Annotated in this window: 98 protein-coding genes, 5 tRNA genes, 1 other RNA gene and 1 pseudogene; 76 read left to right on the plus strand and 29 right to left on the minus strand. The window is 41.6% G+C overall.

The window, feature by feature from the left end:
• Positions 1-1,918, minus strand: a 1,918-nt coding sequence (locus L1068_RS15235; RefSeq protein ID WP_237130945.1) for a site-specific integrase, incomplete at its 3' end; no start/stop codon positions are given.
• A gap of 324 nt (positions 1,919-2,242) precedes the next feature.
• On the opposite strand from L1068_RS15235, the gene L1068_RS15240 reads away from it, so the two are divergent.
• Entirely contained in the window at positions 2,243-3,541 is a 1,299-nt protein-coding gene (locus tag L1068_RS15240) for a basic secretory family protein (protein ID WP_237130946.1), read from the plus strand.
• 83 nt (positions 3,542-3,624) lie between these two features.
• On the opposite strand, the gene rnt is transcribed toward L1068_RS15240, so the two are convergent.
• Positions 3,625-4,284, minus strand: a complete 660-nt coding sequence (rnt, locus tag L1068_RS15245) for a ribonuclease T (RefSeq protein ID WP_054980898.1) — start codon at positions 4,282-4,284, stop codon at positions 3,625-3,627.
• A gap of 228 nt (positions 4,285-4,512) precedes the next feature.
• On the opposite strand from rnt, the gene L1068_RS15250 reads away from it, so the two are divergent.
• Positions 4,513-5,349, plus strand: coding sequence for an OmpA family protein (locus tag L1068_RS15250; protein ID WP_084616552.1), 837 nt, complete (start codon positions 4,513-4,515; stop codon positions 5,347-5,349).
• Between the two features lie 54 nt (positions 5,350-5,403).
• Here L1068_RS15250 and L1068_RS15255 read toward each other — a convergent pair whose 3' ends face one another.
• A complete protein-coding gene (locus L1068_RS15255; protein ID WP_054980900.1) occupies positions 5,404-5,733 on the minus strand; it encodes a hypothetical protein in 330 nt (109 codons plus the stop codon).
• Positions 5,734-5,762: 29 nt separating this feature from the next.
• Positions 5,763-6,182 carry a CBS domain-containing protein gene (locus tag L1068_RS15260; RefSeq protein WP_054980907.1) on the minus strand — a complete coding sequence of 140 codons (420 nt, stop codon included), beginning with the start codon at positions 6,180-6,182 and terminating at the stop codon, positions 5,763-5,765.
• A gap of 372 nt (positions 6,183-6,554) precedes the next feature.
• Between L1068_RS15260 and L1068_RS15265 the strand changes: the two genes are divergently transcribed.
• Positions 6,555-9,353: a collagenase gene (locus tag L1068_RS15265; RefSeq protein WP_237130947.1), complete on the plus strand. Its 2,799-nt coding sequence runs from the start codon at positions 6,555-6,557 to the stop codon at positions 9,351-9,353.
• 66 nt (positions 9,354-9,419) lie between these two features.
• Here the strand turns inward: L1068_RS15265 and mnmC are convergent, their stop codons facing one another.
• A complete protein-coding gene (mnmC, locus tag L1068_RS15270) occupies positions 9,420-11,402 on the minus strand; it encodes a bifunctional tRNA (5-methylaminomethyl-2-thiouridine)(34)-methyltransferase MnmD/FAD-dependent 5-carboxymethylaminomethyl-2-thiouridine(34) oxidoreductase MnmC (protein WP_237130948.1) in 1,983 nt (660 codons plus the stop codon).
• Between the two features lie 207 nt (positions 11,403-11,609).
• On the opposite strand from mnmC, the gene fabB reads away from it, so the two are divergent.
• From fabB to purF, 10 genes are all read left to right on the plus strand, one after another.
• Complete coding sequence (fabB, locus tag L1068_RS15275) at positions 11,610-12,824, plus strand: beta-ketoacyl-ACP synthase I (RefSeq protein ID WP_237130949.1); 1,215 nt, start codon at positions 11,610-11,612, stop codon at positions 12,822-12,824.
• Between the two features lie 116 nt (positions 12,825-12,940).
• The gene (locus L1068_RS15280) at positions 12,941-14,068 is read left to right on the plus strand and encodes a 4-phosphoerythronate dehydrogenase (RefSeq protein WP_237130950.1); all 1,128 of its coding nucleotides are present in this window, start codon (positions 12,941-12,943) and stop codon (positions 14,066-14,068) included.
• A gap of 1 nt (position 14,069) precedes the next feature.
• Positions 14,070-15,086, plus strand: coding sequence for an aspartate-semialdehyde dehydrogenase (locus L1068_RS15285; RefSeq protein WP_237130951.1), 1,017 nt, complete (start codon positions 14,070-14,072; stop codon positions 15,084-15,086).
• 321 nt (positions 15,087-15,407) lie between these two features.
• A complete protein-coding gene (locus tag L1068_RS15290) occupies positions 15,408-19,532 on the plus strand; it encodes a FimV/HubP family polar landmark protein (protein ID WP_237130952.1) in 4,125 nt (1,374 codons plus the stop codon).
• 100 nt (positions 19,533-19,632) lie between these two features.
• On the plus strand, positions 19,633-20,424 hold the full coding sequence (truA, locus tag L1068_RS15295) for a tRNA pseudouridine(38-40) synthase TruA (RefSeq protein WP_100913774.1): 792 nt from the start codon (positions 19,633-19,635) through the stop codon (positions 20,422-20,424).
• A 131-nt stretch (positions 20,425-20,555) separates the two neighbouring features.
• Positions 20,556-21,431 (plus strand): acetyl-CoA carboxylase, carboxyltransferase subunit beta, encoded by an 876-nt coding sequence (accD, locus tag L1068_RS15300; RefSeq protein ID WP_010559658.1) that lies wholly within the window; start codon positions 20,556-20,558, stop codon positions 21,429-21,431.
• Positions 21,432-21,460: 29 nt separating this feature from the next.
• The gene (gene folC, locus L1068_RS15305; RefSeq protein WP_237130953.1) at positions 21,461-22,729 is read left to right on the plus strand and encodes a bifunctional tetrahydrofolate synthase/dihydrofolate synthase; all 1,269 of its coding nucleotides are present in this window, start codon (positions 21,461-21,463) and stop codon (positions 22,727-22,729) included.
• A 2-nt stretch (positions 22,730-22,731) separates the two neighbouring features.
• On the plus strand, positions 22,732-23,382 hold the full coding sequence (locus tag L1068_RS15310; protein WP_237130954.1) for an SPOR domain-containing protein: 651 nt from the start codon (positions 22,732-22,734) through the stop codon (positions 23,380-23,382).
• 60 nt (positions 23,383-23,442) lie between these two features.
• Positions 23,443-23,931, plus strand: coding sequence for a CvpA family protein (locus tag L1068_RS15315; protein ID WP_237130955.1), 489 nt, complete (start codon positions 23,443-23,445; stop codon positions 23,929-23,931).
• Between the two features lie 26 nt (positions 23,932-23,957).
• Positions 23,958-25,478, plus strand: coding sequence for an amidophosphoribosyltransferase (gene purF / locus L1068_RS15320; RefSeq protein WP_237130956.1), 1,521 nt, complete (start codon positions 23,958-23,960; stop codon positions 25,476-25,478).
• Between the two features lie 91 nt (positions 25,479-25,569).
• Here the strand turns inward: purF and L1068_RS15325 are convergent, their stop codons facing one another.
• Positions 25,570-26,172 carry a Yip1 family protein gene (locus L1068_RS15325; protein ID WP_010559663.1) on the minus strand — a complete coding sequence of 201 codons (603 nt, stop codon included), beginning with the start codon at positions 26,170-26,172 and terminating at the stop codon, positions 25,570-25,572.
• Between the two features lie 262 nt (positions 26,173-26,434).
• Here L1068_RS15325 and L1068_RS15330 point away from each other — a divergent pair, with 262 nt between their 5' ends.
• On the plus strand, positions 26,435-27,211 hold the full coding sequence (locus L1068_RS15330) for a tRNA isopentenyl-2-thiomethyl-A-37 hydroxylase MiaE (protein WP_237130957.1): 777 nt from the start codon (positions 26,435-26,437) through the stop codon (positions 27,209-27,211).
• A gap of 24 nt (positions 27,212-27,235) precedes the next feature.
• Here the strand turns inward: L1068_RS15330 and L1068_RS15335 are convergent, their stop codons facing one another.
• Both L1068_RS15335 and L1068_RS15340 read right to left on the minus strand, forming a co-directional pair.
• A complete protein-coding gene (locus L1068_RS15335; protein WP_237130958.1) occupies positions 27,236-27,961 on the minus strand; it encodes a UDP-2,3-diacylglucosamine diphosphatase in 726 nt (241 codons plus the stop codon).
• Positions 27,962-28,005: 44 nt separating this feature from the next.
• Positions 28,006-28,500, minus strand: a complete 495-nt coding sequence (locus L1068_RS15340; RefSeq protein WP_054979888.1) for a peptidylprolyl isomerase — start codon at positions 28,498-28,500, stop codon at positions 28,006-28,008.
• 141 nt (positions 28,501-28,641) lie between these two features.
• On the opposite strand from L1068_RS15340, the gene cysS reads away from it, so the two are divergent.
• A complete protein-coding gene (gene cysS, locus L1068_RS15345; RefSeq protein ID WP_237130959.1) occupies positions 28,642-30,018 on the plus strand; it encodes a cysteine--tRNA ligase in 1,377 nt (458 codons plus the stop codon).
• A 68-nt stretch (positions 30,019-30,086) separates the two neighbouring features.
• Here cysS and folD read toward each other — a convergent pair whose 3' ends face one another.
• Entirely contained in the window at positions 30,087-30,941 is an 855-nt protein-coding gene (folD, locus tag L1068_RS15350; RefSeq protein WP_237130960.1) for a bifunctional methylenetetrahydrofolate dehydrogenase/methenyltetrahydrofolate cyclohydrolase FolD, read from the minus strand.
• 271 nt (positions 30,942-31,212) lie between these two features.
• On the opposite strand from folD, the gene L1068_RS15355 reads away from it, so the two are divergent.
• The 11 genes from L1068_RS15355 (at position 31,213) to L1068_RS15405 (ending at position 40,607) form a co-directional block, all read left to right on the plus strand.
• Positions 31,213-31,289, plus strand: a tRNA-Pro gene (locus tag L1068_RS15355).
• A gap of 43 nt (positions 31,290-31,332) precedes the next feature.
• Positions 31,333-31,409 (plus strand) — tRNA-Arg (locus tag L1068_RS15360).
• A gap of 37 nt (positions 31,410-31,446) precedes the next feature.
• Positions 31,447-31,522: transfer RNA gene (locus L1068_RS15365), tRNA-His, on the plus strand.
• Between the two features lie 19 nt (positions 31,523-31,541).
• Positions 31,542-31,618 (plus strand) — tRNA-Pro (locus L1068_RS15370).
• A gap of 26 nt (positions 31,619-31,644) precedes the next feature.
• A tRNA-Pro gene (locus tag L1068_RS15375) sits at positions 31,645-31,721 on the plus strand.
• A gap of 306 nt (positions 31,722-32,027) precedes the next feature.
• Positions 32,028-33,332 carry a trigger factor gene (tig, locus tag L1068_RS15380; protein ID WP_237130961.1) on the plus strand — a complete coding sequence of 435 codons (1,305 nt, stop codon included), beginning with the start codon at positions 32,028-32,030 and terminating at the stop codon, positions 33,330-33,332.
• A gap of 190 nt (positions 33,333-33,522) precedes the next feature.
• Positions 33,523-34,134 (plus strand): ATP-dependent Clp endopeptidase proteolytic subunit ClpP, encoded by a 612-nt coding sequence (gene clpP / locus L1068_RS15385; RefSeq protein ID WP_054979884.1) that lies wholly within the window; start codon positions 33,523-33,525, stop codon positions 34,132-34,134.
• Between the two features lie 110 nt (positions 34,135-34,244).
• On the plus strand, positions 34,245-35,528 hold the full coding sequence (gene clpX / locus L1068_RS15390) for an ATP-dependent protease ATP-binding subunit ClpX (RefSeq protein WP_237130962.1): 1,284 nt from the start codon (positions 34,245-34,247) through the stop codon (positions 35,526-35,528).
• A gap of 173 nt (positions 35,529-35,701) precedes the next feature.
• Complete coding sequence (lon, locus tag L1068_RS15395) at positions 35,702-38,059, plus strand: endopeptidase La (protein WP_237130963.1); 2,358 nt, start codon at positions 35,702-35,704, stop codon at positions 38,057-38,059.
• 204 nt (positions 38,060-38,263) lie between these two features.
• A complete protein-coding gene (gene hupB, locus L1068_RS15400) occupies positions 38,264-38,536 on the plus strand; it encodes a nucleoid-associated protein HU-beta (protein WP_010559673.1) in 273 nt (90 codons plus the stop codon).
• Between the two features lie 163 nt (positions 38,537-38,699).
• Positions 38,700-40,607, plus strand: a complete 1,908-nt coding sequence (locus tag L1068_RS15405; RefSeq protein WP_237130964.1) for a SurA N-terminal domain-containing protein — start codon at positions 38,700-38,702, stop codon at positions 40,605-40,607.
• Positions 40,608-40,688: 81 nt separating this feature from the next.
• On the opposite strand, the gene L1068_RS15410 is transcribed toward L1068_RS15405, so the two are convergent.
• From L1068_RS15410 to pspF, 6 genes are read right to left on the minus strand one after another with little or no spacing between them, the layout of a single operon-like run.
• Entirely contained in the window at positions 40,689-41,450 is a 762-nt protein-coding gene (locus L1068_RS15410; protein ID WP_237130965.1) for an ATP-binding cassette domain-containing protein, read from the minus strand.
• The gene (locus L1068_RS15415; RefSeq protein ID WP_010559676.1) at positions 41,450-42,448 is read right to left on the minus strand and encodes an oligopeptide/dipeptide ABC transporter ATP-binding protein; all 999 of its coding nucleotides are present in this window, start codon (positions 42,446-42,448) and stop codon (positions 41,450-41,452) included. Before L1068_RS15415 ends, L1068_RS15410 begins: the two co-directional genes overlap by 1 nt.
• Positions 42,449-43,342: an ABC transporter permease subunit gene (locus L1068_RS15420; protein ID WP_010559677.1), complete on the minus strand. Its 894-nt coding sequence runs from the start codon at positions 43,340-43,342 to the stop codon at positions 42,449-42,451.
• Positions 43,329-44,363: an ABC transporter permease gene (locus tag L1068_RS15425; protein ID WP_237131013.1), complete on the minus strand. Its 1,035-nt coding sequence runs from the start codon at positions 44,361-44,363 to the stop codon at positions 43,329-43,331. The genes L1068_RS15420 and L1068_RS15425 overlap by 14 nt, the downstream gene beginning before the upstream one ends.
• The gene (locus L1068_RS15430) at positions 44,363-46,045 is read right to left on the minus strand and encodes an ABC transporter substrate-binding protein (protein ID WP_237130966.1); all 1,683 of its coding nucleotides are present in this window, start codon (positions 46,043-46,045) and stop codon (positions 44,363-44,365) included. The genes L1068_RS15425 and L1068_RS15430 overlap by 1 nt, the downstream gene beginning before the upstream one ends.
• Positions 46,029-47,108, minus strand: a complete 1,080-nt coding sequence (gene pspF, locus L1068_RS15435; RefSeq protein ID WP_237130967.1) for a phage shock protein operon transcriptional activator — start codon at positions 47,106-47,108, stop codon at positions 46,029-46,031. Before pspF ends, L1068_RS15430 begins: the two co-directional genes overlap by 17 nt.
• Positions 47,109-47,292: 184 nt before the next feature.
• Here pspF and pspA point away from each other — a divergent pair, with 184 nt between their 5' ends.
• The 8 genes from pspA to L1068_RS15475 all read left to right on the plus strand — a co-directional run bounded on the left by pspA (position 47,293) and on the right by L1068_RS15475 (position 53,964).
• Entirely contained in the window at positions 47,293-47,958 is a 666-nt protein-coding gene (pspA, locus tag L1068_RS15440) for a phage shock protein PspA (protein ID WP_237130968.1), read from the plus strand.
• A gap of 31 nt (positions 47,959-47,989) precedes the next feature.
• Positions 47,990-48,223, plus strand: coding sequence for an envelope stress response membrane protein PspB (gene pspB / locus L1068_RS15445; protein WP_010559682.1), 234 nt, complete (start codon positions 47,990-47,992; stop codon positions 48,221-48,223).
• Positions 48,220-48,630 (plus strand): envelope stress response membrane protein PspC, encoded by a 411-nt coding sequence (gene pspC, locus L1068_RS15450; RefSeq protein ID WP_237130969.1) that lies wholly within the window; start codon positions 48,220-48,222, stop codon positions 48,628-48,630. The genes pspB and pspC overlap by 4 nt, the downstream gene beginning before the upstream one ends.
• Positions 48,631-48,667: 37 nt before the next feature.
• The gene (locus L1068_RS15455) at positions 48,668-50,104 is read left to right on the plus strand and encodes a YcjX family protein (RefSeq protein WP_237130970.1); all 1,437 of its coding nucleotides are present in this window, start codon (positions 48,668-48,670) and stop codon (positions 50,102-50,104) included.
• Positions 50,101-51,132, plus strand: a complete 1,032-nt coding sequence (locus L1068_RS15460) for a TIGR01620 family protein (RefSeq protein ID WP_237130971.1) — start codon at positions 50,101-50,103, stop codon at positions 51,130-51,132. Before L1068_RS15455 ends, L1068_RS15460 begins: the two co-directional genes overlap by 4 nt.
• Positions 51,133-51,257: 125 nt before the next feature.
• The gene (locus tag L1068_RS15465) at positions 51,258-52,439 is read left to right on the plus strand and encodes an aminotransferase class I/II-fold pyridoxal phosphate-dependent enzyme (protein ID WP_237130972.1); all 1,182 of its coding nucleotides are present in this window, start codon (positions 51,258-51,260) and stop codon (positions 52,437-52,439) included.
• A gap of 372 nt (positions 52,440-52,811) precedes the next feature.
• The gene (gene phhA, locus L1068_RS15470) at positions 52,812-53,609 is read left to right on the plus strand and encodes a phenylalanine 4-monooxygenase (protein WP_237130973.1); all 798 of its coding nucleotides are present in this window, start codon (positions 52,812-52,814) and stop codon (positions 53,607-53,609) included.
• A 13-nt stretch (positions 53,610-53,622) separates the two neighbouring features.
• The gene (locus tag L1068_RS15475; RefSeq protein WP_010559688.1) at positions 53,623-53,964 is read left to right on the plus strand and encodes a 4a-hydroxytetrahydrobiopterin dehydratase; all 342 of its coding nucleotides are present in this window, start codon (positions 53,623-53,625) and stop codon (positions 53,962-53,964) included.
• Positions 53,965-54,036: 72 nt separating this feature from the next.
• On the opposite strand, the gene dapD is transcribed toward L1068_RS15475, so the two are convergent.
• From dapD to map, 3 genes are read right to left on the minus strand one after another with little or no spacing between them, the layout of a single operon-like run.
• Positions 54,037-54,864, minus strand: coding sequence for a 2,3,4,5-tetrahydropyridine-2,6-dicarboxylate N-succinyltransferase (dapD, locus tag L1068_RS15480; protein ID WP_010559689.1), 828 nt, complete (start codon positions 54,862-54,864; stop codon positions 54,037-54,039).
• A 9-nt stretch (positions 54,865-54,873) separates the two neighbouring features.
• Positions 54,874-57,489 (minus strand): [protein-PII] uridylyltransferase, encoded by a 2,616-nt coding sequence (glnD, locus tag L1068_RS15485; RefSeq protein ID WP_237130974.1) that lies wholly within the window; start codon positions 57,487-57,489, stop codon positions 54,874-54,876.
• An 11-nt stretch (positions 57,490-57,500) separates the two neighbouring features.
• Positions 57,501-58,292, minus strand: coding sequence for a type I methionyl aminopeptidase (gene map / locus L1068_RS15490; protein ID WP_054979871.1), 792 nt, complete (start codon positions 58,290-58,292; stop codon positions 57,501-57,503).
• Between the two features lie 303 nt (positions 58,293-58,595).
• Between map and rpsB the strand changes: the two genes are divergently transcribed.
• The 19 genes from rpsB (at position 58,596) to L1068_RS15585 (ending at position 79,311) form a co-directional block, all read left to right on the plus strand.
• Positions 58,596-59,324 (plus strand): 30S ribosomal protein S2, encoded by a 729-nt coding sequence (gene rpsB, locus L1068_RS15495; RefSeq protein WP_038642257.1) that lies wholly within the window; start codon positions 58,596-58,598, stop codon positions 59,322-59,324.
• A gap of 111 nt (positions 59,325-59,435) precedes the next feature.
• The gene (gene tsf, locus L1068_RS15500) at positions 59,436-60,287 is read left to right on the plus strand and encodes a translation elongation factor Ts (RefSeq protein WP_237130975.1); all 852 of its coding nucleotides are present in this window, start codon (positions 59,436-59,438) and stop codon (positions 60,285-60,287) included.
• A 119-nt stretch (positions 60,288-60,406) separates the two neighbouring features.
• Positions 60,407-61,144: a UMP kinase gene (gene pyrH, locus L1068_RS15505; protein ID WP_010559694.1), complete on the plus strand. Its 738-nt coding sequence runs from the start codon at positions 60,407-60,409 to the stop codon at positions 61,142-61,144.
• Between the two features lie 22 nt (positions 61,145-61,166).
• Positions 61,167-61,724 (plus strand): ribosome recycling factor, encoded by a 558-nt coding sequence (frr, locus tag L1068_RS15510; RefSeq protein WP_100913747.1) that lies wholly within the window; start codon positions 61,167-61,169, stop codon positions 61,722-61,724.
• A 111-nt stretch (positions 61,725-61,835) separates the two neighbouring features.
• The gene (uppS, locus tag L1068_RS15515) at positions 61,836-62,597 is read left to right on the plus strand and encodes a polyprenyl diphosphate synthase (RefSeq protein WP_237130976.1); all 762 of its coding nucleotides are present in this window, start codon (positions 61,836-61,838) and stop codon (positions 62,595-62,597) included.
• A gap of 20 nt (positions 62,598-62,617) precedes the next feature.
• Positions 62,618-63,484 (plus strand): phosphatidate cytidylyltransferase, encoded by an 867-nt coding sequence (locus tag L1068_RS15520; RefSeq protein ID WP_237130977.1) that lies wholly within the window; start codon positions 62,618-62,620, stop codon positions 63,482-63,484.
• Positions 63,484-64,689, plus strand: coding sequence for a 1-deoxy-D-xylulose-5-phosphate reductoisomerase (gene ispC / locus L1068_RS15525; RefSeq protein ID WP_237130978.1), 1,206 nt, complete (start codon positions 63,484-63,486; stop codon positions 64,687-64,689). Before L1068_RS15520 ends, ispC begins: the two co-directional genes overlap by 1 nt.
• Positions 64,689-66,035 carry a sigma E protease regulator RseP gene (gene rseP, locus L1068_RS15530; RefSeq protein ID WP_237130979.1) on the plus strand — a complete coding sequence of 449 codons (1,347 nt, stop codon included), beginning with the start codon at positions 64,689-64,691 and terminating at the stop codon, positions 66,033-66,035. Before ispC ends, rseP begins: the two co-directional genes overlap by 1 nt.
• An 18-nt stretch (positions 66,036-66,053) precedes the next feature.
• Positions 66,054-68,525, plus strand: a complete 2,472-nt coding sequence (gene bamA / locus L1068_RS15535) for an outer membrane protein assembly factor BamA (RefSeq protein ID WP_237130980.1) — start codon at positions 66,054-66,056, stop codon at positions 68,523-68,525.
• Between the two features lie 13 nt (positions 68,526-68,538).
• Positions 68,539-69,060 carry an OmpH family outer membrane protein gene (locus tag L1068_RS15540; RefSeq protein WP_010559701.1) on the plus strand — a complete coding sequence of 174 codons (522 nt, stop codon included), beginning with the start codon at positions 68,539-68,541 and terminating at the stop codon, positions 69,058-69,060.
• Positions 69,061-69,068: 8 nt separating this feature from the next.
• Positions 69,069-70,088, plus strand: coding sequence for a UDP-3-O-(3-hydroxymyristoyl)glucosamine N-acyltransferase (lpxD, locus tag L1068_RS15545; RefSeq protein ID WP_237130981.1), 1,020 nt, complete (start codon positions 69,069-69,071; stop codon positions 70,086-70,088).
• A 75-nt stretch (positions 70,089-70,163) separates the two neighbouring features.
• Positions 70,164-70,616 (plus strand): 3-hydroxyacyl-ACP dehydratase FabZ, encoded by a 453-nt coding sequence (gene fabZ / locus L1068_RS15550; protein WP_010559703.1) that lies wholly within the window; start codon positions 70,164-70,166, stop codon positions 70,614-70,616.
• Positions 70,617-70,619: 3 nt separating this feature from the next.
• Positions 70,620-71,390 (plus strand): acyl-ACP--UDP-N-acetylglucosamine O-acyltransferase, encoded by a 771-nt coding sequence (gene lpxA, locus L1068_RS15555; RefSeq protein ID WP_237130982.1) that lies wholly within the window; start codon positions 70,620-70,622, stop codon positions 71,388-71,390.
• A complete protein-coding gene (gene lpxB / locus L1068_RS15560; protein WP_237130983.1) occupies positions 71,390-72,550 on the plus strand; it encodes a lipid-A-disaccharide synthase in 1,161 nt (386 codons plus the stop codon). The genes lpxA and lpxB overlap by 1 nt, the downstream gene beginning before the upstream one ends.
• Complete coding sequence (gene rnhB / locus L1068_RS15565; protein ID WP_237130984.1) at positions 72,543-73,145, plus strand: ribonuclease HII; 603 nt, start codon at positions 72,543-72,545, stop codon at positions 73,143-73,145. Before lpxB ends, rnhB begins: the two co-directional genes overlap by 8 nt.
• Before the next feature lie 31 nt (positions 73,146-73,176).
• Positions 73,177-76,668, plus strand: coding sequence for a DNA polymerase III subunit alpha (dnaE, locus tag L1068_RS15570; protein ID WP_237130985.1), 3,492 nt, complete (start codon positions 73,177-73,179; stop codon positions 76,666-76,668).
• 12 nt (positions 76,669-76,680) lie between these two features.
• Complete coding sequence (accA, locus tag L1068_RS15575; protein WP_054979858.1) at positions 76,681-77,637, plus strand: acetyl-CoA carboxylase carboxyl transferase subunit alpha; 957 nt, start codon at positions 76,681-76,683, stop codon at positions 77,635-77,637.
• A gap of 44 nt (positions 77,638-77,681) precedes the next feature.
• Positions 77,682-78,986, plus strand: coding sequence for a tRNA lysidine(34) synthetase TilS (tilS, locus tag L1068_RS15580; protein ID WP_237130986.1), 1,305 nt, complete (start codon positions 77,682-77,684; stop codon positions 78,984-78,986).
• Positions 78,976-79,311, plus strand: a complete 336-nt coding sequence (locus L1068_RS15585) for a hypothetical protein (protein WP_237130987.1) — start codon at positions 78,976-78,978, stop codon at positions 79,309-79,311. Before tilS ends, L1068_RS15585 begins: the two co-directional genes overlap by 11 nt.
• Positions 79,312-79,339: 28 nt before the next feature.
• Here the strand turns inward: L1068_RS15585 and L1068_RS15590 are convergent, their stop codons facing one another.
• Positions 79,340-80,233: a diguanylate cyclase gene (locus L1068_RS15590; RefSeq protein ID WP_237130988.1), complete on the minus strand. Its 894-nt coding sequence runs from the start codon at positions 80,231-80,233 to the stop codon at positions 79,340-79,342.
• 181 nt (positions 80,234-80,414) lie between these two features.
• Between L1068_RS15590 and L1068_RS15595 the strand changes: the two genes are divergently transcribed.
• Complete coding sequence (locus tag L1068_RS15595; protein WP_237130989.1) at positions 80,415-82,400, plus strand: cation:proton antiporter; 1,986 nt, start codon at positions 80,415-80,417, stop codon at positions 82,398-82,400.
• Between the two features lie 16 nt (positions 82,401-82,416).
• Here L1068_RS15595 and L1068_RS15600 read toward each other — a convergent pair whose 3' ends face one another.
• The gene (locus tag L1068_RS15600) at positions 82,417-83,574 is read right to left on the minus strand and encodes a patatin-like phospholipase family protein (RefSeq protein WP_237130990.1); all 1,158 of its coding nucleotides are present in this window, start codon (positions 83,572-83,574) and stop codon (positions 82,417-82,419) included.
• Between the two features lie 77 nt (positions 83,575-83,651).
• Between L1068_RS15600 and L1068_RS15605 the strand changes: the two genes are divergently transcribed.
• The 6 genes and pseudogenes from L1068_RS15605 (at position 83,652) to L1068_RS15630 (ending at position 88,152) form a co-directional block, all read left to right on the plus strand.
• On the plus strand, positions 83,652-84,503 hold the full coding sequence (locus tag L1068_RS15605; RefSeq protein ID WP_237130991.1) for a DUF3014 domain-containing protein: 852 nt from the start codon (positions 83,652-83,654) through the stop codon (positions 84,501-84,503).
• A gap of 125 nt (positions 84,504-84,628) precedes the next feature.
• Positions 84,629-84,725: signal recognition particle sRNA small type (gene ffs, locus L1068_RS15610), an RNA gene on the plus strand.
• Between the two features lie 347 nt (positions 84,726-85,072).
• A complete protein-coding gene (locus L1068_RS15615; protein WP_237130992.1) occupies positions 85,073-85,489 on the plus strand; it encodes an endonuclease in 417 nt (138 codons plus the stop codon).
• On the plus strand, positions 85,479-85,724 hold the full coding sequence (locus L1068_RS15620) for a hypothetical protein (RefSeq protein ID WP_237130993.1): 246 nt from the start codon (positions 85,479-85,481) through the stop codon (positions 85,722-85,724). Before L1068_RS15615 ends, L1068_RS15620 begins: the two co-directional genes overlap by 11 nt.
• Before the next feature lie 9 nt (positions 85,725-85,733).
• Positions 85,734-87,056 (plus strand): annotated as a pseudogene (locus L1068_RS15625) (ATP-binding protein).
• A 343-nt stretch (positions 87,057-87,399) separates the two neighbouring features.
• Positions 87,400-88,152, plus strand: coding sequence for a hypothetical protein (locus L1068_RS15630; protein WP_237130994.1), 753 nt, complete (start codon positions 87,400-87,402; stop codon positions 88,150-88,152).
• Between the two features lie 16 nt (positions 88,153-88,168).
• Here the strand turns inward: L1068_RS15630 and L1068_RS15635 are convergent, their stop codons facing one another.
• From L1068_RS15635 to dinG, 6 genes are all read right to left on the minus strand, one after another.
• Positions 88,169-88,333: a YbaM family protein gene (locus L1068_RS15635; RefSeq protein ID WP_100913703.1), complete on the minus strand. Its 165-nt coding sequence runs from the start codon at positions 88,331-88,333 to the stop codon at positions 88,169-88,171.
• The gene (locus L1068_RS15640) at positions 88,326-88,598 is read right to left on the minus strand and encodes a late competence development ComFB family protein (protein WP_237130995.1); all 273 of its coding nucleotides are present in this window, start codon (positions 88,596-88,598) and stop codon (positions 88,326-88,328) included. Before L1068_RS15640 ends, L1068_RS15635 begins: the two co-directional genes overlap by 8 nt.
• Before the next feature lie 61 nt (positions 88,599-88,659).
• Positions 88,660-89,556, minus strand: coding sequence for a histone deacetylase (locus tag L1068_RS15645; RefSeq protein WP_237130996.1), 897 nt, complete (start codon positions 89,554-89,556; stop codon positions 88,660-88,662).
• The gene (locus L1068_RS15650) at positions 89,556-90,152 is read right to left on the minus strand and encodes a primosomal replication protein (protein WP_237130997.1); all 597 of its coding nucleotides are present in this window, start codon (positions 90,150-90,152) and stop codon (positions 89,556-89,558) included. Before L1068_RS15650 ends, L1068_RS15645 begins: the two co-directional genes overlap by 1 nt.
• Positions 90,145-90,921 (minus strand): TSUP family transporter, encoded by a 777-nt coding sequence (locus L1068_RS15655; protein ID WP_237130998.1) that lies wholly within the window; start codon positions 90,919-90,921, stop codon positions 90,145-90,147. The genes L1068_RS15650 and L1068_RS15655 overlap by 8 nt, the downstream gene beginning before the upstream one ends.
• Positions 90,921-92,993 (minus strand): ATP-dependent DNA helicase DinG, encoded by a 2,073-nt coding sequence (dinG, locus tag L1068_RS15660; protein WP_237130999.1) that lies wholly within the window; start codon positions 92,991-92,993, stop codon positions 90,921-90,923. Before dinG ends, L1068_RS15655 begins: the two co-directional genes overlap by 1 nt.
• A gap of 120 nt (positions 92,994-93,113) precedes the next feature.
• On the opposite strand from dinG, the gene L1068_RS15665 reads away from it, so the two are divergent.
• From L1068_RS15665 to L1068_RS15705, 9 genes are all read left to right on the plus strand, one after another.
• A complete protein-coding gene (locus tag L1068_RS15665) occupies positions 93,114-95,456 on the plus strand; it encodes a DNA polymerase II (RefSeq protein WP_237131000.1) in 2,343 nt (780 codons plus the stop codon).
• Between the two features lie 316 nt (positions 95,457-95,772).
• Positions 95,773-98,430, plus strand: coding sequence for a TonB-dependent receptor (locus L1068_RS15670; protein WP_237131001.1), 2,658 nt, complete (start codon positions 95,773-95,775; stop codon positions 98,428-98,430).
• A 98-nt stretch (positions 98,431-98,528) separates the two neighbouring features.
• Entirely contained in the window at positions 98,529-99,494 is a 966-nt protein-coding gene (locus tag L1068_RS15675; protein ID WP_237131002.1) for a hypothetical protein, read from the plus strand.
• A gap of 489 nt (positions 99,495-99,983) precedes the next feature.
• Positions 99,984-100,754 carry a DUF3450 domain-containing protein gene (locus tag L1068_RS15680; RefSeq protein ID WP_010559750.1) on the plus strand — a complete coding sequence of 257 codons (771 nt, stop codon included), beginning with the start codon at positions 99,984-99,986 and terminating at the stop codon, positions 100,752-100,754.
• 5 nt (positions 100,755-100,759) lie between these two features.
• A complete protein-coding gene (locus L1068_RS15685; RefSeq protein WP_054979839.1) occupies positions 100,760-102,124 on the plus strand; it encodes a MotA/TolQ/ExbB proton channel family protein in 1,365 nt (454 codons plus the stop codon).
• Positions 102,124-102,648 (plus strand): MotA/TolQ/ExbB proton channel family protein, encoded by a 525-nt coding sequence (locus L1068_RS15690; RefSeq protein ID WP_010559752.1) that lies wholly within the window; start codon positions 102,124-102,126, stop codon positions 102,646-102,648. The genes L1068_RS15685 and L1068_RS15690 overlap by 1 nt, the downstream gene beginning before the upstream one ends.
• Before the next feature lie 14 nt (positions 102,649-102,662).
• A complete protein-coding gene (locus L1068_RS15695; protein ID WP_237131003.1) occupies positions 102,663-103,067 on the plus strand; it encodes a biopolymer transporter ExbD in 405 nt (134 codons plus the stop codon).
• Positions 103,067-103,684 (plus strand): energy transducer TonB, encoded by a 618-nt coding sequence (locus L1068_RS15700; RefSeq protein WP_237131004.1) that lies wholly within the window; start codon positions 103,067-103,069, stop codon positions 103,682-103,684. The genes L1068_RS15695 and L1068_RS15700 overlap by 1 nt, the downstream gene beginning before the upstream one ends.
• Positions 103,685-103,692: 8 nt before the next feature.
• Positions 103,693-104,976, plus strand: coding sequence for a hypothetical protein (locus L1068_RS15705; RefSeq protein WP_237131005.1), 1,284 nt, complete (start codon positions 103,693-103,695; stop codon positions 104,974-104,976).
• A 255-nt stretch (positions 104,977-105,231) separates the two neighbouring features.
• Here the strand turns inward: L1068_RS15705 and L1068_RS15710 are convergent, their stop codons facing one another.
• Positions 105,232-105,738, minus strand: a complete 507-nt coding sequence (locus L1068_RS15710; protein ID WP_237131006.1) for a diguanylate cyclase — start codon at positions 105,736-105,738, stop codon at positions 105,232-105,234.
• Positions 105,739-105,780: 42 nt separating this feature from the next.
• Between L1068_RS15710 and L1068_RS15715 the strand changes: the two genes are divergently transcribed.
• Positions 105,781-106,761: a DUF885 domain-containing protein gene (locus L1068_RS15715; RefSeq protein WP_237131007.1), complete on the plus strand. Its 981-nt coding sequence runs from the start codon at positions 105,781-105,783 to the stop codon at positions 106,759-106,761.
• A gap of 3 nt (positions 106,762-106,764) precedes the next feature.
• On the opposite strand, the gene L1068_RS15720 is transcribed toward L1068_RS15715, so the two are convergent.
• Both L1068_RS15720 and L1068_RS15725 read right to left on the minus strand, forming a co-directional pair.
• A complete protein-coding gene (locus L1068_RS15720; RefSeq protein ID WP_237131008.1) occupies positions 106,765-107,094 on the minus strand; it encodes a TraR/DksA C4-type zinc finger protein in 330 nt (109 codons plus the stop codon).
• A gap of 82 nt (positions 107,095-107,176) precedes the next feature.
• Positions 107,177-108,142 carry a tRNA-dihydrouridine synthase gene (locus tag L1068_RS15725; RefSeq protein ID WP_237131009.1) on the minus strand — a complete coding sequence of 322 codons (966 nt, stop codon included), beginning with the start codon at positions 108,140-108,142 and terminating at the stop codon, positions 107,177-107,179.
• Positions 108,143-108,366: 224 nt separating this feature from the next.
• Here L1068_RS15725 and L1068_RS15730 point away from each other — a divergent pair, with 224 nt between their 5' ends.
• From L1068_RS15730 to dnaX, 6 genes are all read left to right on the plus strand, one after another.
• The gene (locus L1068_RS15730) at positions 108,367-108,855 is read left to right on the plus strand and encodes a hypothetical protein (RefSeq protein WP_237131010.1); all 489 of its coding nucleotides are present in this window, start codon (positions 108,367-108,369) and stop codon (positions 108,853-108,855) included.
• A 110-nt stretch (positions 108,856-108,965) separates the two neighbouring features.
• Positions 108,966-109,781 (plus strand): DUF692 domain-containing protein, encoded by an 816-nt coding sequence (locus tag L1068_RS15735; RefSeq protein WP_040641942.1) that lies wholly within the window; start codon positions 108,966-108,968, stop codon positions 109,779-109,781.
• Positions 109,781-110,515 (plus strand): putative DNA-binding domain-containing protein, encoded by a 735-nt coding sequence (locus L1068_RS15740; protein ID WP_237131011.1) that lies wholly within the window; start codon positions 109,781-109,783, stop codon positions 110,513-110,515. The genes L1068_RS15735 and L1068_RS15740 overlap by 1 nt, the downstream gene beginning before the upstream one ends.
• A gap of 67 nt (positions 110,516-110,582) precedes the next feature.
• Positions 110,583-110,711, plus strand: a complete 129-nt coding sequence (locus tag L1068_RS22085; RefSeq protein ID WP_021033034.1) for a hypothetical protein — start codon at positions 110,583-110,585, stop codon at positions 110,709-110,711.
• Between the two features lie 173 nt (positions 110,712-110,884).
• Positions 110,885-111,436 carry an adenine phosphoribosyltransferase gene (gene apt / locus L1068_RS15745; protein ID WP_010559764.1) on the plus strand — a complete coding sequence of 184 codons (552 nt, stop codon included), beginning with the start codon at positions 110,885-110,887 and terminating at the stop codon, positions 111,434-111,436.
• Positions 111,437-112,974 (plus strand): DNA polymerase III subunit gamma/tau (gene dnaX / locus L1068_RS15750; RefSeq protein ID WP_237131012.1); only part of this gene is annotated, 1,538 nt, incomplete at its 3' end.

Raw genomic sequence — 112,974 nt, forward strand, 5'->3', positions numbered from 1 at the left:
GTCCTACAATTTGCTGTAGTAGAGACTTGTTTAACTTCTGCTCGATAAAGCTTGTTATGAATGTTGCTCGGAAGCTGTAAGTCACTTTTTTGCAGTTATCTTCATCAAACCTATCTTTGATTACATTGCCGTCATCTAGCACTTTGTTGGTGAACCATTTGCTGTATGCAGGCGTGTAGTAGCCATTTTTAGGTGTTAAAGAAGGCCAAAGTGAAGCATCCTTTTTAGAAGTACGACGTATTTTATTCACATATTCCATAAAGCCAAGCTCTATGATTTTTGGGTGCAGTGGAACATGACGGCGACTAGCTTCATTTTTTGTCGATTGACCTGCAAGTGCGTCATCAATAGTTAGATAATGAATCGTAGTAGGGTGCAAATCGCCTTCAAGAATGATTGTATCTTGATGAACATCACTTGCAGTCAACTGTGCCAACTCGTTAGGTCTTGCCCCTGTAGCTCTTGACAAAATTGGAAGCCAAAATTGCCAGTCGTATTTTGCATTTATAACTAACTCATTCTTGAAAATGTTTGAAAGATCACTTTCAGAAAATGCAGCCCAAGACTTTTTTCTCTGTGCTTTCTTTATTGGTTTTGATTGCACAGGGTTCACCTTAATCAGATCGTAGGTATCGTCCTGATCATTTAGATTCTTAATCAGCCATTTAAAAAATTGCCTTAATTTTTGGCGATATTTATCTAAAGTTGATGCAGCAAGCGTGATATCAACGTACTCGCTTGTACCGTCTTTTTTTGTTCGTAGCACTTTAGACCAGTCAATAGCTTCAATTTCTTCTAAAGAGAGGGTTTTGTAATGCTTTGCTCTTGCTTTAGGGCAATTCTTCATTGCTTTAAACATTCGGTCAAAATCACGGCTTTTATACTCATTTATTGGTTTATTCCCACAGTAAAATAAGAGCTCATTAATAGCTTCATTCAACTTTTTAGCTCTATCGTTTTCTTTAGAATTACGATAATCGGGCTCTTTGTCCCATAGCCCCAGATCTATCCCAAAATAATCTTCAAGGTATAGTTTTAATGCTTGCTCTAATGTCGGAATAACTAGCGTCTCTTTTGGTTGGATGATGCTGTTGTCAGCAACGCCGAAATCTGCAAATTTACTGGCGTGCATTATTAAATCTTTTTCTTCTTTGTAATCACTTTTATGTCTTGCCTGAGCAAGGCTACCTATAAACTGTTTACGCCTTACAATTTTTGACACAGCAGCTTGAAAGGGTTTGCCATTTAAATCAAATATGATTTCTGAACCTTGTAAAAACTCAGCAAACTGTTGTTCAGCATCTAATCTTAGCGTTGGTGTCGCAGCGGTCTCTAGCGTAGCCATTTCTGAATTCTCTTCACATATAGACAGTGCTTCAACATCAAAATCTTCAACTGGCATATTCGCCAGAATCTGATTTACGTTTGTGCCGTTTAACACTGTACGAATTACTTTTTTAGTTACTAAAACCACTTTTTGAATCTCCTTTAGATCCTGACTTTTAATTTGCTTATCAAAACGCAGAAGCAGCTCTGAAAACACATTCGCAGCAATAATTGCTTGAGCAGAATCTTTGGTTCTTAAACTAAATTTTATCTCGCTCGGCAATTTTTTTGCGTTGGTGTTGTTTTGACAATTTTCACGACTGATGCGCTTGCGGAGATAATAAGTGCCATTTCGAGAAAAAAGATAATTGTTCCTTTTGACATCGATTATTCGTGAAGATGGTTTTTTGAATGAATCTAATTTCAAAAGTGGTTTTTTGCTAAAAAGAGAACAATCCGGAGTCAAATTTTCCTCACAAGGAGAACTCGGAGAAGGAGAACTCGGAGAAGTTACACAAAATGAAAAAAGAGATTTTTGGACAATGTCAGAGTCTACAAAACAACTAGGCTCAATTTTGTTTCTTGGGTTCATATGTGCCTCGATTTGAGGCTGGCATGTGGCTCACTCTGTGTACCACTAAGATAGAAAGGCTCTGGATGGCTTAATTTTAAAGGTTTAGGAAGAATCCTAATCAGCCCCTGAATTTGTTTCATCTGAATCATACTCAGTTGGCACGATTATAACGCTTAGTTTTTATGTTAAACAAGGGCAAAGCACAATTAACTGTATTTAAATGGTTTAATCGCTTTAAATTTAAACGAATGTTGAAATGAAAGTGAGTTGGTAGGGATTGCTTGCTTGTTAATATTGCTCGGCGCTATACAATGCAGCTGATTGAAATAATGGAGGTTTTCAATGAATATCAGTAAAACAATAATAATATGTTTGTTGTTTATCGCGATGAACGCGGTTGCACAGAGTAAAATAGCGCTGTCGATTAATGTTGAAAAACAGATTGGCAGCAACGTGTGGCAAGTAAGTTATCAATTGCCCAAATTGACTCAAACGTTAGATTTTTCTCACTTACCACCTCATTTCCTGACTAACCATTTTGCGGTTAAAGGCAAAGCGGTGGTTAAAGATGACAGCACAATTCAGCTAACGAATCTTAATGACATATTAATGCTTGAAGTATCCGATGGTTTTGATGTGAGTGAACTTAGATTTAATGCGCCGTTTATTAACTTTTCTAACAACGGCGCGTTTTATGCGGACTATTTTGTGCCGCATTCATTGAAAGTAGCGGATGAATTAATAACACGCGATGCGCTAAGTGTGACATTTAATATAATAGCAAAAATGAAAAATGAGCAAAATCAGCGAACGCGCACCATTAACAACATATCGTCGTTGAATTTAGCACAGTTTATTAGTCTAACTTTACCGTCTAATGCCTCTAAAGATGGTGTTTATTTCGTTATTGAGCCAAATTTGCCAAATGAGTTTAAAGTGCAGCTTGAGCAAAACAGCACTAAACTTATGCGTTATTTTAGCCAACAGTTTAATTCCCCTTTAAACCGCGACGTTACATTCTTGATTAACGCTAATAGCAATGCGTCATACGTTGGCTTTTTGGGTAGCGCACTATCAAATCAAATTATGTTTGAGATATCAGGGCAAGATGCAGTCCAGCACCCGATTAAATACCAACGAACAATTTATTTAACCCTAGCACATGAAGCGTTACACCTTTGGAATGCGCATTTTTGGCAACCATTAGATGGCACTCCGATTTGGCTGTACGAAGGCTCAGCTGACTTTTTTGCCTATCGTGCAATGGTGCATTCTGGCTTAATGCCACCATCGCATTTTAAGTATTTTTTACAGCAGCAACAAAAAGAGTGTTTAGAAGGTGTTAAACAAACTGCGCTTTCACATCTGGAGTCAACGCCTGCAATTGGCGCAAGTTATCCATGTGGTCGGGTATTTTTTGAAGTGTTAGCTAACGCGTTGAATAAAAATGGTTTTGAGCTTTGGCTCGAAATTATGAATGTAAGCGAAGAGCAAAGTTATTCGGTTGAAGATGTGTATGTGTTTATCGAAAGAGCCGAATTATCTGACTCGCTAAAACACGTGTTACAAGACATCTTATTTAACAATGAAAAAGCACATGACGCGCTGAAAAGCATTATTTCAGCGCAATCGAAGAACTAAACGTGCCACTTAGCACGCGCAGCCAAAAGCTGTTTAGTGCATAAATCCATGGTAAAAAGTAACGGTGGTAATAAATCCCGCCGTTACTCGTCTACTTGCTCAGAATCGTTTGGCATTGGCCAGCCGCCTAAGGCTTGCCATTTATTTACAATGTAACAATAAAGCTCGGCGGTGCGCTCGGTGTCGTACAGTGCGCTGTGGGCTTGGCTGTTATCGAATTCAATTCCTGCGGCGCGACATGCTTTTGCAAGCACTGTTTGACCAACTGCTAAGCCAGCTAGGGTGGTTGTATCAAAACTCACGAATGGGTGAAACGGTGTGCGCTTAATATTATTGCGCTCAATTGCGGCATTTAAAAAGCCGTGATCAAAGGCCGCATTATGCGCTACGACAACGCTGCGCTGACAACCTGCTGCTTTTTGTGCTTTGCGCACAGCTTTACAGATTTCTTTTATTGCTTCGTCTTCTTTTACCGCGCCACGCAAGGGCGAAAACGGATCAATGCCATTAAACTCAATAGCTGATTGCTCAATATTGGCACCCTCAAACGGTTCTACGTGAAAATGCACTGTTTTGTCGATACTTAGTTCGCCTGAATCGTCCATTTTTAGTAGGCTGACAGCAATTTCTAACAATGCATCGGTTTTATTATTAAAGCCTGCGGTCTCGACGTCGATAACTACAGGAAAGAAACCGCGAAAACGCTTGGCAAATAAAGTTGTTGGTGCTTCAGCTTGAGACATATACTTACTTTCAGTGCTTATTAAGGCCGCGTATTATGTCAAAATTAGGTTGTTGCTGACCAGTAAAATATTACGCAAGGACGTTTGATTTAGGTATATTTATTGCTTAAATTTTAATAGGGTGTTGCTTGTTGCAGCGGTGTTTTAATTTAACCAAGCGTTTATCAGATTTAGGAGACCTCAGTGCTAGTAAAAAAGCAAGTACAGTGTTTGTTCGTTGGTCTGTCGATGGGTGCTGTGTTTTCTGCCAATGCGGCGCTACGTAGTTACGGCGCAGCTGAAAGCAATGCGATTTGGAATACCCCTGAAGCATCACGTTTAAGTTGTCAGTTAGAGCATAATATTCCGCGCTTTGGTAAGGCGCGATTTTTAGCGACTGCGAGTAAAGATAAACCGCTGCATTTCACCTTAGATATGCTTATTAAGCCAGAAGGGTACGATGTTGCCGATGTGCTGTCAGTGCCACCTATTTGGAAAGCGGGTAATCCTGCGCGTAGCTTATTCGATGCTAATTTGTTGAAGCAGTTTGATACAGAGCTAGATTCAAAAGCATCTTGGTTACTGCTAACCGAACTTGAAAAAGGTAATGTCCCTACGTTTTATTATCAGGATTGGCATAACAGCCAAGACAAGATCAAAGTTGAATTGTCGTCGGTTAATTTTCGTCGTAATTACTTAAGCTTTTTAGAGTGTCGCGATGCGCTATTGCCATTTAGCTTCGATGATATTGCGTATACAGTGATGCGATATGAGTCGAATAGCAGCGAGTTAACGCGTGATTCGAAAAAGCGTTTAGAGAAAATAGGGTTATATTTGGAGAACGATCCTAATATTGATTCGGTGGTAATTAATGCCTACACCGATTCATACGGTGGTCGCTATATTAACCAACAACTTTCAGAAAAGCGTGCCGATGCAATTAAAAGCTACATGACTGAAAAGGGTATAGCAGCAGAGAAAATTGTTACGCAAGGGTTTGGCGAAAAACGCCATGTTGCAACCAATAACACCATTATTGGACGTGGTAAAAACCGTCGGGTAGTTATTCAAATAGAAAAGGTTTAGCGGTTTTTTTGCAGATAAGTCTGTTAAAACGGTTTCTAAATTATGATGACGAAGTTATTTCGTCATCATAATACTTACTTCACACCAACTTTCTTGCTGGTAAAAACCAATTTTAACGCGTTTACCCGCTACCGTATAAAAATATGTATAGCGGCCAATATCTTCGGTGATGGTTTCTGGCTCGCCTAAGGTATTGCGATAAAACGCCATTACAGAATCTAAGTCTTGTTTTACAAAACCGGAGATGATCATAGGGTAATCGTCTTCAAGTGCCATACGTACTTGAAAATCGTTCGGAAGGGATACGTCGTCAATATTTGCTTGCGCCGCAAAGCTAAAGCTCATTAAAACGCCCAGTGCGATACTGCAACATAACTTCTTCATTTTATCACTCCTGATCACCCATTTGTGGGTTAACTTTCTAATAGTGTTAAGGATAGTCTAACGAAATCGGATGAGGTAACTATTCCTTGCAACTGGTTGTTGTCGTCTACGACAGGCAAACATCCATGCCGATTATTTAAGAAAAAGCGTGCCGCCTCGGTCAATGGCATTGTCGCGTTGGCGAAAACCACGTCTTTATCCACTAGCTCTGAAACAGGTACTTGCTTTTCCCTTCTATTTAACGCATTTACGCCGTATTTGTCTAGTAAATACATGGTTTTAGCAAGCACACTTTTTTGCGTTACCATACCGTAAAAAAGGCCATCTTCTACAATAGGAATATGGCGAATATTATGATCTTTCATCATTTGGTGAACATCAGCCATCGTGTTGTCTAGTTCAATTGATAGCACGTCACACGTCATTAACTCTGCAATTGTTTTTGTCATAACCATTAACTTATTAGTGAACTTAATATTAAGTTTAGCGCTTATTTGTTTTGTCGCTTTGCGCTAGGGCAATGTAAGCCCGAGTAACTGTTGTTTTTAGTGCAATTAAACCTGTCAGCACGGCATCTCAAAGTAACTATTGCAAATATAGCGTGATTTTCTAATACAATTTTCGCATTTTTACAATACAACCAATTGAAAAATATACATTAACAAAAAAACTGTTAGTTTGCCCCTATATTTAGAACAAAAGTTAATATATTGTATACAGTATATTGAATCCATATTTTATCGATTCAATATGTCGTTCAGCAACGAAACTCGATACTGGTTTTATCGAAAAATTATGACAACAACAATTGGAAATAAACAATGAAACTTACAAAATTGGCGTTAGTGCTTGCCACATTAAGTTATGGCCAAAGTGCGTTTGCTGCTAGCGCGCCTATTTCACAAAATCAACCTAAGGTTCATCATCATGGTGTTGAGTCTAAGCGCATGGACAACGCGCCTACCGCGGTAACCACTCAACAATCTACGCACACTTTCGATCACGCACACAAACGCATTCATACGCTTAAATCACAAAGTATGCAGCAAGCAGCTGCGGCAACGTGTGATTTAAATGTGTTGGCTACGAGTGACTCAACCCAGCTGATTAGCGAAATTAAATCGCAGGGTACAACTTGTGTTAATGAACTATTTGGCGCAACAAGTGATATTCAATCTGCTGTTTATGACTCTAACAATATGTATGCAGTAGCGAACCATGTGAAGAGCCTTTCTGATAGTTATCAAGGTGGCGGTGACACCGATATCGAAGCATTATTTTTGTATCTGCGTGCTGGTTATTATGTGGAGTTTTATAACGACCAAGTAACGTTTGCGTCTTGGGTAAAACCAGCTGTTAAGAATGCCATTGATGCATTTGTAAATAATAGCCATTTTTATGATGACAATGATGCGCACGGTAAGACACTTTCTGAAGTACTTATCACAATGGATAGCTCTGAGCAGCAAGATGTGTATTTACCTGTGGTTGTTGAATGGCTAAACCGTTGGAATGCAAGTTACGCAGGCAAGTGGAATATGCGTAGTGCGGTAAACGGCGTATTTACAATTTTATTCCGTGGGCAATGGAACACTGAATTTAAAAATAAAGTTGGTTCAGCGAATGATTTAGTAAGTGCACTAGCGAAGTTTACAACAAGTACGTATATGATCGACTCTGATGCTGAATTTATGATTGCAAATGCGGCACGTGAATTAGGCCGATTAAAACAATACCCTGGCACTATTCAAACAGCTGTTGATGCAGCGTTAAATCGTATTTTCTCAGATTATCAAATGTATGGGTATGGCGATTCGGTATGGTTAGGTGCAGCAGATACAGCGGGTTACCACGGTAGCTGTGATACCTATAATATTTGTGGATTTGAAGAGCAACTTGAATCACAAGTGTTATCACAAACGTATACCTGTAGCAGCACGATTAAAATCCGCTCACAAAATATGACTAGCGCGCAGCATCAAGCAGCGTGTAGCAAAATGGGTTATGAAGAAACGTATTTCCACGTTCAATTGCAAACCAATAACACACCGGTTGCTGACGACGTGAACAGCCAGTTACAAGTGAATATTTTCGACTCAAGTGACGACTACGGTAAATATGCGGGCGTTATTTTTGGTATTAACACTAATAATGGTGGTATGTACTTAGAAGGTAACCCATCAACACCGGGTAATATTCCAAACTTTGTTGCGTATGAAGCAAGCTATGCGAATGCCGACCACTTTGTATGGAACTTAGAGCACGAGTACGTACATTATCTTGATGGTCGTTTTGATTTGTACGGCGGCTTTAACGCACCAACAGAAGCAATTGTATGGTGGAGTGAAGGTGTTGCAGAGTACATCGCAAACGAAAATGATAACCCTGCGGCAATAGATACCATTAAAGATGGTTCGACTTACAGCTTAGGTACGGTATTTGAAACAACATACGATGGCTTTGACCAAGATCGTATTTACCGTTGGGGTTACTTAGCAGTGCGCTTTATGTTCGAAAATCACCGCGATGAACTAAACCAAATGTTAGCGTCAACACGTTCAGGTGATTGGGCAGGGTATAAATCACGTATCAATACTTGGGCAACAAACTATGATGCTGAGTTTACTCAGTGGACACAAGCACTTGCTAACGGTGATACAAACCCACCACAAAATAAAGCGCCTGTGGCGGTAATTAATGGTCCATACAGTGGCGAAGTGGGCGAGTTAATTTCGTTTACAAGCAATGGCTCTTATGATGAAGAATCAAGTATTGCGTCATACAGCTGGGACTTTGGCGATGGCACAACAAGTTCAGAAGCTAACCCAAGCCACAGTTACGCAACCGCGGCAGACTATGCAGTAACACTTACTGTGACTGATGCAGAAGGTGCAAGTGCTAGCGTGTCAACTACAGCAACAGTGACAGGTACACAGCCACCAGTTGGTAATGAACTACAAAACGGCGTAGCGCAGCAAGTAACGGGTAACACCGGCGATGAGAAACGCTTTGTTGTAAACGTACCTGCAAACGCCAGTGATTTAGAAATTACTTTAAATGGTGGTTCGGGTGATGGTGACTTATATGTGAAGTTTGGTGATGCACCAACAAAGGAAAGCTATGACTGTCGTCCATATGTTGGCGGTAATAGCGAGCGTTGTACTATCGCAGAGCTACAAGCGGGCACATATCACGTAATGGTTTACGGTTATGCTAATTTTGATACGCAACTAAAAGCTAACTACACAGTACAAAGTGGCGGCGGTTTTAATGTACCAAATGCGTGTGCAACAGAGGGCCCAAGTGGCGGCGGTCGTTTATACGATGGCGATGTAATGTGTCTTGCTGAGCAAGAACCAATTTGGTTAAGCATTGCGGATGTAAGTGGTGCAACAAGTGTGGCTATTACTACGTCAAATGGTTCTGGTGACATTAATCTAGAATATCGTAACGGCGGTTGGCCAAGTGCTGGTAGTGTAGATGCATCATCACAAAATGTGGGTAATGGTGAGTGTATTTACATCACTAACCAAAGCGAGTATTGGGGTTATGTAAAAGTCTCAGGTACTGCTAGTGGTGCGTCGATTGTTGTCGACTTTAATACGCCAGGTTGTCGTTAATTTCCCGAAATTAACTAACAAAAAGCCGCACAGTGCAAACTATGCGGCTTTTTTATTGCTTGTTCTTTATCGTTTGTTGCGTTTTAAATCGCGCACAATAAAGCGATTTGGATGTAGCATTTCACTGATGTGTGTTGGCACAGGCAATGGCTCATCGCAAAGAGACGCGACTAGCATTTCTGCAGCGAGCGGCGCTGTACATAGCCCGCGCGCACCTAAGCCTGAAAACACAAATAAACCGTTATTTGGATTAGCATTAGTTTCAAAGCCATAGTGTTTGCCGTTTCTCAGTGGTGCAAAGTTGGTTAACAAAGTGTCTTCATCGGGAACTTCACCAACGATTGGTTGGTGATCTGGGGTTGTACAGCGAATAGCGGCTTTAGCATCGAGTATTGATTCTTCGTTGATACCCAACTGCTCGGGGTAAAAAGAGCGCAACTGATTTAAATTAATTGCGTTGTCGCTACTACTAATTTCTCGACTCATACTACGTTTTTCAAACGTTGCGCCCATACAGTGAGTGTTATCTAACTGGGGAGTGAAATACCCTTTATGACACAGCACGGTTTTTAGCTTTTGCGATAAGTCGCTTGTCTTAACGCGGGTAACTTGACCACGTACAGGACTAAATGGCAGTACTTGGGTTTGTGAAAAGCGGGTGGTTAGCTCACCACAGGTGATGAATACTTGGCTAAACTCTCCAACTTCTTTGCTGTTTGAATCAATAAGTTGATAGCCATTTTGTGTTTTTATAATCTCGCTAATTTCGGTGTTAAAAACGGTATTATGTGATGTATTACTATTACTTGCAGTGAAAATAGCGTTTACTAATGCTGGTGGTTTAACCCAGCCAGCTTCACTAATAAATAAGCCAGAAAAGTTAGCTTCAAAACCGGCAATATCGTTTGCTTGTTGTGCTGATACACCGCGAATTAAAGAACTTGGCCACGCGTTTTTTTCAATAAGGCGCTGTTGAATTTCTACTTTACTGTCGCTGATACCATGTAATAGTACACCGCACCAATCGTGTGGATAGTGATACCCATCATCATGTATTTGCTGATAAACACGTTTAGCATAATAAAAGCTATGAGCAAAAAATTCGCTTATGGCATTAAAATCAGCTTGTAGATTTGGGTAAACAGCGCCTTGGTGATTATGCGACGCACCTTTTGCGAGCGCATCATCTTTACAAAAAATATCGCAAGTTATGCCCCGTTTTGCAAAGCTGTAAGCTAAGGTTGCAGTGGCAATGCCGCCGCCAATAATCGCAACTTTTTCAAGTGATTGCGTGCCCCGCTCAAAATAGGCTGGTTGTGTACTGTTTTGGTTTGCTTTTTCTAATGTGCCAACCACCATTTCACGTTTACGGCCGTAACCTTTTACTTTCTTTACGCTAAAGCCCGCATCGGCAAGGCCTCGGCGTACAAAGCCTGCGGCGGTAAAGGTGGCAAAGGTACAGTCGCTGCGCCCTAGATTGGCCATGCCATCAAATAACGACTGTTGCCACATATCAGGGTTTTTACTGGGAGCAAAACCATCAAGATACCAGGCGTCAACAATACCGTTTTCACCGTAACAGAGCTGTGGCAGCGTGTCTTGAATATCGCCAAACCACAAATCCAATATAACGCGACCTTGATCAAACTCTAAACGATGACAGCCAGCAATGGCAGTTGGATAACTTGCAACAAGTTGTTCACTTAAGCTTGTGAACTCTGGCCAAGCAGCAAGCGCTTGTTGCAGCGCTGATTGTTCAAGCGGGAATTTTTCAAAGCTAATAAAGTGCAGTTGCTCAACCGATTTGTCGCTATCTTGGTTAAACCGCTGCCAGGTGTTTAAAAAATTTAACCCTGTGCCAAACCCCGTTTCAGCGATAACAAAGTGCCTTCTCGGGTGATTTTGCCAACGCGTAGCAATATTGTTTTGTTGAAAAAACACATAATCTGACTCTAACAAGCCGTTATCGTTCGAAAAATACACATCGTCAAAGTCTTGTGCGACCGGTGTGCCTGATTCATTAAACTCAATTTTTGCGTGGCGGATCATAATTATTTAAAACAAACTTAACGTGACGCTATTGTACGAGATATAGGGGGGCGGTTAAACTTGATTTAGAACAATTAAGTCTTATTTATTTGGCAGTTAAAGTTAAAATACTGTAAATTCGAAACACGTGTACGCTGAGATTAGACCAGTTTTTTGTAAATAACACGTAGAATAGAGCACAATTATCTTTGTAGAAAAGGTTTATCCATGAAAAGAGCCGTAATTACGGGTATCGGTATTGTTTCAAGTATCGGTAATAATCAAGAAGAAGTACTTGAATCATTAAAAGCAGGCCGTTCAGGCATCATATTCAATCAAGAGTTTGCAGATTTAAAATTACGTTCAAATGTGAGCGGTAGCATTGATCTTGACCCGAAAGAGCATGTTGATCGTAAAGCATTCCGTTTTATGGGTGACGCAGCGGCGTATTCATATATCTCAATGCAACAAGCAATTGAAGATGCTGGCCTAAATGAAGAGCAAGTTTCTAACCCGCGTACGGGCATTATTGTTGGTTCAGGTGGTGGTTCATCTAAGTATCAAGTTGAAGCTGCTGATATTCTTCGTGAAAAAGGCGTTAAGCGCGTAGGTCCATACATGGTACCGCGTACTATGGCATCAACTACTTCAGCATGTTTAGCAACACCGTTCAAAATTAAAGGTGTTAACTACTCAATCAGCTCAGCATGTGCAACGTCAGCACACTGTATTGGTAACGCGGTTGAGCAAATTCAGTTAGGCAAGCAAGATGTTATTTTTGCTGGTGGCGGTGAAGAACTTCACTGGACATTAGCAATGGAATTTGACGCGATGGGTGCATTATCAACGAAGTATAATGAAACTCCTGAGCTTGCTTCACGTACTTATGACGCAAATCGTGATGGTTTTGTTATTTCTGGTGGTGGCGGTATCGTTGTTGTTGAAGAATTAGAGCACGCGCTTGCGCGTGGTGCGAAAATCTACGGTGAAATCGTAGGTTACGGTGCAACGTCAGACGGTTACGACATGGTTGCACCATCAGGTGAAGGCGCAGTTCGTTGTATGCAACAGGCGCTTGCATCGGTTGAAGGTGAAGTGGATTACCTAAACACGCACGGTACATCAACACCGGTAGGTGATGTAAAAGAGCTTGGCGCAATTCAAGAAGTGTTTGGTGGTAAATCACCTGCAATCAGCGCAACCAAAGCAATGACAGGTCACGCTCTGGGCGCTGCTGGCGTACACGAAGCAATTTACTCAATTCTAATGCTACAAAATAACTTTGTTGCACCATCTATCAACATCGATGAATTAGATGAGCAAGCTGAAGGTTTAGATATCGTAAAAGAAGCGCGTGACACCGAGCTTAACACTGTGATGTCAAATAGCTTCGGTTTTGGCGGCACAAACGCAACGCTTGTAATGCAAAAATACAAGGGTTAATTAGCGAACGTTTTAGTTATCGCTAAATGAATTTAAGAAAAGCCACTTAAGTGATTGAGTGGCTTTTTTATTCCCGTTAAAATAGCGTATCACCCGTTTGCCTTAATAGGACAAGTATGCGCATTCTTGCAGACCAAAATATGCCTTTGGTCGAAGAGTTTTTTTCAGAATTCGGTGAAATCACTCGATTTGCCGGTCGTGAGCTAGATCCCCAACAACTTATTGATACTGATATTCTATTAGTACGTTCAATTACCAAAGTTGATGCCAATTTATTAGCGCATGCAAACAAACTGAAATTTGTTGGCACTGCAACCATAGGCACAGATCACGTTGATCAAACGCTGTTACAGCAAAAATGTATCGCGTTTTCCAGCGCACCGGGTTGTAACGCAACGGCGGTTGCTGAATACGTGGTGTCGAGCCTGCTGGCGCTTGCGCAAGAAGATGATTTTAGTTTACGCGATAAAACGGTTGGTATTATTGGGGTAGGCAATATTGGTAGCCGCCTTGCGGTTAAACTTGAAGCTTTGGGCTGTAAGCTACTTTTGTGCGATCCGCCAAAGCAAGCCGCAGGCGAACTAAGTGAAGGTGTGTCACTTGATACGGTGATTGATGAAGCTGATATCTTGAGCTTTCATGTGCCATTAGTAAAAGAAGGCATTCACAAAACAAAACATCTACTTAACCAAGGTAATTTAGCCAAGTTAAAATCAAATGCGATTGTGGTGAACTCATGTCGCGGTGATGTCATTGATAACTCCGCATTGCTCAACTTTATGCAAGCGGGCGGTGGATTATCGTTAGTACTGGATGTCTGGGAGAATGAACCGAGTATTGAGCAAGCCTTACTGCCATACACACGCATTGGCTCAGTGCATATTGCCGGTCACAGTCTTGAGGGTAAAGCTGGGGGGACCGATATGTTGTATCAAGCAGTTTGTCAGCAACTTGGTAAACCAATAACGCACAAAATGGCAGATTTTCTCCCTCAACCTGAGTTTATGGCAGTACATTTAGGCGCTACGTTTAGCGATGCAAATATTTGTCAGTTAGTGCATAGCGTGTATGATGCGCGCCGCGATTATGGCTTATTAAAAAACGGATTAAATAGCGAAGGATTCGATAGTTTAAGAAAAAACTATCCGGGACGTCGCGAATTTAGCACTTTAACGGTAAAATGCAGTTCAACTGCAAATGCAAAACGTTTAAGCCAATTGGGCTTTAACGTGATTGAGGAATAACATGTCACAAAAATTCAATGTTGCCGTTTTAGGTGCAACGGGCCTAGTAGGCCGTCAAATTATCGAAACACTAGAAGAGCGTAAGTTTCCAATTGATACGCTGTACTTATTGGCATCAGAGCGCAGTGCCGGCGAAGATATTAAGTTCGCAGGCGAAGACATTGAAGTGATTGATGTTGAGACTTTTGACTTTTCTAATGCCCATATAGCCCTGTTCTCAGCTGGTGGCAGCGTTTCGGAAAAATACGCACCAATTGCAGCAGAAGCAGGGTGTGTGGTTATCGATAATACCTCACATTTTCGTTACGACTATGATGTGCCATTAGTTGTGCCTGAGGTTAACCCTGAAGCGCTGAGTGACTTTAGAAATCGTAATATTATTGCTAACCCGAACTGTTCAACTATTCAAATGATGGTGGCACTAAAGCCGATTTATGATGCCTATGGTATTGATCGTATTAACATAACTACTTATCAGTCTGTTTCAGGTGGTGGTAAAAAAGCGGTAGATGAGTTAGCAAAACAAACAGCAAACCTAATGAATGCGCGCCCACTTGAAAACGACGTATTTCCAAAGCAAATCGCGTTTAATGTGATCCCACAAATTGATTCGTTTGAAGATAACGGCTACACCCGTGAAGAGATGAAAATGGTGTGGGAAACGCAGAAAATATTCGGCGATAGCAGTGTAATGGTTAACCCAACCGCTGTGCGCGTACCTGTGTTTTATGGTCACGCAGAAGCTATTCACCTAGAAACGCGTATGCCGGTAGATGTTGAACATGTGAAGCAGTTATTAAACGATGCGCCAGGCGTAGAATATATCGAAGATGAGCAAGACTACCCAACACCGGTGACCGATGCGAGCGGCAATGACGCGGTATATGTTGGCCGCGTACGTCAAGATATTAGCCATCCTCACGGATTAAATTTGTGGGTTGTATCTGATAACACACGTAAAGGTGCGGCAACAAATAGTGTACAAATCGCAGAGTTGTTAATCGAACAATACCTATAATTGTCAATTCTTTGATGCCAAACAATTATACCACCGTAATTGTTTGGCATTATTCGTAACTTATTGAGTTTCAGTTTAAAGCGGCACGTTCAAATACTGAGATAATGTAATCCCGCCAGTTACTTTACTAATGCTAATTAATGGATATTCAGTGTTTTCTAGTTTATAGTTTTACGCTGAAAATTATAAAAAGAGTCGCACTATTTTAAGCTGTTACAGCTAGGAAACTATAAAAATGGTGCAAACTTTGCATAAGTTTGGTGTTCGAGCACCGTGTTCAAGAACATATAAACTTCTCAGAGTTAATATTAAAGGAAACCCATGCGCAGCTTCTTTTCTTCAAAAGCGATTATTTTATTTTCGGCAGTGTTGCTAGGTGCATCGACCCTATCATTCGACCTTTTTGCCGACAGCACTCGCATCCGCGGACCTAAAAACATAGATATCGGTGAACAGGGGAAACGTTATGGGCCAATTCGCGATTCAGACACGTTATGGCGCATCGCAACAAAATTAAGACCTGATAACTCGGTTACGATTTATCAGGTAATGCAAGCGATTTATCAGAAAAACCCTAATTCTTTCCTCGATAATAATATTAATCACTTGCGCCCTGGCGCTTACTTAGCAATGCCATCAATGCGCGAGATCCGAAGCATTAATGCAGGCTTTGCCCAAGAGCGTTCAGAGCTAGATGACAAACTTTGGGACAAAAAGGTTAAAGGCGAACTTACGCAAACCGAAATCGACGTTGTTGCAAAGCAAGCAGAGCAGGCTAAAAAAGAAGATGTAATCGTTGCTAAAAAAGAACTGAGTGACGAAATTAAGCAGGCAAAAGAAGCACAAAATGAGAAGTTAGAGCAGCTTAAAGACGAATTTAAATCATCGGTTGATAACGTTGAGGCAATTCTTAACGAAAATGAAAACCTGAAAAAGCAAGTTACCAGCTTATCAACTGAACTTGAGCATATTCGCGGTCAATTAGACAGCGATAGACAAACACTAGATGAATTAAAAGCGCTACTTGCTGACCAGCATCGCATTCTTGCAGAACAAGAAGCCAAGGCTAAGGCTGAGGCGGAATCATTTAGTTTACAAAATTTGACTAATAACCCCCTGCTGTTAGTAGTGCTTGCACTTATTCCTGGGTTTTTAATTGTTGGCGGTGCAATTTATTGGTTTAAATCGCGTGCGAATAAAGTTGAACCTGAAGAACCTATTTTTGATACACCAATGTCAAAGGTACCAGACCCTATCGTAAACGATACCTTAGATGATGATTTAAGCGATGGGTTAGATGACGTTCTGGCAGATAATACAGTAGACGATGATTTAAGTTCAGGTTTAGAACAAGGTTTAGACGACCCATTTGATGATGTGCTTGATCAAAGCTTTGACGATGCATTAGACGATGATGTTGTTGCACTTGATGATGATCTAGACGATACACTGGGTGAGCCTGAAGACTTGCTCTACGAAGATGAAGAGCCTGCGCTTGAAGAAACTAACTCGCTGCTAGATCAAGACGAGCTTGACGGTCTACTTGGTGATGCGCTTGATGATGATTTGCTAGATGAAAGTGATTCAGATGATCTCGTGCCAGATTTAAATAATCATAGTGCAGATGACGAATCAGCAGATGCTGACGATATTGATGCGATTCTAGCGCAAGATTTTGACACAGGCGCTGATAGCGATGATGTGGCGATTGACGAAATAGCAGAAAGCGATAGTGAAATTGAACTAGATATTCCAGAAGAGCAAGAGCCGCTCAGTCAGGAAGAGCCTGATGTAGCTGATGTCGATGCTATTATGGATGAGCTAAGTAATGATGAGCTAGAGTCTGAAGTTACAGAAAGCGAAGAAGAGAAAGAACCTGAAATCCAATTAGATATGGATGATATTGATGCGATGATCAATGAGGTTGAGGCTGATGATACTGACCTAACCAATCTTGATGCATTAATCGAAGAGGCTAACTCAGACGCAGAGCGTCTAGCTGCGCAACAAGCCGCTGCAGAAGCTATTGCAAATACAGACACATCAGATGAACTTGAAGATTCGCTCGATTCAGATGACATTCCTGTTGACACATTAGAGGAACAAGCAGCGGAAGTTGATACAAGTGATGTTGATGATATTGACGCATTGTTAGATGAAGCTGCGCAGTCGACAGAAGCTATTGAGTCAGGTGATGATATTGATGCCTTATTAGAGCAGACAGCTGAAAGTGATAATGGTTCAGCACTCGATGACATCGATGAGCTAATTGAACAAAGCGTAGAACCGGAGTCTGAATTAGATGCGGTAGAGTCAAATGATACTGAAATTGATGTTGATGATGTAAACGGTGAAGCAGCTGCCCTTGAAGACGAAATCACTGCTGAAGAATTAGACGAGCCAGTTGAAGAGCCACTAGATGAATCGTTAGATGATTCACTCGAAGAGTCGTTAGGTAACTCCCTCGAAGAGTCATTGGATGACACACTTGCATCAAGTGAACAGACGCTAGATGAATTAGATGAACTTGATGCGATTGAGCCAGAAGCGGAAGAATTAGAAGCGCATGAATCTGATGAAGCGTCTAGTGATGCTGATATCGCGGAAATTGATGTTGATGATGTACACGATGAAGTGGTTGCACTTGAAAACGAAATCATTGCTGAAGAGTTAGACGAGCCAGTAGATGACTCACTCGAAGAGTCGTTAGATAACTCCCTCGAAGAGTCATTGGATGACTCGCTTGCATCAAGTGAAGAGACGCTAGATGAATTAGATGAACTTGATGCGATTGAGCCAGAAGCGGAAGAATTAGAAGCGCATGAATCTGATGAAGCGTCTAGTGATGCTGATATCGCTGAAATTGATGTTGATGATGTAAACGTTGATGCAGCTGCCCTTGAAGATGAAATCACCTCTGAAGAGATAGACGAGCCAGTAGAAGAATCTCTTGAAGAGTCACTTGAAGAGTCGTTGGATGACACATTTACATCAAGTGAAGAGACGCTAGAGCAATTAGATGAACTTGATGCGATTGAGCCAGAAGCGCTTGAACTTGATGAAGCGTCTAGTGAAGCTGATATCGCTGAAATTGATGTTGACGACATTAATGTTGAAGCTGCCCTTGAAGACGAAATCATCTCTGAAGAATTAGACGAGCCAGTAGAAGAATCAGTTGAAGAGTCGTTAGATGATTCACCTGTATCTAATGAAGAGGCGCTAGATGAGCTTGATGCAATTGAGCCACAAATAACCGCCTCAGAAGATATTGAGGCACTTGAATCTGATTTAACGGATATTGATGCTAACAACTTCGAAAATTTAACTGAGCAAACGGCTGAGCATGATTTATCGATGCTTGATGAATCTGCATCTGACTTGCAAACAGCAGATGAAGCGTTACTCGATGCACTTGATGGTGACGATGCATTATTAGATGCGCTTGATGAACCACTTGAAATAGTTGAGCAGACTGAATCAGTAGAAAGTGATGAGGCGACGGATACGCTTGAGCCAGAGCAATTGCTTGAAGATATGGCTTTTCCTGATGGTGAATCGTTAAACGACGATGAATTAGAGAATGATCTTAATGACACGCTTGATATTGGCATCGACGACAGCATTTTATCTGAAGAAAATGTTGATTTTGGTGATGATCCATTAGCAATTGATGTCGATCTTGGTGCGGAAGATGAGCGTCTGTCTGAGCAATTTGAAAGTGACGAGCAATTACGCGCCGATACACCAAGTCAAACGCTTGATGAGTACCCAGAACTTGAACTGGATGAAGCGCTTGAAGAGCTAGATGCGCCAGCGTTTGATAACGAGCAACCGTTACCAGAAATTGAACAAGCGCAAGCAATTAATGATGAAGTCATTACAACAGAAGATTTATCAGCGACAGAATCAGAAAATGACGACTTACTTGATGATGATTTGTTAGGTAGTGACTTAGACAATAGCAATGATATGCTAATCGATGAGCTAGAGAGCACTGACTTTGACAGCTTGTTGAATGAATTAGCAGAGCCTGAGCCTATTTCTAGTGAATCTCAGAAAGATTTTGAATTAGATTTTGACTCTTTACTTGATGAAAAGTCAGAAGCCGAACCGTTTGAAGTAGAAGAGATTGATACTGCCGAATCAGATTATTTAGATATTGATGATCTGCTTGACGAAAGTGATGACTTAGACGCCGATAATGAGCCTTATCAAAATGTTGATATGGACGTTGGTTTAGGTGATTTTGAGGATTTACTGGCAGGGGAAGACTCGCTAGATGTCGATACCGAGAACCAAGGTTTTTCTGCAAAACTAGACCTTGCCCGCGCATACCTTGAAATTAACGATTCAGAAAGTGCGCTGAAAGTTATTGACGAAGTGATCAAAGACGGCCCGCCTGAAGTACAAGGCGAAGCGCTTGCATTAAAACAGCAACTGTCTTAAGTTTAATTTGAAAAAGCCCGCATAGCGGGCTTTTTTATACTTGGTATCAAGACAAGCTCTCGGTATAATTAGGGTTTTTCAAATTCATGGAATAGTGTTCATGCGAGTCGCTCTAGGCGTAGAATATGATGGTTCTCAGTACAGTGGTTGGCAGCGCCAACAACACGTAAACAGTGTACAAGAAGAGCTCGAAAACGCGCTTTCAAAGATCTGTAACGAAAAAATAGAAGTGACTTGTGCGGGTAGAACCGATGCTGGTGTACATGGAACAGGGCAGGTAGTGCATTTTGACACCACCGCTGATAGAGCCATGGTGGCGTTTACGCTCGGTGTGAATGCCAACTTACCGGATGCCATCGCAATTCGCTGGGCAAAACAAGTAAGTGAAGACTTTCATGCGCGTTATAGCGCAACAGCAAGACGCTATCGCTACATTATATATAACAGTACTTATCGACCAGGCATTTTACGTTCGGGTCTGAGTCATTATCACCACCCACTCGATGTAAAACAAATGCAATTAGCTGCGCCTTATTTATTGGGCGAGCAAGATTTTACATCGGTGCGCGCTGTGCATTGTCAATCAAAAACGCCGTTTCGAAACATAATGCATTTAAATGTTGAACGTTATAACGACTTTATTGTGATTGATATTAAAGCTAATGCGTTTGTACACCACATGGTACGAAATATTGCCGGATGTTTAATTGATATTGGCCAAGGCAAGTACCCACCAGAGTGGATGCAACAAGTATTAGCGCTTAAAGATCGCACCCAGGCATCTGCAACGGCAAAGCCTGGTGGGTTATATTTAGTGGAAGTGGATTATCCTGAGCATTTTGAAATACCTAAATCGAATCCAGGGCCGCTATTTTTACCAAATAGCTTATAAAAAACCGATTAATTAACACAATTTAGCGACATATTAGACCAGTTTTTTATACCTTAGTCGCACGATTAGTGTTTTAATTGCAAAAATTTTCTGTGTAGTTCAAAGCAGATATAGCAGTGAGAGAGATTTAAATGAGCTGGTTAGAAAAAATCTTACCAAAAACAACCAAGTCTACGGGTCGTAAAGAAATTCCTGAAGGTGTTTGGGCTAAATGTGGTGATTGTGACACGATCGTTTACAAGGCAGAACTAGAAAAACAACAACATGTTTGCCCTAAATGTGATCATCATATGCGTATCGGCGCACGTAAACGTCTTGAGCAGTTTTTAGATGACGGTGAGCGTCTAGAGCTTGGCCAAGAGTTTGAGCCAAAAGATGTTTTAAAATTTAAAGACTCAAAGAAATACTCAGACCGTATTTCAAGCGCACAAAAAGTAAGTGGCGAAAAAGACGCACTTGTTGCGATGACTGGCCGCTTAAAGGGTGTACCTGTTGCTGCTGTGGCATTTGAATTCTCATTTATGGGTGGTTCAATGGCATCGGTTGTTGGTGCGCGCTTTGTTGAGGCAGTTAACAAATGTTTAGAGCATAAAATGCCTCTAATTTGTTTTTCTGCATCAGGTGGTGCACGTATGCAAGAAGCCCTTATGTCACTAATGCAAATGGCAAAAACCAGTGCTGCACTGGATAAAATGAGCGAGCAAGGCTTGCCGTTTATTTCAGTACTAACAGACCCAACTATGGGTGGTGTTTCTGCATCATTAGCAATGCTAGGTGATATTAATATTGCTGAGCCGAAAGCGCTAATTGGTTTTGCTGGTCCGCGTGTAATTGAGCAAACAGTACGTGAAACGTTACCAGAAGGTTTTCAGCGCTCTGAATTCCTGTTAGAGCACGGCGCAATTGATATGATTGTTGACCGTCGTGAAATGCGTGACACCATTGCACGTCTAGTTGCGAAATATATGCACTTGCCGTCAACTGAACAAGAGCATAGAATTGCATAATCTAAACTGATTTAGCAACTTATTGCACTATGACACATGTTGTACCAAGCCAATCATCGAGTCTAGATGATTGGCTTTGTTATTTAGAAAGTATTCATCCTTCAAACATTGATATGGGTTTAACGCGCGTTCGCCAGGTAGGTGAAAAGCTCGGCTACACCGCACTTCATAATGTTATTTTAATCGCAGGTACCAATGGTAAAGGCACAACTGCACGTTGTTTAGAAGCCTTACTACTATCTCAAGGTTATTCAGTTGGCACTTATGCATCACCCCATTTAATTCGTTATAACGAACGTGTACGTATTAATGGTTCGGAATTACCAGACCAAGACCACGTAGATGCATTTCATGCGCTAGAGCAAGGGCGTGGTGAAATTAGTCTGACTTATTTTGAATTTGGTACACTGGCGGCACTTGAAGTATTTAAGCAAAAACAGCCAGATTACATTTTATTAGAAGTAGGTTTAGGCGGGCGCTTAGACGCAACTAACATTGTAGAGCCTATCGCTTCTGTTATTACAACGATCGATTTGGACCATAAAGAATACTTAGGTGATACACGTGAGTTGGTTGGTCGCGAAAAAGCAGGTATTTTCAGAGCTAATGCGCCAGCGATTGTTGGTGATTTGGCTATCCCAAGCTCTATTTGGCAATATGCTGAAGAGCTCGGGACACAGGTAACTGCGGCACAGCAAAACTATTCGTTTGCACTGACAACTGATTTACTAACGTACCAAAATGGCGATTTAACCTTGTCTTTACCGGTACCGAATATTCCGGCGCAAAATGTGGCAACGGCGATTGCAACGCTTTACACATTAGGTTTGCTGCCAAATGAAAACACCATTTGTGATGTATTGGCTAACCTTACGGTTGAAGGACGTTTTCAATGCTTGAGCGAACAGCCGCTGGTGTATGCAGATGTAGCACATAACCCTGAATCGGCACGATACTTAGCATCGAAATTAGCGACATTTCAAGCACAGGGAAAAACGATTATTGCACTTGCCGGTATGCTGCAAGATAAAGACCAAAAAGCGGTGTTCAATGCGGTTAAGTCAAATATTGATCAATGGCATTTAGCCAATCTAACGTGCTTTAGAGGCGATAAAGCCGATAATTTATTACAGCAATTACACAGTGAAGTGGACACGCCAAACGCAACAATTCATGACAGCGTGGCAAGCGGCTTGCAAACGGTTTTAGCAAATATGACCGAAGATCAGTTGCTAATTGTATTTGGCTCATTCTACACTGTGGCTGATGCAATCGCGTTTTGGCAAAATAAGGAGTAAAGGTGAATAGTCAATTTATCAATCGCTTAGTGGGTACGGTTATTGTTGTAACAGCGGCGATTGTATTTATTCCTAATATATTAGATGGCGAAAAAGTACAAAAACGCGAAACGTTTAAAGATATACCTGAACGCCCAGAGTTTAAAGCTATCGATTTAGATCCAGAACCAGATCAAGTACTTGCACGCGAGTCATTGCCAAGTACGCCAGTGATTGAAGAAGCCGCAATAGATGAAGGCGAAAATTCGCCATTCAATAGTGATTTGGTCGAACAAGCGCAAAATGAAGCCGAGTTTACGGAAGAAAAGAAAGTTGCAACGGTTGATTTAGGTGAAACACCAACGGTGAACGACACTAAGGTTGAACCGAAAGTTGCGGTTCAACGACCTGAAAAAAGCAATCTTGAGGATTTCGCTTGGGTGATTCAATTAGGTAGTTTTTCTCATAAAGCGAACGTTGAATCGTTACTTGCGAAGCTTAAAGGTGCGGGCTTTACCGCGTTTACAAAACCGATTAAAACCCCATCAGGCACACTAACAAAAGTGTTTGTAGGGCCTGAGTTAGATAAGCAAAAGTTAGAATCACAATTACCCCAATTGAAAAAATTAACCAAGCTGAATGGCCGAGTGACACAATTTGAAATCACAAATTGAGCTGGCAATTAGGCGTAAGCTTATATAAAATGCGCGCGAAACATAAAAGGGCAGGTTAATATGATCTGGGTAGATTACACCATTTTGGGTATCATCGGACTTTCATCCTTAGTAAGTTTGATGCGCGGCTTTGTTAAAGAAGCAATGTCGCTTGCTGTATGGATCGCTGCCTTTTTTATCTCAAGCATGTTTTATGAACATCTCGCCGTCTTCCTTGCTGACACTATCTCCGAACCCCTAGTACGTAATGGCGCTGCAATCGCAATCTTGTTTTTCTCTACCTTGATTGTTGGCTGTTTAGTGAATTATGTACTTGGAGAACTAGTTCAGCGCACAGGTTTATCAGGTACAGACCGAATTATTGGTTTAGTGTTTGGCGCATTGCGTGGCGTGCTCATAATTAGTGCACTATTATTTTTTCTCGATGCTTTCACCAGTGCCCCAAGTAAAGACTGGTGGAGTAGTTCAAGTTTAATTCCAGAGTTTAGCTTTATTATCGAATGGTTTTTTGAATACCTCGAAGATAATTCAAGCTTCTTAACTCAATAACCCCTTATCAGGCGAGGATTTTTCTCATGTGTGGTATCGTTGGTATCGTCGGAACTACCCCGGTAAATCAAACTCTTTATGACGGTTTAACCGTTTTACAACACCGTGGTCAGGATGCGGCGGGTATTATTACCATTGACAATAACACCTTTAGCTTACGTAAAGACAATGGCCTAGTGAAAGATGTATTTCACACACGCCATATGAAGCGTTTACAAGGCGATATGGGTATTGGTCATGTTCGTTACCCAACGGCAGGTTCCTCAAGCTCAGCTGAAGCACAGCCGTTCTACGTAAACTCGCCATTCGGTATTGCGCTTGCGCACAATGGCAACTTAACCAATGCAGAAGCGTTAAAAGAAGATTTATTTAAAACAGCAATGCGTCACGTAAATACGACGTCAGATTCTGAAATTTTACTTAACATCTTAGCGCATGAACTTGCCAAACCGAATAAACTTGAGCTATCGCCTGAAGACGTATTCACTGCGGTAACAACGGTAAATAACAAAGTTGTTGGTGGTTACGCGTCAATTGCGATGATTATTGGCCACGGTATGATTGCATTTCGTGATGCTAACGGTATTCGCCCGCTTGTATTTGGTAAACGCGAAACTGAGCAAGGTGTTGAGTACATGTTTGCATCAGAAAGTGTTGCTCTTGATGCGTGTGGTTTTGAATTTATTCGTGATGTTGCGCCAGGCGAAGCCATTTTTGTATCAAAAGACGGCCAGCTACATTCACAACACTGTGCACAAAATGCTGCATACAGCCCATGTATTTTTGAATTTGTATACTTCGCACGTCCAGATTCGACAATCGATAAAATCTCGGTTTACGCTGCACGCGTAAACATGGGTACCAAACTAGGCGAAAAAGTAAAACGCGAATGGGCTGACAAAGAAATTGACGTTGTTATTCCAATTCCTGAAACTTCGTGTGATATCGCGTTAGAAATGGCAAACGTACTTGACCTTCCTTATCGTCAGGGCTTCGTTAAAAACCGTTACATTGGCCGTACTTTCATTATGCCTGGTCAAGAACTACGTAAAAAATCGGTTCGCCGCAAGCTAAATGCCATCGCACAAGAGTTTAAAGGCAAAAACGTATTACTTGTAGATGACTCAATTGTACGTGGTACAACATCGGCACAGATTGTTGAAATGGCACGCGAAGCAGGTGCTAAGAATGTTTATTTTGCATCAGCGGCACCGGAAATTCGTTTCCCGAACGTATATGGTGTTGATATGCCATCAGCGCAAGAACTGATTGCACATGGCCGCGAAGTTGAAGATATCAATGCAAGCATTGGTGCAGATGGCCTAATTTATCAATCGCTGCCTGATCTTATTAGTGCAGTAAGCAAAGAAAACCCTGAAATCAGCAACTTCGAAACATCAGTGTTCGATGGTAACTATGTTACAGGTGATATTGACCAAGCTTACTTAAATCGTATCGATGCACTACGTAATGATGCGGCTAAATCTGGTCGCGAATCTGCGATGTCATCGGGTTTAGAGCTTCATAACCAAGATGCGAGTGAATAATTTCTAAGAAGTTAATCGATAAAAAAGGAGCTTAAAGCTCCTTTTTGTTTTATTAACTATATAGTTTGCTGGAAATAGGAATTAATCGGTTTTAGCCTGATGTAAACATAGGGCCAAAACCTGATGTCCACATAATTGCGGTTGCCGCAAGAATTATCACCAGTAACACTAAACCGCAGGTCACTACTGAACTTGCGTAAATAAAGCCTCGCTCTTCAGGAATGTGCATTAAAATAGGTACACCGGTATACAGTAAGTACACTGAGTAAGCGACTGCGCCACAACCCACAATCACGATAAACCATAGCTCTGGATATACCGCAGCTAGCGCCGACATGAAAATAGGTGTTGAAGTGTAAGCGGCAAGCTCAAGTGTTTGTGTATAACTTGGCTCTGCGCCAAACGTAATTGCCATCCAATGTGCTAGGTAGGCAAGTGTAAATACGCCGGCAATCAGGGCGAAGTACATTGATATCGCAAGTAGCATTGCGCTTGATTCAGTTAAGAAAATCCGGTCGCCTACGCCAACACTCCAGCCTAAGTAAACCGATGAAAAATACCCCATAATGCTTGGTACTAAAGCAATCAGTAAAATATGTGACATGCTGTACCCAAAGCTTTCGTGGCGAGCATCAATTGTTTGCCATTCTTCTTTTGGGTGAGCATATAAGCCCCAAAGATGATTTAATATCATAGTGTGTTCCTTGTATTACCCTACACGGATTGGCTAATGTGGTTTTTGACTTCAAATTCATCACTTAGCGTTTGTTGTTTTTTTAAACAAGCTCACTACTACTTATTGGTTATTGTTAATAAAATGTCAAGAAATATAATTTAAGGTTGCTTTTGAAATCTGATAAAGATCAATCTAAGCAAAGGCGGTGCAAGAAGAATCAAGACTTAGTTTAAGTTGTTATGATAAAATTAATTATTATTCATTTTTGTCTAACATAGATATGAGTCTAGCGAAATATCAGGAACTACTTGCGCCCATTTATCAGTTTTTACAGTGTGAAACTCCCGATGAATGGATCACTGAAGCCAAAAAAGCAGAAAACTTACCGGTTTTATTACTCGATCATTTAATTTGTGAATTAAAAGCTGGGCAAACGGCTATGTGGTTAATTCGTAAATATGCCGCAGACAAAAAAAGTGGCGAAGCCTTACTTGAATGGTTTCAGCCATACGAGAAGTTTGTCTATAAAAAAGAAGGTTCGCTTGAATCCTTGGCTGAACATTACAAATTAAGTAAAGAAATTGTGCCAAAGAGTGACTCTAACTTTGGTCAAGACTTAATTGATAAAATGGTATTGCTAATTAAAGAAGAGCTTCATCATTTTTACCAAGTATTAGAGATAATGGCTGCTCGTGGTATTGATTATGAAAATATTACGGCAAGCCGTTACGCTAAAGGCATGATGACTCATGTACGTACTCACGAGCCTGCGATTTTGGTAGATAAACTGATTTGTGGCGCATACATTGAGGCACGTTCTTGCGAGCGTTTTGCTAAGCTTGCACCACACTTAGATGATGAATTGTCTAAGTTCTATATTTCATTGCTTCGCTCAGAAGCGCGTCATTATGAAGACTATCTGGCCCTTGCAGAGCAAGTTGCCGGAGAAGATATTTCCGATCGCGTAAAGTTTTTCGGTGAAATAGAAGCTGAACTTATTTCATCACCGGATGATGATTTTAAATTTCACAGTGGAAAACCAAAAGAGCGCAGTTAGCGCTCTTTTTGATTGTGTTACATTTTACAAAGGCTCACTAATCAGTTTAATACCTTGTTGTGATGCCTCGATATACCATAAGTCAGTATACCAATCGCCAAGTACATAGCGCGTTTTATTATTATCATACTTATGCACATTAGGGCGGTGAGTGTGGCCGTGGATCATCTGGCTGACGTTAAATTTGGTAAAGGTGTCACGTACAGCTTGCTCGTTAACATCCATAATGGCCTGTGACTTCATTTTTTTTGATTGTTTGCTGTGAGCACGAATTTTAGCCGCTTTTTTTTGGCGAAAACTGAGTGGTAAATTAAGCATTAATGTTTGCCACCACCAAGAGCGACTCTTTTTACGAAACTTTTGGTATTCGATATCGTCAGTGCAAAGCTCATCGCCATGGCAAACTAGCGTTGGCGTGCCGTATAAATTAATGATTGTTTGCTCAGGCAGCAATGTCATACCGCAGGCTTTGGCGTAGCGCTTTTTAATTAAAAAGTCGCGATTACCGTGAGTGAAATAGAGTTTAACCCCTGCCTGACTCAATTTGTTTAATTCATTGGCAACTTTTTGGTTGAGTGCTGTATGATTGTCATCGCCAATCCACGCTTCAAAAAAGTCACCCAAAATATACAGGGCATCTACCGATTTTGCGTTCTGCTTTAAGTTATCTATAAAGTTAAAAAAGCCTTGATTGATCAAGGAGGTGTCGTCGCTTAAGTGCAGATCTGCAATAAAGTAGGTTTTATTCATAGTAGGTAAGAATTTGCCCCAGTTACCCGAGGCAAATATGCTTATTAAGCGTCGATAGTTGCGCTTTCAATCACAACTGAATCAAGCGGTACGTCTTGGTGGAAACCATAGCTACCTGTTGGTACTGCTTTGATTTTCTCTACGATGTCCATGCCTTCAACAATCTCGCCAAATACACAGTAACCCCAACCTTGCGATGTTTCGCTAGTGAAGTTTAAGAAGTCATTGTTGTTAACATTAATGAAAAACTGTGCTGTCGCTGAGTGTGGATCTGGCGTACGCGCCATTGCAACCGTGCCTACTTTGTTTTCTAGGCCGTTATTTGCTTCGTTTTCAATTGGTGCTTGAACGTCTTTTTGTTCCATATCAGCAGTGAAACCACCACCTTGAACCATAAAGCCGTCAATAACACGGTGAAAGATAGTACCGTCGTAAAAACCCGATTTTACGTAGTTAATAAAGTTTTCTACTGTTTTCGGTGCTTTTTCTGCATTTAAAGCGATTTTGATGTCGCCAAAATTGGTTTTAATAGTAACCATGTTTATTCCAACTGTTAGTTTTTAATAAGTGTCAGGCTATTTTATAAAATATCTGGTAATAGAACAAAGAAAGATTTATCCGTAAACCACAACCATGTTAAAATGCCGCTTTAGTATGCGCAAACATAGAGGAAATTATAAATGTTGCAGATTTACAACACACTTACACGACAAAAAGAAGCCTTTAAACCACTTGTAGCTGGCAAAGTAGGCATGTATGTGTGTGGTATCACCATTTATGATTACTGTCACGTTGGTCACGCACGCACATACGTGTCGTTTGATGTGATGAATCGTTTTCTTCGCCACAGTGGCTTTGATGTTACTTATGTACGTAATATCACAGACGTTGATGATAAAATTATTAAACGTGCAAACGAAAATGGTGAAGCAATTGATGCGCTAACCGTACGTATGACCAAAGCGATGCACGAAGATTTTGATGCGCTGAATATGTTGCCCGCTGATATCGAGCCAACAGTAACCGGTCATATGGATGAAATCATTGAGATGATTGAACGTTTGATTGAAAAAAAGCATGCCTATGTAGCAAGCAATGGTGATGTGCTTTTCGATGTATCAACCTTTGAGCAGTACGGTTCACTGTCGCAGCAAGATTTAGATATGTTGCAAGCAGGTGCGCGCGTAGACGTTGCTGAAGGCAAAGACGATCCACTTGATTTTGTTCTTTGGAAAAAAGCCAAAGTAGACGAACCATCATGGTCAAGTCCGTGGGGTGAAGGCCGCCCAGGTTGGCATATTGAGTGTTCAGCAATGAGCAACAAGCATTTAGGCGCGCATTTTGATATTCACGGTGGTGGTTCAGATTTACAATTCCCTCACCATGAAAATGAAATTGCCCAGTCATGCTGCGCTACCGGTGAAAAGTATGTGAATACGTGGATCCACACTGGCATGGTACAAGTAAATAAAGAAAAAATGTCTAAGTCGTTAGGCAACTTCTTTACACTGCGTGATGTACTGAAAGAGTATGACCGTGAATCGGTACGCTTTTTCTTAATTAACGGTCATTATCGTAGTCAGCTAAATTACTCAACCGAGAATTTAGAACAAGCGCGTGCAGCAATGGAGCGTATCTATACTGCACTTCGTGGTGTTGAGGTGGTCGAAACTTCACTTGAAAATGACTATGTAGCACGCTTTAACACTGCGATGAATGATGATTTCAATACGCCTGAAGCACTACCTGTTATTTTTGAACTGGCAAAAGAAATTAACCGTTTAAAAGATGAAGATGCGAACCAAGCTGGTCAACTTGCATTTATTCTTAAAACACTCGGTGAAATTCTAGGTATCGCACAGCAAAATCCTGAAAGCTTTTTGCAAGGCGAACAAGCTGATGATGAAGTAGCAGAAATTGAAGCGCTGATTTTACAGCGTAATCAAGCACGTGCTGACAAAAACTGGGCACTAGCAGATGAAGCCCGTGATAAGCTAACCGCTATGGGTGTTGTGCTAGAGGATAGCGCAGGTAAAACAACGTGGCGTAAAGCTTAACGATTTAAGCTATTAATAATAAAAAAGGTTGCCACGGCAACCTTTTTTATTAGAGTGAACTCTAAACTCTAGCTGTGATATGTCTCACATGCTTCAAGCGTGTTAGCAATTAAGCTTGCCACTGTCATTGGGCCAACACCACCTGGTACAGGGGTAATAAAGCTCGCGTTTTCAGCGGCAACATTATATGCCACATCACCCACTAATTGACCTGACTCTAAACGGTTAATACCTACATCAATAACAATGGCACCTTTTTTAATCCACTCACCAGGAATAAATTCAGCTTTACCCACAGCCACAACAACTAAGTCAGCACGGCGAACATGTTCTTCAAGGTTTTTAGTAAACTTATGACAAACCGTTGTTGTACAACCAGCAAGTAACAGTTCTAACGCCATTGGGCGACCTACAATATTAGATGCACCAACAACCACTGCGTCCATACCTTTGTATTTAACACCAGTTGAATCAAGCAATGTGATAATACCTTTAGGTGTACACGGACGAAGCGCAGGCATACGCTGTGCTAATCGACCTACGTTATAAGGGTGGAAGCCATCAACATCTTTATGTGGTGTAATTCTTTCTAAGATTTGCTCTGCATCTAAACCTTCAGGTAACGGTAGCTGTACTAAAATACCGTCAACTTCTGAATCATTGTTTAGCTGTTCTACTAAGTCGAGTAGTTGCTGTTGTGTTGCATCACCAGGTAAATCGAACGACTTAGACACAAAACCCACTTCTTCACATGCTTTACGTTTTGAGCCAACATAAACTTGACTGGCAGGATCTTGACCTACTAACACAACCGCTAGGCCGGGGGCGCGTAGTCCTTGTGCTTTACGTTCTGCTACACGTTCTGCAACAGATGTTCTAACTTGTTTTGCAATTGCTTTGCCGTCAATGATGTTTGCTGACATTAAAAAACCTACATATAAGATACTAAAGTGTGGAGTGGGGCGCATTTTCTCATGAATTTAAACAATAGCCAACAGGTGTTAGCGGACAAATGTCCGATATGTTTGATTATCTTTTATGCGTTAAAGTCATGCTTTTAACAAAATGTGAACACTTAGGGTTAAATTTAACCAGTTGAACAGTTTTTTCAAAAAAAAGGTTTGACGGGGCAAGGTCAAATCACTATTATGCACCCCGTTGTTTACGAGCACTCACATGAATGTTCAAAACAGTCGGCGTTTAGCGCAGCTTGGTAGCGCACTTGGTTTGGGTCCAAGGGGTCGCAGGTTCAAATCCTGCAACGCCGACCACTTTTTTATAAAGGGTTTCTGCACGTTAGGTGTGGTTCGAAATGCGCCCGTAGCTCAGCCGGATAGAGCAACGGCCTTCTAAGCCGTCGGTCGAAGGTTCGAATCCTTCCGGGTGCGCCATTTTATAAAAGTAAACAACACACGGCATAAAGTAGTGGCGGCTGTAGCTCAGTTGGTAGAGCCCTGGATTGTGATTCCGGTTGTCGCGAGTTCAAGTCTCGTCAGTCGCCCCATCTTACTTTAGTTCTGTTTCGGCGTTTAGCGCAGCTTGGTAGCGCACTTGGTTTGGGTCCAAGGGGTCGCAGGTTCAAATCCTGCAACGCCGACCATTTTTACAGTACACACATCTTATAGTCGGCGTTTAGCGCAGCTTGGTAGCGCACTTGGTTTGGGTCCAAGGGGTCGCAGGTTCAAATCCTGCAACGCCGACCACTTTATCTCCCTCAAAAATCTTTCATCTTGCTTCAAAATTAATCGAAATTATCCGTGTTTTTATCCATTTTCATTAATTTCACTAGGATGCTCGACTATCTCAATTATTGCGTTATAATGCCGCGTCTAAAGTTTAACTTGAAACGCTTCATACCAATCTGATAAGCAAATTTGATGGTTTGATTATCAGATTGGTATTAGGGTTATTCCACAGTGAGCAATAAAGCGATACACACTCTTTTTTGCACATGTCACTGGGTAAAGGAAGGCGTAAAAAACGCCATATTTAAAAGATTGAGGTAAAACATGCAAGTTTCTGTTGAGACTACTCAAGGCCTAGAGCGCCGCATTACAATCACTGTTCCAGCTGAGAACATTGATACAGAAGTTAAAAAACGCTTACAACAACTTTCAAAAACACAGCGTATCGATGGTTTCCGTCCAGGCAAGGTTCCTGTGTCAATCATCAATAAGCGTTACGGTGCAGCAGTACGTCAAGAAGTTGCGGGTGACCTTATGCAACGTCAGTACATTGATGCAGTAATCGCTGAGAAACTAAACCCAGCTGGCGCGCCTTCATTTGAGCCAAAAACGCTTGAAGCTGGTAAAGACCTAGAATTCTCTGCAACTTTTGAGGTTTACCCAGAAGTTGAAATCAAAGATTTAGAAAAAATCTCAGTAGAGAAGCCAGTTGCAGAAGTAACTGACGCAGATCTTGAAAACATGCTTGTAACACTTCGCAAGCAGCACGCTACTTGGGTTGAAACTGAAGAAGCAACTGCAGCAGAAAGCCGTGTAACAATCGATTTCGTAGGTACTATCGACGGTGAAGAGTTTGAAGGCGGTAAAGCTGAAAACTTCCCACTAGAACTTGGTCAAGGTCGTATGATCCCAGGTTTCGAAGACGGTATCGTTGGTAAGAAAGCGGGCGAAGAAGTTGTTGTTGACGTAACGTTCCCTGAAGAATACCACGCAGAAAACCTTAAAGGTAAGCCTGCTCAGTTCACTATCACTGTAAACAAAGTTGAAGTTCAAGAACTTCCTGAACTTACAGATGAGTTCGCAGTAACGTTCGGTGTTGCAGAAGGCGGTTTAGACGCACTTAAAGAAGAAGTGAAGAAAAACATGAGCCGTGAACTTGACCAAGCTGTTAAAGCACAGGTTAAAGATCAGGTAATCAAAGGTCTTCTTGAAACTAACGAAATCGAAGCGCCTAAAGCACTTATCGGTCAAGAAATCGACGTACTTCGTCAGCAAGCGGCACAACGTTTTGGCGGCGACGCTAAAAACATGCCTGAGCTTCCAGCTGAGTTATTCCAAGAGCAAGCAGCGACTCGCGTAAAGACTGGCTTACTTTTAGGTGAAGTAATCAAGTCAAATGAGATCACAGCAGACGACGCTAAAGTTGAAGAGCTTATCGCTACTATGGCGTCAGCATACGAAGATCCAACTGAAGTTGTTGAGTACTACAAGTCAAACGAGCAACTTATGCAACAGATGCGTAATGTAGCGCTTGAAGAAGCTGCAATTGATTCAGTACTTGCAAAAGCAACTGTTTCAGAAGTAGCAAAAGGCTTTGACGACATCATGAATCCACAAGCTGCGCAATAAGTCATTGACTTAAACGTTAGCTAACGATTAAATGGCTCGTGTATCTCTGCAAAATTTGCAGTTTGTACCGGGCCATTTTTATTGCCGGTAATCTGATAATCAGTTGGAATGTTAATTCCGCATAGTTTCAGCGTCATATGTTAACAAAATTACGTTTGGACTTTGTTAACACAAAAGGAAAGTATTAATAATGTTAAATAACCCAGTCGATCCTTTAAATGCATTAGTGCCAATGGTAGTTGAGCAAACTGCTAAAGGTGAGCGCTCATACGACATCTATTCGCGATTATTAAAAGAACGTGTTATCTTTCTAACAGGTCAAGTTGAAGACAATATGGCTAACTTAATTGTGGCTCAATTATTGTTTTTAGAATCAGAAAACCCTGAAAAAGACATTTTTATTTATATTAACTCGCCAGGTGGCTCGGTTACTGCGGGTATGGCAATTTACGATACCATGAAGTTTATCAAGCCAAATATCAGTACGGTATGTATGGGTCAAGCGGCAAGCATGGGCGCATTTTTGTTATCTGGTGGTACTAAAGGCAAACGTTTCTGCTTACCAAATTCTCGTGTGATGATTCACCAACCACTGGGTGGCTTCCAAGGTCAGGCATCTGATTTTGAAATTCATGCTAAAGAAATTTTATCAATCAAAGATAAACTAAATAGATTAATGGCCGAGCACACTGGACAGCCGTTAGAAGTTGTATCGAATGATACAGATCGTGACAACTTTATGAGTGCTCAGCAAGCAGTTGACTACGGCTTAGTTGACGGCATACTTTCACAGCGAGATTAATTTAGCGTTGCTAATAAACCTTTGCCATAATGGTAAAGAAGCTCGTTGTAAACAAACGCCTTTTATTTAGGTAAAATAAAAGGTCGGGAAGAATATTAAGAGGTAGCTTAATGTCTGAAAATCGGAGTGACGGCGATAAGAGCGGAAAATTACTCTACTGCTCATTTTGTGGTAAAAGCCAGCACGAAGTTCGTAAACTTATCGCAGGACCATCTGTGTATATCTGTGATGAGTGTGTTGAACTGTGTAATGACATTATTCGTGAAGAAATAAAAGATATTGCGCCAGCACAAGCTAGCCAAGATCGCTTACCAACACCAAAAGAAATTCGCAGCAACTTAGATGACTATGTAATTGGTCAAGAGCATGCGAAGAAAGTACTTTCGGTTGCAGTATACAATCACTACAAACGTTTACGTCATTTAACTGGCAAAAACCCTGTAGAGCTAGGTAAAAGTAATATTTTGCTTATCGGTCCAACAGGTAGTGGTAAAACATTGCTTGCTGAAACCATGGCTAAGCTACTTGATGTACCATTTACGATGGCAGATGCAACTACGTTAACTGAAGCAGGTTACGTGGGTGAAGATGTAGAAAACATCATTCAAAAGCTGTTACAGAAATGCGATTACGATGTTGAAAAAGCGCAGCGTGGTATTGTTTATATTGATGAGATTGACAAAATTTCACGTAAAGCAGACAACCCATCGATTACTCGTGATGTATCTGGTGAAGGTGTGCAGCAAGCATTACTTAAGCTAATTGAAGGTACGGTTGCGTCAGTTCCGCCACAAGGTGGCCGTAAGCATCCACAGCAAGAGTTTCTACAAGTAGATACTTCTAAAATCTTATTTATCTGTGGCGGTGCATTTGCTGGCCTCGATAAAGTGATTGAAGCGCGTGGTAGTAAAAATACCGGTATCGGCTTTGGTGTCGATGTAAAATCAAGCGACTCAAAACGTTCACTTACGGAAGCGTTCCAAGACGTTGAACCAGAAGACTTGGTTAAATATGGTCTTATTCCTGAGTTTATTGGTCGTCTACCTGTTGTTGCAACGCTAGGCGAGCTTGACGAGGCTGCACTTGTGCAAATCTTAAACGAGCCGAAAAACGCATTAACCAAGCAATATGGTTCATTGTTTGAAATGGAAAATGTTGAGCTAGAATTCCGCGAAGACGCACTTAAAGCGATTGCGCATAAAGCAATGGAGCGCAAAACAGGTGCACGTGGCCTACGTTCAATTGTTGAAGGTGTACTGCTTGATACTATGTACGAGTTACCATCAATGGATGAAGTATCAAAAGTCGTAATCGATGAAACAGTAATCAAAGGTGAGTCAGACCCAATTCTGATTTACGAGAATGCAACGCCTGATAAAGCAGTATCAGAATAGTTGTTTGATTATTGAACGAAAAAGGGGCCAAATGGCTCCTTTTTTTATAAAAGCATTGATCTCTTGATTAACTATCCCCATATTCACAAATAATCTAAAAATTTATAATTTGCTGACTAAACTGAATACAGTTTAAAAAAGCTAAAGTTACCAGTTTTACGCAAGGAACAAGTATGACCCTTGAACGTACCGATACGATTGAAATTCCAGTTCTCGCACTACGCGATGTAGTTGTGTACCCACACATGGTTATTCCGCTCTTTGTTGGCCGTGAAAAGTCAATAAAATGCTTAGAAGCCGCAATGGATAACGATAAGCAAGTGTTGCTTGTTGCACAAAAAGACTCAAATATTGATGAGCCAGAAGCGTCAGATATTTACGAAGTAGGCACAGTTGCTACTATTTTACAGTTATTGAAACTGCCAGACGGTACGGTAAAAGTACTTGTTGAAGGTACGCAACGTGCTGCAGTAAAAGAATTTGTAAGCACTGATGAGTTTTTTGTTGCGACTGCTGAGTTTTTAGAATCAACTGAAATCCCAGAAGCTGAGCAAGATGTATTTATGCGCAGCGCTGTAAGCCAGTTTGAAGGCTACGTTAAGCTAAATAAAAAGATTGCGCCAGAAGTATTAAGCTCAGTGCAAGGTATTGAAGAAACAGCGCGCCTAGCTGATACCATGGCTGCACATATGCCGCTTAAAGTTTCTGAAAAGCAAAAAGCGCTCGAATATGCTGATGTTAAAGAGCGTTTAGAGTTTTTAATGGCGCTGATGGAAGGCGAAATTGACTTATTGCAAGTTGAGAAGAAGATTCGTTCACGCGTTAAAAAGCAAATGGAAAAAAGCCAGCGTGAGTATTACCTCAATGAGCAGATGAAAGCGATTCAAAAAGAATTAGGTGACATGGATGATGTACCTGATGAGTTTGAAGGCTTAACCAAAAAAATTGAAGAAGCCGCAATGCCGGCAGAAGCGGAAGAAAAGACCAAGTCTGAGCTAAACAAGTTGAAGATGATGTCACCAATGTCTGCTGAGGCGACAGTGGTACGCACTTATATCGATACTATGATAGGTGTACCTTGGAAAAAACGCTCTAAGGTGAAAAAAGATCTTGCGAAAGCGGAAGAGATTTTAGATGCCGATCACTATGGTCTTGATAAAGTGAAAGAGCGCATTATTGAGTATCTCGCAGTTCAACACCGCACCAATAAGCTAAAAGGCCCAATTTTATGTCTAGTAGGTCCTCCTGGTGTTGGTAAAACGTCACTAGGTCAATCGATTGCTCGATCAACAGGCCGTAAGTACGTGCGTATGGCGCTAGGTGGTGTGCGTGATGAAGCTGAAATTCGCGGTCACCGTCGTACTTACATCGGCTCTATGCCGGGTAAAATCGTACAGAATATGTCGAAAGTAGGCGTTAAAAATCCGCTATTCCTATTAGATGAAATCGATAAGATGTCATCTGATATGCGTGGTGATCCGTCATCAGCATTATTGGAAGTACTTGATCCTGAACAAAATACGAGCTTTAACGACCATTACTTAGAAGTTGACTACGACTTAAGCGATGTAATGTTTGTGGCAACGTCAAACAGCTTCAATATTCCAGGTCCGTTACTGGACCGTATGGAAGTTATTCGTCTTTCTGGTTACACCGAAGATGAAAAGCTGAATATCTCGATTCGTCATTTAATTCCAAAGCAAATTAAGCGCAATGGATTAAAAGAGTCTGAAATATCAATTGAAGACAGCGCAATTATCGGCATTATTCGTTACTACACCCGTGAAGCGGGTGTGCGTAGCTTAGAGCGCGAAATTTCAAAACTTTGTCGTAAGGCAGTTAAGAACATCTTACTTGATAAGTCGCTGAAACAAGTCGTAATCAATGAAGACAACTTTGAAGACTATCTCGGCGTTAAGCGTCATGATTACGGCAAAGCGGAAGACAGTAATAAAGTTGGCCAGGTAACCGGTCTTGCATGGACTGAAGTAGGCGGTGACTTGCTGACTATCGAATGTGCGTCAATGGCGGGCAAAGGCAAGCTTAACTACACAGGTTCACTTGGCGATGTTATGCAAGAGTCGATTCAAGCGGCAATGACAGTAGTACGTAGCCGTGCTGAAGCGCTGCGCATTAATGAAGATTTCTACGAAAAACGCGATATTCACGTTCACGTACCAGAAGGTGCGACACCAAAAGATGGCCCAAGTGCAGGTATTGCAATGGTGACAGGACTTGTATCGAGCTTAACGGGCAATCCAGTGCGCTCAGAAGTGGCGATGACAGGTGAAATAACCTTACGCGGTGAAGTATTGCCAATTGGCGGCTTAAAAGAAAAACTGTTAGCGGCACACCGTGGTGGCATTAAGACCGTGATTATTCCAAAAGAGAATGAGCGTGATTTAAAAGAGATCCCAGAAAACGTAATGGAAGGGCTTTCTATCCACCCTGTTAAGCGAATTGAAGAGGTACTTGAACTCGCTTTAGCCGAGCCAATTGCTAGTTTTTCAATCGAAACGGCAAAAAATTAAAAAAATTCATCAAAAACCGTCGAAAAGGGCTTTTCAAATAAAATGTCTGTGCTAATTTAAGCACTGTAATTTTGCTAGCCCTTTAAATACGGTGATTAGCGCGAATTTTTATTGTTAATTTAACGCATTATTTTGGTGCATTAACTTAGCCTTTGTGTGGTCTTATACCACGATTAAATAATAACAATGGAAGGGGATGATATAGTGAACAAGTCTCAACTAGTTGATCAAATCGCAACAGATGCAGATATTTCTAAAGCAGCGGCAGGCCGTGCGTTAGATTCATTTATCGAATCAGTAACAGGTGCACTAAAAGACGGTGATTCTGTTGCATTAGTAGGTTTTGGTACTTTCTCTGTACGTGAGCGTGCTGCTCGTACAGGCCGTAACCCGCAAACTGGTGAATCAATTGAGATTGCTGCAGCAAATATTCCATCTTTTAAAGCGGGTAAAGCGTTAAAAGACGCAGTAAACTAATTGACTGTAGAAGGCTAAACTTGCCAATTTCAAAATAACCTTTGAAACAGCAATTTTAATCTTCAAGTAAAAAGGCGCATCTGCTAAGATGCGCTTTTTACATATATAGCGTCCTGTAATTTCAGTCTGAAATTGACACTGAAACAGAAAAAAGAGAAAAACAATGCTAGAGAGAATTAGAGAAGGCTCACAAGGTGCTACGGCAAAAGTCATTTTAACCTTAGTGATTTTATCATTTGCTCTTGCCGGTATTGGTAGTTATTTAGGTCAACCTACGGAAACGCCTGTTGCAACTGTCAATGGCAAGGAAATTAGCCAGATGAGCTTCGCTCGTGCTTACGAGAATGAACGCAGTCGTCTAGAGCAGCAATTTGGTGAATATTTTTCACAAATCGCGTCAGACCCTGCATATGTTGCACGTATGCGTGAAAACGTAATGCAACGCCTAGTGCAACAAGAACTACAAATGCAACTTGCACAAGAACTAGGCCTGCGTGTAAGCGACGAAGCAATCAAAAAAGAAATCCGCAATATTCCTGCATTTCAAGTTGCTGGTCAGTTTAATAATGATCGTTACCTTCAAGTAATTCGCCAAATGAACTATCAGCCTGATGGTTTCCGCGATTACTTACGTAAAGAAATGACGCTAAACCAATTAGCGACAGCGTTAATTGCAACTGACTTCACGTTAGATAACGAGCTTGCGAGCGCAGTAAAACTGCAGAACCAATTACGTGATATTGAAACTGTGACGTTAAGCGCGGCAAACTTCAAAGCAGACGTAACGGTTTCAGAAGACGAAATTAAAGAATACTATCAGCTTAATCAAAACCAGTTTATGGCACCTGAAATGGTGGCATTAGAGTACATTGAGTTAAAAGGTTCAGAGCTACCACTTGAAGAAGCGGTAACGGACGCCGAAGTTGCGGCTAATTACGAAGAAAATAAGGCACTATACATGGAGCCTGAGCGTCGTCGTGTTGCACATATTCTTGTTGAGAACTTAGAAGACGATGCAGCTGCACAAGCACAAGCGGAAGAAATTTTAGCTGAATTACAAAACGGTGCAGATTTTGCAAAGCTAGCTGAAGAAAAGTCAGATGACTTAGTCAGCGCAGAGCTAGGTGGTGATCTTGATTGGATCGACCGCGATATGATGGACCCTGAGTTTGAAACAGCAGCGTTCGCGCTTGAAAGCGTAGGCGATATTTCTGAAATCATTAAAACAGAATTCGGTTACCACATCATTAAACTAACGGATTACGAGCCAGAGCAAGTAAAAGAACTTGCTGAGGTATCTGCAGATATTAAGGCGCAGTTAGAACTTGATAAACGTTTAAATCAATTTTACGAAGTACAAACACGTGTTGCTGATCTGGCATTTGAAGTTGCAGACAGCTTAGCAGATGCAGCAGAAGTTGCAGGTGTTGAAGTTAAGAGCACTGAGTTATTCTCACGTAATAACGCACCAGCGCCACTTAACAACCCTAATGTGTTAAACACAGCATTTTCGGTAGAGATTTTAGAAGATGGTGTTAACTCTGAGCTGATTGAAATTGCTGATGAACACATTGTATTCATTCGTGCAAAAGAGCATAAAGCGGCAGCGGTAAAACCACTTGAAGAAGTAACCGCGGGTATTCAATTAACACTTGAGAACCAAAAAGCGAGCGAACTTGCAAAATCTAAAGCACAAGAGTTATTCGCAAGCCTACAAGCAGGTACTGCACTTAGCGAAATCGCAACACAAGCAAATGCTGAAGTAGTTGCGACTGAGGCGGTAACACGTCAGTCATTTGCACCATCATATGAAGTAGTTCAAGCTGCATTTAAAATGCCAACACCTAGTGATGCGCAAAGCGCAGAGCTAGTGACGCTAGGTAACGGTGATGTTAGCTTAGTTGTGTTAAATAAAGTGTATGATGCACCAGCGGCAGAAATTAACGACCAACTACGTGATGGCATTGCTCGCCAGCAAATGAATAAACACTATGAGAGCTTTATCGAAGCGTTAAAAGACGATGCTGAAGTGAAAACAGCAGCAGTTGAAACGCAAGAGCCAAACTTATAATGTTTCGCAATTAAAAAAAGCGCCTAAGGGCGCTTTTTTTATGTCTTTAATTAATGCTTCTTTAGTTACTCCGAGCTTTGCTTAGTTAGCAAGCATGCGTTCAGCCAACTTAGTTTGTGGCTTGGCAAAGACTTGGTGTGTTTCGCCATACTCAACCACCTTGCCTTTATGAAGCAGTAATAAGCTGTCACTCATATGCTTAACTAAGCTTAAGTGGTTAGTGATAAGAATATAGCTTAATCCTGTTTCGCGTTGTAATCGCAACAAAAGGTTTACCGTTTGCGCCCGTACTGAAGGATCGAGTGAGGACAGTGCTTCATCTAACACTAATATCTTAGGATCGAGAATAATTGCCCGAGCAAGCGCCACACGCTGGATTTGGCCGCCAGAGAACATATGCGCGTAGTAGTTGCGGTGTTCGGCAAGTAAACCTACATTCAAAAGCGTTTGGTTAATGCGTTCTCTGCGCTGCTGTTTATCTAAGTCGGTATTTAGCACTAAAATTTCGCCCAAGATACTGCCAATAGTATTGCTTGGGTTTAAGCTTTTCATCGGATCTTGGAAGATCAGGCGAATATCTTTACTGTTTTCTATACGTTTTCCGCCATCTTCAATGATTTGGCCATCTAGTAGAATTTGTCCTGAGCTTGCGGTATCAGCGCCCGCTAAAATTTTACCTAACGTACTTTTACCTGAGCCTGTTTCACCAATGATGGCGAGCGTTTCACCTTTTCCTAAGCAAAACGATACATCAGAGACAGCATTAAACTGCTTACTTCTAAAAAGCCCAGCGCGCACATTAAATTTTTTGTGCAATGCTTGTACCTTAAGGATCGGTTCCATCAGCACTTTTCCTTGTCTTGATTAAGCGGAAAGTGACAGGCATAGGTGTGACCATGGCTATCTGACACTGGGGGTGTTGCCACACATTCTCGCTGAGCTTGCGGGCAGCGCGGTCCAAGTCTGCAGCCTATAGGAAGGTGCTGCAAGGTCGGGATTGTGCCTTTGAGCGCGTACAGCGGTGCTTTATGGGCTAGGCTTTGGTTATATTCAGGCAAACTTTTAAGTAACGCTTGTGTGTAAGGGTGTTTTGGCTTGGTAAATAATGTTTTAGTACGTCCAGCCTCTACCATTTGTCCGCAATATAAAACGTGTAAGCCATGAGTCCAATCACTTAGCTCAGATAATTCGTGACTGATCATCAAAATAGACATGCTTTTCAGCTGATTTAAACTGCGTAACAAACGAAAAATTTGTGCGCGTGTTGTGCTCTCAAGTGCTGTTGTCGGCTCATCGGCAATCAGTAACTTTGGCGAGCGTGCAATTGCCATCGCAATCATCACTTTTTGACAAATACCTTCCGAAAGCTCATGGGGATAGCTGTCAAATACGTGTTCATGCTCTTTAATGCCCACTTTGTGTAGTAATGCCTTTGCGCGTTTTTTTAACAATAAGCGCTTTTGAAAAAAGTGACCGTTAATTTTATCGCGCGGAATACTTTCAATCAGTTGATCGTAAATTTTTGCAGTGGGATCTAAACAGCTACTAGGTTCTTGGTAGATCATCGCGATTTCATTGCCGATTAACTGGCGACGTTTTTCACCACTTAATCGCATTAAATCGATTCCACGCCAATGCATGCGGTCGGCTGTGATTCGCCAGCGAGCATTTAACACGCCCATTAATGCTTTTGCGATTAAACTTTTGCCCGAGCCAGATTCTCCAACCAGGGCATGCACTTCACCTTCTTTTAGGCTAATGCTAACGCGGTCCACCGCGCGGATCACCGTTTCACCGGTATCTAACTCTATTGTTAAGTTACGAATATCAAGCAATTGCATTTAGCTGGCCTTACGTTTTTGCAGTGCTTGGCGCAAACCATCACCAACTAGGTTAGTAGATAAAATAGTAATAAATAGCAAGAAGCCGGGAAGGGCTACTGTCCATGGTGCAAGGTAAATTAAACTCAAGTTTTCCGCCAAAATAGCACCCCATTCTGCAGTAGGTGGCTGAGCGCCTAATTGCAAAAAGCCTAGTGCTGCGATATCCAGTATGGCAGTCGATAACGACATGGTAAAAATTAATACAATTTGTTCGTATATATTGGGCAAAATACCTTTTAATAGAATGCGCCATTTGCTTGCACCATCAAGGCGGTGGGCAATCACATAGTCTTTGCTTATTTCTTGGCTAACAATATTTCGGATTGAATGAATGTATTGTGGTAACAGTGACAGAATAATTGCCCACACTGTATTCATTAAACCAGGCCCAAGAATTGCAACAATAATAATTGCCAATAATAAACTTGGGATCGCCAGTGTTACATCAAGTAGGTGGTTTAAAACCGAAGAACGCCAGCCTTTAGTTAGTGCTGCTAAAATGCCTAAAATGACACCAAAAAGAGTTGTTAATAATGCCGTGATGATGGCAAGACCAAAGGTCATAGTGGCACCGTTCATTAAGCGTGAAAGCAAATCGCGCCCTAGGCCATCGGTTCCAAGCAAAAAGTTTACGCTACCTTGGTCATCCCAAGACGGCGGTAAAATAAGCGAGTTATTATGCTGCTCGTTGATACCGTAAGGTGCAATAAGCGGCGCAAACATGGCAAGTACCGTTAAAAATAAAAATACCCACAGTCCTAATAATGCAAGGTGATTCGACTTAAAGTTACGCCACAAATGGCGTAATGGTGACTTGTTTGAGTCTTCGGTAAATAACTTAAACTTTGCCATGACTTTGATTTCTCGAAACTGGGTCTAATAGGTTGTGTAAAATGTCTGCCGCAATATTCGCGATAATCACAAATAACGATACGGTTAATAAGCCACCTGAAATCGCTGGGTAATCACGCTGATAAATACTATTAATCAGCCATTGTCCAACACCTGGCCATGAGAAAATAACCTCAGTGATCATCGCAAGCGTAATCAGCGTACTAAACTGCAAACCAATTTGTTTAATAATGGGTAGTAGGGCATTTTTCAGCGCATGGCGTGTGATAATTTCATATCGAGTCAACCCTTTAGCGCGTGCAGTTTTAATATACGGTTTATCTAATACGGTGAGTGTAGAGTCTTTGGTAAAGCGTGTGAGTACGCTGGTTGGGTAGGTTGCGAGCACTAACGTTGGTAGTGTTAAGTGTTTAAACGCATCAATAAATGCCTGTTGTTTATAATCGATATCGCTAAGGGCAATATCAATCAAAATAAACCCAGTCGTATCAGGAATTTCATACAGTAAGCCGACGCGGCCACTCATTGGCAGCCAACCTAGCTGTAAGCAAAACACCATAATTAAAATAAGCGCCAGCCAGAATATAGGGGTCGAAATGCCTATCAGTGCAAATGAGTTAATAGTGTAGTCGGGTAGTCGTTTGTGATACGCCGCCGACAAAATCCCCGCCGGAACACCAATAATAATCGACACAATAAGGGCATAAAATGCAAGCTCTATCGTTGCAGGGAAAAGCTCTTTAATATGGTCAAACACCGGCTGTCCAGAAGAAAAAGACGTACCCCAATCTCCATGGAAAATATTAGAAATAAACTTTGCATACTGTGCAATATAACCTTTATCTAGGGCATATTTTTGGCTCAGCGCATCGCGTTCCATTGGTGTGGGTGTTTGCACACCACTTAAATTTGAAATCGCTTCACCTGGAAACAAATACGCCAATGAAAACGTAAATGTGCTTAATAACAGCAGCATAAAGAAAAATAGCGTTAGCCTTCTTGCAAGGTAGTCGCGTAACATCATTGTGCTTTCCTCGCATTAGCGAGCGAAATACCACCAAATGGCGGTACTTCAACACCTGTAATGTGTGTTGATTTAGCTTGCAGGCGCAGCCCATGGGCAATTGGCAGTAAAGGTAATTCTTGAGCAACCATTTGTTGCGCAGCAAAGTAAATTTCTTTTCTTGCCTCAATATCTTCTGTGTCGTGAGCTTTTGTTAGCAGTAAATCAAACTCAGCGTTACACCAATTTGAAGGATTCTTACCACTAAACACTGATGCGCAGCTTAAAATTGGGTTTAAAAAGTTATCGGGTTCTGGCGAATCAGCTGCCCAGCCAATTAAAACCGAATCGTGTTGATGCAGGGTTAATCGCTCAAGAAACGTGTTCCACTCGTACTCAATAATATTCACTTTTATGCCAATTTGCTTTAATTCGCTTTGAATAAGCTCGGCCATTTTACGGGCGTTAGGATTATAAATACGGCTTACTGGCATCGCCCACAGATCCATGGTGAAGCCATCTTTATAACCTGCTGTTTCAAGTAATGATTTTGCTAGCTCTAAGTTATAGCTAGGGTAGTTTGGTTGGGCTTGGTAGGCCCAAGATTCTGGCGGCAAAATAGATTGTGCCATATCCGCGTTATTGAAATAGACCGCTTGCAGTATTTTCTGTTTGTCGATGGCGTGTGAAATTGCTCGACGCACTTCAACTTTGTCAAATGGTGCTTTTTGCGTATTAAAGGCCAAATAGCCCACATTTAAATTTGCCAGCTTTTCAACGGCGATGTCTTCACGATTATTTAAAACTTCGATGTGTGCGCTACTTGGGTGAGCTGCAATATCACACTCGCCAGTAAGTGCCTTAGCGATGCGTGTGTTGGAGTCTGATGTAATATCAAATACCAATTGTTCAATCGCCACATCACTTTTCCAGTAATCTTCATTGCGATAAAAGCGCACAAAGGCATCGCGTTTAAAACGTTTATATTTATAAGGGCCTGTGCCGATAGGTAAGCGGTCGATATCTTCCAAAGACTCATTTTTACTTAGCATATCGGCATATTCTTTTGATAACACAATGGCAAAATCGGTGGCCATGTTGGATAAAAAGCTGCTATCTGGGCTGAACAACTCGAATGTAACTTGGTACTCGCCTGTTTTTGTCACTGAGCGAAATGACTGATCTAAACCAATACTTTGGAAATACGGGTAATTACCACCGCCGACAAAATGGTAAGGGTTATAAACATCAAATAAGCGGGTAAATGTAAACACCACATCGTCTGCGTTAAGTGAGCGGCTTGGTGTAAAGTAATCGGTTTGATGAAAGGCCACATCCTGGCGCAAATTAAACACCACTTTTATGCCACCATCTTGCAATGACCAACTGGTTGCTAATTCTGGTATAAATTCACCACTGGTTGGGTCGATTGATAGCAAACGGTTATAGAGTTGATGAGAGATAATGTCGATGGTTGACCCTGTGGTGGTCAACTGTGGATTAAATGCCACCGGGTTTGCTTCAGAGCAGTACACTAAGCCATTAATGGTCTTTTGCTCTTCAAAGGTGCACGCAGCAAGCAAGGTGCATGCGAGAATAGCCGACACCTTTGAGCAGTTAGTACGAAGTAATTCGAGTAATTTTGGCAAGTTACTTCTTTTTTTATCCGTTTGTGTTGTTGTGTTACAACGTTCGCGCATTGGCATCTAATAAATTGTATTTTTTTAAGTAGCCTCGCAGCTGATGGTAGGTTAACCCTAAGCTATCGGCCGTTTTTCTTTGATTATATTGGCAATACTTCAATGCGTCATTAATTAAATCAATTTCGTACTGATTTGATAATGTTTTTAAGTCACATGGAAAGTTAAATTCTGGCTTGCTGGTTACTGGCTCGTCCACAACTGGTGGCGCAACAGCGTTAGTTGGCTCAGTTGGGGCGACGCTGACACGGTCGTTTGTTTTGACTTTTTGCTTTGGTCTAAATGGGCTAATAAATGGGTCGAGTATAATTTCATGTACAGGCACATGCGGGTTGGCAGCGCGATAAACACTTCGTTCAACCGCATTTTTAAGTTCACGAATATTGCCTGGCCAGTGGTAATCAAGCAAAGTTTCTTGTGCTTTTCGTGTAAAACCGCTGAATAACTCCCATTCAAGATCTCGCGCCATATTAATTGCAAAGTTTTCAGCAAGTAGCAAAATATCTTCTTTACGCTCTCTTAAAGGCGGCAGTGTAATCACATCAAAAGCCAAGCGGTCGAGTAAGTCGCTGCGAAACTCGCCTTGCTCAGCAAGACTGGGTAAATCCTCATTGGTTGCGCAAACTAAACGCGTATTAACGCGTACAGTGGATTTACCGCCAACACGCTCAAACTCACCATACTCAATGACACGTAATAATTTTTCTTGAATAAGGCCTGAGGTATTGGCTAATTCATCTAAAAACAGTGTGCCACCATCAGCTCGCTCAAAACGCCCTTCATGGCGTTTGCCTGCGCCGGTAAATGCGCCCGACTCATGTCCGAATAATTCACTTTCTAGCAGGTTTTCGTTTAGTGCCGCACAATTAAGCTTTACATAATTTTGGTCCCAACGGCTTGAGAGGAAATGTAAACGTGCAGCAATCAGTTCTTTACCTGTTCCGCGCTCCCCAATTATGAGTACGGGCTTATTAAGCTGTGCTACTTGCGATACATGCTCTAATACTTCTAAAAAGCTGTTAGACTGACCTAAAAGATTGTCCTGTTGATTAGTGCGACTCATTTTTGCTAACTCTTAGTCAAATTTACTAACATCTAGTGTATTTTAATTCCGGATGTGTTTAAAGTATTTTGTATTTCAAAATATTTCATTTTAAAATCAGTGCTTTAGATTTATTTAAAAGTTGGCAAGCATCTTGATACAGTAAAAGCGGTCAGTCATAAATTTTAAAATTGAGGAAAGTATTATGGGAATTTTTTCACGCTTTGCAGATATTGTGAATTCAAATATCAATGCTTTGTTAGATAAAGCAGAAGATCCAGAAAAAATGGTTCGTCTGATTATTCAAGAAATGGAAGACACGCTTGTAGAAGTGCGTTCTACCTCGGCAAAAACCATTGCCGAAAAGAAAGAACTAGTACGTCGTGTTGAAAAACTTGAGCAGGAAGCTGCAGATTGGCAAGCGAAAGCTGAGTTAGCACTAAACAAAGAGCGCGAAGATCTAGCGCGTTCAGCACTTGTTGAAAAGAAAAAATCAACCGAAGCGGCAACCGCGGTAGCGCATGAGCTTGCGCAAGTTGAAGAGCACATTGAAAAATTGCAGCAAGAAGTTGCAGCATTGCAAGACAAACTAGCTGATGCAAAAGCACGTCAAAAAGCAATTATTCTTCGTCAACGTTCTGCTGAGTCGCGTTTAGGTGTTAAAAAAGCGCTTGATTCATCTAAAGTGGAAGATGCACTAAATCGTTTTGAGCATTACGAGAACAAAATTGATGGCCTTGAGTCGCAAATTGAATCGTATGAAATGGGTAAGAAAACATTGTCTGATGAGATCGCCAGTCTTCAAGATGAAGAGAAAATCGATGATGAACTAGCAGCTCTTAAGAAAAGCATGGCTAAAAAAGATAAGTAATAATTAAAGCTTGGGAGAGCAGGAGGGCACTATGAGTGGGTTTGAAGCAATAGCAGTTCCAACAATCTTGTTTATGATTTTTGTTGCACCATTATGGCTAATTTTACATTACCGCAGCAAAAAGCAAGTGAGCCAAGGTTTAAGTGAACATGAACATCGTCAGCTAATTGAACTGGCAAACAAAGCAGAAAAAATGGCCGACCGCGTTAAAACGCTAGAGTCTATTTTAGACGCGGAGGCACCTGAGTGGAGGGCTAAGGTATGAGTAGACGTAAAGGCGAATTATATCGTGACCCAAAACGTGGCAAAGTAGCTGGTGTTTGTGCAGGGTTAAGCGACTACTTTAATATGGAGCTATGGCTGGTAAGAATTATTTTTATTTCAGCAGTACTTTTGCTCGGTGGCCCATTCTTTATTGTTGCTTATATTGCATGCTGGTTTATTTTGGAGGTAAAGCCAGAAACTTTACCTAATCAAAATAAAACAGAAACGGTTAATACTGAAAAACCGATCGAAGTTAAGTCAAAAGTGTGGCAAGCAGGTGAACCACCACGTCGCGCGCTTCACGACTTAAAAGAACAGTTTGATCGCATTGATGGTCGCTTACAAGCGATGGAAAAGTATGTTACTTCACCGGAGTTTACTGTAAGCCGTGAAATCAACAAACTGTAGCGATAAGACAACGTACTTAAACGGATAAGTTTCCCCATTGGCAAACTTATCCGTTTTGTTTGTTAAGGAGAAAGTTATCAACCAATCGGAAAAGTTACAAAAACTGCGTGCCAAAGCACAAAAACTAGTAAAACGCGGTTTAGACCAACATATAAAGCTTGCCGTAACAGGACTGAGTAAAAGTGGTAAAACCGCTTTTATTACATCGTTTATTCATCATTTAACGCAACCCAAAAGTAAGCTGCCATTTTTTTCATTACAACAGCAAGAGCGTTTTATTGCCGGCAAACTCGTAGGCCAAGATGATTTAAGCGTTGCTAGCTTTGACTATGGTAACGCGTTAAATCAGTTGCAATTGGGTAAATGGCCTGCATCAACTAACCGATTAAACACCTTACGCTTAAACATTAAATATAAGCCGAATAGTGGTTTACGCGCCCATCTAACCGATGTTAGCACCCTAACAATCGATATTTTTGACTATCCTGGCGAATGGCTACTTGATTTGCCTATGCTTGATGAGTCGTTTCTGGCATGGAATAACCGTCAGTTTGCATTGCTTAAAGAGCAGCCGCGAGCAGCTTATAGTGAGACCTTTGTAAATAAATTATCGCAATTTGATTGGGCCCAAGAGGTCGACTTCGACCAACTTAAACAGTTCGCATATGAATATCGAGATTTATTGCTGATGTTTAAAAATCAGTGTCAATTAACGCAGTTACAGCCTGGCCGTTTAATTATGCCTGGTGAGTTGGAAGATGCACCAATTACTCATTTTTTCCCAATCCCTGAGATTGATGAACAAACACTGTTAAGCGCTCCTGAAAACAGTTATTTAGCAACCCTTAAAACACGTTATGAGCAATATAAAAAAGACGTTGTTAAGACCTTTTACAGTAACTTTTTTGGCGGCTTTGACAGGCAAATTATTTTGGTTGATTTATTAGGTGCGCTAGATAAAGGACGCGATGCACTGGTAGAGCAAAGTGATGTCCTTAAGTCGCTATTAAAGCATTTTGACTATGGCAAAAATAACTTTTTAAGCCGCTTGTTTTCACCCAAAATCGATAAAATTTTGTTTGCTGCAAATAAAGTTGACCATTTGAGTGTTGAGCACCATAAAGACTTAGCGTTACTACTTAACAATTTAGTGCTTGATGCGCAAAATGAATTGAATTACCAAGGCGTCATGGTAGAAACCATGGCGATGAGTTCAGTGAAAGCAACCAAGCAGGTACAAGTAAATGAAAGCGGGGAAATACTTAATTGTATTTATGGTAAATCAATCGAAAGTGAGCAGTTGCTAACGTATTTGCCAGCGCAACCGCCAATGCGTTTGCTTTCACCCGAACAGTGGCCAAAAAATGGCTTTAACTTTCCAAGCTTTTACCCGATGTTAAACGCGCAGCATCAGCTTGAGCATGTCAGGTTAGACCATGTAATAGAGTATTTAATTGGAGATAAGGTGCTATGAGTGAGTTGCAACAAGGCCGAGTTATCAAAGAATGCGACCCGCAAAACGATAGCCAATTGGATTCATTATTCGAACAAAGTGAGCAATTGCAGCAAGGTAAAGTTGTTGCCCAATCTCACATTGAACTAGAAATGGCTGAAACACCACTTGAAACCGAATTAGATTCGTTAGCAAAGCCTACTAAGCCTAACTGGCTGGCGCGCATTTTTGTCTTATCGCTGTTGACATTAGTGTTATCTGAAGTCATTTTTACGATTATTGAGGCGATTAGCACGTCACCGTTTTTAGCCGCTGTGTACGGCGTGGCGGTGTCAACGGCTTTGGCTTTAGTTGGTAAAGTCGCATTTCGTGAATTCCGTTTATTACGAAAATTAAAAAATACAAAAATTCAGCAGCATGATGCCGCTAGATTAATGCAATCTGTACAAATTGGCGAAGCGGAAAGATTTCTAACCAAAATCAACGGTCACCTTAGTAACGACAAGTTAGCGCAGGTGCTCTCTAAGCTCGACGCCCATCACACAGATCAAGAGGTGATGTCTCTGTATGCTAGTACCGTTTTGGTCGAGCAGGATGAAAAAGCACAGAATATTATTAAAAAATACGCTTCTACCTCAGGTGTGATGGTGGCGATATCGCCTATCGCATTAGTCGATATGGCGGTGGTGCTATGGCGTAGCACTAAAATGATTGAAGATATTACCCAAGTGTATGGTTTGCCGTTAGGGTATGTCAGTCGCATAAAGTTGTATCGTATGACACTAAAGCAAATGCTGTTTGCGGGCAGTGCTGAGCTTATCAGCGATTTTGCTACGACCGCATTAAGCGCTGAACTCGCTGGCAAGTTATCTGCACGCGCCGCGCAAGGTGTGAGTGTGAGTATCTTTACGGCACGTATCGGCTACAAAGCAATGGAATTAAGTCGTCCGCTACCAGGCTTACCAAATAAGAAAAACTTGTTAACATCATGCGTTAAACTCGCCATAGAAAGTGTAAAAGGTAAAGAGAGCGGACAGAGTGGAAAATAAACTTTACGCATTTTCAGTCTTTTGTATACAATTTTAGCCGTCTAACAATCTAGCGTGCTTGTTGTTTTTTCAGTTGTGCATTACTTATGTAGTTAATAATTATGACAACAATTTAAGCAAGTAGTATGAAATCACAACTTTCGGATAACAGTTTATGTATCCATGGCGGAAAGCAACACGAACACGCCCATGGTCCTCTTAGCACGCCTATTTACCAATCTTCTACCTTTGTTTTTGATAACGCAGCGCAAGGCGCTGCGCGTTTTGCGGGCGATGAAGCAGGCTATATTTATTCTCGCCTTGGCAATCCAACAACCCGAGAGCTAGAACTTAAAATCGCGGCGTTAGAAGAAATGGAAGATGGCGCTGCCACGGCTACTGGCATGGGCGCTGTATCAGCATCTGTTCTGAGCTTTTTAGCGCAAGGTGATCACTTGATTGCCTCAAAAGCGGTGTATGGTTGCACCTTTGCTTTGTTTTCTCATATGTTACCTAAGTTTGGTATTGAAGTGACATTTGTTGATATGGAAGACCATAACGCAGTTGAGAATGCACTTAAACCGAATACAAAAATGATCTTCGCTGAAACGCCAATTAACCCCAATCTTGTGGTTATAGACCTAGCGTTTATTGGTGACTTTGCCAAGCGCCATAATTTAGTTTCGGTAATCGATAACACCTTTATGACGCCGTTACTGCAAAAACCAAAGCACTTTGGTATCGATATTGTGCTGCACAGTGCAACTAAATACTTAAATGGTCATGGCGATGTGGTTGCGGGTCTAGTGTGCGGTAGTAAAGAGCATATCGAAACCATTAAGCTCACTGTGTTAAAAGATATTGGTGCAACCATTAGTCCGCACGATGCGTGGTTAATTATTCGCGGTATGAAAACACTCAGCGTTCGTATGGAAAGACACTGCAATAACGCGCAAAAAGTCGCTGAATTTTTAGCGCAGCACGAAAAAATCGAACAAGTATATTACCCTGGCCTAAAATCTCATCCCGGTAACAAGTTTATTGGCACGCAAATGAAAGCGGCCGGCGGTGTAATTGCGTTTGAGCTAAAAGGCACACTTGAAATGGGTGCGCAATTTATTAACGCAACGAAATTGTGCACGTTAGCAGTAAGCTTAGGTGATGCTGAAACGCTGATCCAACATCCGGCATCGATGACACACTCTCCTTATACACCTGAAGAACGCTTAGCAGCCGGGATATCAGATGGGTTAGTGCGTATTTCTGTTGGCCTTGAAGAAGCTGACGATATTATTGACGATTTAGCACAAGCATTAGCGCAAATTTAATGTTCTCTATTTGGCTAAGTTGAAGAGGCGTTTAGTCTCTTTTTTTGTTTCTAAGTAACTAGTAAAAACTAAAAACTGTTTCTGTTAACATTTATATCCTTGTGAAAACAATGGTGTGTAGTTTAATGTTTACACTAAGATTTGTTTTTATCTCCTGATTAATGGGTTTGGTTTTAATTGTTTACTGTTGTGTAATTTTAAGTTTACATTTTTAGGCTTTATGGCAAGTATCAAAACTGCCGCAGTCATTACCTTTTGAGTAACTTTGTCATAACATCTAGAACATCTAAATTCAGCGTGTAATGTCACCGTTTTGCGTTTGAATGTTGTGCTTAAGCAAGTACGTCACTTGCTGATGAAGAGATGAAATTTATGGGCAAAAGTAGTAGTTATATTTCTAAACAGCCAGATGATAATGGGTTTATTAATTGGTCTGATGAAGAAAATCAAATTTGGTCAGAACTGATCGCACGTCAATTAGAATGTATAAAAAATAAAGCGTGTGATGAGTATATGCACGGCTTAGATAAAATAAACCTGCCGTTAGACCGCATTCCACAACTAGAAGAAGTGAGCAAAGTGCTGCGCGAATCGACCGGTTGGGAATGTGCGCCAGTACCTGCATTGATTGATTTTGACGAGTTTTTCCGTTTGCTGGCAAATAAAAAATTCCCGGTAGCGACCTTTATTCGCTCACGTGAAGAGTTCGATTATTTGCAAGAGCCCGATATCTTTCACGAGATCTTTGGCCACTGCGCGATGTTAACGCATCCAGCATTTGCAGAGTTCACACATAAATATGGTCAGCTTGGCTTAGCGGCTGAGAAAAAAGACCGCGTATATTTAGCGCGTTTATATTGGTTTACCGTCGAGTTTGGCTTAATGCAAACGAAAGATGGTTTACGCATTTATGGCGGTGGTATTTTATCAAGCCCAGGGGAAACCCAATATGTGTACTCAGATGTACCACAAATCAAGCCGCTTGAACCACTCGATGTATTACGCACACCGTACCGTATCGATATTATGCAACCTTTGTATTACACCATTAATGCAATTGAAGATTTATTTGATATTTCACAGCTCGATATGATGTCGCTTGTAGAAAAAGCAAAAGAGCTAGGGCTCCATGAGCCACTATTTCCACCTAAACAAAAGAAAGCAAGTTAGAAAAGGGTTTATTATGTCTGAATTAAGTGCTCAAAAATGTGAAGCGTGTCGTGCTGACGCACCAAAAGTTTCAGATGAAGAGCTAGCCGTATTAGTTAAGCAAATTCCAGATTGGACACCAATTGTGGTTGACGGCATTATGCAATTAGAGCGTGTATTCAAGTTCAAGAACTTTAAACTCGCATTGGAATTCACCAACAAGTTAGGTGCAATGGCGGAAGATGAAGGTCACCACCCTGGTATCTTAACTGAGTGGGGCAAAGTTACAGTGACTTGGTGGAGCCACTCAATTAAGGGTCTTCATAAAAATGACTTTATTTGTGCCGCTAAAACAGATGCACTACTAGAAGACTAATTACTTCTAAACAATAAAAAAGAGCGTTAATTAGCGCTCTTTTTTGTGTTTTTAGTTTATACGTTTAACGCATTATTCGCTTACTGAGCGAAGTAGGGCGTTGATACCTACTTTTTCACGTGTTTGCTGATCAACTTTTTTCACGATAATTGCAGCGTATAAGCTGTGTGAGCCGTCTTTTGATGGCAGTGAACCTGGAACAACTACGGCACCAGCCGGTACGCGGCCATAATGAGTTTCGCCTGTTTCACGGTCATAAATACGTGTGCTTTGGCTAATGTATACGCCCATTGAGATTACCGCGCCTTCTTCAACAACAACGCCTTCTACAATTTCAGAACGAGCGCCAATAAAGCAGTTATCTTCAATAATTGTTGGGTTTGCTTGTAGTGGCTCTAGTACACCACCAATACCAACACCACCTGATAAGTGTACGTTTTTACCGATTTGTGCACATGAACCTACGGTTGCCCATGTATCAACCATTGTGCCTTCATCAACGTAAGCGCCAATGTTCACATAAGAAGGCATTAACACTACATTTTTGCCTACGAAGCTGCCTTGACGCGCCACCGCGTTTGGTACTACGCGCATGCCTTCTTGCTTAAACTGCTCAGGCGTGTAGTCAGTGAATTTAAGCGGTACTTTGTCGTAAAACTGGTTTACACCATCGCTCATTGGTGCGTTGTCACGAATTCTAAATGATAATAACACCGCTTTTTTCAGCCATTGGTGCACAACCCATTCACCTGAGATTTTTTCAGCCACACGTGCTTTACCTGAATCTAACAAAGCGAGGGATTCGTTAATAGCGTTGAAAACCTCATCAGAAACTGATGCCGGTGAAATATTATCGCGATTTTCCCATGCTTGCTCGATGGTTAATTTCAATTGTTCCATAGTGTGCCTTTAATCGTTTTCGGAATTGAATTTTTCAAGAAGGCGGTTTTTTAAATCGCCACATTCTTGTTCATTTAATGCGTTATAGTCAGCGTTAGATACCACAAAGAAATCTTCAGCACGTTCGCCTATGGTCGTGATGCGTGCGGCGTGTATATGTAACGCTAAACTTGAAAATACATCGGTTATTTTGGTTAATAAGCCTGGAATGTCAACCACTTGAATTTCTACAAGAGTGCGGTCTTTACGCCCATGTGGTGACACAATTACTCGGGGCTTAATATTAAAGCCTTTAAAGCGCTTTTTACGGTTCTTTTTGACTCGAACTTTCTTATTTGGTTCGTCAATAACTTGTTGAATTGACTTTTTGATTGAACTGGCGCGACTTTGGCTCGTTACCGGCTCACCGTTTTGTTCTAAAATAACAAAATTATCAACTGCATAGCCGTCTTTGGTATTCATTATTTGCGCGTGTAATATGTTGGCTTTTTTAGCGCCCAACACCGCTACCAAACGCGCAACTAAATTGGCTTGATCTGGACAGTAAACAAATACTTGGCTACCGCCATTAATAGGCTGACCAGAAAGCAGCACCAACCCTTTACTAGGATCTTTTGACGCCAAGATATGTTCGCATTGCCATGCAATCATTTGCGTTGAAAAACGCGTGAAATAATCGGGCTTAAAACGTAGCCACAATGCATCAATTTGACCTTCTGCAAAACCTAAATTAAGTAAGCGTTGTTTTGCCTGTGCTTTTTTATCGCGAATTTGGTCACGTAAATCCATTGGGTTTTCAAGACCTCGGCGCAGCGCACGTTGTGTGTGGGTATAAAGATCGCGAAGCAGTGTGCTTTTCCAATCATTCCACAAGTTATCGTTGGTGGCGCGAATATCCGCAAGCGTTAAGCAATAAAGGTAATCGAGTTGCTTTTCATTTTTAACACGAGCCGCAAATTCAGCAATCACGTCAGGGTCGTTAATGTCTTTGCGCTGTGCGGTTACCGACATAAGTAAATGGTTTTCCACAAGCCACGCAATAAACTTACCCTCAAAGGTCGTTAAGCCGTGTAATTTGGCAAACTCTCTGGCATCCACCGCACCAAGCTCTGAATGATCACCACCGCGACCTTTGGCAATATCGTGGAAAATACCCGCTAAATACAATAGCTCTGGTTTTTCCATGCGTACCACAATTTCACGACACAGCGGAAACGTATTGGCGCACTCTGGCTGGAAATAATGATACAAATTTTGAATTAAACGATGGGTGTGTTCATCTACCGTATAAGCATGGAATAAATCAAACTGCATTTGCCCGACAATATTACGCCAATTCGGTAAATACGCCGATAAAATGCCGTGTTTATGCATTAACGTAAACGCACGCCCCATGCCATTAGGGTGCGAAATAAGTTTAAGCAGCATAGTGCGACACAGCGAATAATCTTGTAGGTCGCCTAATAAGCGGCGCCTTACTTGGCGCAGTAAACGAATAGTGCTCGGGTAAATATGGGTAATTTGTGGGTTGTTGGCAATGTGCCAAAACAGCTCAATAATTTTTTCACGGTGAAAAAACACTTGTGGGTCTTTCACCCGAATTTGATGGCCGATTTGTTCAAAGTCTGCGTTAATACTGGTTACTTTATAGTTTACATGGCCTGTTAAAATGCTTTGTTCGAAGTAGGATAACAGCATTTGATTAAGTTCACGCACACGCCCCATAATGCGAAACAGACGCTTCATCATGCGCTCAACGGCGGCACGTCCATCGTCGCCAAAACCGAGCAGCTTTGCTGCTACTGGTTGATGATCAAAGAGTAACCGGTTTTCCATGCGCCCAGCCGCCAGGTGCAGTGCAAAGCGAATATTCCACAGGTTTACAATACATTCTTGCAATTCTTGATGCTCTTCAAACGTTAAGTAACCGTGTTCTACTAGTTCTTCGAGCGTTTGTGAGCGGAAATGCTTTTTTGCGACCCAAATAATGGTTTGTACATCGCGTAATCCGCCCGGGTTTTCTTTTAAATTAGGCTCTAGGTTATATGCTGTTCCATGACATTTTTTATGCCTTATTTCTTGTTCATCGCGTTTCGCGATAAAAAAGGTATCCGACTTCCATGCTGACGTTTCAACTAACTTTTTTTGTAAATGAGCAAAATTATCAGGATCACCACAAATCAACCGAGATTCAAGCAAGCTGGTGGCAAAATTAACATCGTTTTTTTTATGTTCTATGGTTTGCTTGATAGTACGAACGCTATGACCAATATCGAGGCGCAGATCCCATAAAAAAGTGACAAATTGAGCAATGGTTTCTTGCGTTTCTTTGTTAGGTTCTTTGTTTACCAGTAACAAAAAGTCGATATCGGAAAAAGGGTGCAGTTCACCGCGGCCATAACCGCCGATGGCAATTAAATCGCCGTGTTCGCGTAATTGATAGTGATCATAAAGCTGGCTTAAAATCGCGTCGACAAGTGCCGCGCGGGCTTTCACTAAGCGCTCAACAGGCTGATGTGAAAATTGCTCTTCGAGCCAAAGGTAGAACTGTTCTAGAAGGTGTTTGTAATCATCAAGTTGCTCGCATTTTGCGAGCAACTGGGTAAATTTTTTTGTTATTGCCATTGATGGCCTTCTTATTCGCTGTGTTCGATCACTCTCGGAAGCTCATCATCTGATCGTAGCGTAAGAATTTCAACTCCGTTTTTAGTCACAAGGAGCGTGTGTTCCCATTGTGCCGACAGTGAGCGGTCTTTTGTTACCACAGTCCACTCATCTTTTAGCAGCTTACATTGACGTTTACCAACGTTTACCATAGGTTCAATAGTAAAGCACATGCCTTCTTGCAGTACTTCACCTGTGCCCGGTTTGCCGTAGTGCATTACTTGTGGCTCTTCGTGGAATTCAGCGCCAATACCATGACCACAGTATTCACGTACAATTGAATAATTAAAGCCTTCAGCGTATTTTTGAATTGCGGCGCCGATGTCACCTAAGCGAACACCTGGTTTTACCATTTCGATAGCAAGGTATAAGCTTTTTTGCGTAATTTCACACAAACGTTTTGCTTGAATTGACGGTTGACCAACGTAAAACATTTTAGAAGTATCACCGTGGTAACCATCTTTAATTACCGTAATATCAATATTGATAATGTCGCCTTCCTTTAGCGCTTTATCGTTTGGAATACCGTGACAAATTACGTGATTTACTGAGGTACAAATTGACTTTGGAAAACCATGATAATTTAGTGGAGCAGGGATCGCATCTTGCTCGTTTACAATGTAATCGTGGCAAATCTGATTTAACTCTTCTGTGGTCACGCCAACCTTAACGTGAGGCTCAATCATTTCTAACACTTCAGCTGCTAAGCGTCCTGCAACTCGCATTTTTTCGATTTCAGCTGGGGTTTTAATCACTGCACTCATTTAGGCTCCAAAATTCTTTAAATTGTGGTCAAACAAGACACTTTTTAGCTAAGTTGTTTGACTGAAAATTACTCATAAAATTTGAGTTCTGTTTGTTAATATGGTATAAAGCGCGCCGTCTTTTTACAATTAAAATTTAAATTTCCTCGGGATTTTTGAGTTGATTGTAGTGAAGGCACTTAAACTTTAATTTTAACACACACACATATCGGCACATACACTTGGGTGCAGTGAGCAAAATGCAAACTGTTGGTGCTATGGGATATGTGGAGGCCTAACCCAAAATTACAGAGGAATATTAAAATGGCAAACGTTTCTATGCGCGATATGCTACAAGCTGGCGTACACTTCGGTCACCAAGCACGTTACTGGAACCCTAAGATGAAGCCGTTCATCTTTGGTGCACGTAACAAAGTACATATCATCAACTTAGAGAAAACTGTACCTTTATTCAACGAAGCAATGTCTTTCCTTAAAGGCGTAGCATCAAACAAAGGTAAAATCCTTTTCGTTGGTACTAAGCGCGCTGCAAGCGAAGCAGTTAAAGAAGCTGCACTACGTTCTGACCAGTTCTACGTAAACCACCGTTGGTTAGGTGGTATGCTAACTAACTGGAAAACAGTTCGTCAGTCAATCAAGCGTCTTAAAGACCTTGAAACTCAAAGCCAAGACGGTACTTTCGAGAAATTAACTAAGAAAGAAGCGTTAATGCTTACTCGTGAAATGGAAAAGCTTGAAAAGAGCCTTGGCGGTATCAAGAACATGGGCGGTCTTCCAGACGCTATCTTCGTTATCGACGCTGATCACGAGCACATTGCTATTAAAGAAGCAAACAACCTAGGCATCCCAGTAGTATCTGTTGTTGATACTAACTCAAACCCAGATGGTGTTGATTTCATCATCCCTGGTAACGACGATGCTATCCGTGCTATCCAGCTTTACACTAACGCTGTAGCTGACGTGGCTGTTGAAGGCCGTGAAAGCAACATCGCTGTTCAAGCTGAAAAAGACGACTTCGTAGAAGCTGAGTAATAGCGCTTACCAAGCTTTCATGAAACGATCATAGAAAGCTTGGTATTCTGATGATTAGGGGGAGCTTGCTCCCGCTTATTTTAAATAGATTTTGGATTTGAGGACATACTAATGGCTGTAACTGCTGCCCTAGTTAAAGAATTACGCGAGCGCACTGGCGCTGGCATGATGGATTGTAAAAAAGCACTAACTGAAACTAACGGTGACATCGATCTAGCGATCGAGAACATGCGTAAGAGCGGTGCTGCTAAAGCTGCTAAAAAAGCGGGTAACATCGCTGCAGAAGGTACAATCCTTATCAAGCAAGCTGCTGGTTTCACTGCACTTCTAGAAGTTAACTGTCAAACTGACTTCGTTGCTAAAGATGAAAACTTCCTAGGTTTTGCTAACACTGTTCTTGATGCTGCTGCTGAAGCAAAAACTGACATCGAAACACTTAAAGCACAATTCGAAGAAACACGTGTTGCTCTAGTTGCTAAAATCGGTGAAAACATTAACGTTCGTCGCGTTGAGTACATCGATGGTGACAAAGCTGCTGCATACCGTCACGGCGACCGTATCGGTGTTGTTGTAACTGGTGAAGCTGACGAAGAAACACTTAAGCACGTTGCTATGCACGTTGCTGCTTCTAAGCCTGAGTTCCTAAACCCAGAAGACGTACCTGCTGAGGTTGTAGAGAAAGAAAAAGCGGTTCAAGTTGAAATCGCAATGAACGAAGGTAAGCCAGCAGAAATCGCTGAGAAGATGGTTGTTGGTCGTATGAAGAAGTTCACTGGTGAGATCTCTCTTACTGGTCAAGCATTCATCATGGAGCCTAAGAAAACAGTTGGCGAATTCCTTAAAGAGAAAGGCGCGACTATCTCTGGTTTCACTCGCCTAGAAGTAGGTGAAGGTATCGAGAAGAAAGAAGAAGACTTCGCTGCTGAAGTAGCTGCACAAATCGCAGCAGCTAAAGGCGAGTAATCGACTTTTTTCACTTAGCAAAATAGCTTTTGCTTTTGCGCTAAGAGATAAAATTATTTAGAATAACCGCGCTATCATTAGCGCGGTTATTTTTTGCAACTTTTTCAGCCAGGATTACTATGAACACAAATCGTAAGCCAGTTTTTAGACGAGTTTTACTTAAATTAAGCGGTGAAGCTTTAATGGGCCAAGAAGGCTTTGGTATCGACCCATCAATTCTTGACCGTATGGCACAAGAAATAAAAGAACTTGTAGAGTTAGGCGTTGAGGTAGGTGTAGTAATCGGTGGCGGTAACTTCCTGCGTGGCGGTACACTTGCTGAAAACGGTATGAACCGTGTTGTTGGTGACCACATGGGTATGCTTGCAACAGTGATGAATGGCCTTGCGATGCGTGATGCACTGCACCGTGCCTATGTAAATGCACGTTTAATGTCTGCGATTCCGCTTAACGGTGTATGTGACGCGTATAACTGGGCTGAAGCAATTAGCTTACTAAAAACCGGTCGTGTTGTTATTTTCTCTGCGGGTACCGGTAACCCATTCTTCACTACAGATTCTGCTGCGTGTTTACGCGGTATTGAAATTGAAGCTGACACAGTATTAAAAGCAACTAAAGTTGACGGCGTATACAGCGATGATCCGGTGAAAAATCCTGAAGCAACGCTTTACCCAACATTGACTTACAACGAAGTAATCGAAAAAGAATTAAAGGTGATGGACCTAGCGGCATTTACCCTAGCTCGTGACCATAATATGCCAATCAGTGTATTTAACATGAATAAACCAGGCGCGTTAAAACGTGTTATCCTTGGTGAAGATGAAGGTACGCTGATTACACATAAATCAGCAGAATAAGCTATTAGTTAGGAAGATTAACGTGATTAAAGAAATCCAACAGCATGCTGCAGAACGTATGCAAAAAAGTGTTGACGCGCTTGGCTCACAATTATCAAAAATTCGCACAGGCCGCGCACACCCAAGCCTTTTAGATGGTATTCAAGTATCTTACTACGGTGCTGATACACCACTTAACCAAGTGGGTAACGTAACAATTGAAGACAACCGTACACTTGCTATCACTGTGTTTGATAAAACACTTACGCAAGCAGTTGAAAAAGCAATTATGGCGTCAGATTTAGGTTTAAACCCTATGTCTGCAGGTACGGTTATTCGCGTACCATTACCACCGCTTACAGAAGAGCGTCGTAAAGATCTTATTAAGATCGTACGTGGTGAAGTTGAAGGCGGTCGCGTTGCAATTCGTAACATTCGCCGTGATGCTAACTCAGACGTAAAAGCACTCCTTAAAGATAAAGAAATTTCAGAAGATGAAGCGCGTCAAAGTGATGACGAAGTTCAGAAGCTAACAGATAAATACATCAAAGAAATGGATGCTATTTTAGCTGCTAAAGAAGCGGAATTAATGGAAATCTAAATCAATTTTTGAGCGCTTTTGCGCTCAATCATTGAACAACTAAATTATTAGTTTTAAAGCGCTGTCTAGGGTATACTAGACGGCGCTTTTTACTTTAGGAAACGACACTTAATGACAATCACTAAGGATGCTATTACCCAACAAAGCTTACCGCGTCATGTTGCTATTATTATGGATGGCAATGGGCGTTGGGCACAAGCTAAGGGTAAGCCTCGTGTGTTTGGTCATAAAAAGGGCGTCGAATCGGTGCGTGGTGCGGTAAAGTTTTGTCGCCAACTAAATATCGAATCATTAACGCTTTTTGCATTTAGCAGTGAAAACTGGCGACGTCCGGAACAAGAAGTCAGCACCTTAATGGAGCTTTTCATGTTTGTGTTGACCAACGAAGTAAAAAAACTCGATAAAAATAACGTCAAGTTGAAAGTAATTGGTGATATTAGTCGTTTCTCTGAGAAGCTACAAAAAAGCGTAGCAAAAGCAGAGAAAATGACCATGAATAACACTGGCTTAACACTTAATATCGCAGCTAACTATGGCGGACAATGGGACATAGCAAATGCTGCGAAACAACTGGCAAAACAGGTTGAGAATGGTGAAATAGCCGCTGATGATATTGATGAAACTAAACTGTCACAGTACATTAGTATGCAAGAACAAGCGCCACTTGATTTGTTAATTCGCACAGGAGGCGACTTACGCATAAGCAACTTTTTATTATGGCAAGCTGCTTACGCTGAACTTTATTTTACTGATACACTTTGGCCAGATTTTAATGAACAGGCATTTGCAGATGCAATTGCGTGTTATGTTTCACGAGAGCGTCGCTTTGGTTGTACTGGCGAACAAATAAAAGAACTACTCGCTCAATCGTGATTTTTATAGGGTAATTTGATTTGTTAATAAAACGCATACTGACTTCTTTAGTGCTAGCGCCAGCTGCACTTGCACTAGTTTTTTTTACACCACTTGAATTGTTTAGCTTAATTGCCGGATTGATTGTATTGCTCTCAGCGTGGGAGTGGTCGGCATTTATGGGGCTTAAAAAGTTCGCTTCTCGCATCAGCTATGTTGCTGGCATGGCAGTTATTCTATTTATTGCAAACATGTACTGGCCGATTGAAAGCTTATGGCAAAATGGCCAACTTGTAGGCTCGGCTAATTATGTGTTTACGCTTGCTGTTGCATGGTGGCTTGTTGCCTGCGCACTGGTATGGACCTATCCTAGAACCGCAAAAGCATGGCACGCAGGTTTAATGATGCGCGCAATTGCAGGTTTACTTACCTTGTTACCTATGTGGTTAGCGCTTAATGTGCTTCGCAGCAGCGAATATGCAACAAACGCGACACAAGGCTCAGTTCTGATTATGGTTGTACTGGGTATTGTGTGGAGTGCTGATATTGGCGCTTACTTCTCAGGTAAAAATCTTGGCAAACATAAATTAATGCCATTAGTTAGCCCAAATAAAACCATTGAGGGGCTAGTTGGCGGTCTTATTTGTTCTGCGATTTTTGTTTTAGCATTTTGCTATTTTACTAAGGTGCCAAGCGATAAATGGTTTATTTACGCTGCAATGGCCGCTGTTGTTGCCCTGTTCTCGGCAGTAGGTGACTTATTAGAAAGCATGTTCAAGCGTGAAGTTGGTTTGAAAGACAGCGGCTCATGTTTGCCTGGCCACGGCGGTATTTTAGATCGGATAGATAGTTTGACTGCTGCGGCACCGCTTTTCGCTGCATTTTATGCGTGGACCTTGGTGGTGTAATGCAACGTATTACCGTTCTTGGCTCTACAGGTTCGATTGGCACTAGCACCTTAGACGTCATCGCAAGAAACGTAGATGCTTATCAGGTGTTTGCGCTGGTTGCTGGTCGAAATTGGCGCTTAATGGCAAAGCAATGCACGCAGTTTTTACCACAATACGCTGTAATGCAATGCCCTGATGCAGCAAAGCAACTTGAGGCTGAAATTACGCGTTTGGGAATTTCAACCAAAGTGCTGAGTGGTCAACAAGCGGCAGCTGATGTGGCCAGTGACGATAACGTTGATGCGGTAATGGCTGCTATTGTTGGCGCAGCGGGGCTATTGCCAACACTTGCAGCGATTAACGCCGGTAAGCGCGTGTTACTAGCAAATAAAGAGTCACTTGTCATGTCAGGTGAGCTTTTTATTAATGCAGTTAAGCAATCAGGCGCGACGTTATTGCCTATTGATAGTGAACACAATGCGATTTTTCAGGCGATGCCAGCAGGTGTGCAAGAGCATTGTTACAGCGCAAATATAAAGCAGCATGGTGTCAGCAAAATTTTGTTAACTGGCTCAGGCGGCCCATTTAGAACGCGCGATTTAAGCACCTTTGCCAATGTTTCAGTTGATGAAGCTGTCGCCCATCCAAATTGGGATATGGGTCAGAAAATATCAGTTGATTCAGCCACAATGATGAATAAGGGCTTAGAGTTTATTGAAGCAAAGTGGCTATTTAACGCTGAGCCAAGTGATATTCAAGTAATTATCCATCCACAAAGTATTATCCACTCAATGGTGCAATACACCGATGGTTCGGTATTGGCACAAATGGGCAATCCTGATATGCGTACGCCAATCGCACACGCTTTAGCGTTTCCAAAGCGCATTGAAGCTGGTGTTGAACCACTGGATTTCACTAATATGCTTGATTTTAGTTTTAACGCACCAGACTTTGAGCGTTACCCAAATTTAAAGCTGGCAATAGATGCTTGTTCAGAAGGGCAGTACGCAACAACCACAATCAATGCTGCGAATGAAGTGTCTGTGGCCGCATTTCTGGCAAAGAAAATCAGCTTTTTAGACATTTATAAAATCAATGCTCAGGTACTCGATAAAATCGCAAAGAGTCATAAACAGCTAAAAATTAATGACCTAGATGTTATTTTGCAGCTTGATAGCGAAGCGCGTCATTATGCAACGAATATAATTGCAGGGAGTTGTTAATGGAATTTTTGTGGAACTTACTGTCTTTTATATTAGTCATCGGCATTATTGTTGTCGTTCATGAATATGGTCACTTTTGGGTGGCAAGACGCTGTGGTGTTAAAGTGCTGCGTTTTTCAATTGGTTTTGGCAAACCTTTGTTTAAATGGCACGACAAACTCGGCACCGAATACGTTGTAGCTGCGATCCCATTAGGGGGTTACGTGAAAATGCTCGATGAACGTGTTGAAGAGGTTGCCAGCGATGAACGTCATTTAGCGTTCAATAACAAATCAGTTTACCAACGCATTGCGGTGGTTGCGGCAGGACCAATGGCGAATTTTATTTTCGCCATTATTGTATCTGCCATTATGTTTATGGTTGGTGTGCGCTCACTTCTGCCAGTGATTGGCGAGGTGGTGCCTGGCAGCTTAGCAGAGCAAGCAAGGTTGCAAGCAGGACAACAGATTACCGCGATAAACGACAAAGACGTATATGGCTGGCGTGAAACCTTATTGGTTTTGATGGAAAATATTGGCGAACAGCAAGTACGCGTTAGTGTAAAAGACGATGATTTAGGTTACCAACAAACGTATCTCGATTTATCTAATTGGCAGTTAAAAGACGACGGAAACCCCATTGTTGATATTGGTATTAAACCATTCAGACCTGCAGAGACTATGCGCCTTGGTCATGTGCAAAAAGGCAGTCCTGCTGAATTTTCTGGGCTTCAAGTCGATGATGAAATTCATTTAGTTAATGGTGAAGCAATGCCATCGTGGCATGCATTTGTCACTCGAATTCAGCGCTCGCCAAATACACCATTATTGCTTACTATAAGCCGCGGCAATGACAAGCTAAATATTGAGGTTACTCCAGGTAGCAAAAAAAGTGAGCAAGGGCTTAATCAAGGCTACTTAGGTGTGATACCCTTTGTTGAAAATTGGCCATCGTGGATGATTTCAACACAACAATACGGTGTATTTGATGCCATTGTTTTGGGTGTTGATAAAACAATTCAACTAATCAATGTCAGTTTTGCAACAGTAGTTAATTTGATAACAGGACAAGTCTCTGTTGCGAATCTAAGTGGTCCAGTGGGAGTGGCAATTGGCGCTGGAGCCAGTACCAGTAGTGGTATTATGCCGTTATTGGAGTTCTTAGTATTTGTTAGTGTAAGTATTGGTTTTTTCAATTTGTTGCCGCTACCAATTTTAGATGGCGGTCATTTAATGTATTACATCATTGAACTTATCCGAAAAAAGCCAGTCTCTGAAAAGACACAAGAATTAGGTTTTAGGATTGGTGCGCTAATCCTTATATTGTTAACTTGCCTTGCGCTGTTTAACGATTTTACGCGGTTATAAAGGAAATCAAATAATAACATGGCTATAAGAAAACAATTGGCTGTAATAAGTTTATTGGGAGCGAGTTTTACTGCTCTCGGCCAACAAGACTCCTTTATTGTAGAAGATTTAAGAGTTGAAGGATTGCAGCGTGTTGCACTAGGTGCAGCATTAACGCATATTCCAATTAACATTGGTGATAACCTCGACAGTTACACAATTTCAAAAACAATCAAAGCGCTTTACGGCTCAGGCCACTTTGACAACATCAAAGTGGTACGTGATGGTGATGCGGTTATCTTTCAAGTAACCGAAAGACCAACCATCAGCATTATCGAGTTCGAAGGCAACAAAGATATTAAAGATGAGCAGCTTAACGACAGTTTAGAGCAACAGGGGATCCGTAAAGGTGAACCACTTGATATGGTTGTTGTAGACGGCCTTGAAAAAGGTCTTGTTGAGTTTTTCCACGGTATTGGTAAATACAACGCTGAGATTGAAGTATCAGTGTCACGCTTGCCACGTAACCGTGTAAAGCTAAAGCTTGAATTTAAAGAAGGCGATGCTGCGTCGATTCGTCAAATTAACATCGTAGGTAACGAGTTATTTTCTGACGAAGAACTTCTCGCATTGGCTGAATCGCGTCAAGATTTGCCTTGGTATATGTTTATGTCAAATGACAGATACCAAAAGCAAACGGTACAAGGCGACTTAGAGAAAGTACGTAGTTACTACTTAGACCGCGGCTATTTGAAATTCAATATTGATTCAACGCAAGTTTCAGTAAGCCCTGATAAAGAATCAGTATACGTTACAGTAAACGTTACCGAAGGTGAGCAGTTTACTGTTAAAGAATTCGACTTTATGGGTGACTTGCTCGGCCGTGAAGAGTTAATTCGTGCGGTTATTCCACTTAAAACGGGCAAACTATACAACGGCTCCGTGGTTACTGCATCGGAAGAGTTTATCAAAAACTACCTTGCACGTTTTGGTTATGCCAATGCTGAAGTACGTACTATTCCTGATATTGACGAAGAAAATAAAGAAGTAAAATTAACGTTATCAGTGGATCCAGGTAAGCGTATTTATGTGCGTCGTATTAACATCGGTGGTAATGAAATTACGTCGGATGAAGTAATTCGTCGTGAAATTACCCAGTTAGAAGGTGCGTGGCTATCAAATAACACGCTTGAGCGCTCTAAATTACAAGTACAGCGCTTAATGTACATGGAAAACGTTGAGTTTGATGTATCGCCGGTACCGGGTAAAGATGACCAAGTTGATGTTGATTTTACTGTTAAAGAGCAATCAGCTGGTAGCTTTAACGCAGGTCTTGCATACGGCTCATACAACAAGTTGCAATTTAATATCGGTGTAAGCGAGTCGAACTTCTTAGGCACGGGTGACCAAGTTGCCTTTAACGTAAGTACGGCGAAAGGTTCTCAAAACGTAAGCTTGTCACATACCGACCCGTATTTTACGAAAGACGGTATCAGTTTAGGTAACTCAATTTTCTTCTCAAACTTTGATGCAAGTAAATACAGCCTAATCAACTATAAGAGTAAACGTTATGGTATTGGTTCAAATATCGGTATTCCGGTAAATGCCAACAACCGACTTAACTTTGGTGCGACGGTTTCTAAAGAAACTTTATCGGAACTATCAGAGTACGAACAAACATATGTGATGCGCGAGACCTTTAAGGACTCTGAAAACCCAGATGCTCCTTTTGAGTTTTTGAAATTTGAGTTAAGCGCGGGGTGGTCACGTGTAACGCTTAACCGCGGTATGTTCCCAACGGCAGGTTCTAAACAAAGCTTAACGTTTAAAGCAACGACGCCTAATTCAGATCTTAACTACTTTAAGATCAACTATGACTCGCGTTTCTACTGGCCACTAAGCACTAACCACAAGTGGGCGTTTTCAGCGAAAGCTGGATTTGGTTACGGTAATGGTTACGGTACTACCAATGGTTATGATCAGATTTTACCAGTGCAGGAATTCTTCCGTATTTCTGAAATGGATTTACGCGGCTTTGAGCGTAATACGATTTTACCAAGAGCGATCGTAGTTTCGCCTGATAGAATTCCTGGTACGCCAAGCCCTGACGGCTTGCAAAGCAATATTTTCGGTGATCCAAAGTTCAATAATATAAGACCCCAAGGGCGTATTGGTGGTAACGTAAAAGCCGTGGCCGGTCTTGAAATGATTGTACCTACGCCGTTTCTTGATGACGAAAACAGCAGTTCGGTACGTACCAGCTTATTTGTTGATGCAGCCAACGTTTGGGATACAGAGTTCGATATTGATCGTTACTCTAACTTAACGACAGATCAACGTGCGTTACTTGAAGATTATTCAGACCCAAGTCGTTTCCGTGCATCAGCAGGTTTATCTATCCAGTGGATTTCGCCTATGGGCCCTATGGTAATTAGTTTTGCCTACCCACTGAAAAAAGAAGATGATGATAAGACTAAAGGCATCAGCTTCAACATTAGTAACACATTCTAAAAGGAATAAATTCGTGAATAAAATGATTAAAACAACCGCCATGACTTTGTTAGCTACTTTTCTAATGGGTGCTTCTGCAAGTTCATTCGCTCACAAAGTTGCTGTTGTAAATGTACAACAAGTATTTAGTGGTTCTCCGCAGGCGTCTGCGATTAAAGCAACGCTAGAAGAAGAGTTCCGCGAGCGCAGACAAGCACTTGAAAAGCTACAAGGCGATATTCGTTTTGAAGTTGAAAAATATCAGCGTGAAAACGCAACAATGAGCAAAGCGCAAAAAGAAGCAAGCCAAAAGAAGATTCAAGAGCTACAAAAAGCATTGCAAGAGCAAGGTCAGCCACTTCAGCAAGAAATGCAAATGCGTCAAGCACAGGAAACTAAAAAGCTAGAGACTGTGATTTTTGATGCTATCGCTGCAGAAGGTAAAGCAGGTAAGTATGACGAAGTAAAACCAGCGGGTTCACTTCTTTACTTCAACGAAAAATCAGTGGATAACATCACCTCTAAAGTAGCAGAGCGTGTAGCAAAGGCTAAATAATAAAGCTTATGAAATTACAGCAAATCGCTGAGATTTTAAATGCTGAGCTGGTCGGTGACGACTCGCTCAGCATTTCTCGTATAGCAACCCTAGAAAATGCGACCGGCAACGAGATTGGTTTTCTCGCTAACAAAAAGTACCGCAGCAAACTTGCCAGTACTCAAGCAGGAGCGGTGATTTTGTCACCGCAAGATGCAGATTATTTTACTGGTAATAAAATTATTGTTGCGAATCCGTACTTAGCCTACGCGCTGTTAGCGCAAGCGATGGATACCACGCCAGAACCTGCGACTAATGTTCACCCCTCGGCAATCATTGACCTAACGGCAAAGCTTGATAAATCGGTATCGATTGGCGCTAATGTGGTGGTTGAAGAAGGGGTTGAAATCGCTGCTGGCAGTTCAATTGGTGCTGGTAGCTTTATTGGTAAGGGTGCTAAAATAGGGACCAATACGAAAATTTGGGCTAATGTAACGATTTATCATCAAGTTGAAATTGGTAATTCGTGTTTAGTTCATGCTAATACCGTAATCGGTGCCGATGGATTTGGCTACGCCAATGAGAAAGGTCAGTGGGTGAAAATCCCGCAGCTTGGTACTGTTGTTATTGGCGATAATGTTGAAATTGGCGCAAGTACAACCATCGACCGTGGCGCTATTGATGATACTATCATCGAGCGCAACGTGATTATCGATAACCAAGTACAAATCGCGCATAATGTCGTGGTTAAAGAAGGCACCGCGATTGCTGGATGTAGCGTTATTGCAGGCAGTACGACCATTGGCAAGTACTGCCAAATTGGTGGCTTGTCAGGTATCGCAGGACATATTGAAATTGCCGATGGTGTTGTTTTAACGGGTATGTCAATGGTAATCAGTGGCATTGACAAACCGGGTGTTTATTCTTCGGGTGTACCGCACAGTGAGAATAAAGACTGGCGTCGTAATATGGCACAGTTACGACAGCTTTCAGCAATTAATAAGCGATTAAAGGCAGTGGAAAAATCATTGCCGGAGCGTGACGAGTAGTCTTCGTCACGTGCTAAATTATCGCGCAGTATAAATACGGGCGCGAAGAGATTAGTTAGGTTAAGGAAACACATTTTGGCAGAACAACTAAACAGCTTTGATATTCAAGAAATCCTAAAGCTATTACCGCATCGTTACCCAATGTTATTGGTTGATAAAGTCGTTGACTTTGAGCCGGGCAAAACGCTTCACGCGATTAAAAATGTCACAGCAAATGAGCCAATTTTCACAGGCCACTTCCCTGAGCAGCCAATTTTCCCTGGCGTAATGATTTTAGAAGCATTAGCACAAGCAACAGGTTTATTAGGTTTTAAAACAACGGAAAACCGTGGCGACAATGAGCTATATTTATTTGCAGCCATTGATAACGCACGCTTTAAACAACCTGTGTTACCAGGTGACACAATGCACTTACACGTTGAATTCTTAAAAGAACGCCGCAACATGTGGAAGTTCTACGGTGAAGCGAGAGTTGACGGCAAAGTAGTGTGTTCAGCTGAGTTAATGTGTGCAAGAAGAGAGTTATAATACGTGATCCATCCTACTGCAATTATTGAGCCGGGCGCTCAACTTGGCAACAACGTAAAAGTTGGTCCTTACAGCTACATCGGTAACGACGTGGTGATTGGTGATGATTGTATCATCGAATCACACGTAGTGATAAAAGGGCCGTCAACAATTGGGTCTGGTAATCATATTTTCCAGTTCGCTTCAGTGGGTGAAGCGTGCCAAGACAAAAAGTACAAGGATGAACCAACCAAGCTGATCATTGGTGACAACAACGTGATCCGCGAATGTGCTACAATCCACCGTGGTACCATTCAGGATGAAGGCATCACCAAGATTGGCTCAAATAACTTATTTATGGCGTATACACACGTTGCCCATGACTGCGTGATAGGCAATAACTGTATTTTCGCTAATAACGCAAGTGCCGCTGGTCACGTACATATCGGTGACTGGGTAATTTTGGCCGGCAACTCAGGTATTCATCAGTTTTGTCATATCGGTTCACATGCGTTTATTGGTATGTATTCTGGTGTTAACCAAGATGTACCGCCGTTTGTAACAACTATCGGCACACCAGCACGTCCTGTGGCAATCAACACTGAAGGTCTAAAACGTCGAGGCTTTGAGTCAGACGAAATTATGGCATTACGTCGCGCATACAAGCAGTTATACCGCAAAGGTAATAAACTGGATGCGGCACTTGTTGAAATGGAAAAAGAAGCCGAGCAGTTTAAAGCAGTGCAAAACATGATTGATTTTGCCAAAAGCTCAAATCGAGGGTTAATTCGTTAATGATCTCGAATGAGCCACTTCGAATTGCACTTATCGCCGGGGAACACTCCGGCGATATTTTAGGTGCAGGTTTAATTAAAGCACTAAAACAACATTACCCAAATGCCACATTTGAGGGAATTGGCGGTCCGCGTATGCTGGCTGAAGGATTCAAAACCCATTTTCAAATGGAAGAACTCGCCGTGATGGGCGTTTTTGAAGTACTGCCTAAGTTATTTCGTCTACTCAGCATTAAAAAGCAAATTGTACAGCGTTTTATCGATAATCCGCCGGATATTTTTATTGGCATTGATGCTCCCGACTTTAACTTGCGCGTTGAAAAGCCGTTAAAGGCTGCTGGTATTAAAACCGTGCATTATGTCAGCCCATCGGTATGGGCATGGCGTGAAAAACGTGTTTTTAAAGTAGCAGAGGCCACTAATTTAGTGCTTGCATTATTACCATTTGAAAAAGCGTTTTACGATAAGCACAATATTCCATGTGCGTTTGTCGGCCATACTTTGGCGGATGAGTTGCCGCTCGAAGATGAACAAACTGCTAGTAGAGCACTGTTTGATTTGTCAGCTACAGATAAAGTCTTGGCAGTGCTGCCGGGCAGCCGAGGTTCCGAAGTCACGTTGTTAAGTGAACCCTATATTCAAGCGGTGTTGTTACTTAAAGCAGAGATACCAAAGTTAAAAGTGTTGGTGCCTTTAGTTAATGAAAAACGCAAAGAGGAGTTTTTAGCTGTCGCAACAAAGCTCAATGCGGCAGATATATTTACCCTTGTTGATGGCAAGTCGCGTGAAGTAATGACCGCTGCTGATGCGGTGTTATTGGCGTCGGGTACGGCAGCACTTGAATGCATGTTGCTTAAACGCCCAATGGTGGTTGGCTACAAGCTTAAAGCCCTGACATATCACTTAGTGACACGCTTATTTAAATTTAACATTGAGCACTTTTCACTGCCTAATTTATTGGCGGGCAAGCAGTTGGTGCCTGAGTTATTACAAAATGATTTAACCCCTGAAAACTTGGCTGCAACCTTAAAACCATTGCTAGAAGAAGATCAATCAGCATTAAAACAAACGTTTTATGAAATGCATAAGTCATTAAGGCTCGACGCCAGTAAACAAGCGGCGCTCGCTGTAAGTAATGTAATAGAGAACAAACATGACTGAGATTATTCGTCCAAATACGCAACTTATTGCAGGTGTTGATGAAGTAGGGCGTGGTCCGCTTGTGGGCGATGTGGTAACCGCTGCGGTTATTTTAGATCCATCAAAGCCAATCTCGGGTCTCGCCGATTCAAAAAAGCTAACCGAAAAAAAACGTTTGGCACTTTACGAAGAAATTATTGAAAAGGCGCTGTGCTTTAATATTGCCCGCGCCAGCGTAGCAGAAATTGACGAGCTTAATATTTTGCATGCTACCATGCTTGCGATGAAGCGCGCGGTGGAAGGGCTTAATATTCCTGCCGAGTTTGTCTTTATTGATGGCAATCGTTTACCCGATATCACTGTACCTGCACAAGCCGTTGTTAAAGGTGATAGCTTAGTTGCCGAAATTAGCGCGGCATCAATCCTTGCCAAAGTGACCCGTGATAACGAAATGAAAGCTCTCGATACTGAGTACCCAAATTATGGCTTTGCCGGTCATAAAGGTTACCCAACCAAAGCGCATTTAGAAGCACTTGCACTTCACGGTGTTACGCCGCATCATAGACAAAGCTTTAAGCCCGTAAAAACAATAATAGAACAGACCAACAATTGCTAATTAATGCTTGGTCAATCAAGTTAGGCAGATAATGCAAGACCCTAAATTTATACACTTACGTGTTCACAGTGATTATTCAATGGTGGACGGCTTAGCAAAAACTAAGCCTATCGTCGGTAAAATTGCAGAGCTGAATATGCCTGCATTTGCCATTACTGATCAAATGAACTTGTGCGGTTTAGTGCGCTTTTACGGTGCTGCGCATGGTGCTGGTATTAAACCCATTGTTGGCGCTGATCTGTGGTTACACAGTCCTGAATTTCCCGATGAGCCTTGTCGTTTGGTCGTACTTGCTAAAAATAATGCGGGCTATAAGAACCTTACACTGCTTATTTCCAAAGGCTATCAACGCGGCCACCTTATGCAACGTCCTATGGTTGATAGAGAGTGGCTTATTGAGCATAAAGAAGGCCTTATATTACTCTCAGGCGCTAAAGACGGTGATTTAGGTAAAGCCTTATTAAAAGGCAATAATGATTTAACCAAATCCATTGGTAACTTTTATTTAGAACACTTTAAAGATCATTACTATATTGAGCTAACGCGAACCGAACGTGAGCAAGAAGAAGATTATTTGCATAGTGCGGTGGCGTATGCCCAATACTCAGGTTTGCCGGTTGTTGCCACCAACGAAGTTGTGTTTCTCAATAAAGAAGACTTTGAAGCCCATGAAATTCGCGTTGCTATCCACGATGGTTTTACCCTTGACGATAAACGCCGTCCAAAACGCTTTTCAGAGCAGCAATATTTAAAAACCGAAGAGCAAATGTGTGGGTTGTTCTCGGATATTCCAGAAGCACTGGAAAACTCGGTAGAAATTGCCAAACGTTGTAATGTTACCATTCAACTTGGCACTTACTTCTTACCGGATTACCCAACGGGCTCTTTGTCGATTGAAGACTTCTTAGTAAAAGTATCGGAAGATGGTCTGGAAGAACGTTTGCAGTTCTTATTCCCTGATGAAGAAGATCGCAAAGTCAAACGCGTCGAATATGATGACCGCTTAAGAATTGAACTTGACGTAATTAACCAAATGGGTTTCCCAGGTTACTTCTTGATCGTAATGGAATTCATCCAGTGGAGTAAAGATAACATTATTCCTGTGGGTCCAGGCCGTGGTTCGGGTGCTGGTTCATTAGTTGCTTATGCGCTCAAGATCACCGATCTTGATCCACTGCAATTTGACTTACTTTTCGAACGTTTCTTGAATCCAGAACGTGTATCCATGCCCGATTTCGACGTCGATTTCTGTATGGACCGACGCGATGAAGTAATCGACCACGTTGCTAAACTCTATGGCCGTGATGCGGTATCGCAGATCATTACTTTTGGTACGATGGCGGCAAAAGCGGTAATACGCGATGTAGGCCGTGTGCTTGGTCACCCTTATGGTTTTGTTGACCGTATTTCAAAATTAGTACCGGGCGATCCGGGCATGACATTGGCAAAAGCCTTTGATGTTGAACCGCGTTTACCAGAAGCCTACGACACAGACGATGAAGTAAAAGAACTTATCGATATGTGCCGTATTTTAGAAGGCTGTACACGTAATGCAGGTAAACACGCCGGTGGTGTTGTTATTTCTCCGACAACCATTACCGACTTCGCCGCACTTTACTGTGATGATGAAGGTAAATTCCCGGTTACCCAATTTGATAAAAATGATGTAGAAACAGCGGGTCTGGTTAAGTTCGACTTTTTAGGGTTACGTACTTTAACCATTTTGCAGTGGGCTATTGATATGGCCAATGAGCGCTTAACGCGCGAGCAAAAAGAACATATCGATATCGCTGCTATTCCGCTAAATGATCCACCGAGCTTTGAATTATTACTGCGCGCAGAAACAACAGCAGTATTCCAGCTTGAATCTCGCGGTATGAAAGACCTTATCCGTCGTTTAAAGCCTGACTGCTTTGAAGACATGATCGCACTGGTTGCACTTTTCCGCCCAGGTCCGTTGCAATCAGGCATGGTAGATAACTTTATCGACCGTAAGCACGGTCGAGAAGAAGTATCTTACCCCGATGCACAATATCAGCACGAAAGCTTGCAACCTATCTTAGAGCCAACCTACGGCATTATTCTATACCAAGAACAGGTAATGCAGATTGCTCAGGTACTGGCAGGGTATAGCCTTGGTGGCGCTGACTTACTGCGTCGTGCCATGGGTAAGAAAAAGCCTGAAGAAATGGCCAAGCAGCGTTCAACCTTTGAGGATGGCGCAAAGCAAAATGGCGTAGACGGCGAACTTGCAATGAAGATCTTCGACCTCGTAGAAAAATTCGCAGGTTACGGCTTTAACAAATCGCACTCGGCAGCATACGCACTGGTATCTTATCAAACGCTGTGGATGAAAACCCATTATCCAGCAGAGTTTATGGCGGCAGTTATGTCAGCCGATATGGATAACACCGATAAGATTGTTACCCTTGTTGATGAATGTGAGAATATGAAACTCACATTATTACCGCCTGATGTGAACTCGGGTCTATATAAATTTACGGTAAATAATCAAGGCGAAATTGTTTACGGTATTGGGGCGATTAAAGGTGTAGGTGAAGGCCCAGTAGACGCAATTTTAGAAGCGCGAGAAGCTGGCGGCCCATTTAAAGATTTATTCGATTTCTGTGCGCGCGTCGATATTAAGCGTTTAAATAAACGTGTGATTGAAAAGCTAATTATGTCCGGCGCGATGGATAAATTGGGTCCGGAGCAAACACAAAGTGCACGCTCTGTTTTAATAGCCAGCTTACCTGATGCGCTTAAATCGGCCGATCAACACAATAAAGCAGAAGCACTAGGCCAAAGCGATTTGTTTGGTTTGCTAGCTACTGAGCCCGAAGAAGTTGCCGCAGCATTTGTGCAAGCACCTAAATTTACCGACAACGAATGGTTAGAAGGTGAACGCGAAACACTGGGGCTTTACTTGACCGGTCACCCAATTAATCAATATCGTGCAGAACTTAAAAATTATGTGTCGGGTCGACTTGTCGATTTACAACCGACGGAACGTGATGTAACGTCTACAGCGGCAGGTTTAGTGATTAATGCACGCACCTTAATTAATAAAAAAGGAAAGCGTTGGGGGCTACTGACACTGGATGATAAAAGTGCCCGAATTGATATTCGTTTATTTCCTGAACAGTTCGAAACTTACCAAGAACTGCTGCAAATGAACAATATCTTGGTGATATCTGGTGTGGTCAGCTTTGATAACTTCTCGGGTGGTATTACAATGACCGCTCGCGAAGTTGCAAGTATTGAATCTGTTCGAGAAAAGCGGGTTAAAAACATAAAAATGACGGTGAAAATGCAGGAAGTGAGTGATAACTTCTTGTCTCGATTAGAGCATACCATCACCCCGTATAAATTTGGTACTTGCCCAATAAGAATTCAATATGAACGCCCAGATGCAACAACTGAGCTTTCATTAGGAACACAGTGGTGTGTTACACCCAGTGACGAGTTACTTGCTAATCTCTCACGCTTAGTAGCACAGAATATTGAACTAGAATTTAATTAGGTAGTTTAGAGCATGAGTCTCAATTATCTTGATTTTGAACTTCCAATTGCAGAGTTGGAAGCAAAAATTGAAGAACTTAAAAACGTAGGTCGCGGTGGTGAACTGGACCTGAGTCTAGAAGAAGAAGTTTCACGCCTTAAAGATAAGAGCGTAGAGCTGACCAATAAAATTTTCTCTGATCTCGGTCCATGGCAGGTTTCACAGCTTGCTCGTCACCCGTTACGTCCGTATACCAAAGATTATATCGAGCGTATTTTTACCGAATTCGACGAATTAGCAGGCGACCGTGCATTTGCTAACGATCCGGCTATTGTAGGCGGTATTGCGCGTTTAGATGGCGAACCAGTAATGGTTATCGGTCAACAAAAAGGCCGCGATACAGCAGAGAAAATTAAGCGTAACTTTGGTATGCCAAAGCCAGAAGGCTACCGTAAAGCGTTACGTTTAATGGAAATGGCTGAGCGTTTTAATATGCCAATCATCACGTTTATCGACACGCCAGGAGCATACCCGGGTGTTGGTGCTGAAGAACGTGGTCAAAGTGAAGCGATTGCGAAAAACCTTAAAGTGATGGCAGGCCTAAAAGTGCCGGTGATATGTACGGTAATTGGTGAAGGTGGTTCAGGTGGTGCATTAGCAATTGGCGTGGGTGATCGTGTTAATATGCTTCAGTACAGCACATACTCAGTAATTTCACCGGAAGGTTGTGCGTCAATTCTTTGGAAAAGCGCAGAGAAAGCCCCGCTTGCTGCAGAAGCTATGGGTGTAAGCGCCGATCGTGTTAAGAGCTTAGACTTAATTAACTCGATTGTTGAAGAGCCACTAGGCGGAGCACATCGCAATTATGATGCAATGGCGAAATCGCTTAAAGCACAAATTAAACGTGACTTAGGTGATTTGAAAGCTTTATCATTGGAAGAAATGTTAGAGCAGCGCTATGAGCGTTTAATGTCTTTTGGTTACTGCTAATTAAAAGATTTTGGAAAAAGCCGCATTTTGCGGCTTTTTTTTTTATGAAAGATATTTATTCCACTTTTAAATATGAGGTTAACAACACCGAAAAAACGCGCTTTACAGTTGCGCTTTCAGGCGGTGTTGACTCAGTTGTATTATTACATTTAGCGAAGCGCTTTCGCGATGAGTTCACACACACTGAAATCGACGCTGTGCATGTCAATCATGGGTTAAGTGATAATGCCGATATGTGGCAGGCGTTTTGTGCCGATTTATGTCAAAAATGGCAAATCCCGTTTAAGGCGTACCGAGTAAGCGTGAAAAAAGCTAGTCGTGAAAGCTTAGAGGCGGTGGCGCGCACGGTACGTTACAACGCACTAAAAGCGCACTTGCATAGCGATTCAGAATTATTACTTGGACAGCACCTTGACGACCAAGTCGAAACGTTTTTTATTCGTTTAAAACGCGGAGCAGGGCTGCTGGGTTTAGGTGCGATGAAGCAACGCACCCACATTGAAAGTGGGTTACCTGTATTTCGCCCGTTATTAGGTATTATGCGTAAAGAAATCGTTGAGTACGCAAAGGTTCATCAACTTTCGCATATCAATGATGAATCAAATCACGATGACCGTTTTGACCGAAATTTCTTACGCAATAAAATCCTTCCTGAACTAAATGTACGCTTTAAGGGCTTTAGCAATACCGTCGCTCGTGTCGTGAATTTACTGCAATCTCAGCAACAATTACTGGATGAATACATTGCTGATGATGCGGAAAAGTGTGTTTTTCATCAGCGTTTCCTGCTCACTGAGGTAATTGGTTTTTCTCGCGCGCGCATTGATAATTTAATACGCTACTGGCTACAGCAAAATAACCTAGTTTCGCCATCTCAAAAAGTGCTAGACCAAGTTTACCAGCAAGCATTTAACGCGAAAATAGATGCGCAAGTGAGCATTGAATGTCGTCGTTTTGCGATTAAACGCTACCAAGATACTTTGTTTATCGTGTTACCTCAGGCGGCGCCTGAAAACCAGGATAACATTGGGCTAAGCTCTGTGATTATCGGTAACCAAGAGTTTAGTGCAGAAAAAAGAGCTCAAGGTGTGCGTGCGCCATTTATGGATGAACACGTTAATTTGCGTTTTGATATTGGCGCTGAAAAGTTTACCTTACAACACCGAAACTGCACCAAATCGGTTAGCACATGGCTAAAAGAGGCTGGTATACCACCTTGGCAACGCTCATTGGTTGCAGGAATTTACTATAATAATCAACTTGTTCAAGTGATTGGCTTGGGCATATCAAAACATGCATACGCCGAAAATGGCCTATGTTGGCAACAAAAGGAAGCAAATGAAAACTAGTCAAGCAGTTGGTTTTTCACTTATCGGGCAAGCTTATATCGGCTTAATTGTATTTGCAGTGGTGTTGGCGGTTAGCCTTATTTTTTCGTTTAATCTCACTGTGGTGCTCTATGGCGCTATTTTTGGTGCGATTACTGCTGCGTTGCTGCTGTGCTATTGGTTAGGAAAAGGCGGAAGTTTCTTTTTATTAGCGGTAATGTGTCCACTTATTTGTATTATCGTGACGCCAATTACCAGTTTTTTGGAAATAGCCAATGTGCTCGGGGCTTTTTTTGTTGGTTTGTGTTTACTGCTTACCGGTTATCGTCTAAAAAAAGGAAGCTAATGCTTCCTTTTTTCTTTCTGGCCACGCATTAGTTAGTTTTGCAACAATCCCGTCCGTCTTTTTTTGCTGCGTAAAGCGCTCTATCTGCGCGTTCAAAAATACTGTTAGGAATATCTTTTGCCTTACTTAATGAAAAACCAATGCTGGTGGTTACTGAATGGGTTTTCAGTAGTTGGTGACTGTGCACGCGTTTTTTAATGCGATTAGCTAAGATATGACTTACGTCAAAGTTGTCGTCATCAATTAAAATGGCAAATTCATCACCACCAAATCTAAATACGGTGTCGGTGCCTCTTACGCAGTCTGTCAGAATATTGGCAAAATCGATCAATACTTGATCGCCCACTTGGTGCCCATGTTGATCGTTTACTTGCTTAAAGTTATCTAAATCTAACAACATTAAGCCAAAGCTGCGGTGATGACGGCGGCTTCGCTCAAGTTTGCGATATAGACAATCATCAAACATGCTGCGGTTATTTAGCCCGGTTAATGCATCTTTGGTAGCCAGTTTTTTCACGCGTGAAAACAACAGTGCATTGCGCAGAGGGTAGACAAGTGCGGTATGTAATCTTGCTAATTTCTGCTTTGCGTATTGTGGTAGATTTTGGCAAAAGTAAATAAGCTGGCCAAGACGTTCGCCATCAGCCATCAGATCAAAGGCGTGGTTTTCACCTTCAATTTTACTGCCAGTCATTTCAATTACCCCTTCGGTACTATGAAATTGTAGGCCTGCAAATTGCACTACGCGTGATGCTTCAACCGAAAAGATGTTTAATAATTTTGTAAGCTCAAGTGTTTTTTGAAGTTGCGTTACTAACGCATGGGTATGGCTTATGTCATTCTGTTCAGAATAGATCTGGCCATACGGCAAATAATCGCCGTTGCTGTCTGTTTGACGCGTTAAAACATGTACGTTTTCCACTTAACTACCCTCATACTACCGCAAAATATTAAGTACATGGATATTTAAGCAAAATCTAAGCCATTTTTATTAAGTGGCAGAAAAACAGACACTTGCTATATTTAATTGATTAGAGAGATTCGCTTCTAATGAATTCGTCATTTTTTCGACATAACGCTTATTACGATAGCAGAGGTGATGTTTGCAGCATACGTTTGGTGTTTACTTCTATATATTGATTGCCGCTGTGGTTCTGATTTGGCTGTTTAAACGCTTTAATTTGCCACCCATTTTGGCTTATTTAGCGGTGGGCATCCTTGCCGGTAAAGACGGCTTTGCGTGGCTTGAACAAAGTGAACAAATGCACTTTATTGCCGAACTTGGCATCGTTTTTTTGCTGTTTAGCTTAGGGTTAGAGTTTTCAATTCCTCGTTTACTGGCTATGCGCCACATTGTTTTTGGCGTTGGCGTAATGCAAGTCGTAATAACTACCTTAGTGGTTATGGTGCTATTGTGGGTATTTGGAATTTCGATGATAGCGGCGTTTAGCATTGGTAGTTTAGTTGCCTTGTCGTCAACTGCTATTGTGGTAAAACAAGTCAGTGGTTCGCCATTATTGCGCTCAAGGCCTGGTCAGCTGGCAATTGGCGTTTTGCTGTTTCAAGATATCGCTGTAGTGCCTTTACTAATCGCATTACCGCTTTTGGCAAATGGCTCAGAGTCGTTTTGGACCACCATTTTAACGGCGTTGGCAAAAGGCGGTGTGGTTATTGCGCTATTGATGGCCGTTGGTAAATGGGTACTACCGAGAGTTTTTAGTGAAATAGCGCAAACGCGCAGTGATGAGTTATTTGTGTTGACCACCATATTGGTTGCACTTATTGCTGCAGCGTTAACGTCTGCTTTTGGCTTATCCATGGCGCTAGGCGCTTTTCTAGCAGGCATGATGTTAGGCGAAAGTGAATATAAGCATCAACTAGAAGCTGATATCCGCCCATTTAGAGATATTTTAATGGGGTTATTCTTTATCACTATCGGCATGCAGCTTGATATGGCTTTTGTTGTGACTAACTTGCAATGGATTGCACTTGGGTTATTTGGCTTGCTGACACTGAAAGTGGCGATTACGTATTTTGTGACGAAAATGGCAGGCGAAAACCATGAAAATGCGTTGGCAAGTGCACTTATGTTATGCCAAATGGGGGAATTTAGCTTTGTCTTAATATCACTCGCATTAAAATACGCTTTGTTAAATTCGGCGAATGCATCCTTGCTGTTGTCGGTTGGTGTATTAAGTATGGCGATAACGCCTTATTTGGTGGATAACGGTGCTTTGCTGTCGTATAAAATTCTCAACAAAGTTGCCCCTAATTTACTGACAAAAAATAGTCAAAGTTATGACAACGGTGATGCCCAGTTCGACGAGTTTAGTCAACATGTTGTGATTTGTGGCTATGGCCGTGTAGGGCAAATTATCGCGCGTTTTTTAAAAACGGAAGCTATACCGTTTGTTGCGATTGATAGTGATACAGTGCGCGTTAAAGAGGCGCAGGCCGCTGGAGAAAACATCTATTTTGGTCAGGCAAAGCAAAAAGAGGTGCTAAAAGGTGCCAATATTGCAAAAAGCCGCTTAGTGATTATTACCTTCGCCGATAAAGACAGTGCATTTGCAATTATTAACAGTATTAAGCAGCTTGCGCCCAAGGTTAAAATTTTAGTGCGCATGCGCGATGATAGGTATTTATCAGAGCTTAAAGATAAAGGCGTTACAGAAGTGGTGCCGGAAAAACTAGAGGCCAGCCTTATGTTGGTATCACATGTACTGTTTTTAACCGGGGTGCCCATGCGCCGTATTTTAAGGCGTGTGCAAGCAGAGCGTAGCAATCGCTATGGCTTACTGCACGGTTATTTCCCAGGTGATAGTACGCCATTATCACCCGATTCCTCTGATCACCTTGAATTTTTGCATGCAATCGCGATTACCGAAGATGCCTATGCACGAGGATTATCTTTAGGTGATTTAAACTTAACTAAACGGCGAGTCGATGTAACTGGACTTCGTCGTGATGGTAATGAATTAAGTTTTCCGCCAAGTGATACTGTATTAAAAGCGCAGGATATTTTAATTGTGCGCGGCAAACCGCGCCGTGTTGAACGTGCTGAGCGTTTTATACTAGAAGGGCGCTAGCCCGTTTATAGTAAACTTACTGCATATTGGTGAACTCTAAAAACGCCATTATTTCATCTAATTGTGCCAAACCATCTTGGTAGCCAATATCAATCAAATGCTGGGTGTATTCCTTTTCAAAGAGTAAATAACTCACCAGTGACGATTCTGAATGCTTTTTTACACCAATACTGCGCAGTAGCATTTTTATTGGCACAGGCATAGTGTCGTAGTACTGCGTTGCAATGGCATTAAAGTTTTGCGAGGGGTTTATCACAAAGTGCGCGATGCGCTTAAGTTCTTTATGTTTATCGCGCGCAGGAATAAGGGACAACGTGCGGTTAATACGTTCTAGCCGTTCAATGTCTGCACGTAAGGTATCGGAGAAAATGGTATCAAGCAAATGGCCGGCAATCGTTGAAATACCGGGGTAGTGTGGCTGAAAACCAAAATATTTATTATCGATAGGTTGCTCAACACCAATTACAAAGACTTTTTCCGCGCCTAAATGAATTGCAGGGCTCAGCGGCGCATGTTGGTGCACCGAGCCATCGCCAAAGTAGCCTTGACGAATTTTGGTGCTCGGGAAAACCATTGGAATGGCACTGGATGCCATTAAATGTTCAATATTAATTGTGGTTTTTTCACCACGCCTTTTAGCTCTGCGCCAAGAGTTGGTATGTTTAGCTTGGAAAAACGCGACGGAATCACCGCTCGAATAACTCGAAGCGGTAATCGATAGTGCTTCTAAATAGTCGTTTCGAATATTATTGTCGATGCGTTTTAAATCGAGTACTGAGCGCAATAATTCTCGTAGTGGTTGGTTATTGAGCAAGCTCGCGGGTGGGTGGTTTTCATAATCCGACTGAAAACTACGTAACATATTAATAAAAATATGACCAAATACCGATGAAAAGTTGGTGTGATAAACCTGCTCGGTGCGAAAATTTTTCCACACATGTTCTAACTTTTTAACGGCTAGCTGATAGCACGAAGCGTAACAACCGAGCGCTGTCGCATTAATTGCGCCGGCAGATGTACCATTTATGATGGAAAATGGTGTTACTTGATTACGTGGCAGGTTTTTCGCAATCGCTTTTAAAATGCCTACTTGATAAGCCGCTCGTGCGCCACCACCTGTAAGTAGTAATGCAATTTTTGTTTTATGTTTTGAACTATTCCCGCTACTATTCATCAGATACTTTGTATTCTCCCTTTATTGTTAATTTAGAGCACTTTAGATCTAAAATAAATATTTGAACAGTGAAAAATATGACAACGAATTCTCAAAATAAATTACCTTACATTGTCGGACTCACTCTGGTAGCAATCGTGATTGCGGTAGCAGCCATGCAATTAATGAAAGACGACAAACCAGTAGAGCCGGGTGAACGGCAAGTAATTGACTTGCCACAACCCACTGAGCCTGTAGAGACAGAGCAAGAAACACAAGTTGTGACCAACGACCCTGTAATTGAACCAGTTGTTGAGCAAGTGGTTGTGACTAAAGAGCCTGAAGTTGAAGAGCCAGTAACGCCAGAAGTGACACGTGTGTTACCTTCGCTTGATGATAGCGATTCAGTTGTACGAGAGTCGCTAGCAGATGTTGTATCAGTAAACTTGTTAAAACTTGTTGTTAGCGATGATTTAATTCGCCGCGCGGTGGTTTACACCGAAAACTTAGCGGACGGTAAGCTTGCTAAAAAGCATCAAGTGTTTGTTGCGCCAAAACAAGCATTTAGCGTAAACGACGGTGCAATTATTACCGTAAATCCAGAGAGTTTTGAGCGCTACGATCCGTATGTCAGCTTATTTACTAAGCTTTCGGAAAAACAAATTATCGCATTAATTGATGAGTACAAGCCGCTGATCCAAGATGCTTATGACGAGATTGGTTTATCGGATTATGAATTTGAACAGCGCCTTGCACTGGCGATTCAGCATTTACTTGATACTCCAGCTGTTCCACTAGATACGCCGCTTACAAGTCAGTCTGTAACATATAAATATGCGGTACCTGAGTATGAAGCCTTATCTGATGCACAAAAACAGCTACTGCGTTTAGGTCCAGATAATATGGCACAGGTGAAAACCAAGTTATCGCGTTTGTTAAAACAGCTTTAAGGTTAATTGTTGCGCAGTTGATTAGCATACACAAAGTTTTGCTTGAACTTCATCCGAAAAATAGTGATAATCCCTGCGCGCAGTTGAGCAAAACCCTTTGTTTAACTGAGTTATTATGGTGATCTTATTGGTCCTCCCGCAATAATAGCGCGTGAATCTGGTCAGGCCCGGAAGGGAGCAGCCACAGCGTGTGACTTATGTGCCGGGATGTGGCTGGTAAGATTGCCACCCAACTTCATTAATTTGCTGATGTTTGAAGTGTAAGTCTGCAAAATTGTAGTAAAACCCCGCATAAAAATTGAAATATAACTCTGCATAGCCTACTTTTAAATTGTCCCACATATTTGGTGATGGATATGATCAGGCGTAAACTAAAGCACTCCAGAGTCAAAAACCTCTACAAGTTTGCAAGTCAAAAGAATAAAGCTACTTGCTTAGTTGAGCCATCTTTAGAATTCGACACATGCTTTCACTTTGAATACTCTCGCGAAATAAAAAGCTTTGAAGCACAACCGTGAGGCTTTGAATATGAGTTTGACGGCAGAATTTGCCGTTACACGCCGGATTTTTTGCTAGCGCATCATGAGAAACCGCAAAAATATATTGAAGTGAAGCCTTACAGTAGAATTGCGAACTCTGAATTTAGAGCACGTTTTGCGCAAAAACAGTTGGTTGCCAAAGAACAAATAGGCATTGAACTGATATTAGTCACTGACAAGCAAATTCGTGTTTATCCTACTTTAGACAACTTAAAATTGCTTCATCGTTATTCGGGATTTCAGTCGTTAACCGAGCTTCAGCTTTCTATCATTCAGCTACTCAACCAATGGCGAAAACTCACTATTCAAGATTTGGTGAGGACCCTAAATGCTTCCATTGGTGAGATACTTGCCTCTGTATATCGTTTATTGTCTCTAGGTAGTGTTAATTCAGACTTAAACACAGAACTTACTTTAGAGTCGGTGATTTGGGCTAATGGAGTTTGAAGACGAGTTTAGCTTTGAGGAAGCACCGCAAAAGTTAGCTAAAACTGCTAATGCGGGAGAGTCTAATCCTCAACCTCGTGATCTAGAGTCACTACCTAAGGAAGTGCAGGAAGCTACATTTGCTCGACTTAAATATGTTAAGTGGCTTAAACAGCGTTTAATTGGAGGTTGGACACAAAAAAATTTAGCGCCATTACTTTATCGTCGTTTGCAAAAATTTGATATTGAGTATTGATAACACATTATGAAAACGTTTTTTGCTCACTATCGTATCCAAACTAAATTGCAGTTGGCGGTTGTAATAAGCCTTATTCTGGTACTGATCCCGTTATTACTGGTACTGGATGTCTCGCTGAAACAAAGTGCCCTGGTTATATTAATTACTTTGTGTGCGACATGGTTTATTAGCGGTTTACTCACGCAATCGGTCAGCTCTGGGTTTCAAGCCCTTGAAACTGGGTTGTTAAATTTCAAAAATGGTGAATTTTCTAGCCTACTTGCATACGATGCGCCAGATGAATTAGGCCGCCTTTGCCACATTTACAATCACACGGCAGAGCATTTACGCCAAGAAAAGCAGTGGATTTATCAGCGGGAATTAATGTTGGATAAAGTACTGCAATCTTCCCCCCAAGCTTTGGTGCTGATTGATAGTAATGATTATGTGGTGTTTAGTAACCACAGTGCTAATCGATTATTTAATAGTGAGCAAAAACTTGAAGGCTTGCAGCGTGAAGAGCTCTACAACGCCGCTAATGAGCAAATAAAACAAGCAATGGAAGCGGGCAGAGATGACTTGTTCCATTTACAGCACGAAAAAGATGAAAGTGAAACATGGCATCTGTCTACAGGGCAATTTCTATTAAATAATCACCAACACCGTTTGTATATTTTTAAACAGCTTACGCGCGAATTGAGTCGTCAAGAAGTAGCGGTATGGAAGAAAGTGATACGTATTATTAGCCATGAATTAAGTAACTCGTTAGGGCCAATGTCATCGATGTTACACAGTGGCAAGTTGTTATCGCAAAATGTGGATGAACCGCGATTGGAGCGTGTGTTCTCAACATTGCAGGAGCGGATCAGTCACCTCAATGAGTTTGTCCAAGGGTATGGTAAGTTTGCCAAGCTAACGCTGCCTAAATTGGAGTTGCTTGATTGGCAAAGTGTGCTGAATAATGTGCAGCAGCAATATGCCTTTAAACTTGACGGGCACGAGCCAAAGCACCGATGTTTTGCTGATCATATTCAACTTGAACAATTGTTGATTAACTTACTAAAAAACGCTCATGAATCCGGTTCGAAACCGCAATAAATTGCGGTTAGTATTGAAAATAAACAAAGCGGCACCGTTATCAGCGTGACCGATGCGGGCCCCGGCATGAGCGAAGCAGTTATGGCAAGTGCATTGATCCCATTTTACTCAACGAAAGCCAGCGGCAGTGGTTTAGGTTTGGCGCTGTGTCGTGAAATTGCCGAAGCTCATCATAGTCAGCTTAGTTTGCATAATCGTTCAGGTGGCAAAACGGGGTTAGTGGTAAACGTATTTTTACCCCATGTAAAATAAATAGGTAGTCACTGAAAGTGTTAAATCACCTTTAATTTCCTGTTATCAAGGTGATTTATAACTTAGGCTGTTATTTGTATCAAACGCATAATCTAAACAAAATATAAACTGACCTAGGTTACAATAACTAAAACCTGTTGTTTGTCCCCAAATTATGCAGCGTGTCTCTAATCAATGGCCTCTTTTCTAAAATTTTGTTAAATTTTTATGACTGGTTTAGATAAACAGCAATAAGCACGTTAAATATTACTTCCCCAGCAGGTTACCTTTGAAATTCCCGTTCACTAAATTTAGCATTTTTGTTTTTATTTGTTGGTGTTTGCCAGCCACAGCAAAAATAATATTGCACACTGATAATGCACATGATTTAGCAAGTTTTCAAAACGGTGACATGCGCAGCTTATCGTCTGAAACAAATATCTTAGCCTTAACACAGCAAACTCATAAATTACATTTTGAGTTTGTGCCACTTAAGCGTTCGTTAAAGTTTATGGAAAAAGGCCGATCGATTTGTATTACGAATAAAATCAAAACGCATCAGCGAGCTAAGCAATTTATCTTTAGTAAACCCATTAATTTGTTTTTGGGCAGACGGCTCTATCAGTTCTCAGATTTATCATCGCGAGGTATTAACGAGCCGATTAGTTTGGCTGAATTGTTTGTGCAGTATCCACAACGACGCTTAATTGTGTCAGACCAGATTTCATACGGCGATAAATTAGATCAGCAAATTGCCAAGTTACCTGAGCAAAACAAGATTGTGCGACGCGGTGCTTCTCATGTGCAAGGCATACTGGATATGTTTAGCGAAAGACGCGGTGAATACTCGCTTTTTTATCCACTCGAAATGAGTGCGAGGCAATGGCAAGAATCAACGGTAAGTTATACGGTTGCGGGCATTGAACCTTATCTTTTAGGGCGTTTAATGTGTGTAAACAACCCGGCAACAAGGCAATTTATTAAAAAAGTGAATAAGCAAATTGATACGTTAAATCAAGATGGGGCGTTATTGCGTGCTCATCTTAAATACTATCATAGTGATTTTCATCAAGACGTCACACGCTTTTTAACTGCTGAGTTTTCAGCCGCGCACTAGTTAACCAAAATACGGGTTAAGTCGCTTGCTCTTGGCATTTTTGCTTAAAGTCTTTTTGTACAATTTCAAGCGCTTGCAGTACGGTTTTAGCATCAAGCTCATGTTGTTCTAGCAGCATTATTAAATCCACCGCTAATTGAACGTGTTTAGGCGCGTTGGCTAGGGTATTGCTTTCAGTCATCACTTTTACCGCGTTTTGCAACGGCAGCGGTTGCAAACTCAATCGCGTCTCTTACGCGCTGTTCCATTTCTAAGCGTTCACTTTGCGATGAATAAAACGCCATATCCACTTCAAAGCGAATGTATCGTGATGGCAATTGATTTAATGCAGTACAACAAAAATCAGCCAATGTGTCGTTGTCATACTTAGCTTCAATTTTTTGCTTTTCAATTTCGTCGATTAATAATTTTTCGTAATAATTATGAATATCGTCATGTAATTTCATGCTATTCCTTAAGATTACTTAATGTAACTGTTCTTAGTATTGCTTATATCTTAGGAATCGTCTATCCATTTGTCATGCTTAAATAAAGTTGTTTATGAACATTTACTAGGTTGTCAACATTTCGCTGGTAACCGCCACCTGACGCCGTAAAAATAGGAAGATCATTGGATGTACAAAATGAGATCACGCTTTGTTCGCGCTGTTTTACGCCCGCTAAACTGACGTTGAAATAGCCTAGCTCGTCGCCGCTATAAATATCGGCTCCGGCATTGTAGAGCACGATATCAGGTTGCTCTACAAGCAATGTAAGTAAGCATTGCTGTAACATCGTTTGGTATTCTTGGTCATTAGCGTGTTTATTGAGCGTAAAATCGTAATCTGAATGTTGCTTTTTGGCTGGGAAGTTTTGCTCACAGTGCAATGAAATTGTGACGATATCGTCCATCGCTTGTGCGCATACCGCTGAACCATCACCTTGGTGTACATCAAGGTCGAGAATAACAACTTTGCTTACCAGGTTGTTATCAAGTAAATGGCGCGCGGCAATTACCAAATCATTAAAAATGCAAAAGCCACTGCCAAAACTGGGGAAGCTATGGTGATACCCGCCGCTTATTTGACTTGCGATTTGTGTTTCAAGCGCAAGCTTTGCTCCTTGAATTGATGCGCCAATTGAATAAAGCGTGCGTTCAACAAGGTGTGGCGACCACGGAAATCCCATTTTACGTATCGCTTTTGGCTCAAGGGTGCCTGTTACAAACTGCTGTACAAAAATAGGGCAGTGTACTTTGCTAATATCATCTACACTTGCTTTTTCGGGCGTGATAAAGCGAAATCGCTCAGCCAATTCATGCTTAATAAACTGGTAGAGCAATTGGTATTTTTCAATCGGAAAGCGATGGTTGTCGGGCAGTGATAAAGATGAGTAACTAGGGTGATAGAAAATCGGTATCGTCATTATCGGTTTGATTTCTCTGCTAGTTGAATTTTTTCCTCGACGGCTGTAATGGCCTTGCGGCAACGGCCCAATCTGCCATGCAGTACAAGGATTTCGTTATTTAACTCTCTGGCACGCTCAGCACTGCAGTTTATTTTTTCGTTTTGTCTAAGTTCAATCATTTCTTGTAAGCGACGCTCAAACTCATGATTCTGAGATAGTTCACGATACAACTCTTGCGATGATTGAATGATTTTTTTAACTACTTTTTTATAGCGAGTAACTGGCTTAAATTGTTGTTCTTTTTGCCAAACGCTGGTGGCTTTTAATGCAGTGATAATAGCGTCAATTTGCTGTGAAATTGACTCAAGGGCAAAACGCTGAGCATGTCTTCGCTCGCTTGAGGGCAGTGCGTCGATGTTATCAAATACTTCGGTTAGGTAATCGCTAAGCTTTACACTTTTGGTACGAAACAAGTGATGTTCAAATAAGCCATGCTGGTTTTTAACAAAGCGCTCACTTTTAAATAAATTTTGCTGGTCAAACTGTTGGCAGCTAACTTTTAAGCGTTCTACTTGATTTTTAAGTGTTTCGACTTGTGCACTTGTTTTAAGCATAGACATCTAAAATTAATTTAATCGCTAACACAATGACAACGGTATTGAACACAGGTTTAATTAACTTACTGCCGAATTTAATCGCTGAATGTGCGCCTATCCAGGCGCCTAGCATGATAAACGCGCCCATAGTTAAACCTAGCATAAAATGCACATGGCCAAGTGCCACAAAGGTGGCCAGCGATACCACATTACTGATGAAGTTCATCGAGCGTGCTAAACCGCAATTAAGCAATATACCCATTTTATACAGAAAGCTGTTTGAAGCGGTCCAAAATGTGCCCGCACCGGGCCCTGCAACACCATCATAAAAGCCCAGAATAAGCCCTTGCCAGCTTTGCTTTACTTTTAGTTGTGAGTTTTCGGGAGGTAGCTGCATATTTTCTGCGAATTGGCTTTTATTAAATAAGCTATATATTGCAACCACAATAATCACCACAGGAAGCAACACGTTAAGAAACTCTTGGGTAAGAAAATCAACAATTAATGTGCCAAGGATGGCACCTAGGGCAGTTGCACAGGCTGACACCAACCAAAAACGCGGGTTAAAAAGCTTTTTCTTATAATACGTAAAACTCGCAGTTAGTGAACCAAAACTAGCGGCTAATTTGTTGGTGCCAAGTGCTAAATGCGGTGGCAGGCCAGCGGTTAAAAGGGCAGGCACGGTTAGCATACCGCCACCACCGGCAACAGCGTCTATAAACCCAGCGGCCAATGCTGCGGAGCAGAGCACAAGCCAAGTTGTTGGCTCTAAAGCTAGTTCTATCATTAATACTCGATTTTTCGTTTGAACGGGGGCAGCGAATCCAACATGGCTTTACCGTAACGCTTGGTAACTAAGCGTCTGTCTAAAATTGTTATTTTACCACTATCAGATTCTTTACGAAGCAGTCTACCACAGCTTTGTACTAATTTCTTTGCCGCTTCGGGTACGGTGATAGACAAAAATGGATTACCACCTTTCGTTTCGATATATTCACTTTGTGCTTGCTCTATCGGCGAGGTGGGCACTGCAAATGGGATTTTGGTGATGATTAAGTTTGTCAGTAAATCGCCTGGTAGGTCTAACCCTTCTGAAAAACTTTGTGTGCCAAACAAAATTGACCCTTTTCCATTTTTAACTTTGTCGCGATGAAGCGTAAGTAACGCATCGCGAGAGGCCTCTCCTTGCAGTAATAAACTGAAACCTTTTTTTCTGATACCCTCTGCCACTTGGTTCATTTGCCAATAAGAGGCAAATAACACTAAGTTTGCCTGATCTTTTTTAATGTAATTGGGCAGAGTTTTAATTAACTCATCGCTGAATTCTTTATGATTTGGCTCTTTGCTGATTTTTGGAATAGTCAGCACAGCATTTTCTTTATAATCAAAAGGCGATTGCGCTTTGATGTACTTAACCCCTTCGATAGGCTTTAAGCCCGCTTCAAAGGCAAAATGGTCAAATGAACCAAGTGCCGATAAAGTAGCGGAGCACAGCACTGCACCTGCACATTCTTGCCACAACTTATCGTGTAAATAATAGCCGACTTGAATAGGGCAGTCAGCCAACAGATAATCAACGTGATTTTTGTATTCAAGTTGCTTAAGCCAGCGAGCATGGGGCGGATTAGATTGTTCGATGGACAAGTTCCCCCACAATTTAGCAAAGCCATCTAGGCGCGTTAAGTAATGGCCACTTTCAGATAGCAGTGGCTCGGCGACTTTTTTACTCACGTCGCCATCAGACAAATCTAAGGTAAGCGCATCATGCATTTTGGTAAGAAATTTAAGCATGTTGTTTGACGATTGCTTTAAATCTTTTACCCAATTGCTGATACCTTTTGGTAGCTGCCCTTGCTCAAAACGGTGTACATTATCTTCGTTAAATTCAAAGTAATTATCGGCAAAAAATGTTTTCACATTTTTTAAGTCTTTTGCACTTTCGTTAATGGCATCTGCAAGTTTAAAGTTGAGACCTGTTGCCCGTGTTGAGCTAATCGCATTAGCCATTTTTTGGTTAAATTTAGCTAGCTTATCTAACCACTCTAAGGTAGCGACTAAAGTACTTGATGCCGATGAAAAGTCGCGTGCTACTTGCGGCAAATGATGTGCTTCATCGATAACGTAAATACTGTCTGACGGTTCAGGTAAAATAACCCCACCACCGAGTTCTAGATCTGCCAGTAATAAAGAATGGTTTACAATAATCACATCAGCTTTAGCTAAACGGTCGCGAGCGCTATGAAAAGGGCAGTGCGCATGGCTAGCTAATTGACGCTGGCACGAGTGTTTGTCACTTTGAATTAAACGCCATACATTGTCGGAGATGACTTTAGGCCAAGTATCTCTATCACCTTGCCATGTGCCTTTTTTATAGGCGGCTTGCAGTTGTTTTAAACTCTCTTGCTCTTTTTCATTTAGAGGCGCATCGGTGGTCGCTAAAAAATTAAGCTGCGATGGATCATCAACCAGTGCGTTGTATAAACGCTCAGCGCAAACATAACGCTGACGTCCCTTTGCGAGCTCAAAGCTAATTTCAATACCTGAGTTCTTTGCAAAAAATGGCAGCTCTTTATTGATTAATTGCTCTTGTAACGCAACTGTGGCGGTTGAAATGATCAGGCTCTTTTTGTGCTGCTTTGCGTAGGGAATAGCACCGATACAATATGCTAACGATTTGCCTGTACCTGTTCCTGCTTCTATTACTGCAATGCGCTCTGTGCGGTGGTAATTTCCCGCTAAGGTTTTAGCGATTTCTGCCACTAAGTAATTTTGACTCGGACGTGAACGGTAATCAGGTAATTTGGCTGCAATATTAGTATGAATAGTACGAATGGTTTTTTTTAGGGAGTCAGCCAGCATGTTAGGTCCGAGAAAAGGCGTTTTCGCGATTTTAAAGGCGCTTGTAATTAATAACAATGCAATACAGTCATTTTTTCTTTTGTTAGACTGTCGTGATAATCAAGTTTAATAATAGTTGTAATGGTAATTGAGCGTACTTTTTCTGGGTTAATTTTAACCAAACAACAGTTTGACCGCGACGGTAAGCTGACCTTAGTGTTTTGGTTAAAGTCTAAAGAAGGCCCTGTACGCGTGGAAGTGACAGGTGAGCAGGCGGTGGTATTTTGTTTATCAGAAGATGCCAAATGGTATGCCGATGCCCTTAATCGAGAGGGGGTTGCTTTTGAGCAAAAGTCTCTGTCGCTTAAACATTTTGATCAAAGTAACGTTAGTGGCTTTTATTTTACTAGCCTAAAAGCCTTTTTCGCCGCAAAAGAAACAGCGAATGAAGTAGGTGTAATCCTGTATGAGCAGGATGTTCGCCACGCCGATCGCTATTTAATGGAGCGTTTTATTCAAGGGCAAGCATGGGCAAAAGGGCAATATAAGTTTAGCCAGGGTGTGCATTGTTTGTATCAAGCAAAACTGGCTAAAAGTGAACAAGCGAGTTTAGCCGCGCATGAATTGATTTGTGTCTCACTCGATATAGAGTGCAGTGGGTTAGGGGTGCTCTATTCGATAGGCTTTTATAATGCGAATTACCAAAAAGTGGTAATGATAGGGCAAGGTAAAAGTCACGAATGGTTGGAATGGGTTGCTGATGAAACCGCTTTACTCAAGCGCTTTGTTGCTATCACACAAGAATTAGACCCAGATGTATTTATCGGCTGGAATGTTATTGATTTTGACTTTTCGATGTTAGCTAAGCGAGCAGAAGCACTTGGTATAACGTTGTCGCTTGGGCGATTTGCAAGTCAGCTTCGAGTGACGCAATCAAAAATCAATAAACTTAATTTACCCGGCCGTATGGTACTTGATGGCATCGATATGCTGAAAAATGCAAGCTACCATTTTTCTAGCTTTCGTTTAGGGCAAGTAAGCTACGAATTACTCGGTGAAGAAAAGCTGATCCAAGGTGGCGATACGCTTGCAGAAATCGAACGCCAGTTTAAGCATGAGAAACTAGCGTTAGCCAAATACAATCTGCAAGACTGTAAGCTGGTGTGGGATATTTTTCAGAATAAATCGCTAATCGATTTTGCAATTGCAAGGTCCAAACTAACAGGGCTTGATTTAAACCGCTTAGGCGGTTCCGTCGCGGCGTTTACTAATTTATATTTGCCGCATTTACATCGCGCTGGGTATATCGCGCCTAATTTAGGTGATTCCCCAGTACAATTTGAAAGCCCAGGCGGTTATGTAATGGACTCACTTCCTGGGCTTTATCAGAATGTCTTGGTACTTGATTATAAAAGTCTTTATCCATCAATCATTCGCACTTTTAAAATTGACCCTATGGGGTTAGTTGAAGGGTTAATGGAAGATGATGCGATTGAGGGATTTAACGGCGCTCAGTTTTCGCGCACCGAACATTTTATACCTTCGCTTATCAGTGAGCTATGGCAAGCAAGAGAAGCGGCAAAAAAAGCCAAAGATGAAACTATGTCTTATGCGATAAAAATTATTATGAATAGTTTTTATGGCGTATTAGGTTCGACCGGATGTCGGTTTTATGACCCGCGCTTGTCAAGTTCGATTACCATGCGTGGTCATGAGATTATGAAAAAAACTAAGCAGTTAATAGAACAAGCCGGTTATCACGTGATCTATGGTGATACAGATTCAACCTTTGTCTCGATAGACGGAGAAGCCTCTAAAGCAAAGTGTAACGACATAGGTAAGCAATTAGTTAACAAAATAAATGACTACTGGCAGGCTGAATTGAGTAAAAAAGGGTTAGACAGCGCACTAGAGATTGAATTTGAAACTCATTATCACCCATTTTTTATGCCGACACTGCGCGGTGAAGCAACTGGGTCCAAAAAGCGCTACGCGGGTATTAACCAAGATGGAGAGTTAATATTTAAAGGTCTTGAAGCGGCACGTGGCGATTGGACTCGCCTAGCCAAAGAGTTTCAGACTGAGTTGTACCAACGACTATTTAACAATCAAGCTGTCGATGATTACATCACACAACAGGTTAGTGCCCTTAAATCAGGTGCTTTTGATGACAAACTTGTGTATCGCAAACGCTTGGGACAAGAGCTTGAAATGTATCGTCGTAATATCCCACCTCATGTTAGAGCAGTAATAGATTACCAGTTAAAACACCCCGATTTTTTCATCAAACGAGGCGACTGGGTGAATTATCTTGTAACACTTGATGGCCCCGTTTACTTAGCTGATGGTGATGTGTCAGAAGTGAATCGAATCGATTATCAACATTACTTAGATAAGCAACTTAAGCCAATTGTAGAGGCGCTTGAAAAGGCGCTAATGTTAAATTTTGCTCAATTGGTTAATGAGCAGCAAAGCCTTTTCTAAAAAGTTCAAAAAAAATGTAATTTTTTGATTACAATTAAGCTTTACGGTTTGTTTTTATTTTATTTCTTTTAAAATCAGTGTCTTGTGTTTTTGTTGCGCCTGAAATTAGTGTGTTTCTAAGTGTGTATAAATGTGATCTAACTGAAACATATAAGGCGTAAATGTTAAAACTTTATAAACACATGTTGACCGGTGTTTGCCCTTATGATTATTATTGCTCTCGGATAAATGAGTTTCGACTCAAAAAAATCAATCAACAATTTGTTAGATTGTGAATAAAAGTAAATCCACAAATGTGGTCCAGGGAGAAATCTAAATGTTAAATAATAAACTAGCGAAGGCGGTTCGTTTAGCGATCGCTTTCGGTGGTGCTAGTACTGCTGTGTTCGCAGCAAACGCTAATGCCGCTGAAGAACAAGCAGCTGAAGCTGTTGAACGTATCGAAGTAACAGGTTCTCGTATCAAGCGTACTGATATGGAGGGTGCTAACCCTGTAGTTGTAATTGACAGAGCGTCTTTAGACAATTCAGGTCAATTAAGTGTTTCTGACGTGTTAAACAGATCTACGTTTAACTCTTTTGGTTCAATCCAACCTTCATCTGGTAATACTGCACAAAGCCAAGCTACTGTAAACTTACGCGGTTTAGGTTCAAGTCGTACATTAGTACTTATCAACGGTAAGAAAATGCCAGGCTCACCTGTAATGGGTGGTGGTGCAGCTGACTTAAACACAATTCCTTTCGCTGCGGTTGAAAGAATCGAAGTTATGAGTGACGGTGCATCTGCTGTATATGGTTCAGATGCAATTGCAGGTGTTGTAAACATCATCCTTCGCGACGATTTTGAAGGCGTTCAAGTTCAAGCTCGAGCTGGTAGCCCTAGCCGTGACGGTGGCGGTGATGAGTCTTCATTCTCAATCATCACTGGTCTTTCAAATGACAAATCAAGCATTGTTTTCAGCTATGAACATGACGAACGCGATATCATTTTCGCACGCGACCGTTGGTTTACGTCTTCTACGGACGATGGCTCAGGCACTTACGGTGGTACTACTGGTTTAAGCTGGTACGGTCGTAATATCCTAGATATGACTACGTTTGAATTTAATCCAATGATTAGTGGTCAAGACTGTTCACAATACGGTGACCTATTCAGTTATCACAATGATGCGCCAGATTACCCAGATGATGATGGTTGTCATTTCGATTATACAGCTGTATCAGCAGATGCTGCGTCAACGAAACGTGATTCAGTATTCGTAGATTATGACTATGAAGTAAGTGATAACACTACTTTTAACTTCCGTTCTCTACATGCTCGTAACGAAAGCTTTGGTCGTTACGCTCCTGCAGCAGGTTGGTTTACATTCCCTATGGACATGCCAGCTGAAAATGGTTTAACAGCAGTTAATGAAGGTGACCGTGGTTACTACCGTTTCAATAATGTTGGCTCATCACGTGATACTTGGCAAGTAAGTAACATGCAAGATTGGGCTGCTTCTTTGGAAGGTCTTACAGATCTATTTGACTGGCATGTTGATGCTCACTATAACCGTTATGACATGAACGAGTGGGGCCAAGGTTACGTTCACCGTCCAAGCGTTGAGCAAGCAATTCGTGATGGTTGGGATCCTCGTGACCCAGACCAGTCAAAATACACCTCACAACTTGCTGACCTAGCTGCAAACAGTAACCGTCGCTCTGGTAGTACACTTCGCGAACTTAGCGGTGGTATGACGTTCAATGAGCTAGCTGATTTTGGTGCAGGTTCAGTTGCTCTTTATGTTGGTGCAAACTACAAAGAAACAACATATTTTGACCAAGCTGAAGCACAAAACGAAGCTAAGAACATCATTGGTACAGCAGGTGGCTCTGCATCTGGTGATCGTGAAGAGTACGCGGTATTTGCTGAATTAGTAGTACCAGTTCTTGACAGCTTAGAATTTAACTTCGCAGGTCGTTATGATGACTTTAGCGATGTAGGTTCGTCGTTTGTACCTAAAGCATCACTTCGTTATCAACCGTTTGAATCTCTTGTTGTACGTGCATCATGGGGTCAAGGTTTCCGTGCTCCGACACTTGAAGACTTATATAAAGCACCTTCAGAGTCTGCAAGCCGTGCTAAAGACGTAGTACTTTGTTCAGCAGCAGGAACTAACCGTTCAGATTGTCGCACGCAACAGCACACGACTTACTTCATTGGTGCCGAAAACCTTAAGCCTGAAGAGTCAGAAAGTGTTAACTTTGGTATTGTATATAATGTAACGGACAATGTTGACGTTTCATTCGATTACTACAATATTGACATCACTAACCAGGTTTCTTCTCTATCTACACAAGACGTATTTGATCTAGAAAACATTGGTTTACTAGGTGATCCAGAGGATCCAAGTGATAATGCGCCAGGTTACGAAGGTGCATCTGTAGACCGTGGTGGTAACCCTGCAGGTCGTTCACTTCTAGTTACAGCACCTATGGCGAATATTCCTGGTTTCTCGACAGATGGTTTTGACTTCAAAGCAAATGCACTATTCGATTTAGGTGGTGCAGGTGAAATTAAGACAAACTTCGCTTGGTCAGAAGTTCTATCTTATGAAGAGCCAGATATCATCGGTATGCCTAAGGTTAACAAGATCGGTCGTAACGGTCTTCCTGAGCGTCGTATCTCACTAGGTGCTACATGGTTATTCGAAGATCACACTCTTAATGTGAATCTTAACCATATCGCATCTCAGGCTGAAGAAACTGAAACGGACGAAACTGGCACCATCTTCACTGCAGTTGGCGAGTTAGACGATTACAACATTGTTGACTTAAACTATACATATGCAACACCTTGGAATTTAGACATTACTGCTGGTGTTAATAATGTAACAGATGAAGATCCTGTTTTAGATAGTGACTTAGGTTACGATTCAAACTTATATAGCATCGTTGGTCGTTTATACTTTGTAGGTTTCCGCTACAAATTCTAATTAGATTTAAGATGTATTAAAGCCTGCAATTGCAGGCTTTTTTTATTTGTATTGGATCGATTTAGCTAATATATAACAATAATAAAGGAGTTTTTTTGATGACTTCACATTGGAGCGAGTATTGGAAACAAGGTCATTTAACGTCATTTGGTGAAAGTTATAAAAAAACTTATACGGGAGTGTTAAAAGATCAATGGCTCCCCTTATTTTCAACTCTAAAAGACGAATTTAAATGCCTTGATATTGCAACAGGAAATGGCGGGTTAGCGATTTTAGTTGATGATTTTGCATTCGTTAATAAGATAAGAGGCAGTATAACTGCGATTGATTTTGCTAAAATTAATAACCATGCGATTGATAAAGCGCACAAGTTTAAAAACAATATTTTATTTAGAGAGTTATTTAAAGCTGAAGATGTAGACAAATTGGATGACAATTACGAGTTAATTATTTCTCAATTCGGTATCGAGTATTCTGATATTAGTGAGTCGATAATTGCATCTAAAAAGCGTCTAAGTGCTAATGGTAAGATCGGCTTAATGATGCATCATTCTAATTCTGCAATAATTCAGCGAAATGAAAGAACGCTTACGTTAGTGAGGTCAGAGGCGTTTAGAGCCTGTATGGATCATTTTATTAAGCTAATTAAATTCTCTTTTGATATAACGAGTAAAGAATCACTTAGGCTATTAAAAGTAAATAGAGATGCTGAGCATCACCGACATCAATTAAATTACTTATTAAAAGAATTATTTGAACATGATGAAATGGCTATAAAGGATACGAACTTACCTGAATATGTATCTCAGTTTATGAAAATTGGCGTAATTTCAGAGCGTCGAGTAAAAAAGCAATTTATCGAATATCTTAAGACACAGATCGAAACGTTACAGAATCGTTTGTCTGAATTGGTAGAAGCGGCCTTAGCACCAGATAAATTATCTTCACTTATTAAATACGCGAAGTTAAATGGATTGACCGCTACCGAACAAAGTGAAGTTCTGAATGAATCTGGCGAAATACTAGCTTGGTTTGTGGTCTTCGAACACAGTCATATTGAATGAAATCATAATCGTTTTGTCGAGTCTATAGAAGTAAGCTTATATAAAGAAGCATGAGTTTTATGCTTCTTTATATACTTATGCGTACTCAAACGCATATTTAGTCATTTAAAAACAGAATATCTTTATCAATTCAGCCTAGAAACCTTTCAATAACATTCTACCTAGGCGTTTTTTTTTTGAAAAAAAATTAATTGCGTTAATTGTTAATAATTTTTTACTAAAGCCAATCTGATATGGCTATAAACTCTCTTTCTTGGACGGTATAGCGCGATTAACAAAAGCTTAAATGTAAACAGTTTGTTTATTAAATTGTTGCATTAAAGCATTTGTTTATCTTAGAGCAGTATTTTACTAAGTTTGGCTGTTGACACTCTTCTATGCATTTAGCATTATTGGTGAGTTGGTGCATTTTTTATGTGCACCATTCATGATTGAGTTTTAATCAGTTTAAATTCTAAAAAAGTAACATTACTTAATTGGTTGGGAACTATGTCTGTTAAAATCAGAAAAAGTCTTGTAGCTTCAGCGTTGGTTGGCGCGGTTGCACTTACAAGCAGCAATGTGATGGCAGATCCTTTGAAAGACATTCACAATGTTGAAGGTCAGACTATTAAGGCTGCACAAAAGTCTCAGAACAAAATCGATAACGTATTCGAGCAAACAGTTGAACTGAAAGCGGAGTATGACACTACGATTAACCAAACTGAGATCCTAAAAGTTTATAATGATCACCTAGCACGTTTGGTTGCAGACCAAAATGCTGGTATCGAATCATTAAATAAACAAATCAAAGAAATCGATACAACTAAACGTAACGTTGTGCCTTTGATGTATCGCATGATCGATACGCTTGAGCAATTCATCAAAGCGGACGTTCCTTTTGACACTGAAAAGCGTTTAGACCGTGTTGAAAAGTTACGTGAGTTAATGACTAACTCATCAGTAACGACTTCTGAAAAGTACCGTCAGGTTCTTGAAGCTTACCTTACAGAGAAAGATTACAGCACTGTTGTAACTGCTACTCAAGGTGCTATCAACCTAGATGGTCGTGATATCACTGTAGACTTCGGTCGTGTTGGTCGTATCGCTTATGTAGCTCAGTCTCTAGACCTTAAGAATGCTTGGGTTTGGAACAATTCTACAAAGCAGTGGGACAAGCTAGGTGACGAATACATCAGCCCTATTACTGATCTTATTCGTATGGCGCGTAAGCAGAAAGCTTACGATATTGTTAGCCTTCCAATCTTTGGCGCGGAGTAATCACGATGAAGAAACTATTTAAAGGTTTAGCAGTTGCTACTGTTCTTTCTGTTTCTGCAGGTGGCGCGCTAAATGCACACGCAGATACAGCTGCTCTAGATAAAATTCTTGAGCAAGTTAAGCAAGACCGTATCTCGTCTGGCAAAATTAACAAGCAACGTGAGCAAGAGTTTTTATCAGCTCGTGCTGACAAGCAAGCGTTATTAAAGAAAGCTCAACGTGAACTAGCGGCTGAAGAAGCTCGCGGTGATCGTCTTAAGAAGCAATATGCACAAAACGAAGCGACACTAGCGTCTAAAGAAGCAGAATTAGAAACTGCTAAAGGTACGCTTGGTGAAATGTTCGGTGTTGTACGTCGTGCTGCATCTGAAACAATCGGTTCAATTGAAGCATCACTTGTTTCTGCTGAAAAGCCAGGACGTGAAGAAGTGCTTCGTTCTCTAGCTGCTGCTAAAGAACTACCAACTACTCGCGAACTAGAAGAGCTTTGGATTGGTCTTCAAACTGAAATGACTGAGTCTGCGAAAGTATCATCTTTCGAAACTACAGTTGCTCAGTTAGACGGTTCAGAAGTTAACGCTAAAGTTACACGTATTGGTAACTTCAACCTTATCTCTGATCAAGGTTACTTAATTTACCACCCAGAAACTAAGCAAATCCAGCCGCTAGGCCGTCAGCCTGATGGTTACGTATTGTCTTCTGCTGAAGCGCTACGTGCTACTCCAGCTGGTTCTTACACTGGTTTCTATACAGATATCACTCGTGGTTCAATTCTACGTCTAAACACGCAGAAAGCGACTCACGAAGAGCGTTTCCACCAAGGTGGTACAGTTGGTTACCTAATCGCAGTACTACTAGTTATTGGTTTCATCATCGCGATTATTCGTCTTGCTGACCTTACACTAACTACTGGTAAGATCCGTTCACAGCTTAAGAATCTTAACACACCAAACGAAAACAACCCGCTTGGTCGTATTCTTAAAGTTTACCAAGACAACAAGTCAGAAGATGTTGAAAACCTTGAGCTTAAGCTTGATGAAGCGATTCTACGTGAAACGCCACGCATCGAAGCTGGTGTTAACATCATCAAGATCTTCGCAGCTATCGCACCTCTAATGGGTCTATTAGGTACTGTTGTAGGTATGATCGAAACATTCCAGCAAATCACGTTATTCGGTACAGGTGATCCGAAGATCATGGCTGGTTCAATCTCAATGGCACTAGTAACTACTGCTCTAGGTCTAATTGCGGCACTACCGCTAATCCTAGTTCACGCTATCGTTGCAAGCCGTTCTAAGTCTGTACTACACATCCTAGATGAGCAAAGCGCTGGTATTATTGCTGCTCACGCGGAGAAGGAGAAAGCCTAATGCTAGTCCTGATGGAGATCTGGGAATCTGTCAGGGATTTTGTGGCTACAGGCGGCCAGGTACTATATGTGGTCGCAATAGCACTCTTTCTTATGTGGGTATTAATGATTGAGCGCTATTGGTTCCTGACCAGCGTGTTTCCTAAAATGAAAAAGGGAATCATCGCTAACTGGGACGCCCGCCAGGACACTACGTCTTGGTATGCACACAGAATCCGTGAAGCATGGATTTCTGAAGCGTCTGAGAAATTAGATGAGCGTATGTTGTTGATCAAAACATTAGTAGCTGTATGTCCACTTATCGGCTTATTAGGTACTGTAACGGGTATGATCGCGGTTTTCGAAACCATGGCTACTCAAGGTACTGGTAACGCACGCTTAATGGCATCAGGTATTTCAATGGCGACGATCCCAACAATGGCTGGAATGGTTGCAGCACTATCAGGTGTATTCTTTAGCACACGTCTAGAAGCGAAAGCGAAGATGGCTAAGAATAAACTTATCGATAGCTTGCCGCATCACTAGAGAGAGATTTGAATATGGCACGTAATAAACGTATTCGTGAAGAAGATGAAGCAGCGGTAGATATGACACCGATGCTCGACATCGTTTTCATCATGCTTATCTTCTTTATCGTAACAACGTCATTCGTTAAAGAAGCCGGTATTGAAGTTAACAAACCAAAAGCAGCACAAGCTACCAAGAAGAAAAATGCAAATATTTTTATTGCAATTCGTGGTAACGGTGAAGTTTGGATGGATAAGCGCCAAGTAGATGTAGAACGTGTATCTGCGAACATCGAGCGTCTATTAGCTGAACAACCTACTGAAGTCGTGATTATCCAAGCGGATAAAGAAGCGAAGCACGGTGTGGTTATGAAAGTTATGGACCAGATCAAGGCTACTGGTGACTACCTGAAGATTTCAATCGCTGGAGAAAAGTAATGATTCGTTTTCTGTTTTCACTGATTGCAGGTGGGGCAGTTACTTTCGGCTTATTTTATTTCATGGCGTTCTTGATTTCTGGCGGCGACAAACGCGCCGCCAATGACCAAGAGCAGATTGTAGTCGAAATTATGACGAATCCGCCTGAATCAAAGGTGCAGGAGAGGAAGCGTGTACCGCCTCCGCCTCCGCCGCCACCTAAGCAGCCGCCCAAACCGCAGCCGCCACAACCTGATAATTCGAGTAATAACAACTCAGGATTACAGTTTAATATGCCATCAATTGACGTTGGTGGTACGGCAGGTGGTCTAGATGGCCCAGGCGCATTTGGCCGAGATGGTGATGCTACACCAATCGTTCGAATTGAGCCTAAATATCCGCCACAAGCTGCGCGTGATGGTAAAGAAGGTTGGGTACAACTTCGCTTTACAATCGATGAAGTAGGTGGTGTAACTGATATTAAAGTTATTAACGCTGAACCAAGACGTATTTTCGACCGTGAAGCAAAACGTGCTCTACGTAAATGGAAATACAAGCCTAAGATTGTTGATGGTAAACCACAACGTCAAGCAGGCATCGAAGTTCAACTTGATTTCAAACTTGACCAAGGTAACTAGGGGGTAGTATGAAAACTTTATCTAAAGTAACAGCGCTAGCCTTATTAATGTCGCTTGGTGGTGCAGTTTATTCTGCACCAACTTTGGCTAAAGCTGATCCTGCTAAGATTGAAGAACGCAAGAAACGCAAAACCAAAGTTATGGGTGAACGTACTGGTAAAAAAGTTGTTAGAGCATTCGATGTATACAACGGCGACCAGGAAAAAGGAATCGAGGGCGATGTAGCTGGTGCGCTTCAAATGATGAAGGAAATTGATCCTTCAGACGAGTTTGATAGAGCACAAGTTAACTACTACATGGCGCAAATGAGCTACCAGCTTGAGAAGTTTGACGAGGCAATTCGTCTTGCTAAAGCGGCAGCTAAGCCAGATGTTCTTAACTTTAAAGACCAAGCAACTGTAATGAAGCTTATTGCAGACTTACAGCGTCAAGAAAAACAGTATAAAGATGCTCGTGATTCTTACTACGCTTGGATGGACTTTACGGGTGAAGAAGATGCAAAAGTTTACCTAGCTATTGCATCTATTTACTACGAAACAAAAGAGTATAAGAATATTCTTGGTCCAGCAGATCGTGCAATTGAGCTATCTAAAAAAGAGCCTATTAAAAGTGCTTACGACTTAAAAGTTGGTGCTTATGTAGAGCTTAAGCAGTTCAATAACGCGGTTAAAACAAGTGAAGAGCAAATTAAGATTTGGCCGAAAGAGTACAAACTTTGGACTCGTTTAGCTTCTTTCTACATGACAGTTGAAGACTACAAAAAAGGTCTTGCAGCTGCGAAAGTAGCAGAGCGTAACAATGCGTTAGAAACAGCTAACCATTTTAAATTCCTTGCAAGTTTGTATTCACTTAACGAAATGCCTTACCAAGCAGGTGTTACACTTGAAAAAGCGGTAAAAGCAAAGAAAGTTAAGAAAGACAAATCTACGGTTTCTACACTAGGTGCATATTTCCATAATGCTAAGCATTATAATAAAGCAGCGAAGTTCTACATTGAAGCAGCTGATTTCGATAATGACTCTGAGTTATATCGTAAAGCAGGTTCAATGTTCGTAACGAGCGAAGATTATGCACTAGCGGTTAAAAACCTTAGCAAAGCACTTGAGCTTGGCAATAAGAAGAAAGGTCAGATCCACTTAGACCTTGCAGAAGCATACCTTCAGCAAGAAAAGTATAAACTGGCTTATCAAAATGTTCGTAAAGCGGTAGATTATCCGCAAACGAAAAAATTTGCTAAGAGCTGGTCTCAGTATATTAAAGACAAAGCGATCCGTAAGGGCGTTAAAATTTAATAGCTGAACGCGCACAAAAAGCCCCAATTGGGGCTTTTTTAATGCCTAAAATTTATCGTTTATTTTCGGCAATTAAATGTTGAATCGCGCAATCGGATTAATTCACATATTCGCCAGATAAAAACACCAGCCGCATTAATTTTTGTCGAATATCGACATCGATATAACACTTATTCGTTACGACACGGCAAACAGCGCTAAATCTAATCACTACAAAGTAGCGATGGTGTTACTCTCAAAACGCCGTTTTAAATGCTAGTGAATGGTATATGTTTCTAGTTGATACGCATTAACACCACTTTGCTCTGCATAATGAAGAGCGGTAATTGTCTTTTCAAAAATAGCACCAGGTTCAATAGTAAGCTCTGGCTTTACGTTTACAGCACCAATGCTTAAGTTGCAGTGCAATAAGCCCAACTTCTCTTGCTCTAATAGCGCGTTTTGAATGCGGGAAACAATCACTTTAGTACCTTCAGTATCAAGCCCAAATAACCCCATCGCAAAGCAATGCTCGTTAAAGCGACACGTAATATCGGTGCTGCGCAGTGTTTGCTCGGTCAGAATATTACCGACTTGAATTAGTCTTGCTTTTTCAGTCTCAGAAGTGGTTCTGATGTGTGGATTAAATAATAGAATAGACAAACTATCGTTATCACGTATTAACCTATGCCATTCGCGGTTAAAAATTTCCATAAAGTATGCTTGGTTGTATAATCCAGTTTCCGTATCGCGAAATGAGGCGTTTTGAAAAGAAAAAATCATAAGCGCTCTCCAGATTACCATCTCTTTTAAGGTTAGATTAAATTGATTAAATTTACGCAATTATTACTACCAATTTGTTTCGCTTTTTTATTATTTGGTTGTGATGACGCCTCAAACAGCCGTTCAGAGGCGCAGTTAGTAACGTCTTTAAAGCAGCTTAATACTTTGCTTTACCCGTCACAGAGCGAACCTAACGACGTTTTGTGGCCTATGAGCGACCGTTATTTAACGCTAAGAGATAGTCTATTTAAACAATTATTGCGAGCATCCGAAAAACCAAGCCAAGAAGCCCAGTTGTTGGCGATAGAGCAGCGCTTTACCGAACGTTTCTTTCCTTGGCCGTATAATGCTAATCCGGTATTAAACTACTTACAGAGCGCGTCTCATGTTGAAGATGCCGACCTCGCGGACTTTATTGCCTTTAGTCAGCAAAAAATGAGCAACGCCTATCAAGACAAAGTTCGCCTCAGTCGCTTTGAGCTAACCGCGCTGTTACGCCAAATCGCTAACGCGGAACAACAACTAGACACATTCCTAGCAGCAAAAGTCGCATTGGCTGAATTTGAGAGATATTTAAAAGATTACTCACCACGCAGAAGCCCAGGCGTTGGGGCCTTACCTAATGGTAAAGATTGGTATCAAGCACGTTTAAACTACTTTACCAATGCAGCGCAAAAGCCGGCGGATGTATTAAATCGCTTGTTAACTATAAAGCAAAGTGCCAGCGATGAACCGCAGTTTGTTGTTTGCTTTACAACTCAAAAATGCGCTAATACCTCAGGCTTAGATTGGCGTACCAAATACAGTGATCGCCGCGCGGAATTTACAGCCGTTCCGTTTGGTAAAGAACAAGCGGTAATTGCAGAAGTTGATTTCGGTATTCATGCGCAGGCATGGAGTAGTGAGCATGCACTTACAGTGCTAACCAAGCAGTTAGAGATTGATGAAGAACGCGCTAATCGTGTACTAGCAAAAATATTACAAGAGCCAGCGCTTGCGATGGTAAATATCCCATTAGGCTAACGCCTAATGGGAACATGCTTTACAGCGTTGTGCTGCTGGGTCGTTATCGAGTAACTCTAATTCAATAGGCTCTTCACAGTCTGCACAATAGCCATATTGGCCAATTTCAAATTGTGCAATTGCCGCCTCCAACTGAATTAAACGACTCAGTTTAGGTTCATGATTTAATAGAAAGTGCTGTTCCAGAAAATCTGGCCAATCGCTATAGTTAATAGCATGTAAGTCATTAACAATTGCGGGCTGAACTTGTCCATAATGTTCAATTACCTCTTTGCGTAACGCTTCCAATTCTACTTCAAGCCTACGTTTGAATAACTCAAGTGACACGGTCATTCTCATTCCCCTTTTTATTCCTAGCACCTAAGGGTGCAATATTGAATTATAGGGACTTGATAAACGCGCGATATGATATGAATCAACAAGTAGTAACTTTGTTACTCGCCTGTAAAATTTTATCGAGCACTTCTTGACTCGATTTAAGTCGTTTTATTTCTTCAAAAAAGAGGTTTGCTTCGCTGTATTGCAGTTTTAAATAGCCAAGCCATTGTTTTGTACGACTGGCGAAGTAACGTTCACTGTTACCGCCATCACAATGCATTGATGAGTCAATTATATGGTGCAGTATTTGCTGCCACGATAGTGCCGTGTAATGTTCACCATTGCGCTTGCTGACAATTTCAGCTGCCAGATCGGGCTTTGCTAACGCACCACGACCTAGCATCACATCATCACAGCCGCTGCGTTGTTGGCACAACATGTAATGTTCAAAATTCCACACCTCACCGTTGGCAACCACATTTATATCAGAGGTGGTTTTGAGTGGTTTTATTTTTTCCCAATACGCAGGAGGGCGATAGCCGTCACGTTTTGTTCTAGCATGAATCGCGATGCTTGAGGCGCCGGCACTGCAAACAGCATCAAAAATTTCTTGGCTTTGAGAGCAGTCATCAAAACCAAGGCGAACCTTAGCTGATACCTCATCATCCACAGGCACCGCATCTCGCACAGCTTTTACAATCTGATAAATTTGTTCGGGTTCTTTGAGTAATACTGCGCCGCCTTTACTTTTATTAACGGTTTTTGCAGGACAGCCAAAATTTAAGTCAACACCGTGAGAACCAAGCTCAACTGCACGCTGTGCATTTTCTGCAAGCACATTTGCGTGTTGTCCCAGTAATTGAATGCGCACAGGGGTGCCAGATTGGGTTTTTCCCTGATTGTTTAACTCAGGGCAGTATCGATGAAATACACGAGCAGGTAATAATGCATCAACTACACGGATAAACTCAGTAACACACAGGTCAAACCCACCAATATCGGTGAGTAGTTGTCGCATATGGAAGTCAACAACACCTTCCATCGGTGCCAAAATTAGTTTCATTGTAACCCGTGTAATAGCTATCTCGGCGGCGATTTTAACGAGCTTATGAGCTAAACACTATTATTTTTTTTATTACAAGGCTAAACTGATATTGCTCAATGGGTTAGCTGTACCATAATGAGATTTACAAAACGAATTGATCAAAAAATTTAAATTTGTTTGAAAGAATATTTTTAAAAGCCAGGTCATTTTAAACAATCAAGTAAACGTAAAACGAGACAACTATGAAAACACTTAATAAAAATTCAGTAGCTTTAACAGTAGGTGCAGCAGTAATTGGTGCATCAAGCCTAGTTTCTACAGCGGCAAACGCTAACCCTTTCCAAGTTACCGCAATGCAATCTGGCTATATGCTTGACGCTGGTGAAGGCAAATGTGGTGAAGGTAAATGCGGCGGGGACAAAAAAGCCAAAAAAGAAGGCAAGTGTGGCGAAGGTAAATGCGGCGGCGACAAAAAAGCTAAAAAAGAAGGCAAGTGTGGCGAAGGTAAATGCGGCGGCGACAAAAAAGCCAAAAAAGAAGGCAAGTGTGGCGAAGGCAAATGCGGCGGCGACCACAAAGCTAAAAAAGAAGGCAAGTGCGGCGAAGGTAAATGCGGCGGCGACAAAAAAGCTAAAAAAGAAGGCAAGTGCGGCGAAGGCAAATGTGGCGGCGACAAAAAAGCTAAAAAAGAAGGCAAGTGTGGCGAAGGCAAATGCGGTGGTCACAAGTAATTAGTTAACCCTATTTCAGGCTAACTAGTCAAAAGGCCAGCTTAGCTGGCCTTTTAGTTAATTAAAGAATAAATATGTTTGGAGGGGCGGTGAATAAACACAATTTTGGAATGGTAGGGCTTGGTCTACGACGTGAAATGCTTGACCCATTAATCGAAGACTACCCAAAGCAAATCGATTTTTTAGAAGTCGCGCCTGAAAACTGGTTAATCTTAGGTGGCGCATTAGGCAAAAAGTTTAAGCAATTAACTGAACAACATAATTTTGTGTGCCATGGGTTATCCCTTTCAATCGGTTCACCTGAACCACTTGATATTGATTTTGTTAAAGATCTTAAAGTGTTCTTCAAACAACATAATATTAAAGCCTACAGCGAACACTTAAGTTATTGCTCGGGTACAGGGCATATGTACGACCTGATGCCAATTCCATTTAGTGAAGAAGCAGCCCGTTATGTCGCAGAGCGCATTCGCACAGTGCAAGATATTCTTGAAATGCCTATCGCGATGGAAAACGTATCGTATTACGCAGCGCCAGGGCAGCAAATGTCTGAGTTAGATTTCACTAACTTGGTTTTAGAAGAGGCCAACTGCGAGTTATTACTCGATGTAAATAATATTTATGTTAACGCCGTTAATCATGGTTACAGTGCCAGCGAGTTTTTAAAAGGGCTTCCTACCAAACGCATTAGCTACGGACATATCGCCGGGCATTATAATGAAGCGGATGATTTAATTGTTGATACCCATGGCGCAGATGTAATAGATCCTGTTTGGCAATTGTTACGCGAGGCATATCAAATTCATGGCGTATTCCCAACCTTACTTGAACGAGATTTTAATATTCCAGCGATGCCCGAATTATTAGGTGAAGTTGATACCATTGCCGCAATTCAGGCAGAGAATATTAAGCGAGAAACAGCTTAATGAGTTTTCAAGCTACCCAAAATGCCTTTATGCAGCATATTCGCGATCCTGAAAATAACGTGTTTCCTGATATTGAAGATCGTCGCTTAGCAATTTACCGAGAGCTTTTCTTTAACAATGTTGAAGGCTTTGTCAGTTCTGCGTTTCCAGTATTACAGTCGCTTTATAGCGAAGATGATTGGCTGGTTTTAGTGCGTAAGTTTTTTAGCCAACATGATTGTAAATCACCTTACTTTTTGCAAATTTCTGAAGAGTTTTTGGCGTTTATATCAAATGAATATACGCGTACAGCGGCCGACCCAGAATACATGCTGGAACTTGCGCACTACGAGTGGGTTGAATTAGCGCTTTCAATCGCAGATCAAGATCCAAATGAAAGGGCTGTTTCCGATATTCAAACGCAACCACTTTATTTTTCATCGCTTGCGTGGCGCGTAAGTTATGCTTACCCCGTGCAATTCGCATCAAGCGATAATTCGGAGCTATCAACGCTTGAAGAAGGTAATCATTTGGTTATTTATCGCGACGGTGATGATGATATTCAGTTTGTCGCCATTAATGCGATAACCGCGCACTTAGTACAGTTAATAGAGTCAACGCCAAGCATTAAATTTAGTGCGGTACGCGATACAATGCAGCAAATGTTGCCCCAGTTAGATCCAGCAACATTAGAAACGGGTTTAATCACGACACTTAACGATTTAGCGCAAAAAGCGGTACTGGTCACAAAATAACACTTTTGATCTAGATCAACTTCTACTATTATATGCGGCGTTTTTTCGTGCTTAAGATGTAGAGGTAATGATGGCGCACAAAGGTGATTTTAAAGACCCGTTCAATGCAAAATACTTTATTGGTTTCCTAGTTGTATTTGCAGGCATTGGTTGTTTAAATGCAATTCTAGGTTGGGCGACGCTACTAAGCGCTTAATACCATACCTTCCACATATTTTGTGATTTTAGGCCGATTTATCGGCCTTTGTTGTTTCTGCAATACCCTGTTGTGCAATAGATAATCGAAAGGGCTCGATTAATTATGCTAAGCGGAGGTTTTTTGTTTCAAACTTTGTATAATGACCTGTAATTAAAATATTGGGGAAAACCATGACTTTGTCAGTTTCAGACCTAGAACTAGTAAAAAATAGCATTGCGACTGTGCCAGATTATCCAAAACCAGGCATTATGTTCCGCGATATTACTAGCTTATTAGCTGAGCCTAAAGCGTTCCAAACCGTGCAAAAAGCACTGGTAGAAAAATACAAAAACCAAGAATTTGATGTAATTATTGGTACTGAATCTCGCGGCTTTATTTTTGGTGCACCGCTTGCGCTTGAATTAGGCATTCCATTTGTCCCTGTGCGTAAGCCGGGCAAATTGCCACGCGAAACGGTATCGCAGTCGTATCAGCTTGAATACGGTGAAGATACCCTTGAAATTCATAAAGATGCAATTAAAGCGGGCGATAAAGTATTGCTAGTAGACGACTTATTAGCAACTGGCGGCACTATTGAAGCAACCGTTAAACTGGTTGAAAAACTCGGTGGTAACGCAACTGACGCAGCTTTTGTTATTTCATTGCCAGAACTTGGCGGTGAAGCGCGCCTAGACGGCCTAGGTTTAAACATACTTAAATTAGTTGAGTTTGAAGGCGAGTAAATGAGCTATCAAGTTCTGGCAAGAAAGTGGCGTCCACAAAACTTTCATCAGTTAGTTGGGCAGCAACACGTTAAACAAGCATTAGTAAACGCGCTTGATCAAAACCGTTTGCACCATGCTTACTTATTTACCGGTACACGTGGTGTAGGTAAAACCACTATTGCCAGAATTTTTGCAAAAAGCTTAAACTGCGAATCAGGCATTACAAGTCAGCCTTGTGGCAGCTGTAATGCCTGTGTTGATATCGAGCAGGGCCGTTTTATCGACCTAATTGAAATCGATGCAGCGTCGCGCACCAAAGTCGAAGATACGCGCGAAATTCTCGATAACGTGCAATACGCGCCCACTCGTGGCCGTTATAAAGTGTACCTTATCGATGAAGTGCACATGCTCTCTAAACACAGCTTTAATGCATTGTTAAAAACACTAGAAGAGCCACCAGAGCACGTTAAGTTTTTACTAGCTACGACCGATCCGCAAAAATTACCCGTCACTATTTTGTCGCGTTGTTTGCAATTTAATTTGGCTGCATTGTCGGAAAATGAAATTGAAACACAACTAACGCATATTTTGCAGCAAGAGCAACTGGGTTTTGAACCAGAAGCGCTTAAGCAACTGGCACAAAGTGCCAAAGGCAGTATGCGCGATGCACTGAGTTTAACTGACCAAGCCATCGCTCAAACCAATGGTAATATTAGCCACCAAGCAACCAAACAAATGCTTGGTTTAATGGATATTACTTGGGCACAAAGTTTATTGATTGCGGCGATGGCCAGCGATGGTGATAGCTTATTAGAGCTAAGCGCAAAATTGGGCTTACAGAATGGCAATTATGGTGCGGTACTCGATGACTTAATCAAACTGTGTCATTTAACACTCGTGTCTAAGTTGGTGCCAAGTGCTGCGCAGCTGAGCGACCAATATGCCGATTTTATTAGTGAACTGGCAAATGAAGCAGATACCCGTGAAATTCAGGTTTACTATCAGCTACTGTTAAACGGTAAAAAAGATTTAATGCTTGCGCCAACAGAGCAACTTGGCTTTGAAATGGTGATGTTAAAGTTACTGGCGTTTGAACCGGCTCAAATGCAGGCACAAGCACCGGCGCAGCAAAACCAAGCTGCGCAAACACAGCCACAAGCTCAACAAGCAACACCAAGCGCACGTGTTTCTCTTAAAGAACAATTAAAAAAACAAAAAGAAGCACTCGATAATAAACAGGTAACGCAGTCACAACCTGAGCCTGTTCAACCTGTAGTTGAAAAACCAGCACCGCTTGCTCCTGCAACAGAAGCGCCCGCGCCGCAACAGCAAATAGCACCAGCGCAATCTCAGGAGCAACATTCGCAAGAGCAACCATCTCAAGAACAACCATCTCAAGAACAGATGGAACAGCAAGTTAATCAGCAGCTTGGTGACGTACTTGCGCAAGCTGAGCAGTTGACATCACAATCGCCAGCGCCTGAAATGTTTGAGCAACAGCAACAGCAACAGCAACAGCAACAGCAACAGCAACAGCAACAGCAACAGCAACAGCA

The sequence above is a fragment of the Pseudoalteromonas sp. MMG024 genome (assembly GCF_021654175.1).
GTDB lineage: Bacteria > Pseudomonadota > Gammaproteobacteria > Enterobacterales > Alteromonadaceae > Pseudoalteromonas.

Bases quoted from the DNA above. Each gene is read 5' to 3' on its own strand.
- L1068_RS15240 (WP_237130946.1), top strand. From the start codon at position 2,243: ATGAATATCAGTAAAACAATAATAATATGTTTGTTGTTTATCGCGATG.
- rnt (WP_054980898.1), bottom strand. From the start codon at position 4,284: ATGTCTCAAGCTGAAGCACCAACAACTTTATTTGCCAAGCGTTTTCGC.
- L1068_RS15250 (WP_084616552.1), top strand. From the start codon at position 4,513: ATGGGTGCTGTGTTTTCTGCCAATGCGGCGCTACGTAGTTACGGCGCA.
- L1068_RS15255 (WP_054980900.1), bottom strand. From the start codon at position 5,733: ATGAAGAAGTTATGTTGCAGTATCGCACTGGGCGTTTTAATGAGCTTT.
- L1068_RS15260 (WP_054980907.1), bottom strand. From the start codon at position 6,182: ATGACAAAAACAATTGCAGAGTTAATGACGTGTGACGTGCTATCAATT.
- L1068_RS15265 (WP_237130947.1), top strand. From the start codon at position 6,555: ATGAAACTTACAAAATTGGCGTTAGTGCTTGCCACATTAAGTTATGGC.
- mnmC (WP_237130948.1), bottom strand. From the start codon at position 11,402: ATGATCCGCCACGCAAAAATTGAGTTTAATGAATCAGGCACACCGGTC.
- fabB (WP_237130949.1), top strand. From the start codon at position 11,610: ATGAAAAGAGCCGTAATTACGGGTATCGGTATTGTTTCAAGTATCGGT.
- L1068_RS15280 (WP_237130950.1), top strand. From the start codon at position 12,941: ATGCGCATTCTTGCAGACCAAAATATGCCTTTGGTCGAAGAGTTTTTT.
- L1068_RS15285 (WP_237130951.1), top strand. From the start codon at position 14,070: ATGTCACAAAAATTCAATGTTGCCGTTTTAGGTGCAACGGGCCTAGTA.
- L1068_RS15290 (WP_237130952.1), top strand. From the start codon at position 15,408: ATGCGCAGCTTCTTTTCTTCAAAAGCGATTATTTTATTTTCGGCAGTG.
- truA (WP_100913774.1), top strand. From the start codon at position 19,633: ATGCGAGTCGCTCTAGGCGTAGAATATGATGGTTCTCAGTACAGTGGT.
- accD (WP_010559658.1), top strand. From the start codon at position 20,556: ATGAGCTGGTTAGAAAAAATCTTACCAAAAACAACCAAGTCTACGGGT.
- folC (WP_237130953.1), top strand. From the start codon at position 21,461: ATGACACATGTTGTACCAAGCCAATCATCGAGTCTAGATGATTGGCTT.
- L1068_RS15315 (WP_237130955.1), top strand. From the start codon at position 23,443: ATGATCTGGGTAGATTACACCATTTTGGGTATCATCGGACTTTCATCC.
- purF (WP_237130956.1), top strand. From the start codon at position 23,958: ATGTGTGGTATCGTTGGTATCGTCGGAACTACCCCGGTAAATCAAACT.
- L1068_RS15325 (WP_010559663.1), bottom strand. From the start codon at position 26,172: ATGATATTAAATCATCTTTGGGGCTTATATGCTCACCCAAAAGAAGAA.
- L1068_RS15330 (WP_237130957.1), top strand. From the start codon at position 26,435: ATGAGTCTAGCGAAATATCAGGAACTACTTGCGCCCATTTATCAGTTT.
- L1068_RS15335 (WP_237130958.1), bottom strand. From the start codon at position 27,961: ATGAATAAAACCTACTTTATTGCAGATCTGCACTTAAGCGACGACACC.
- L1068_RS15340 (WP_054979888.1), bottom strand. From the start codon at position 28,500: ATGGTTACTATTAAAACCAATTTTGGCGACATCAAAATCGCTTTAAAT.
- cysS (WP_237130959.1), top strand. From the start codon at position 28,642: ATGTTGCAGATTTACAACACACTTACACGACAAAAAGAAGCCTTTAAA.
- folD (WP_237130960.1), bottom strand. From the start codon at position 30,941: ATGTCAGCAAACATCATTGACGGCAAAGCAATTGCAAAACAAGTTAGA.
- tig (WP_237130961.1), top strand. From the start codon at position 32,028: ATGCAAGTTTCTGTTGAGACTACTCAAGGCCTAGAGCGCCGCATTACA.
- clpP (WP_054979884.1), top strand. From the start codon at position 33,523: ATGTTAAATAACCCAGTCGATCCTTTAAATGCATTAGTGCCAATGGTA.
- clpX (WP_237130962.1), top strand. From the start codon at position 34,245: ATGTCTGAAAATCGGAGTGACGGCGATAAGAGCGGAAAATTACTCTAC.
- lon (WP_237130963.1), top strand. From the start codon at position 35,702: ATGACCCTTGAACGTACCGATACGATTGAAATTCCAGTTCTCGCACTA.
- L1068_RS15405 (WP_237130964.1), top strand. From the start codon at position 38,700: ATGCTAGAGAGAATTAGAGAAGGCTCACAAGGTGCTACGGCAAAAGTC.
- L1068_RS15410 (WP_237130965.1), bottom strand. From the start codon at position 41,450: ATGGAACCGATCCTTAAGGTACAAGCATTGCACAAAAAATTTAATGTG.
- L1068_RS15415 (WP_010559676.1), bottom strand. From the start codon at position 42,448: ATGCAATTGCTTGATATTCGTAACTTAACAATAGAGTTAGATACCGGT.
- L1068_RS15420 (WP_010559677.1), bottom strand. From the start codon at position 43,342: ATGGCAAAGTTTAAGTTATTTACCGAAGACTCAAACAAGTCACCATTA.
- L1068_RS15425 (WP_237131013.1), bottom strand. From the start codon at position 44,363: ATGTTACGCGACTACCTTGCAAGAAGGCTAACGCTATTTTTCTTTATG.
- L1068_RS15430 (WP_237130966.1), bottom strand. From the start codon at position 46,045: ATGCGCGAACGTTGTAACACAACAACACAAACGGATAAAAAAAGAAGT.
- pspF (WP_237130967.1), bottom strand. From the start codon at position 47,108: ATGAGTCGCACTAATCAACAGGACAATCTTTTAGGTCAGTCTAACAGC.
- pspA (WP_237130968.1), top strand. From the start codon at position 47,293: ATGGGAATTTTTTCACGCTTTGCAGATATTGTGAATTCAAATATCAAT.
- pspB (WP_010559682.1), top strand. From the start codon at position 47,990: ATGAGTGGGTTTGAAGCAATAGCAGTTCCAACAATCTTGTTTATGATT.
- pspC (WP_237130969.1), top strand. From the start codon at position 48,220: ATGAGTAGACGTAAAGGCGAATTATATCGTGACCCAAAACGTGGCAAA.
- L1068_RS15460 (WP_237130971.1), top strand. From the start codon at position 50,101: ATGAGTGAGTTGCAACAAGGCCGAGTTATCAAAGAATGCGACCCGCAA.
- L1068_RS15465 (WP_237130972.1), top strand. From the start codon at position 51,258: ATGAAATCACAACTTTCGGATAACAGTTTATGTATCCATGGCGGAAAG.
- phhA (WP_237130973.1), top strand. From the start codon at position 52,812: ATGGGCAAAAGTAGTAGTTATATTTCTAAACAGCCAGATGATAATGGG.
- L1068_RS15475 (WP_010559688.1), top strand. From the start codon at position 53,623: ATGTCTGAATTAAGTGCTCAAAAATGTGAAGCGTGTCGTGCTGACGCA.
- dapD (WP_010559689.1), bottom strand. From the start codon at position 54,864: ATGGAACAATTGAAATTAACCATCGAGCAAGCATGGGAAAATCGCGAT.
- glnD (WP_237130974.1), bottom strand. From the start codon at position 57,489: ATGGCAATAACAAAAAAATTTACCCAGTTGCTCGCAAAATGCGAGCAA.
- map (WP_054979871.1), bottom strand. From the start codon at position 58,292: ATGAGTGCAGTGATTAAAACCCCAGCTGAAATCGAAAAAATGCGAGTT.
- rpsB (WP_038642257.1), top strand. From the start codon at position 58,596: ATGGCAAACGTTTCTATGCGCGATATGCTACAAGCTGGCGTACACTTC.
- tsf (WP_237130975.1), top strand. From the start codon at position 59,436: ATGGCTGTAACTGCTGCCCTAGTTAAAGAATTACGCGAGCGCACTGGC.
- pyrH (WP_010559694.1), top strand. From the start codon at position 60,407: ATGAACACAAATCGTAAGCCAGTTTTTAGACGAGTTTTACTTAAATTA.
- uppS (WP_237130976.1), top strand. From the start codon at position 61,836: ATGACAATCACTAAGGATGCTATTACCCAACAAAGCTTACCGCGTCAT.
- ispC (WP_237130978.1), top strand. From the start codon at position 63,484: ATGCAACGTATTACCGTTCTTGGCTCTACAGGTTCGATTGGCACTAGC.
- rseP (WP_237130979.1), top strand. From the start codon at position 64,689: ATGGAATTTTTGTGGAACTTACTGTCTTTTATATTAGTCATCGGCATT.
- bamA (WP_237130980.1), top strand. From the start codon at position 66,054: ATGGCTATAAGAAAACAATTGGCTGTAATAAGTTTATTGGGAGCGAGT.
- lpxD (WP_237130981.1), top strand. From the start codon at position 69,069: ATGAAATTACAGCAAATCGCTGAGATTTTAAATGCTGAGCTGGTCGGT.
- lpxB (WP_237130983.1), top strand. From the start codon at position 71,390: ATGATCTCGAATGAGCCACTTCGAATTGCACTTATCGCCGGGGAACAC.
- rnhB (WP_237130984.1), top strand. From the start codon at position 72,543: ATGACTGAGATTATTCGTCCAAATACGCAACTTATTGCAGGTGTTGAT.
- dnaE (WP_237130985.1), top strand. From the start codon at position 73,177: ATGCAAGACCCTAAATTTATACACTTACGTGTTCACAGTGATTATTCA.
- accA (WP_054979858.1), top strand. From the start codon at position 76,681: ATGAGTCTCAATTATCTTGATTTTGAACTTCCAATTGCAGAGTTGGAA.
- tilS (WP_237130986.1), top strand. From the start codon at position 77,682: ATGAAAGATATTTATTCCACTTTTAAATATGAGGTTAACAACACCGAA.
- L1068_RS15585 (WP_237130987.1), top strand. From the start codon at position 78,976: ATGAAAACTAGTCAAGCAGTTGGTTTTTCACTTATCGGGCAAGCTTAT.
- L1068_RS15600 (WP_237130990.1), bottom strand. From the start codon at position 83,574: ATGAATAGTAGCGGGAATAGTTCAAAACATAAAACAAAAATTGCATTA.
- L1068_RS15605 (WP_237130991.1), top strand. From the start codon at position 83,652: ATGACAACGAATTCTCAAAATAAATTACCTTACATTGTCGGACTCACT.
- L1068_RS15620 (WP_237130993.1), top strand. From the start codon at position 85,479: ATGGAGTTTGAAGACGAGTTTAGCTTTGAGGAAGCACCGCAAAAGTTA.
- L1068_RS15635 (WP_100913703.1), bottom strand. From the start codon at position 88,333: ATGACTGAAAGCAATACCCTAGCCAACGCGCCTAAACACGTTCAATTA.
- L1068_RS15640 (WP_237130995.1), bottom strand. From the start codon at position 88,598: ATGAAATTACATGACGATATTCATAATTATTACGAAAAATTATTAATC.
- L1068_RS15645 (WP_237130996.1), bottom strand. From the start codon at position 89,556: ATGACGATACCGATTTTCTATCACCCTAGTTACTCATCTTTATCACTG.
- L1068_RS15650 (WP_237130997.1), bottom strand. From the start codon at position 90,152: ATGCTTAAAACAAGTGCACAAGTCGAAACACTTAAAAATCAAGTAGAA.
- L1068_RS15655 (WP_237130998.1), bottom strand. From the start codon at position 90,921: ATGATAGAACTAGCTTTAGAGCCAACAACTTGGCTTGTGCTCTGCTCC.
- dinG (WP_237130999.1), bottom strand. From the start codon at position 92,993: ATGCTGGCTGACTCCCTAAAAAAAACCATTCGTACTATTCATACTAAT.
- L1068_RS15665 (WP_237131000.1), top strand. From the start codon at position 93,114: ATGGTAATTGAGCGTACTTTTTCTGGGTTAATTTTAACCAAACAACAG.
- L1068_RS15670 (WP_237131001.1), top strand. From the start codon at position 95,773: ATGTTAAATAATAAACTAGCGAAGGCGGTTCGTTTAGCGATCGCTTTC.
- L1068_RS15675 (WP_237131002.1), top strand. From the start codon at position 98,529: ATGACTTCACATTGGAGCGAGTATTGGAAACAAGGTCATTTAACGTCA.
- L1068_RS15680 (WP_010559750.1), top strand. From the start codon at position 99,984: ATGTCTGTTAAAATCAGAAAAAGTCTTGTAGCTTCAGCGTTGGTTGGC.
- L1068_RS15685 (WP_054979839.1), top strand. From the start codon at position 100,760: ATGAAGAAACTATTTAAAGGTTTAGCAGTTGCTACTGTTCTTTCTGTT.
- L1068_RS15690 (WP_010559752.1), top strand. From the start codon at position 102,124: ATGCTAGTCCTGATGGAGATCTGGGAATCTGTCAGGGATTTTGTGGCT.
- L1068_RS15695 (WP_237131003.1), top strand. From the start codon at position 102,663: ATGGCACGTAATAAACGTATTCGTGAAGAAGATGAAGCAGCGGTAGAT.
- L1068_RS15700 (WP_237131004.1), top strand. From the start codon at position 103,067: ATGATTCGTTTTCTGTTTTCACTGATTGCAGGTGGGGCAGTTACTTTC.
- L1068_RS15705 (WP_237131005.1), top strand. From the start codon at position 103,693: ATGAAAACTTTATCTAAAGTAACAGCGCTAGCCTTATTAATGTCGCTT.
- L1068_RS15710 (WP_237131006.1), bottom strand. From the start codon at position 105,738: ATGATTTTTTCTTTTCAAAACGCCTCATTTCGCGATACGGAAACTGGA.
- L1068_RS15720 (WP_237131008.1), bottom strand. From the start codon at position 107,094: ATGACCGTGTCACTTGAGTTATTCAAACGTAGGCTTGAAGTAGAATTG.
- L1068_RS15725 (WP_237131009.1), bottom strand. From the start codon at position 108,142: ATGAAACTAATTTTGGCACCGATGGAAGGTGTTGTTGACTTCCATATG.
- L1068_RS15730 (WP_237131010.1), top strand. From the start codon at position 108,367: ATGAAAACACTTAATAAAAATTCAGTAGCTTTAACAGTAGGTGCAGCA.
- L1068_RS15735 (WP_040641942.1), top strand. From the start codon at position 108,966: ATGGTAGGGCTTGGTCTACGACGTGAAATGCTTGACCCATTAATCGAA.
- L1068_RS15740 (WP_237131011.1), top strand. From the start codon at position 109,781: ATGAGTTTTCAAGCTACCCAAAATGCCTTTATGCAGCATATTCGCGAT.
- L1068_RS22085 (WP_021033034.1), top strand. From the start codon at position 110,583: ATGATGGCGCACAAAGGTGATTTTAAAGACCCGTTCAATGCAAAATAC.
- apt (WP_010559764.1), top strand. From the start codon at position 110,885: ATGACTTTGTCAGTTTCAGACCTAGAACTAGTAAAAAATAGCATTGCG.